Genomic DNA, 102,708 nt, shown 5'->3' with positions numbered 1-102,708 from the left:
TGACGCTGGAAACCATCGCACCAATGAGCGATGATCCAACCGTCAGTCTTCCGGCTATCGCCAGCTGACCGGCCCGGCTCTTGCCGGTGAACGTGATCCGCCGCCAGCTACACCACGCCACGGGACACGATCTCGGGGCGCACTCCAATCTTACGCATAGGGCAGTTCGTGAGCGCGTTGGGCGAGTGCAGATTACCCTCACAATGGCGAAAGTTGAAAGACCTCCAGCTGCAGGTCAGCGAAAGCGGCCTCTATCGTGGAAAATCGAAAACGACCAAAGGCACGTGGTGCCCTCGTCGCCTTCCTTCCGATCCAGATTGCAGGTTCAAATCGCGGAGGCGCAACCACCGATGCCGACATTCGGTTCAGGTTGCGATCTGACCGAGGCGTCCCCCTGCCCTTCGAATGACGGTGGCCATCCGCTAAGTTATTGATTTTACTGATAGCGACAGGCATTTGCGTCACCCTTTGCTCACGGTCGTTTCACCCAATTCATTGCGTGCCCCGTGGGGGATGGCTCCTGCCTCAGTCAAAAAGCACATCGGTGCGCTGTGAGGTTAGAGCCCGTTGCCCGGAGCCCAGCTCGAGATCGCACGATGCGTCCACCTGCACAAAACGCGACCGCTGCTTCACGAGGGTCAATCGCACCCGTAACCGGAACACGGCGCCGGGACAGACCGGATGGCGAAACCGAACCGCACGGAGAGCCGCCGCACGACTCTGCGCGGCACCGGTGACTACATACGCCTCCTGCAAAAGAGCCGGCACGAGCGCCAGGAGCAATTGGCCGGGCACGATTGTCGTACCTTCGTCCAGCTCGCGCCTGGCACGCTCCGCATCGGTATGAACCCAGTTCCGATCACCCATCATCGCGACGAAACGGTCGACCTCATCCTGCGTCACCGATCGCCAGCGGCCGGGAGCGAGTTCGGTGCCCACGAAGGCCGCAAGATCGATCGCCCGCGCAACGCGAAGTGCGGTCGCCTGCGTCGGAGTTTCGGGGTCTGGCGGCATTTGAATCATCGCGCCCCGTCCTTCTCCTCAGATCGTCGCAAGTAGGGCGCTGCCGAGCCCGCCCGCGGCCGCGATCGCCGCCAGCCCGATCGCGCCGGATGATTCCGATTGCATTTCATGCCACAGGCGCACGGCCAGGATCGCGCCCGATGCACCGATCGGATGTCCCCGTGCGAGTCCGCCGCCACCGCGGTTGAGGGCCAATTCCTGCACCCCGATGCCGTCGACGCAGACAATCGCCTGGGCGGCAAATGCCTCCATGACCTCGGCCACCGCAATCTGCGCCGGCGCGATCCGTTGCGCTGCAACGAGGCTGTTTGCCGCCGCAATCGGCGCCGCGCCGGGTATGGCCGGGTCGCCGCCGCGGCGGGTCGCCGATATGATCCGCAAGGGCCGCCTCGCGTTGAACCGTCGGGCCATCGCCTCGGAGACCACCAGCACGGCTGCTGCCGCGTCGGCTTCAACCGCCACCGTCGCGCGCGTCACGCCGAACGCAGTATCGCCCGCAAGTGGTGCAAGGCGTGTGCAGGTCGCCCCCGTCAGGGCGCGAGGAAAGGCATCGTGCGACAGGCCTGCGAGCGGCGTGATCTCCGCCGCGTCAGGCGGATTTTGCAGCGCCTTGCGATGGCTTGCGACGGCGAATTCATCCTGCCGTGCACGCGAAATGCCGAACCTTTCAGCCAGCGTCGCTGCGGCAGCAATCATGTCAGGATCCCGTTCCGGCCATGGCACGAACGGGGGACGGTCATAGGGTTGCGGCGCCTCGCCGGCGTGGCGCGGCCGCCGCGCGCGCAATGGCGCACGACTGAAACTTTCGACACCGCCGGCGATGACGGCGTCCGCACTTCCGCTCGCGATCCGCTCGGCGGCGAGCATGATCGCGTCGAGGCCACCGCAGCACTGGCTGTCGATGGTCAGCGCCGGGACGTGATCGGGAAGACCCGCCCGCAGCGCGGCGATCCGCGCCGGGTTTCCGCCACCATACAGCGCATTGCCGAAGATGACGTCGTCGATCGCCTCCGGCGCGATGCCAGTGTCGGCCAGCACGGCCCGAATTGGCGCCGCGCCAAGTTCGTCGGCCTCCAACGCCTTGAACGCGCCGCCTCGAGGGGCGACCGCCGTGCGGCGTGCGGCGACGAGATATGCGGCGCTCATTGCAGCAACTCGCAGGCGCCGGCGTCCCAGAGCTGGCGCAGCGCATGGAAATCGGTCTTGCCGGACGAGGTCATGGGCCAGTGCGAGGGCACGGCAAAACGGCGCGGGATCTTGTAGAGCGGCAGGCTCAGGCGAGCATGGCTTATCAGTTCGGAGGACGCCAGGCGCCCATCAGGGCCGAGCCTGAGTAGTGCCACCAGCCGCTCGCCCCGATGCTCGTCGATGGCACCGAGAACCCCTGCCGCGATAACGGCAGGATGTCCCTCAAGCACACGCTCGATCTCCTCCGGATGCACATTCTTGCCGGCCGTGATGATCATGCGGCTCGCACGGCCGACGAGCCGCAGGAAGCCGCGCTCATCGAGCATGCCGATGTCGCCGACCGACACCGCGTCGCCGTGACGTGGCAGTAGCGTTTCGCTTCCGCAGGCATACTCCATGAAGAGGAAAGGACTGGCGACGAACACCTGACCGGCCTCTCCAGGCGGAAGGCATCGCCCGAGATGGTCGCGGATGGTGAGGCTGACAGCTGCGAACGGACGCCCGACGGAGTCCGCTGGGACGTCCTCCTCGTCCTTCGCCACGGTAACGAAGCTCAACTCGGACGCGCCGTAGAACTCGGAAAAACGCGCCTCCGGAAATTGCCGTCGCAATTCGGCGAGCGCGCGACCTTGCCATTTGGCACCGGACGACAAAATCCACCTCACGCTTGCGAATGGCGGCAGGCCATCGCGCATGGCGGCTTCGATCATCATTTCAAGCTGGGTTGGGACGCCATAGATCACACTCGCCCCGTGCGATATGATCAGACGGTTGACGAGATTGGGCCGGAACTGCCGACAGAGAATGACGGTCGCTCCGACATAGAGCCCGTGCGCAAGGCCGTAGAGAAACAGCGAATGCGTCAGCGCACCCGGCGCAAGAACGATGTCGTCCGCGCCGATGTCGAATTCGCGGTCCCCCGCCCGAAAACTCTCGATCCACGATCGATGATGGCGGCGATATCCTTTCGGCGTCCCGGTCGATCCCGAAGTGAAACCGACATAGAACGGCATCAGTGGATTCGGCTCGGCCATTGCCGCGGACAGCGGACCGGCGCCGATGGCATCCGCGACGGACGCAAACGGGCCGTGAGGATCGACAACCGCCAGAACTTCCGTCTCGCCGGCCAATGTTGCATCGCCACTCACGACGATCCCGGGCGCCAGCGCCGTAAGCGCAAGCCGCGCGGTCTCCGTCGGCCAGGATGGATCGAGAATTTGCGCTTCCCGCCCTGCGCGGCAGGCGGCGAGAAACAGCAGCACGAGCGCCGGCCCGTTGGGCAGATGCAACGCAACGCCGCGGCCCGCCGGCACCACCTTCGCCAAATGTCCGGCGAGGCGATTCACCGCCTCATCGAGATCTCTCCAATTCACCGCATGGTTGTCGCAAACGACGGCCGGTCGGTCCGGCGTTTCGCGGGCATGCCACGACAGCGTTCCAGTGATGGTGGAGGTCTCGGTCATGAACGGCTGACGATTGCAGCCGGATAACTCCGGTGCGACGCCTCCGCCACAAACGCGGTGGCCAGCGCCTTCAAAAGATCGCCCGGCACGAACACGGCGGATGCAACCAGAGCCTGCTGCAAGTTCATCCTTGCCATCGCCATCAGGCCGAGAATACCAAAGGCATACTCCACCACGATGCCGCCCGTGATCGCGGCAACGAGCGCCGCTGGGAAAGCCGGCAAGGTCCTCAGCCGCGCCATCACAAGACCCGACATAAAGGCTGCGGGAACCCAGCCCAGCAGGAAGCCAACCGACGGCCCGAAAAGCACGCCAAGCCCACCGCGTCCGCCCGATAGCAGCGGCACTCCGAGCAGCACGACGAACAGAAACAACAGCACCGCCAGCGCGCCATGACGGGGGCCAAGGATAATCCCGGCCAGCATGACGCCGAGCGTCTGGGCCGTGATTGGCACACCATGGCGATTGGCAAGACGATGCTAGGCACCATACCGAGCGCTGCGATGACGGCGGCAAGTAGGGCGATACGAACGATGGCGCGGGACTCCACGGGATTTTCTCCTACAACGGGGATGAGTGATGATCGGCGGCGGACCGGTCGAAGCCGCGCGCATCAAGCGCTTCCGCGACGCGGTCGGCAAGTTGCAGAATGTCGGCGACGAAAGCGGCTACCAGTCGCGGCGGAATGCGCCGGTGCGTGCGTGCCTTCCAGGCCTCCTCGCGCGCGCGCCACCGCGCCATCAGGACGGGCACAAAACGCAGGACGAGGGCCACGGCAAGCGCCATCTTGCGCGGATTGACGCCAAACGGGCGTAGCAGGCGGAACACTGGCGCCAGCACCTCCATCAGCGCACTCATCGTGGTGGTCATGCTGACGAGATCGGCGAGCAGAAGCATTGCCAGGAGCCGCATCGTAACGACGGCGCCGGCATTCCAACCAGCAGACGCAGCCTGCACACCGCCGACGACCACAAGCAGCGGCAGCAATGGCCGCAGCAACTTGAGGCGCGCGATACCGACCCGGCCGAAGCCGGCATAGACCATGGCGATCATCGCCAACACGCCCGCCAGAATCCGCCAGTCGCCGACCGGCAGCAAAAGCACACTCAGGAGGGCAAGGCCCACGAGCTTGACACCGGCCGGTACGCGGTGCAGCCAGGTCTGTGGCGCGAGGCCGTCGGTCATCATGACGTCAGGGCGTCCCCTGCCCCAACGATCGTTGCATGGGCCCGGTAGGCGGGCAGCACTTCGGCGGGTCGGCCATCGAGGCGGATGTGGCCCGCATCCAGCCAGATTATGCGATCGAACTCTGCGAGCAGCTCGAAATCATGAGACGCCATCACGACTCGCTGCGGAAGTGCCGTGATCCTGCGATACATCCGTAATCGTGTCGGCAAGTCGAGACTGGCGAAAGGCTCATCCATCAGCAGAATCGACGGGTCCGTTGCGAGCAGCGCCAGGATGCAGACAAGCTGCTTCTGGCCGCCGGACAGCTCGTTGACGTTGCGTTCCGCCCATTGGGCGCAGCCGTGCCGCTCCAGTAGCGCCATCGCCTGTTGGCGCGCCTGTGGCGCTGGCATTCCCCGCTCCGCCGGTCCAAAAGCGACCTCCTCGACGACGGTCGGAAAAATGAGCTGATGGTCGGGATTCTGAAACAGAAAGCCGACTTTTGCCGGAAGGTCTTTGCGATGCCGTACCGTATCGAGCCCCGCCACCTCGACGCGCCCGCTAGCCGGCAGGAGCAACCCGTTCATCAGCCGCAACATCGTGCTCTTGCCTGAACCATTGTCACCAATCAGGCCGATCCGGCGCTCAGCTAAGTAAAGCTCGGGAATGGCAAGAACCTGACGGTCCGCACGCCGAAACTGCACTTCTTCGAAGATGATCCCTTCAGCCGCCCGACGAAGGTGAGGACGGCGTGCGGGAGGCTCCTCGCGTCGGACAGCTTCAATCAAGAAGATTCTTTCGCCTCTGTCGCGCTACGGAGTTGGCTGAAGTATCACGTTGTCAATAAGCCTCGTCGAGCCGACATAGGCCGCCACGCACAGTGCCGCGGGGCGGTGCAGCGGACTTACGGCGGGTTTGAGCGTGTCGCCGTCGACGAGCTCAAGGTACTGCAGCCGATCGACCGTTTCCAAAGCCGTCTTAGCGATTGCAATCAGCTTATCCACGTTCCGCTCCCCCAAGCGGAACTCCTCCGCTGCGCCGAATAGTGCACGACTGATGGCGAGGGCCCGCCCTCGGTCTTCCTCGTTGAGATACCGGTTGCGGCTGCTCATTGCGAGACGGTCCGCTTCTCGGACGGTCGGCACGGTAACGATCTCGATCGGCAGATTCAGATCGATGGCCATCCGACGCACGACCGCGCACTGCTGAAAATCTTTTTGCCCGAAGAACGCGACGTCCGGCTGTACCATGTTGAAAAGCTTGCTTACGACTGTCGCGACCCCACGAAAATGTCCCGGCCTGAAAGCGCCGCAGAGTGGTTTCGCGAGCTCGCCTGGTTCAACGAAGGTCTCGAATTGAGCGGGATAGATTTCCTCCGCCCCAGGAGCGAACACGATCGCAACTCCGGCATCGCGGCACAGTTTCTCATCGCGCTGGAAGTCGCGCGGATACGTGCTGAGATCCTCGCTTGGTCCGAACTGAGTGGGATTGACGAAAATGCTGACCACGGTGACGTCGCATTGCGCCCGGCTGGCGTCGATCAGCGCCAGGTGGCCGTCGTGCAGATAGCCCATTGTCGGTACGAATCCGACACGTTTGTCGGCTCTGCGAGCCTCCGCGAGAGCGCGGCGAAGCTCGGCGACCGTCATGATTGTCTGCATTTTTACGCTTCACATCGGGTTCGGTTGGAGGGCGCCCAGTTTGCGATCGTTTCGCCTATACCTTCGGGAAGCCCGTAGGACTCTTGCGGTGCCGGGAATGTACCGTCGCGGACATCGGCAACCCATCGGGACAACGCCTCCTGCAGCACCCGGAAGCCGTCGGCGTAGGTACGAACGAATCTTGGGACGTGGCCTTCAATCAAGCCAAGCACGTCGTGGAAGACCAACACCTGCCCCGAGCAACCAGGACCTGCGCCAATCCCGACGGTAGGTATGGTCAGCGTTTCTGTCGCTCGCGCCGCGAGCTCGGCCGGAATGCCTTCCAGGACCAGAGCGAAGCAGCCGGCCTCTTGCAGGCGGTGGGCGTCGTCGAGCAGGCGCAAGGCGTCATCGGCCTTGCGGCCCTGCACTTTGAATCCACCCATTGCATTGACGCTCTGCGGGGTCAAGCCGAGATGACCCATCACCGGAATCTCGCACTCGACCAGGGCACGTATCATTTCGACGCGTTTGGCTCCGCCCTCGAGCTTTACTGCGTCGGCGCCCCGCTGCAAGAAGCCTCCGCCGTTGCGGATCGTGTCCTCTGTACTGAGGTGAAAGCTCAGAAATGGCATATCGGCCACGAGCAAGGCTCGAGGTTTCACACGCGCAACCGCCTCGAGATGGTGATTCATCATCGCGATGCTGACCGGAAGCGTATTGTCGAATCCGAGGCAGACGTTTCCGACGCTGTCTCCGACAAGGATCATATCCACGATGGGATCCGCAATACGTGCGGTGACCGCATCATAGGCGGTCGTCATCACGAGCCGCCGCCCCCCCTCTTTCCACCGTTGCAGCCCTGGAAGCGTGACTCGCTCGCCCGTGGCTTCTGAGGTGTGGCTCATTCTCGCCCCCTATCTCGTCAGCCGGCCTTAGTTCGATTCCGCGGATCGAAGTGGTATAGGTTTCACGTCGCCTGCCTCACCTAGTATCTCGAAACCACAACGCTCGGCACCATCACGTGACTAAATAAGTCATGCGATCAGAAATGTGATTGTCGCGATCGAAGGTAAGGATTCTTGGTCTCAGCCGAGCGATCTGCGACCCATCCACGTACGTCGAACTGCAGACGATGATCTGGTCGCCGACTTGGCAGGTGCGCGCGGCGGCGCCGTTGAGCACACAACAACACGAGCCGGGCGCGCCGAATATTACGTAGGTCGAAATTCGCGCCCCGGAGTTCTTGTTCCAGATCTCCACAAACTCCATCGGCAGAATCCCCGCCTCATGGCATTGATCCGGATCGAGCATGATTGAACCGTGATAGTGAAGATTGGCCTCCGTAACGTGGATGCCATGCAGCTTTGCGGCCAGCACTTTTCTCATCTGAAGGTTCCGTTAAGCCTGGCTCGTGTCCCTAAAGCCGACGCTCTCCTATGGAGCACGAGATGAAACTGTCAACTGAGGGAGAGAAAAAGAAAAATATCTCTAAAAAGCAGCAGCCGGACGCGAAGGAACATCTAATGGTCGCGCGATCATCGCGTAAGAACTTCCCACCCTATCGTCATGGAAGGCGGAGTCGCCGCAAGCTGGGCACCGACGTTTCGAGTGCATTAAGTGTCCCACATGGTCAACCGAGGACTCCAGATCTTGTTGAATCTATGCCGGCCGTCGGACACCTCATGTTTACGAGTAGACAGCCATTTCGAAGCCCGTATAGATCGCCGGGCAACACTCATCGCGCACAGCCAGAGCCGCCATGATTCGTCACATCGTCTTCTTCACCGCGAACAGCAAAGCCCATATCGATCAGATAATCGACGGTTTGTCGGTTCTCACCACAATCCCGCATGCGCGCCGGCTCGAGGTCGCCCGCAACCGCAAGACTGACCAACTCGGGAACGACATCGACATCGTGGTTTATGGTGAATTCGACAATGAGGCTGAGCTCGCAGCTTACAAAGCGCACGAACTCTACCAGGAATCGATCAAGCGGGTGCGACCACTAAGGGAACTGCGCTTTGCGGCCGATTATAGTTTGGCTGATGTCGCGCCCTAAGTCAGATGCATGTCATAGGGCTGTCCTGGATCGAGCCGACTACGGCTATGCGATGTCTCGCGGATCGACCATACCTCACGTTCCTGGATAGCGCGGCAGACGACGCTCCGACTACCGGCAATATCATCGGCGATCTCCCACGTGTGAGGGGCGCTGTGGCCGACTTACACGCCGCGCAGCAGGAGAGTGACAGCAGTGCTACCACGAGCGATGTGCCGCCGGCAGGACCGTCCGGTCAGGCGGCTCGCATTGTGGTCAAGAATTGATCTACCGCCACACGCAGCATCTTCGACTGATTCCCCAACCCACGCGCGTTAGTGAGAACCTCGCCGGCCGCCGCACCGGTGGCGGCCGCTGCAGTGCTGACGCTGCCTATATGGAGTCTGATCTCGCTGGAGCCCGCGGCAACGGACTGGATGTTGCGCGCAATTTCGCTTGTCGCAGCACTCTGCTCTTCGATCGCGGAGGAAATGCTTAACGTGATATCACTCATCCTAGCGATCGTTTGCGCAATTCCGTTGATGGCGAGAACCGCGTCATTTGTAGTTGCTTGCATAGTCCCTACTTGCACGGCGATCTCTTCCGTAGCCTTTGCCGTCTGATTGGCAAGCGCTTTAACCTCGGCCGCCACCACAGCAAATCCGCGTCCGGCGTCGCCCGCGCGTGCCGCTTCGATAGTGGCGTTGAGGGCCAGGAGATTGGTCTGTGCGGCGATACTATGGATGAGTTGGACAACTTCGCCGATCTTTTCGGCCCCGTTTGACAGGACCTGCACCGTAGCGTTTGTGCGCTCGGCGTCACCAACGGCTTGGCGGGCGACTCCGGTCGACTGCAGCACCTGTTGCGATATCTCTCTTACCGATGCCGATAATTCCTCGGCGGCAACGGCTACCATTTCAACGTTCCCAGATGCTCTTTCTGACGCAGCGTCGACAGTGGACGCGCGCATACTGGCATCCCTTGCGGTTGTGGTCATGATATCCGCTGTGCCCTGCATATCGGCGGCTGAAGAGGCGACCGCACGAACGAAGCCATCTACGCTTTGCTCAAAATCATTCGCTATGCTCTCTAATGTGGCACGGCGCTCAGCAGCCGTGAGCCGTTGAGCTTCGGCCTCAACTTGCTCTAGCCTCCGAATACGAATTGCGTTGTCTTTGAACACTTGGACGGTGGCGGCCATCGCGCCAATCTCATCTTTCCGACCAACACCTGGAATGTCTTGCTCGAGCTTGCCGCTAGCGAGCTGCCCCATGCAAGTGCCTAACGCGGCCAACGGTTTAGTGATGCTGCGACCGAGGAACCAGGCGATGACACCCGAGACCAGTCCGATTACGATGATAGCCCCACCAAGGGACCACATGATCGGTTGTAGCTTGGCATCAAGATCATCTAGATACGCACCGGAACCGACAAACATGTCCCATCCAGGAATGCCCACCGCGTAGGACAGCTTCCTGATCGGCTCCTTTTCGCCAGGCCTCATGAACTCGTAACGCAACACAACATCGCCGTTCGCTGCCACGCCGTCGCGCAATTCGCGGATCAGCGCACGACCGTTTGTCTTGCCGTCGAGACGATTGACCCCGATTGTCTTCGGATCCTGAGAGGCTACCGCGACACCATCCATCGTATTTGCGAAAATATAGCCCGCACCCTTGTCATACGTCATCGTCTGAGCACGACGTGAGAATTCCGCGATTGCGGCCTCTTTGTTGAGTTGGCCCGCGTCAACTTGCTTCTGCAAGCCCAACGCAACGTTCTTGGCGATATCGACGATCGCGCGGGTCTGCTCGACCCGCGAATTGATCATTCCTTCTGCATCAAATAGCCCGCAAGCAGTCCAGCCGAGAAGAGGCCTAGCATCGAGACCGCCACCAGAATGCTGATCTTGGGAGTGATCGGCAGGTTATTGAGTAGTTTCAAGGAACGTCTCCAAGGCAATTACCGGTAGGCACGGCCGCATAGATTATTGCTCGTATACAAGTGATCGGTTTAGGTTTCGTTACAGCCGGTACAAATCGGACAACACTTGCGCGCCGGCGGGCCGGCGGCTTACCGCATTCAATAGCGGTGCTAGATAATCTCTCACAATGGCTATCGAACGCTCGCGCGTCGTCCGATCAACGTTACGGTACGACGAGGACGTCGATATCAGAGAGTGGCAGGCATCGTTGACCAACATCGGACGACGGAGTGCCAGCTCCTTTCCCTACGCACGCATCGACGAGATGAGCACGTCGACAGCCCTCATCTCGCCGATCAACCGTCCTTCCATCAGCGTCAAATGCTCGTCACCGAAGCAGCTTTCATCGTGGCATCCGTTTCCGTGCCGCCTTCAAAACCCTTCGCGGATAAATCCCGACCAAGGGTCTCGGGAAGCAGAAGAGAGGCGAGAATGAAGATAGCTGCAGCGGGAAGGGCCACCGCAACCATGCCGTTGAGCAGGCTTCCGCCGAAATTGGCGGCCGCAAGTGGCACAATCACAGGGGCTATGCTGCCGAGCCCGCGCCCTCCCATATAGAATGTAGACACCGCCGTCGCACGCAAGTTGACCGGATAGAGTTCAGAGATCCAGACACCGGTCACACCCAGCGCTACGTTGCCAATCCCGAAGCCGATGTAGAGCCAGAACATCGGCCATTCGGTTTTCGATCCGGCGTAGAGCTGGCTTCCCCACATGGCCATACCGACCAAAGACCCGACCCAAAACAGCGCGGGCACGAGGGCTCCGAAGCGGCGGCCAGCCCTGTCGTTGAAAAATCCGTTCGCGAGGTAGCAAATGCCGCTGACCACCGAGAGCAGAACGGCTGTCGTGCGAACGATATCCCCTGGTGTATGCATATCCCGCAGCAGCAGCGTCGGAATAAAGGAGACGACGCTGTAGTAGCAGAGCATGTAGCTCATCAGCCATACGAAGGCGATGACGGTCTGCCGTGCTAGCCCATTGCGGAAGAGATCCGCAAGGGGAAGTGTGCGAGCTTCTGCGGTGACCTGACCGGCCTTGCGTTGCGCCTCATACTCCAGCCAGATCTTGGATTCAGGCATGAAGAAACGAATGAAGATAATCAGCAGAATGGGCACGCCGCCAGTCAGCAGTCCGATACGCCAGCTCCACTCGTCGCTGAACGTCGCAATCAGCCAAATGCCAACGATTGACGCCGTGGATGACGCGATCACGGCACAGCCTTGAAGCGCCGCCGCCCCCAAACCTCGGCTGCCTTTTTTCCAGGCCTCGTTGAAGAGCACCATGCCCACGCCATACTCGCCGCCAAGACCGATGCCGGTGATCAACCGCAGCACGGCAAGCGACCAGTAATTCCATGCGAAGGCCGAAATGATCGCGGCAACCGAAAACAGCGCGATTGTGAGTTGAAGCGAGGTCTTTCGGCCAAGTCGATCACCGATGACGCCAAACAGCGCGCCGCCAATGGCCGATCCGAACAATGTCAAAGCCTGCAGTGAACCGATCTCGGCCAACGATAGCGCCATCGACCGTTGAATCGCGGGCAAAAGGAACGGAAAGATCAGAACGTCGTAGAAGTCGAGAATGTAGCCCAGCATTGCTGAGATCATAATCGAATACCGTTGCCTCGCCGTGTAATCTTCCGAAGTTCCGATATTTGTAGACATGTGGTGCGCTTCCCGTTGAAAGAACTGGACAAGTGATGGTCGTTACCGAAACGCTTTCCGCGTCATTGGGAGTCGCAAATGCGGCTCCGGGCACCGATTTTGATGCGCTGGGCCTAGCGGCCCGGCGCTCTCAATTCCGGATAAGCAAAGTCGCCTTTGTCGAGGATGTGGATATCGTCGAGCCACAGGCTGCAGCCACGAAGCGGGATGTCCAAATGACACGGCGTGTCATTCGTGCCGCCGAGCTCCGTGTTCGGACCCGTCGAGAACAGGACGTTCCCGTAGAAGGAAAGCGCATTCATGATGTGCTCCGACGTGAGATCCTGGGAGGCCGCGATGTGGTGCCAGGTGGCACGCTCGTTCGATCCCCAGCCGATATGCGAGATCGCCCAACCGCGCGGATCGCCGAAACTGTCGATATAGTTTTTGATGAGGAGCGCGTCGGTCCCCTCGCCCTTGAGATCGACGATGTAACCGTCCTTTACGGTCAACGTGACCGGCGACTGAATATAACGCTTGAACGCGCAGAGGATGTCACCTGGCATCAGCACCACCGTGCCGTTAACCTCGCCGTCGGTCGCCTGAGTGAAGGCGAAGCCTGACGGGAAGTGATCCCAGCGCCCAGGCTCATCCGTGTATCCGTATTCGGAAATGACCGGGTACTGCTTCAGGCCATAAGTTACGTCCGTTCCGCCCGGCGACGTGATCCGCATTTTGCTGGCTGACTGGAGAAGGGTTCGAGAGAGCTCGGTTCGCCGGCGCAGATCTTCAGTCGGGAACATCTTCTTGAGGATGTGGAACGGCTCCATCACGCGCAAGATGCGCGTACCTGCTTCCTGAATTTCGGCTTGCTCACGAGAGAATAGCAACCCGAGGAGATCGATCACCATATCCACGCGCTTGAGCGTATCGATCGCCGGCTGGTTGCCCGTGAGCGCATGCCGGCCCTGCAAGCCCGCGACCTTGCCCTGGCCGTACTTCGGTACATTCAGATGAAAGGTCGTTGCGCCCAGGGCCCGCGCGGCCAGCATGAAAGCCTGAGCGTATTCCTGCTGATCCTCGCCGCCGCTTAGGACGGCAACGACTTCGTCCTTCTTCACCTTGCAGAGCGCCAGCTCGGCCTTAAAGAGCTCGAGCATTTCAACATCAACGATTTGTCGGGACATCTTCACTGACCTCCTGTCTGCCGAACGTAGACGCGCGACCGTCGAACCGATCGCGTGGTCGCGCTAGAAGCTCTTCAACGATTGAAAGGAAACCCTCGGTATCATCGATTTGCATTTGGTGACCCGCGCTTTCCAGCGTCCTGGTCGCGATCGACGGCAGCAATCTGCGAAATTCTTCTTCATCTTCGGGCCGAATGACCCCTCCCCGTCCCGCAACGATCAATGCGGTCGGAACACTGAGATGGGCGAGGTCGAGGTGAATATCATCGTGATGAAAGCCCTTGTGGCTCTCGATGAGCGCTCGCTCGTCGCAGGTATGCATCCACTCGGCCCGGGTGCGGATGTGCTGCTCGGGCCACCGCGGAGCAGAGGGGCGCCGTAGCGCCACGTCGGCTTCTCCGCGCTTCGCGCTTTGCAGCAATTTGAGAAGCGGGTCGACCGGAATCGGATAGGCGCGACGTCCAGGACCGGAAACTGGCGGGTCGACCAGTATCAGTTGGTCCATGGACGATGGCCGCCAACGCGCAGCGCGGATCCCGATGCGGCCACCCATCGAGTGGCCCAGCAGCGTATAGGGGCCCATTCCGAGCGCTTCAGCGAACCCGATGAGGTCGGAAGCGCATGCGTCGAGCGAGTAGTCGAGATGCGGGCCGCTTTCGGAAAGGCCGCGACCGCGCACATCGAGCACGAAAACGTCGTGTCGGGAGCACAGGCGCTCTGCGATGAACGCCCATTGCGCCGCAGTCGTCGAGATGCCGGGGACAATGATGATCGCCGGCCCGGCTCCGCCGAACCGCAGGTAATGCTGCCGAATGCCGTTGGCTCGCACATTGGCGCCGTAAAGCAACCCGGATGTCGCGACACTGCTCACGTCTTGTGATCCTTGATGTGGTCATCCGACAGCGCGCGAAGCCGCTCGATGGCGGCCTCCGTCGGCATGACATCCGCGTATTTGCTGGCAATATCGAAGAGGTTGACGGCATGCGATGTGCGCGAGCGGTCGTAGACCGCATCGCTCGGCACGATTGATTTGAAGTTCATCGCGCACGCATCCACGACCGAAGCCCGCACGCAGCCGCTGGTCGTGCAGCCGGTCACCACCAGCGAGTCGACGCCGGCACCGATCAGATACGTCGCAAGCGGAGTGCCGAAGAACGCGCTTGCCTGCGTCTTCGGCAGGACCAACTCGCCGGACCCCGGAGCCACCTCGCGGACGAAGTCATAGCCCTCGGGCGGGATCCGCATGATACCCGGGATTTTCGCGGAGAATGCGCCCTGGTCCTGGCCTACCTTCGGTGCAACGTGCGGGAAGATCACCGGCCACTTTTTCTTGCGAAACAGCCACATCAATGCGGCGATGTGTGCGATGGCATGCCAACCGGGCTCGCCGCAGCTGGTGGGGTATTCCTTGATCGCCTCGCGGATCGGCATCGGCCGGCTGCCGACCGAACGGTACTGCACGTCGATGACCAGCAATGCCGGCCGTTTGCCGAATCCCGCCGCGCCACCCAGCCCGGCGAGGGCATAGGTCTCGCGCTCGTCCAGCGGTATCACATCGTCCCAGGGTTGCTTGCTGCCATTCACTGTTGCGCTCCAGCGTTCACAATCGTGAGCATGTCAGTGAAGCGGCACGGTGGTCGCGTCGTATTGGTAGATCCAATCGTATCGCGCAGCTGTCGCTTCCGGTGCCCATTGGGTCTTGATGTAACCACCCGCCGTCTCCGGCTTGCACAGCGCCTGGTTATGGAAAATCGGCAGCATGCCGGCCGCGGACTTCACGACCTTGGTGGTGCGATCGAGCCGCAGACCCTGATACGTCTTGAATGCCGCCGGGATATCATCGGGATTCTCCCCGAAGCAGCGGCCGAGGACGGATGCATCCTCCAGGGCCATGTTCACACCCTGCCCGAGGTAAGGCAGCATCGAATGGCAGGCGTCGCCGAGCAGGGTGACGCGTCCATTGGACCACGTACCCAGCGATGGACGCACGAACAGGCCCCATTTGTTCAGGGTATCCACGTTCTTGACCAACTCGACGATATCGGAATGCCACCCCTCGAAGTCCTTTAGGCAGTCCTCGATGGAGCCCTTCTCCGACCAGGACTCGAGCAGCCAATCGTCGTGGTCGACCTGACCTGAGAAGGTCATCATGACCGTATCCTGCCAACGCACAGGATAGGCCGTGACATGCGCGGTGGGCCCTATCCAGGTCGACACAACGGCGTCGCGCTGATGCGGTGCGAGGCGATCCACCGGCACGAGGCCACGCCAAGCGATGGCCTTCGTATAGTGGCTCTCGATGTTTCCAATCAGCCGGGTACGAACTTTTGAATGAGCACCGTCGGCGCCGATCAAAGCGCGTCCTGCGACTTCGGTTCCGTTGGCGAGTTTGACTCGAACCCCATGTTCGTTCTGGCTGAACCCGACGACATGCGCGTTCAGATGGACAGCGCCTGGCTTCAGGCGACGCACGCCGTCGACGAGAATTTTCAACAAGTGAGCACGCAGCAGCAGATAGGGCTGATTTCGCGCTGCGTCGGAGGTCCTATCGTAGAGGGACCAGGCCTCACCGGTGTTCCACAGCCGAATGTTGCGTCGCTCGGCCGCTATGCAGTTCTGTTCAACTTCTTCGGTCAAACCGAGTTCTTGAAGGACGCGGACACCGTTCATGGAAATCCAAAGACCCGCTCCGACCTCGCGCAACTCAGATGCTTGCTCGAATACGTCACAATCAATTCCGCGACGAAGCAGCGATAGCGCCATTGCCAGACCACCAATACCGGCGCCGGCAATGAGGACACTGGATTTGCCGACCTGTTCAATGCTCATGACATCTCTAAAAGTTGATTGCGCTGCTTACCGAAGGTTAGATGGCATTTTCGGAGGCCTGCTCGCTGGCAAGACTCTTCACAGCCTCGAATATCTTGGTGTATCCGGTGCAGCGGCAGAGGTTGCCGTGCAGGTAATGACGTATCTCTTCGTCAGTCGGGTGTGGCGTTGCTTTCAGAAGCGCTGTGACGGCCATTATGAAGCCAGGTGTGCAAAAGCCGCACTGGAGGCCGCCGTGAAGTACAAAGGCCTTCTGAACCCGCGATAGGCCATCCGGAGGCGTCACGCCTTCGATGGTCGTGATCTCACGCTGGTCGACATCGACAGCGAGCATGGTGCAGCTCGAAATTGGCTCGCCGTCGAGCAGAACTGTACAGGCGCCGCAAACCTCCATGTCACAGGAGCGCTTCGTTCCCTTGAGACCAAGCTTATCCCGGATAAGGTCGATCAGAAGCGTATGTGTTGGGACGTCGAGCGCGATCATCTGACCGTTCAGCCAGAATGAAATCGGAAGCATGTGGGTCATTTCACGCTCCCCCGCCGACGGAGATCGCTTCTTCGACGTTTCTCAGAAGCAGGACTCCTGCCAGATGTCGCTTGTAGTCCGCGCCACCATGCCGATCCTCATTGACTTCAAGCTCATCTAGCGCGGTCGTGAGCACAGCCTCGATGGCCGAACGGACTTCGCGGACAGGGAGGCCCCGAAGCGCGTCCTCGACCACCTTCAAAGGTTGAGGTCGCGACCCGAGCGCTCCGACCCGCACGCGGGCACCTTTGATGGTCGCTTTGCCAGCGTCGATGGACCAGGCCATCGCGACGTTCACGGAGGGCCTCTCTCCATGCTTGAACCGCCGATAGGTCACCGGGCCGTTCGGGCACGGAAAGACAATGAGTGTCAGCAACTCGTCCGGCTCTCGTATCGTTTCCAACTCACTCCGGATGAAGTCGTCAGCGGGAACGACGCGCGTACCGTCGCGGCCAATGAGCACGAGACGCGCATTAAGAGCCGCGAGCAAGGTCGGAGGATCGGCGTGCGGTTCTCCAAAGCAGAGATTGCCACCGATCGTGCCGACGCTGCGAACCCTGATGTTCGCCACATTGGCACAGAGCGACGACAGCGCTGGCACATGCTCACGAATGACGGGATCGCTGGCAATCTTGGCGTGCGTACACCGTGCTCCGATTTCGATATCATTCGCTTCGTTCAAACAAATGCGATTTAGGCCAAAAATCCCTTTGATATCGATAAGCCGGTCAGTGTGAATAACGCGCATCTTCATGGCCAGCAGCAACTCGGTGCCGCCGGAATAAAACATGCCGTCGCCGGATTCTCCGACCCCGCGTATGGCATCCTCGATTGTCGAGGGCCTGTCGAATTCAAAAGGAGAAGGCAGCATGATTAAGCCGCACCAAGCATTTCTTTGAGCCGCTTTTCAAACTCCTCGAAGTTCTGATCGACACGTCGCTTGATGACGCCGAACCCCATGGTCGCAAGTCGGCCCTGCACGTCGACCTTTGCATCTACAGCAAACGTCGAAGAGCTGGATCCCTCGGGCGTGACGGTCACGTCGAGGACCACCGCCAGCCTTGTTCCGGTAAGTTTGTCGCGGCCCGTGGCGCGTGTGCGCACATGCGACGGCTCCGTCATCGATTCGACAACAATGTCGGCCGGAACCTCGACCTTGAAGGGACCGATCTTCTGCTTGACGGTCGCTTTGTAGGTTGCGAGCCGCTCAATTTCCTCGACGTTCTCGCAACCAGGGATACAGCCGGATATGCGAGGGACGTCGAGCAGTGTGCTCCAAAGCTGGGTGGGCGACGCCGGCACGACCATCGACATATTGAATTCCATGAATTCAGCTCCTCTTCTGCAGGGCGCGCCAAACCTTTTCGGGCGTCATTGGCAGGTCGGTGATCCGAATGCCGTAGGTAGAGAAAAGCGCGTTCGCGATTGCTGGCGCGACCGGAAGGATTGCTCCCTCGCCCATCCCCTTGGCGCCGCCTGGTCCTGGGCCGTCGCCATTCTCGACAAGGATGGTGTCAAACACCGGCGGAACGTCAGATATGCGCGGTATCGAATAATCGATTGGGGTCGCATTAATGGGTTGACCATCCTCGAACTCCAGCGCCTCGTGGAGAGCGTGTCCGAAACCCATGACGGCGGCTCCCTCGTCCTGCCCTTCCGCGGCGACGCGATTGATCACGCGGCCAACGTCAGCCGCGCTGGCGTATCGAGGGACATGAATCTCACCAGTATCTTCATCGACAACGATTTCAGCGAGACCCGCCGACGTCTCCCAGAACAGAGGAGACTCTGCTAAGGCCCCCTTCTTCGAGCGTGGCGTGATCGCGCCACGGCCGATGACCTCTCCCGAGTCGACACCAAGCGCGCGATGAAAAATTTGATGAAAAGTGAGAACTTCTGATCCAGTCGAGATACCTCCCTCGACGAGCGATAAACTCTCTCGGGGAAGCTCCCATACGTCGGCGACCATTTCGAGGATCTGATCGGCCGCGTCGAGTGCGGCGTTCTCGACCGACAGGCCGACGACAACAGTCGATCGGCTCGCGCCAGTGCCCCAGTCGTAAGGCGCAACGGCCGTGTCGGTGCGTAACACGGTTACCGCGGAGGGCGGTTGCTTCAAGGTCTGCGCCGCTATACGAGCCATGGTCGCGTGCGCCCCTTGTCCAATTTCTATACTGGAGACTGAAACCAGGATCGAGCCATCGATCTTGAGACGCACGATCGCATTGCTGATCGGAGTGTTGGCCGGATCGGTCGCGGCGACAGCGAGCCCGCTTGCCCGACGATTGGATGACTGCGCCTTTGCGGCGAATGACTGGGTCACACGCCCCATCAACTCGCCCATATCCATGTCGAGGGCCCGCAAATCCGGGCGGATTCGTTCGCCGCGTGAAGCAAAGTTCAGCAAACGAAACTCCGCCGGATCCATGCCAATAGCGGAAGCCACATTGTCCATGTGTGATTCTTTGGCCCATACCGCTTGCGGCCCACCAATCGAGCGGAATGCAGCACCTGGGATGGTATTGGTGTAGACCGCAGACGCCTCGAGGCGCAGATTGGGCACAACGTAAGGGCCCATAATGCGATTTGCCGCTTTGGTGGCAACGGCCGAGCCGGTGTCAGAATATGCCCCGCCATCTAGAAGCAATTTGGCGCTCTTGGCCAGAATCCGCCCTTTCGCGTCCACAGCCGTTCGGATCGTGATGTCGGCACCCAGCCTTCGGCAGGTGAGCATTGACTCAATCATGGATTGAGCGATGCGGATCGGTCGCTGCACCTTCCATGATGCAGCCGCAACCAGAGGCTCGATCTTGACTGAAGCCTTGCCGCCAAATCCGCCGCCGACGAACGGGACGATCACGCGCACCTTGGCGAGCGGCAATTGGTAAAGACGCGACAGCACCTTTTGAACGGCGGTCGGCGTTTGCGCTCCGGCCCAGACCGTAAGAGAATCTCCACGAAAGTCCGCAATGACTGCATGCGGCTCCATCGCAAAGTGCGAAATGGCTGGGAACGTGAACCGGTCCTCGTGAATGTAGGCCGCAGCAGCTTCCGCAGCGTCAACGTCTCCGACGCTGTTCCGGTAAGTGTGGAACACGTTGCTGTTCTGAGTGGGCCGGGCACCGCCCTTGAAATAAAAATCTTCGAGGTTTTCGTGCCGCTCGTGGATGAGCGGCGCATTGTCCATGATCGCTTCCTGAATGGTCGTGGCGCGTGGAAGCTCGTCGTATTCGACGTTGACCAGCTCAGCGGCGTTTTCTGCGATTTCTATGGTCTCGGCGATCACCACCGCGACCGGCTCGCCCACATACCGCACCCGGTCGATGGCAATGATCGGTCGGTCCTTGAGCACAACCCCCCAACATCCGAAGGACGCGACATCGTCACCTGTAAGTACGTCCACAACACCATCCACCGATCGGGCAGCGCTCGTGTCGATCGAAACGATGCGGGCGTGGATGGCAGGCGAGCGAACCACAAACCCGTGCAGCATTCCCGGGATCGCCAAATCGGTCACGTATGCGGCGCGTCCCGTGACCTTTTCGATCAGGTCCGGTCGGACCGCACTCATGTTGTCAGTCGCCGACATACGCAAATCCGTTGGTATTTAGGTGCGTCGCCCCCTTAAGGCGGGAAGCCCAAGCCTCCCGAGAGCAATCTCAGGACATTACGATATATATCACTTGTATGCAAGTGCTGCACTTGTGTACGAGTCATGGAAATGTGCCCAATCTCGGGCCGATGGTCCGACGCAAGCCGCAACGGACCGGTCTAACCAAGCGTTTGCGCCAAATAGCTTCGCCCCTCAGCCGGAGCGGAATTCCAATTGCGAACGACGGACGCACCCAAAGGGTGCCCCCGCCGGCGCTCTCAACGCAGCAAATCGCGATAAAACCGGACGAAGTCGAACAACGATGGATTTCCAAGGTCAGGAAATGTAGACAATCGGCCGGCACCGAAGACATTCGGAGCTAAAGCCTGTCTCTTCTTGAGCTAAGGCAACCTACCGCAAGGAAGTAAAAGTGGTGCAACCCAAAACAAAGCCGCGCCCGGCGGAGAAAGTTAAAGAAGCTATAGATTCATACCGGTTGGATGACGCACCGGGCTTCTTATTGCGAGTCGCGCTCCGTACTCACACGTCGATCTTCGCCGCCAAGATGATTGAAGAATTAACGGGGCCCCAATTCTCGACGCTGGCGAAATTGAGGGAAGTAGGTCCTTGTTCGCAAAACCACTTAGGACGGCTAATTCATTACGACTCGGCGACCATCACCGGCGTAATCAATCGTCTGAAATCACGCGGCCTCATCAAGAGCTCAAAAGACCCTCTGGATCCGCGGCGACGCGAGATCGATTTGACCGAGAAGGGGAGACGGATAGCGGACGCAGCGATTGAAACTATCGGCGAGATTTCTGGCGAGACCTTCGCCCCCCTGACCCGAGATGAATTTCGAACGCTTACCGAAATCTTGAAGAAGATCATACAACGCTGATCAACCGGCTTCGAGCGACATAAGATTTAGCCAAGCGTCGAGAAAAGGGCCCGGCGATCGCGCCGGGCCAAGTAGAGGGAGGAAGCGAAAGATTGGAAACCTTTCGCAAACGCCGAATGCGGAATTCGATCGCAGAAACCCAACGAACGACTTCCAGCAGCAATACGATTGTACACATCAGACCGCATTTTGTGCTGAAGTCGGCACCTCTCAGCGCTATTTCCGGCATTTGACGCGTCGTATGATTTCGACAGCACCACAAAGAACGGGCGCGTGACTTGGAAGGCACCGGCTCCGCACGTCCGGAACAGCTCCTTTCATCGCCCGGCTCAGATCTCGCAATGCCCGCACCGCTGCATTTGCAATTCAGAGGTCCCAATCGCCGACGGTCCTGCCAAGGATGACTGCCGGGTCCGCTCGCGTTGATGAATGTCCATTCCTTGAAACTGCGCGCTGAAGAAATCGCGCCTATTTCCCGAGGGGCTGTCCTCGATCGTCTCTACCTAGCGCGCGGAGTATCTTTCTTCTGAAGCTCGACAGGTCGAACAGGAGCCTTGGCACTCTTTTGAGCGCAATCGCCTTGCCTTCGATTGCGAGATGCAGAACTCGCACCAATCTGCCAAGACCGAGTTCTACAAATGCGACCCGAACATGCGGATCGTTCGCAATCCAGAGTTGGTTGTCTACAATGACGATGGATGCCGCCAGATCAGGTCTTCTCTCCAGAACGAAGTCTCGACATGCCGCGGCAAATTCCTCCTCTTGAACGCTCAAAGGTACCTTGACGTCCCTCCGAGAATCTCCCGCCATATTCGGGTTCCATACGAACGACCGGCAGCGAGACACCTGATGCCGGCTCAGGTTTTGGATTTCTAGTGGCTCGCGCGCTTGGTCGGCCTCTTCGCACCCGGCAACACATCCGTGCAAACGCCTTCATACACTTCGGCAGCCAGGCCTATTGTCTCTCCGAACGTCGGATGTGGATGAATGGTCTTGCTGATATCAATTGCATCGGCGCCCATCTCGATCGCCAGACAGATTTCTCCGATCATGTCGCCAGCGTGCGGGCCAACGATCACACCGCCGATGATGCGGTGCGTCTCTTGGTCGATGATCAGCTTGGTCATGCCATAGGACGCGCCCGAGGCGACCGCTCTGCCCGAGGCGGCCCACGGAAACTTCGCGGATCTAACGCGCCTGCCTGAAGAGGCAGCCTCATGCTCCATGACGCCAACCCAGGCCACCTCGGGATCAGTGTAGGCAACGTTCGGGACGATCTTCGCGTCAAAGAAGCTCTTGAGCCCGGCAGCCACTTCGGCCGCAACATGCCCCTCGTGAACCGCCTTATGGGCGAGCATGGGGTTGCCCGCGACATCTCCGATCGCGAAAATATGAGGCAAATTCGTCCGCATTTGCCTGTCGACTGCAACGAAACCTTTTGCGTCGCATCTTACACCAATCTTCTCCAAGCCAAGACTTGCGCTGTTCGGCACTCTGCCTGCGGACTGCAGGACAAGATCGTAAGTTCGACGCCCCGGCTTTGCGCCTTCAATCTCGACCGATACGCCCTTACTATCGGCCGTGGCGCTCACTACACCCGCATTGAGATCAATATGTTGGAACCGATGAGCGTTCCTGCTTTGCCATATCTTCACAGCATCCGGATCAACGCCGGCGAGCATACTTGGCAATCGTTCAACGAGATCGATTTGAGCGCCAAGCGCGCTATAAATCGTGGCCATCTCGAGTCCGATGATGCCCGCCCCGACGACAAGCATTTGCTTCGGAATCGTCTTTAGCTGCAGGGCTCCGGTCGACGTGACGATCCGCTTGTCTTTCGGAAACACACTTAACTTATTCGCCGAGGAACCCGTGGCGATGATGCACTTCTCGAACTCAACATATTGAGACGCACCAGTATCGAGATCGATTGCCAAGCAATTCGACGCGACAAATCTGGCAACTCCGTTGATGATTCTAACGTCCCGCGCCCGCGCCATCTGACCGAGCCCGTCAGTCAGCTTCTTTATTGTTCCGTCCCTGAACGATCTGAGTGCATTCAGATCCAATTCCAGTGCGCCGAATCGCACTCCCTTCTCAGCGATCCTTTCGGCCTCTTCCTTGGCCGCCGCGATGTGGAGCAACGCTTTGGATGGAATACACCCGACGTTCAGGCATACGCCACCCAACGATTGGTATCGCTCAATCATCGCGACCCTGAGACCCAGATCCGCGGCGCGATATGCAGCAGAATATCCACCTGGTCCACCACCGATCACGGCGAGATCGAAGCGTTCCTCGCCTCCGCCAGATGCGGCCGAGCCATTCTGGGCTTCAGCCTTGGATGGCGCCCGGTCCGGCGCAATCGGTTGCGCTTTGGCAATGACGGTGCCTTGCGACACTTTATCGCCAACCTTCAGAAGCACCTCCTTGATAGGACCCGCGATCGGCGAAGGAATTTCCATCGTGGCCTTGTCAGATTCAACAACGATAAGCCCCTGCTCCTTGTCAACGATGTCACCGTCTTTGACGAGCACCTCCACAATCTGAACGTCCTTAAAGTCTCCAATGTCGGGGACCAATATATCGATCACGCGCTCCATGGGGGCCTCACAACGCGTATCGCCGCAGATCGTTCAGCAGAGTCGCGACGAAGCCCAAGAACCGCGCGGCAGCGACACCGTCGACCACCCGGTGATCCCACGAGAGCGTTATCGGAAGCATTTGACGCGGCTGAAATCCACTTCCGTCCCAGACTGCCTCGGTGACAGCGCGCCCCGCTCCCAGGATCGCCACTTCGGGAGCGTTGATGATTGGCGTGAACCCATGACCGCCGACGCCTCCCAGCGACGAGACCGAGATGCAGCCTCCCTGCATGTCCCCCGGGGATAACTGACCTCCAAGGGCCTTGTCCGCGAGCGCACGCATTTCGGAGGCGATCTCTATCAGTCCCTTCTTATCGCAATCTCTGATGACCGGAACCACCAAACCCTTGGGAGTGTCGACTGCAAATCCGATGTGAATGTACTTCTTGAGAATTAGGGCATCTTGATCAAAGGACGAATTGAAGCGGGGATATTTCTTCAGCGCAAGGGCTGCTGCCTTAATCAAGATCGACACCATCGTCAGCTTCGCTGAGGCCTCCCCCACCTCTCCATTGATATTCTTTCGGAACGCCTCCGCGTCGGTCACATCAGCTTTGTCGAAGTTTGTGACGTGCGGGATCGTGTTCCAGTTTCGTGAAAGATTTGCCCCTGTTATCTGCTGGATTCTCGAGAGAGGCACTCTTTCGATCGCGCCGAACTTTTCATAGTCTGCCTTTGGCAGCGCTGGAGCGATTGCAGATGGCGGCAACTGGGTCGACCCCATCACCTGCTTCACGTGGCTCGTAACATCATCGTGCAGCACCCTGCCCTTGGCTCCGCTTGGCACGACGAGGGCCAACGGCACGCCGAGTTCCCGCGCCAATGCGCGAACCGACGGTGATGCATGCGCCTGACTTACCTCGGGCCGTCCGCCCCGGTCCTCTAATCCACTTGGCTCAGGCCTTTCTCGTACCTTGATTGACGCGGCCCCTCCCTGCGCCACAGCACCGACATCCTTCTCTGATGAAGCCGGTTCCGCACTCATCTCTTGAGCAGGTGAGTCACCTGATGCCGATCCTGCCTCTAGGATCATCAAGATTGATCCTTGAGATACCAAGCTACCGACCTCGATCATCAACTGCTTGACTTTTCCTGCCGCGGGAGACGGCACCTCCATCGTTGCTTTGTCAGATTCGATCGAGAGCAATGGTGTATCGATTACGATATCATCGCCAATCGCAACGTTGATTTCAACGATCGGCACGTCCTTGTAGTCCCCGATGTCCGGCAGGACGATTTCTATTGAATCAACCATGATTTCGCTTTGACCTGCGTTACCTTGACCAGGGGGAATTTGCGTCCGCCGGGACGTCATAGCGCGCGATGGCCTCGGCCACCCGGCTGCGATCGATCGCCCCCGACCGCGCCAGAGATGTCAGTGCAGCGATAGCGATCTGCGCGCGATCGACTTCAAAGAACGACCTTAGCGCGGAACGCTTATCGCTCCGTCCGAAACCGTCAGTACCGAGAACGGTGTACGGCGCCTCGAAATACGACGCTATGAGCTGCGGATAGGCACGCACGTAGTCGGAGGCCGCCACGACCGGCACGCTTCCTGAGAGACACTTTGAAACGTGGCTCTCCTTTGGCTTGGAGAGCGGGTTTAGACGGTTCTTGCGCTCAATTTCTCGAGCCTCCCGCGCAAGTTCTGCGAAGCTGGTGGCCGACCATACTTCGCAGGAGATCTGCCAATCCCTCTCCAGCATCTTTGCAGCCTCCAATGCCTCTGGAAGAATTGCGCCGGAACCGACGAGGCGCACCTTCGCAGGTCCATTTTCGCTCGAAACGATGCGATAGAGACCTTTTATGATGTCGTCGCGAACATCCACAGGCATGGTTGGCTGCGCGTAGTTCTCGTTCATCACCGTGAGATAGTAGAATTCATCACGCCCCTCTTCGAGCATGGCGTGCATTCCATGGTCCACGATGACGGCGACTTCGTAGGAAAACGCCGGGTCGTATGCTCGGCAGTTCGGGATCGTCGCTGCGATGACATGGCTAGAGCCGTCTTGATGCTGCAGTCCTTCGCCGCCGAGAGTGGTGCGGCCGGCGGTCGCGCCGATCAGGAAGCCCCGTGCGCGCTGATCCGCGGCCGCCCAGATAAGATCGCCGATCCGCTGAAATCCGAACATCGAATAGTAGATATAGAACGGTAGCAATGCGAAGTTATGGACGCTGTAAGACGTCGCCGCGGCCGTCCAGGAAGAAATCGCGCCCGCCTCTGTGATGCCTTCCTCGAGCAGTTGACCGTCCGCCGCCTCCTTGTAGTAGAGCATCGAGCCCGCGTCTTCCGGCTCATAGAGCTGCCCGACCGGTGAGTAGATCCCCACCTGCCTGAACAGGTTAGCCATACCGAACGTCCGCGCCTCGTCAGCAACGATTGGCACAATTCTGGGACCGAGCACTTTGTCCTTAAGCAGATTCGAGAACAGCCGAACCACCGCCATCGTCGTCGACGTCTCTTTGCCCTCGCCCTTGAGCGCGAACTCGGCATAGGACTGTAGGGCGGGGACGGCAACGGCCGCCGCCGTCCGCCTTCTGGTCGGCATGTAGCCGCAAAGTGCCTCACGCTTCGACCGTAGATACTGAAGCTCGGCGCTGTCGTTCGCGGGACGGAAGAACTCGAGACGTTCAACCTGTTCGTTGGTCAGTGGAAGAGAGAAGCGATCGCGGAACGCATAGAGCGCATCGATGTCGAGCTTTTTCGCCTGATGAGACGTCATGCGCGACTCCCCGGCGCCTCCCATTCCATACCCTTTCTTGGTTTTCGCCAGGATAACAGTCGGCCGCCCCTTGGTCGCCTTTGCTGCAGCGAAGGCGGCAAATAGCTTCCGAAAATCATGGCCGCCTCGCTTCAGCGCATCGATGTCAGTATCGGACATATGCGAGACAAGAGCCCGCACCTCCGGATCTTCACCGAAGAAGTTCGCGAGATTGTACGCTCCGTCCTTGGCACCGAGCGTCTGATACTTCCCATCAACCGTCGCAGCGAATTTGCGCAACAATGCGTGCTCTGTGTCGCGCGAGAAGATCTGATCCCACTCCGATCCCCACAGCACCTTAATCACATTCCAGCCTGCCCCTCGGAAGATCATCTCCAGTTCTTGGATGACCTGTCCGTTCCCGCGCACTGGACCGTCGAGCCGTTGAAGATTGCAATTGACGATAAACGTCAGATTGTCGAGGTTCTCACGCGCGGCCAAAGACAGGCCGGCGATCGACTCCGGCTCGTCCATTTCTCCGTCACCGAATACGCCCCACACGTGGCGGTCTTGGGTACGCGCCAAACCTCTGTTGTCGAGATACTTCATGAAACGCGCCTGGTAGATGGCGCTGATTGGTCCGATGCCCATCGAGCCTGTTGGCATCTGCCAGAAGTCTGGCATGAGCCAAGGATGCGGATATGAGGACAGGCCCGCCCCGGTGAGCTCTTGACGATAGTATCTTAAGTTTTCTTCTGACAGGCGCCCTTCGAGATACGCGCGCGCATACACGCCCGGCGAGGAATGCGGCTGGAAGTACACAATGTCGCCTTCCGCCTCCGGACTTGACGCGCGGAAGAAATGGTTGAAACCGACCTCAAATATTTCTGCCGCCGACGCATAGCTAGCGACATGGCCCCCGAGTTCCCCATAGGCCCTATTGGCCCGAACAACCATGGCGAGGGCGTTCCACCTGATAATCGCAGTGATCCGGGTCTCCATCTGGATGTCACCCGGATAGGGCGGCTGCGACTCGAGAGGTATCGAATTTCGATAAGGAGAGTAGGGAGGCACATCTGAAAGTACGCCGAGCTCCTTGGCTCGCTGATCCAGTGCCGAGAGAATAAAGCGTACACGTTCAGCACCCGCGCTTCGATGGAGAGATCCGAGGGATGCAAGCCAATCGGCCGTTTCGTTTTCGTCTTGGTCAAGCGATTGTCCACCGGCTGACTTGGTCGGGGCGTCGATGCGAATGGTCACTGTCGTCAGACTCCTTCGAACTCCCTCCTTGGTAGCATTGGGTGTCGTGGCATATCTCGCCGAAAACTCCGGCATTTCGGGCTGAACACGCGATCGAACGAGGCAGCTGTTGCGGATCTTGGCATTCTCTGCCGTGTCGCGTGCGAGAGGGCAAATGAGGTACCCGGAAAGCACACTTTGTCGCGGCTGGCTGGATCGCGCCGCACGGCTGCCCGCCCATCCGGCTCATGTCGCGGTTGGAAAAAGCAGAGCCGAGGGCTTAGACCCGCTTCGACCACATTACTTTTTCGTGACGATCATTTGGCAAAGGGCTATTGTCGCCCGCAGGCTCCCGAAGCGAGCTCCACTCGCGCCACCTGACGGATGGAACCGTATCCATTAACGAGTGAACTCAATGAGCACATCACCCGCATCTGAAATGGATCATAGCCTGGCCAGAATGAATTTGCCGGATCTTAGGCTCAATTACGACCCGATAGATCCGGATCAGTTCGATCGTCCAATCGTCTCGATGTGCATTGAGACTGGTGAACATGGTGACGAACTCCCGCTCCACTCGCACAAGAAGGGACAATTGGTCGTCGCCTCACATGGATCAGTCATGTGTCGTGCCCCTGGTGGGTTATGGATCGTTCCTCCGCAAGGAGCCGTGTGGATACCTCCTGGGGTCATGCATAGCAATTGCGTGTCAGACCATGGAAAGGTCTATCTGGTCTTTATCGATCCGCTGGCAAGTATGCTTCCAAACACTTGCTGCACATTCACGATATCGTCGCTCGTTCGCGAGTTGATACACCGGCTATCCGTATTTCCGCCACTTTATCCCGTTGAAGGACCGACGAGCCGACTCGGTCGAGTGTTGCTCGACGAATTAGTGCAGATGTCCACGGAACAGATGTACTTGCCAATTTCCACGGACAGCCGACTTCAACATCTCGCGGCATCACTGCTCAATGATCCCGGCGACCGTAGCACCATCGATGAACTCGCCGCCCGGTATGCAATGAGTGTGCGGACCTTCGCCCGCCTGGTCTTGAAGGAAACCGGAATGACATTCGGGCGCTGGCGGCAGCGGCTTCATATCTTGGTCGCATTGCAACGCTTGACGGCTGGATCGTCGGTGCAGGCCGTTTCGCTCGATCTGGGCTATGAGACGCCGAGCGCGTTCATCACTATGTTCAAGAAGACAATGGGAAAGAGCCCCCGCCGCTTCCTCGCCGAACGGTCGAGCTTCAGCAGCCAGCAGCCCTTCACTTAGCACGCATAGAAACACAGCCCCGGCATTGAACCGGGGCGGTGGTTCGTGGCGCCTTATCGTGAGCTGAAGGGCACCACCGGATATTCCAGGTCTGCTTCGGCAATTGCCCTCGGTGAAACCACGCGCGGCTTGCCTTTTTGCGCTTGAAGCAGAGCCACGGCGGAATTCAAGTTCTGACCGCTTGAGTCAAATTTGATCGTCCCAGACGACATCAAGACTGGCTGCATTTCCGTCAGCTTGAGGGCGCCGTGAATTGCCCCCGATTCCGACGAGCCAGCACGATTTACCGCGTCCCTAACGATCTGCACGGCCTCGAAGGCGCATGCCGCATTTGCGTCGAGCCATTCATTGGGGTAGTCGGCCGCGAACATCTCGAGAATTTTGTGCGCATCGGGCGCCTTCGGATTGTAGTAGAGCGCCGACGCCATCGCGCCGTCAGCGTACTTCCCAAGCGCGTCGTAATATGCCTTGTCGATAACGCCGTTCGAATTCGCCGAGTAGATCATTTTCGGGCTCCATCCCTGCTTTACACACTCACGTGTGATCATGATGGCGTCGTTGACCCGGGTGATCGGGAAAAGCATGTCAGCGCCGGTCGCTTTTGCCTTTGCGACTTCGACCGAGAGGTCCTTGGCCTTCTCATCGTATGGAATGAACTCAGTGAGCTTGATCGGGAGATCGACCTCTTTCCAGGCCTGTGCTATGCTCGTGGCGCTCGACTGCCCCATCACGTTGTTGAGGTGGAGGACGACCGCGCTGGCTGGCGGACCGTTGAGGGTCGTCAACAGAGCTTTCAAATCGATCAGCGACTGACGAATGATCATCAGCGACGTCGGATAGTAACGGAAGACCTGAGTGAAGCCCTGCGAGGTCACTTGCGTCGCGCTGGCGATATGCACGACCATCGGGACCTTCGCTGCTTCGCAGGCCTGAAGCGCCGAGATGGTCGCGCCCGAGTCCCAGGCGCCGATGAGGACCGTACAACCCTGGCGGATCAGGTTCTCCGCAGCGATACGGCCATTTTCCGGCCGACTCTGCGTATCGGCGTGAATGACCTCAATCTCATCACCGTACTTCTGTCTGGCGAACTTCGCGCCGAGATCAATGCCGCGCACGCAAGCCTGTCCGGGGAACGCCAACACGCCGCTGCTGGGCATGATCGCGCCGATCTTAACCTTGACTTGGCCCACCGCCCTGACCGGCCACGATACAAGCCCTGCGGCGATGCCAAAACCGCTGCCGAGCACGGTCCGGCGAGTAAGCCCGTTTCCGATGCGATTCTTCATGTGAAGTCTCTTTCAGTTGACTACAATGGAAATTACGGCGATTTGGTCGGAAGCTTTAAGAATGACAGCGCGCTGCAACGCGAACACAACTGCGACACGCGCTCAGCAAGCTTGATGATCGCACGAAGCGGAAACGGATCAGATTATATTCCCACCTCGGTCTTGATCAGGTTCTCCTCACTATCGTCATAGAGCGAATCGATCAGTGACCGGTACCGCTCCATTATTTGCTTGCGGCGCTTTTTCCGCGTTGGCGTCATCACGCCATTCTCCGGAGAGAGCTCCTCCGGAAGTATTCGGAAGGCCTTGATCTGCTCGGCCCTCGCTAGCCGACCGTTTGCTTTGGCAATCTCGCCTTCAACCATCCGGACGACGATCTCTGACTCCGCCAGATCCGAATAGTGAGCAATGCGAACATCACGCGATTTGGCCCACTCCATCGTCGCGGTCGCATCTACTTCGATCAACGCGGTCAGATACTTCTTTCCTTCTCCGATCACCGCCGCTTCAGAGATAAAGGGACTGTGCCGGATTTCATTCTCGATCTGCGTGGGGCTGATCGATTTGCCGTTGGATGTGTTGATGATCTCCTTCTTTCGATCGACCAGCTTGAACAGGCCTGTCGGCCCAATCTCCACGATATCGCCGGTATAAAGCCAGCCATCGCGGAGGGCCGACTTCGTTTCCTCTGGCTTATTCCAGTACCCGACAAAGAGCCCGGGACCTTTGACGATCATTTCTCCGTCTTCAAGAACGGCAGTTTGCCAAGCCGCATCATGCACGGGGACGCCCACGGTTCCCGCTTCCGGCCATTCAGCCATCTGGACCAGGTTCGCTCCAACCAGCTCGGTCTGCCCGTAACATTCCTTTAGCTGCAGTCCCCACAGCTGCCACAGAGACATGAGTTCGGAAGGCATCGCAGCCGACGACGTATAGGTGACGGTGAGTTCTTCAAACCCGACCTCGGCAAGCAAGGGACGGAAAATCCGTTCCCGGCAGACGGCGAACAGGGCGGATATGAACGGGTTGGGCACACCGCCGGCCTGACGGTCGTCGAGCGCCTTGCGAGCGATCGTCATTGCGAATTGGTAGTCCTGCTTCTGCTTCTCAGACCCCGAATGAACCTTGCTGAGGATTTGGGTGGCAAACCTCTGATAGAACCTCGGCGGAGCCATGAAGTAGGTTGGCTTCACTTCCTTGATGGTCTGAGCGAAATCAGCGCTCGTCTCCCCGAAGTACGGGATCAGCCGAATCAGCAAAGGTAACGTCGTTGCCTGTGCGCGCGCAACCGTATGCGACATCGGAAGATGCACCACCACGCGATGAGCATCGGAACGCAACTTCGAACTGAATGTCGTTACAGAGTGTGCACCAGCGAGCAGCGAAAGGTGGGTCAACATCGCGCCCTTTGGAAACCCTGTCGTGCCGGATGTGTACCCTATGCTCGCCAGGTCACTAGCCTTTGCTTTCGCAACTTGCTCCCTAAGGAACACGTCCGCGTCAACCGAAGTCTCCCCACAGAAGACTTGGAGAGGAACGACATTCGCTGGGCCGCCCGCCCCCTTCCACTCTGGGTCGAGCACAATGATGTTTCTCAATTTCTCAGTCTGGCCTGACGCCAGGACAATATTGAGTTGAAGTTCGCTCCCGACAAAGACGAAGGATGCTCCGGAATCGCTGAGGTAGTAAGCAACTTCTTCTGGCGATGACGTAAAATAGACGCCGACCATAACCCCGCCGGCGCAGATCGTCGCCATGTCCGCAAGCAGCCATTCCTGAGACACGTCTCCCATGATGGCCGCACGGTCACCGTGCTTGAATCCGGCTTTTTGCAGAGCCGCGGCCAAATTGGCGACCAGATCTGAATACTGCTTCCAGGTTGTCGCAGTCCATTCGCCCCGGCGCTTCTGCTTGAATGCTATCTCGTCCGGCCGCGCCGCTCGTCGAGAGCTCAGAAGCTGCGGAATGGTGACATCCGCGAACTGAGCCCCCGACGTGATGTGTTCGACATCCATTTCACCGCTCCGCGAAACGCTTGCGCCTTTCGGCGAACGCGGCGACCGCATCCCTCCGCTCAGGCGATGCGAAAGTGATGGTCTCCAGAGCAGTCGACGTATCCAGCAATAGGTGCGAATATTGCTTGATGATCTTATTGACGCTGTATTTCGTCCAAATGATCGCTTCCCTCGGACCGCTCGCGAGCATCTCAGCGTATTCGATCGCGGCCTCCTTGACGTCTCTGTCGGAAATGACATCGTTGATCATTCCGATGGAAGCCGCCTTTTCCGCGGAAATGAATTCGCCGGTCATGAGATAGTGTTTCGCACGGGCAGGCCCCATCAGGAGAGGCCAGATCACAGCCCCTCCGTCGCCTGCGACGACACCCGCCGTGACATGCGTATCGGCGAACCGTGCCGTTGGACTTGCGAAGATGACATCGCAAAATAGCGCTAGCGTCGCGCCCAGACCGACAGCAACGCCGTTGACTGCAGCAACGATCGGGACTTCGACTTCCAGCATATTCCGAATCAGATGACGCCCACCTCGGGTCGGCGAAGGAATCGGGCTCTTGTCGAGCGTCTTCTGATCGCCACCGGAACAGAAGCCGCGCCCGGCGCCCGTCAGCACGATTGCGCGTGTCGCCTTGTCGTCGTCCAGCTCGACGAAGACGCGCTCCAGCTCGTGGTGCATATCCCAGTTGATCGCATTCAGGATTTCCGGGCGGTTCATCGTTATGACGGCAACACCGCTCGGCCGCCGCTCGACAATCAGATATTTGTAGCCCTGCTTCGACATTGGTCTGCTCCCGTGTTTTCCTGGAAACTTTACTTTTGCGGCCGCATGGCGCGAATCTGGCCGAGGATCTCCTCCGTCGGCCGCACGACATTGTTTCTGTCATTGAAGTGCGGGATGACGTAGCGCCCGACCATTTCAATCGCTTCCATGATCTTCTCGTGATTTACGGAGTCCAGATGCAGAAGGACCTCATCAATGCCCAATGCCTGGAACTTTTCGATCTGTCGAATGACGGTATCGGGGCTTCCGCAAACCGTAGTTGCCGAGTGATTGAGCAGATAGTCCCAGTCCTTCGCGGCGCGCTCCATGGCGGGTACGCTCTCGCTCATGTACGCGTAATCATCGGCAATCTTTGCCAAGCGCGGATAAGCGTCGGTCGAGATCTTCGCATAATTCATCAACGGCTCGGCGTAGTCTTCCTTCGCCTTCTGATCCGTAGGACCAATCCCAAAAAAGAGCGGAATGCCGATGCGTGGGCGCTCGAGCGGCCCAAGCTCGTCACGCTTCCAGGATCGACGATAGGAGTTGAGCAGCTTTTCCTGGACCTCCCATCCCTGGTAGATCGAATTGCTCATTACAGCGAGGCCTTCGGCGCCAGCCCAGCTGTGACTGCGTTCGCTCGTGGCAGCGATGCCGATGACCGGATGGGGCTTCTGCAGGGGCTTCGGGACAAGCATTCGCGGCGGAACCTGGTAGTACTTGCCCTCGAAGGTGAAGATGTCTTCGCGCATCGATTTCTTCAGAAGCGCGATCCCCTCCTCCATTTGAGCGAGCGTCTCACCCGGATCAACGTTGAACGCGCGCATCGCGATGGTGGTATTGGCTCGACCGGCGTAGAACTCCATGCGACCGTTCGAGAGAATGTCCGTCACCGCCAAGCGCTCCGCGGTCCGCAAGGCGTGATTGATCTTCTGCGGCATCAAAGTGACCGCCGGCCTCAGCTTGATGCGCGAGGTGACGGCAGCGAGATAGCCATAGACCACCTCTGGCGCCGAGCTCGAAATGCCGCCCAATGCGACGTGTTGTTCGGAGAGCGAGGCGCAATCGAACCCCACTTTTTCTGCGAGGCGCACCTCGTCCACCAGCTCATGGAGTCGGCGCGCATAACTCTGCCCGACCTGGGTTTCCTGCTCCGACCAAAACCCGAACGTAAGTGCCATCTTCTTAATCCTCAGGGAGTTTCGAGATGGCCTAACATTTCATAAGCACAGCAATATTTTCGTCCGAATGCAGGGTCTCGCTACGCAACTTTCCAAATTTTGTGCTGTACGCAGCCGAACCGCGTCATGTCTCAGGACATCGCCGTCCTTCGTCGCAACGACGTGGCGATTTACTTGGGGACAGTGCTCGAAGAGCGGGATGCGCTCGATACGAGCCGGTCTATTTGGCAAAGGACGCGACGAGGAGCTCGGTTATCGCCTCAAGACATCGCTCGCCAATTGCCGCAGTCGACCCATGCGGATCGCCAATGATGCCGTTGGCAGTGACCGATTTGACGCCGTTTCTCCACATGGATCGAAGTTGCTCTTCAGACAGCGCGCCAAGGTGCCCCGCCTCGAACCGATCCGGCCGCACGCTGTCGGGACGCAGATACAGCATGAGAGACGTCTCCGCTATGTCGGCATGCCCGCCGACCGCATCTGGGTTTGCGCCGGCCTCTTTGACGGCGCTTCGCCACCTGTCGATCCAGGCGATCGAATCGGAGAATGCGTCGATCTCGACGTCTTCGGGAATGGCCTGCTTCAATCGAGGAAGCATGTCGCGCAGGATTGGAAAATTACCGATGTGTCCCGAGAACAGCAGGATCCGCTTGAAGCCGTGCCGAGCGAGACTTGTGCAGTAGTCGAGGCAGATCGCTTCGAACGTTTCAGGACGAAGGGAGATGGTGCCGGGAAATACGAGATGGTGAGCTGAGCAGCCGACCTTGATTGTCGGTGCGATCAAAGCATTTCCAAGATGCCGTACCACCTTAGATGCGAGCGCATCAGCGTGGTCGGCATCCATGCAAAGAGGAAGATGCGGTCCATGTTGCTCGACGGCCCCGCACGGTACCAGGATCGTCGACGTCCCCCGCGCCAGGGCCGCCGACACCTGCTCGAAATTCATCAACTCCAGTCGAACTTCATCAGAAGAAGCGAACTCGGTCATCGATGCCTACTTTGCGTTTTTCGACAGAAATCGGGCCCGCGCATCTGCCGAACTGTCTCCCGTCAGGTAGGCCCCAAGATCCTCAATTGTCATCGCCTCAAGGGAGGCGTCGTCCATCTGTTCCGTCAGGTTCAGCGAGCGCTTGATGGCCGCAAATAGCCTTTGATCCTTTCCGCGAAGGTACTTACACTCTTCTAACGCCCGCGACGTCACGTCCGAAGTCGCTGTAATCTCGTCGATTGCTCCGATCTCGAGTGCTTTCCTTGCATCGACCAGCTCGCCCCAATATAGCAGCGCTCGCGCATCACGAAGTCCCAGTTTCTGCACTGCCTTCCGCATGCCTTTGGCCGCGGGCAAGAGACCATGGTTGATTTCCGGGAAACCGATCTTACACTCGCCATTCGCGATCACGTAATCGGCGTGCAGAAGAAATTCCAACGCGCCGCCGACAGCGTAACCTCGGACGGCACACACAAGCGGCGCCGGATATCGCTCCATCTCGCAAAGGAGCGCATGGAACGACCTCATACGAGGCCGGGATATCTCGATGCCCGTCACTTCCTTTATGTCGCCGCCTGCACTGAAGAACCGGGTACCCTGACCAGTCAAAACAATACCTGGCGGCATCGCCTGGCAGGCAAGCGCCCGAAAGGCATCCAGCAAGCGCTCAACTAGTTCGTTGTTCAACGCGTTTGCCGGTGGCCTATTCATAGTCAGTGTGACCAGGTCAAGTTGGCGATCGATTAAGAGGGCATCATCCTGTATCATGAGTAGAGCCTAGGTGACGTACCTCGGAATTGATTGCTGTACACCGCTTCATCGTCGGCAGGCATCAACACAAAAGGTTGCCCCGGCGGCACATTGCGGCATTATCTGCTTAGACGGCTTGCAATTCCGCTGGTCCGAGGGACCGTTAAGTAAGAGAGAGAGCACACAGTGCTCGGCGCAATTTGCGCCACAGCTCCGCTACATTCCGAGATATGCGCGTTGAATCTCGGAATTGTTGAGCAATTCTTGACTCGATCCGTGCAGTACGATTGAACCATTCTCCAGGACATAGCCGCGATTGCTCAAGGCAAGCGATTTCGCCACGTTCTGTTCGACCAGCAGCACTGTAATCCCTTGCTCGTGGAGCGATTTCACTACGCCAAACATCACGTCTGTCAGTGCAGGCGATAACCCAATCGACGGCTCGTCGAACATAACCATTTCGGGCTTCGACATGATCGCACGTCCGATCGCCAACATCTGCTGTTCGCCCCCGGATAGCGTCCCGGCCAGTTGCCGTCTACGCTCCCGTAGTCTCTCAAACAGTTGGTAGACGAACTCAAGCGTCTCGAACTGATAGGCCTTCGCGCGCTTCAGTGATCCGCCTAGCAGAAGGTTTTCCTCGACAGAGAGGCTGCCGAAACTCTGTCGGCCCTCGGCGACCTGCGCTATACCGCGTTCGCATATCTCCCATGGGGGCAGCCCAGTAATATTGACGCCGTTCATTTTTACGGTGCCACTTGAAGATCGTACTATACCCGAGATCGATCTGATGAGCGACGTTTTCCCTGCACCATTCGCCCCAACGACGCAGATCAACTCTCCTTTGCGGATCTGCAGCGAGACGCCGTTTAATGCGCTCGATCCGTCGTAGGCAACAGAGAGCCCGTCAATCGATAAGAGCGCCGCGTCAAGCATGGAAGCCTGCCCCTAGATAGCTATCAAGAACCTTCTGATCGGCAACCACTTCTGCGGGACTTCCCTCCGCGATCTTGGCACCGTGATGAAGTACGACGACGTTCGACGCGACTTCCATCACGATCCGCATGACGTGTTCGACCAGGAGGATCGTCAGGCCGCCTTCGGCAAGTGTCTGCAGCACTCGGACGACACCCGCCGCTTCTGTCGGTCGAAGGCCCGCCATTACTTCATCCAGCAACAGCAGTTTTGGCCGGGTGGATAAGGCCTTCGCCGTCTCCAGCATTTTCCGATCCGGAAGCGTTAGCTGGTCCGTCCGCGCATTGGCCTTGCCGGCGAGTCCGACGCTTTCAAGGGATTCGTAGGCTTTCGATTTGGCTTCCATTACGCTTTTGGTCCAGCTGAAGGCGCCCACCATTGCGTTCTCGAGCACGGACATATCACGCATTGGTCGAACGATTTGAAATGTTCTTGCGATACCCATCCTGCAGACAATTTCCGGAGGGGTACTGTCGATCTGGCGTCCTTCGAAGAACACCTGCCCGCTGGTCGGGCTCAGGGAGCCGGCGACAAGGTTGAAACAGGTCGTCTTTCCCGCACCATTCGGCCCAATGAGCGCAGTAATACGTCCGGCCTCTAGCGTGAAGTTGACGTCCTTGACCGCAACCAATCCCCCAAACGATCGAGAGAGGTTCTTTACTTCCAATAAAGCCGTCATTCCTCGGCCTTCCTCAGATGCGGCAACCACAGTCGGGATGGCGCCTGAATTGCTTTGCAGAGACGCACGATCGCCGGCCAGATGCCATCTGGCAGAAACCAGACGACCAAAATGAGGACAATACCGTAAGCGATATTGTTCAGCCCCGGAATCCGAAGATTGTCGCCGATGGCACTCATCAAATGGTTCAGAGGGATCGCGGCAAGCGAGCCAATCAGAGGACCGAACGTCGTCCCCAGCCCACCGACCACAGGTCCGATCAGCACATCAACAGAGAGCCCCATACCCATGATCGAGTCCGGGAATATCGACCCTTGCACGAGTCCCAGAACCCCACCGCCGGCCGCGGCCGCTGCGGCGGATACAGAGATCACAAGAATCTTGTGCCGGAAAGTGCGGACGCCCAGCGCTCGTGCGGCCGGTTCATCGTCTCGCATCGCTCGCCACACGTATCCGAGGTAGGATCGTGAAATGAGTTCGGTTCCTATAATTCCCAGCGCGGCCAGTGCGAGCGCGACAAAGTAATAGAAGCGGGCTCCTCCCCGGAGCATTGAGAATTCGATCGCGCCAGTTGGCGCCGGAAAGAACAGCCCCTGCATTGCGCCAACGAATTCCCATCCACTGAACATGATCCTGGCAAACTCCGCAGCCGCAATCGTCAGCAGCGCGAAATAGATTCCGCGCACTTCGAAGCGGAAGCTCAACCAGGCCAATGCCGCACCGACTGATCCGGCAATGATCATTCCAAGGAAGAGGCCAATCCACGGCGAGATTCCGTACTTTACGTAGAGGACGCCAACCGAATAGGCACCTAGCCCGACAAAAAGCGCATGGCCAATCGATAGTTGGCCGCCGATGCCGAGCATCAAGTTCCAGGACTGCCCCAGGAAAGTGAATAGCAACACGATCGTCATCAGTGAGATAAAGTACGGATCTGCAGAAGAGCCCACGAACGCAAGAACGATGAAGACCATCGCTCCCGCGAGCCACCGCTTTATTTCAGGCCCGCCGTCAAATCTCTTTTGCACCGAAGAACCCTCTCGGACGGAAAATCAGGATGATGATGAGGAGCGCATAGGGAAGCGCCGTCTTCATCGACGGGGTGAACATTAGTGCCGCAATTGCCTCGGCAACGCCGATAACAAGGCCTCCCAGCAGCGCTCCGCTGAAGCTGCCGAGACCACCGACAATGACCGTCACGAAAGCAAGAAGCGTGAAGTCAACGGCGAGATAGGGTTGGGCATCAAACAGAGGAGATATCAGCGCCCCGGCTACACCGGCGCAGGCAGCACCAATTCCGAACGTCACCGCGTAGACCCGTGGAATGTTCAATCCAACGACAAGCCCTCCCAACCGGTTGTCTGCGGCCGCTCGCAACGCCCGGCCAAGCGAGGAAAACCGGAGGTATACTCCCAGCAGAGCGATAAGCACACCCGCGGTTATCGCCGCCTGCAATCTCGCCAGATCGAGCGTCACGAAGCCGAGTGATACAGTGCGAAACGATAGTAGAGAAGCGCTCGGACGCGGGTCAGGCCCGAAGGCGACCAGAAGGACGCCGCTGAAGAGCAGCGATAGACCGATGAATACAATGAATTGGTAATGATGGGGCCGGTTGACGAACCGCTTCACTATCAGGGCTTCCAGGAGGTACCCGAAAAAGAACATGACGACCGCAGCTATTGCCGCCGCTACGATGATCGGGGCGTCCCAAAGACGGACCGCCCAGTATCCGATATAGACCCCGAAGACGACCATCTCACCGTGAGCGAAGTTTACCACCCGCATCACGCCGAATATGATGGTCAACCCCAGCGCCACCAAGCCATAAACGAGACCAAGCAGAATGCCGCTCGCAAGAACGTTGAGCCAGAGTGACAACATTAGTGAGCAACGAGCGGTACGAGTGGACACCGCAGCCAAGACATTGGGATGCCCGAAGGCGCGGCTGGCGCCTCGCGTCCGTCGCTCCAAATCGAGATGACTTCGCTAATGGCTTTCCGCCTGGTCTCCTCAACGCTCATCGCCGCAACCTTGCTCCAGAATTGACCTTTATTGGCTACAAACATCGGTTCATTTTAGCGGTGTTAGTATCCGCTCCATGCCTCAAACACGTTCCCCGAACCAGTCGGAGTTCTAACGCTTCGGTACTGTGAATTCGCCATTCACATAGACAAGGGGGTCGCGATCGGCGTTTATCGCTTGTGCGACCACCTCACCGACGAAGATCGTATGACTGCCAGCATCGTGAGAGTCAGTCAGTCGGCAATCGAAGCTACAAATCGCATCGATCAAACTTGGCGATCCCGTAATCAGTTCGCGCCACAAACCGTCGGTAAAGCGTATGTCACCCTTGCTGCCGTCCTGTCCGGAGAACTTTCTTGCCAGCTCGGCGTGATCCGCCGCGAGAATATTCCAGCAGAATGATCCGCTCTGCTTTATCGTATCGTGACCGCCAGCCGACTTGTTCACGCAGACCAGCACGCTCGATGGCTCGGTCGACAATGAGCAGCCGGCCGTCAGCGTCAAACCGTGCCTGCCAGGATGCACCCCCGTAGTTACGATAGACACTGCACCCGGCACGTTGCGCATTGCGCTCCGGAATTCCTTGCTACTGAACGCGGAGATTTCTTGACTAGGCATGGGCGACACTCGGAAGTTCATGGTGATAGGTTTCCCCGATAAATCGAACCGAATCTAATTCATAAAGCGGGTTAGACGCCCTTCTTGACCACAGCCTGAAAGAACTGAATTGTGTTGCGTTGCGGATCTTTCAAATGGGCCACCCGGCCATGCGCCCCCATCTCCCGAACTTCACCGACGAGCTCAGCGCCCTCCGCCCGCGCTCGCTCAAGCGCAGCGTCCATATCCTCCACCTCGAATACAACCACAGCATTCCGAGACTGCTCGGACACGGATTCCGCAGGGCTTGCTAAGCAAAAGGCGGCCTTATCTCCTACGAACTGAATCCACTTGCCGCGGTCAGCAAAGCGGATCGTCAATCCAAGTGCTTCGTAAAAGCGGGCCAGTGCTTCAGGTTCCGGAGCGGTAAGATAGACGTGCTTAAGCTTCATCTTCTCACTCCCTATTTGGCGAGGACCGTTTATTCATGCCTCCGCCGCGGGCTTCAATTGTGTGATCATAGTTGCGCTGTCCCTTCGGCATTAATGTTCAAAGTCGTCACGCCTCGCATGACCAAGCAGCATTTTATGCTGTGGCCCACGGACGCAAGGCTCTTTTTTCGCTAGCCGGTACCGCGAGAGGAGATGATTTTGTTGCGGCTAGGGTCGAACTGCTCTGATCGAAGTGCGCAGACCTGAGGCAACTCTACCGCGTATTCCGGCAGAGCTATGGACAAAGCGCTGGCACCGTAACTTCTACCCTGCGCCAGCTCTCGGATTCACCATTTCCGACGACCGACCCTACCCTTTGTCGGACTCGGTTGCATCTTTCTCAGCTCATCTCTCTCAGAGCATAATTCTTGAATTTTCGCCTGTATCTTGCCGATGAGCGCTTCCGTTGCGCCCACATCTATTCCTGCATGTCGCAGTCGAGACGCTTCCCTACGGTGACGTCCGACCTGAACGCGCATGTGATCTATCTCATGACGAATTCGATCTAGGGTCGACATGATTGCTGCCTGCTAGTCATATTCGGACGAGCGCTCGGGTGAGCTTGTATTCAGGCTATGCCGCCTCGCTGTGCCCGAGCCGGGCATTCAGCTTGCGGATCAGCTCCTCGGCCGCGTCCGCGATCACGGTGCCCGGCGGGAAGATCGCCTCTGCGCCGGCCGTGTAGAGCGCGTCGTAATCCTGCGGCGGCACCACGCCGCCGACGATGATCATGATGTCGTCGCGGCCGTGCTTCTTCAGCGCGGCCTTCAGCTCGGGCACCGCGGTGAGGTGGGCGGCGGCGAGCGAAGAGACGCCGAGGATGTGCACGTCGTTCTCGACCGCCTGGCGCGCGGCCTCATCGGCGGTCGCAAACAGCGGCCCGATGTCGACGTCGAAGCCGATATCGGCGAAGGCCGATGCGATCACCTTCTGGCCGCGGTCGTGGCCGTCCTGGCCGATCTTGGCGACCAGGATGCGCGGGCGGCGGCCTTCGGCTTCCTCGAAAGCGTCGATCAGCGCCTGAACCTTCTCGACCTGGTTGCCCATGCTGGACGCCTCCCGCTTGTAGACGCCGGTGATGGATTTGATTTCGGCGCGATGGCGGCCGAACACTTTCTCCATCGCGTCCGAAATTTCGCCGACGGTCGCCTTGGCCCGCGCCGCGTCGATGGCGAGCGCCAGCAGATTGCCGTTGCCTTCACCCGCCGAGCGCGTCAGCGCGGCCAGCGCGGTATCGACGTCCTTCTGGTTGCGCTCGGCTTTCAGCCGCGTCAGCTTGTCGATCTGCAAGCGCCGGACATTGGTGTTGTCGACCTTGAGGATGTCGATCGGGACCTCGTCGGTCGGTCTGTACTTGTTGACGCCGATCACGGCCTGCTTGCCGGCATCGATCCGGGCCTGGGTCTTGGCCGAGGCCTCCTCGATGCGCAGCTTCGGCAGGCCGGCCTCGATCGCCTTCGCCATGCCGCCGAGCTCCTCGACCTCCTGGATGTGGGCCCAGGCCTTCGCCGCGAGGTCCCGCGTCAGCCGCTCGACATAATACGAGCCGCCCCAGGGATCGATGATGCGGGTGGTGCCGCTCTCCTGCTGCAGGAACAGCTGGGTGTTGCGGGCGATGCGCGCCGAGAAATCGGTCGGCAAGGCCAGCGCCTCGTCGAGCGCGTTGGTGTGCAGCGACTGGGTGTGGCCTTGCGTCGCCGCCATCGCCTCCACCGTCGTGCGCATCACGTTGTTGAAGACGTCCTGCGCGGTCAGCGACCAGCCAGAGGTCTGGCTGTGCGTGCGCAGCGACAGCGATCGCGGGTCTTTCGGATTGAACGGTTTCAGCAGCTTCGCCCAGAGCAGGCGCGCCGCGCGCAGCTTGGCGACCTCCATGAAGAAGTTCATGCCGATCGCCCAGAAGAACGACAGGCGCGGCGCGAAGCGGTCGACGTCGAGGCCGGCGGCAAGGCCGGCACGCAGATATTCGACGCCGTCCGCGAGCGTATAGGCGAGTTCGAGGTCCTGCGTCGCGCCGGCCTCCTGCATGTGATAGCCGGAGATCGAGATCGAATTGTACTTCGGCATCTTTTGCGAGGTGTAGGCGAAGATGTCCGAGATGATCCGCATCGAGGGCGCCGGCGGATAGATGTAGGTGTTGCGCACCATGAACTCTTTCAGAATGTCGTTCTGAATGGTGCCCGAGAGCTTTTCCGGCGGCACGCCCTGTTCCTCGGCGGCCGCGACGTAGAGCGCGAGGATCGGCAGCACCGCCCCGTTCATGGTCATGGACACGCTCATCTGGTCGAGCGGAATGCCTGCGAACAGCGTGCGCATGTCGTAGATGGAATCGATGGCGACGCCGGCCATGCCGACATCGCCGCTGACGCGCGGATGGTCAGAGTCATAGCCGCGATGGGTGGCGAGATCGAAGGCGACCGACAGGCCTTTCTGCCCGGCCGCGAGGTTGCGGCGGTAGAACGCGTTGGAATCCTCCGCCGTGGAGAAGCCCGCATATTGCCTGACCGTCCAGGGCTGATTGACATACATGGTCGGGTAGGGGCCGCGCAGGTACGGCGCGATGCCTGGCCAGGTCTCAAGGAAATCGAGCCCGGCGATATCTGCTTCTCCGTATGCTGACTTGACCGGAATGCCCTCCGGAGTCACCCACGGATCGACGGGAACAGAAGAGGCGACGACCGAGCACCTTTCGAAAGCAACATTTGCAAAATTCGGGATACCGCTGATGGATGACATTTGAGTGCTCGCATTCGATTGGCAATTATCCGAAGGAAATCTTCGGGTCTTGGATCCAGTCGTAAGCGGCATTTAGCGTCGCCAAGGCGTCGCAACCGACGTGAATGAAGCTGCCGATGCCAGCCCGCCGAAACGCGGCCTCGAATTGAGAGGGAGGTCCCGCCAAATAGATGTGCCTAGCGCCGACTTGCTGAAGCGCTTGGGCAGAGATCTCGGCGCGCTCCGCATAGATCTTATCGCTGGAGCAAAGGCAGGCGAGTTCGGCACCAGAGCCCATGAATGCGAGGGCAAGCTCGGCTGGGTCGGTGACGCCTGCGCCGTCGATAGCCTCAATTCCTCCGGCTTCGAAGAAGCTCTTCGCGAAGGTCGCGCGGGGCGTAAAGTCGGTCGGTGTGCCCAGATTAGCAAGAAACACTCGCGGCCGCGCGCCGCCTAGCTTCAATATCGCATCGGACCTGTCGCGAAGCGATTCGAATGGTTCCGCAAGCCGCATCGGCGGCAGTGCATCGAATACGAATTTCTGGTCAACACTAGGCGGAAGAGCCATCGGTGTTACTTTCAGTACCGCCGCTGCGCCTTCGTCAAGGTTTGCGAACTCGCTCACCCCGGTCAGCGGGTCGCGGCGCTTCGCGAGATTGGCTTCGCGCGCCCTGCGCGTAGCTGTGATCTTCGCCTGAAACGTTCCCTGCTGGAGAGCGGCAAAGATGCCGCCGGCGTTTTCAATCTCTTGGAAATTTCTCCAGGCCGCCTCGCAAAGCTCCGTTGTCAGCGCTTCAATGCTGCCCGCGCCTGCGGCAGGATCGCTAACCTTGGCAAGATTGCTTTCCTCCAGCAGCACAAGCTGCGTATTGCGAGCCACGCGCCGGGCAAACGCGTCTGGAAGGCCCAGCGCCGACGTGTGCGGCAGCACTGTGATCGCATTGGCACCGGCTATTCCGGCAGAAAATGTCGCTATGGTAGCGCGCAAGATGTTTACGTAGGGATCGCGCCGGGTCAACATACGCCAAGAGCTATCGGCCGCAATGAACAGCGGCTTTGGCGCAAGACCGCACGCCGATTCGATGCGGGCCCAGAGGAGTCGCAACGCGCGGAGTTTAGCCGTAGTCAAAAACTGGTCGGCGTCAGCAGAGAGTCGCGCATAGATCATGCTTCGCGCTTCGTCCAGCGGAATGCGCGCCGCCTCTAAAGCGTGCAGATATGCCACGCCGCAGGCAAGCACGAAGGTAAGCTCCTGCACTTCTGAGCCGCCAGCATCATGAACGATACGCCCATCGCTCACGGCAAAGGGCCCCCTGAACCCCAGCGTTACAAGCCCTTCGATCGAGCTGGCAACGGTCCGCACGATTTCGTCCCAAGTGTATGGACTGCGTCCGCGGAGGGCGCACGCGCCCAGCGGATCGAGCCCAAATCGAATGTCGCAGATGGCTGGATCGAGGCCGACCGACTTCACATATTCCGCGACATGGATCGCGGCCTTACGCCCGTGTGTACCAATCTGAAGTTCAATCCCAATGCCGGCATCAAGGTGGACGTCCTTTAATGCTTTGGCGACGGCGTCCGGCGTTTGATCGAGGCCGAACCCGCGGCTACAGTTGGCGCCGGCAAAGACGAGCGCCAGGCCCGTCGCTCCGTTCTCCAGATCCTGAAGGGCCTGCCTGTTGGCCGTCACCGCGTCCGGATGATCGATGCGCTGCATGATCTGCCAAGGCGCCGCGGGTGCCCGCCCCTCGACCGGCGCAATGTCTTTCGCACGGAGGTAAATCGGCTCGATTCTCAAGCCGTCGTACGTCTTTCCAATCAGCTTTTCGAACGGCGCTCCCTTTAGCACGCCGTCAACCAGCGTGCGCCAGTCCTCGCGTGAAGCAGGCGCAAAGCCGGATGCCAATGCGAACCGTTCGGTATTCATCGACTTAGTCCCAAGTGACGCCGAGCCGCCCAGCATCACTTTTATGTGTAAGTAAACGGAATTCCTGCAGACAAGCTGCCTATCTCAGGTCGCGATCTCTTGCAGTATTCAGGAAAACTCCAAAATCAGCGCGTCCACTGCGAGCGTTGCGCCGGCGCTAGCGTGGATCTTCTTCACGGTGCCGTCCTGCTCGGCGCGCAGCACGTTCTGCATCTTCATGGCTTCGACCACGGCGAGCGTCTCACCGGCCTTGACCTCCTGACCTTCGCTGACCGCGATCGAGACGACGAGGCCCGGCATCGGGCAGAGCAGCTTCTTGCCGCTGTCGGAGGCCGTCGTCACCGGCATCAGCCGCGCCGAGGTCGCCTCCGCTTCGGTCCAGACATAGACGGGCACCTCGACGCCCTGATGCGCGAGACGGATGCCGTTCGGAATCGGCCGCGCTTGAACGGCGACGAACTGCCCGTCGATGGTGCCCTGCCAGACCGGATCGCCGGGCTTCCATGCGGACTGCAACAGATGCGCATTGCCGGTCTTGCCCTCGGCATCGACGAAGCGGATCGCGATTGCATCGCCTTCGCGCGCGATATCGAGCAGGATCTCCTGGCGGTCGAGCCAGACCGCGCGGCGGCGCTCGCGCTGCACGACCCGGCCGCCGAGCTGTCCCGAGATTTGCCGCTTGCGCTCACCGAGCACGTGGTCGATGGCGGCGCCGACCGCGGCGATCCGCCGGGCGACCTCGCCTTCGGGCACCCGCACCGCAAAGCCCTTGGGGAATTCCTCGGCGATGAAGCCGGTCGAGAGCCGCCCCTCGCGCCAGCGCGGATGGTGCATCAGCGCCGACAGGAACGGGATGTTGTGACGGATGCCGTCGACATAGAACGAATCCAGCGCGGTGGCCTGAGCCTCGATTGCGGCCGCGCGCGACGGCGCGTGCGTCACCAGCTTGGCGATCATCGGATCGTAATGGATCGAGATCTCGCCGCCCTCCTGCACGCCGGTGTCGTTGCGAATGGTGATGCCGTCATGGCTCGCTTCCGCCGGCGGGCGATACTTCACCAGGCGCCCGATCGACGGCAGGAAGTTGCGGAAGGGATCTTCGGCGTAGAGGCGCGATTCCACCGCCCAGCCGGTGAGCGTGACGTCCTTCTGCGCGATGGCGAGCTTCTCGCCGGCAGCAACCCGGATCATCTGCTCGACGAGATCGGTGCCGGTGACGAGCTCGGTGACGGGATGCTCGACCTGGAGGCGCGTGTTCATCTCCAGGAAGTAGAAGCTCTTGTCCTGTCCTGCGACGAACTCGACGGTGCCGGCGGAATCGTAATTCACGGCCTTGGCCAGCGCGACCGCCTGCTCGCCCATCTTGCGGCGGGTGGCTTCGTCGAGCAGCGGCGACGGCGCCTCCTCGATGACCTTCTGGTTGCGGCGCTGGATCGAGCATTCGCGCTCGCCGAGATAGATCACGTTGCCGTGCTTGTCGCCCAGCACCTGGATCTCGATGTGGCGGGGATCGACGATGAACTTCTCGACGAAGACGCGATCGTCGCCGAACGAGGCCTTGGCCTCGGCCTTGGCGAGATTGAAGCCTTCGGCAACCTCGGCCTTGGAATGCGCGATGCGCATGCCCTTGCCGCCGCCGCCGGCGGAGGCCTTGATCATCACGGGGTAGCCGATCTCGTCGGCGATGCGGACCGCGTGCTTGTCGTCTTCGATGACGCCGAGATAGCCGGGCACGGTTGAGACCTTGGCCTTGGCGGCCGCCTTCTTGGACTCGATCTTGTCGCCCATCGCCGCAATCGCGCCCGGATTCGGACCGATGAAGACGATGCCCGCGGCCTCCAGCGCGCGCGGAAACGCCTCGCGCTCGGACAGGAAGCCGTAGCCGGGATGCACGGCCTCGGCGCCGGTCTTGCGGCAGGCCTCGACGATCTTCTCGATCACCAGATAGCTCTCGGCCGCGGCGGGCGGACCGATCAGCACGGCCTCATCGGCCATCTCGACATGGAGGGCGTCGCGGTCGGCCTCGGAATAGACCGCAACCGTCTGGATTCCCATCCGGCGGGCAGTCTTGATGACCCGGCAGGCGATTTCGCCGCGATTGGCGATCAGAATCTTTTTGAACACTGCGATCTCACAACGGCAAATTGTCGTGCTTCTTGGCCGGCGCTTCCACCTTCTTGTCCTTCAGCATCGCGAGCGCCCTTGCGATCCTCCGCCGCGTCGAATGCGGCATGATCACATCGTCGATGTAGCCGCGCTCCGCCGCGATGAACGGCGACAGGAAGCGGTCTTCGTATTCCTTGGTGCGGGCGGCGATCTTGTCGGGGTCGCCGATGTCACTGCGGAAGATGATCTCGACCGCGCCCTTGGCGCCCATCACCGCGATCTGGGCGGTCGGCCAGGCATAGTTCATGTCGGCGCCGATTTCCTTGGAGGCCATGACGTCGAAGGCGCCGCCATAGGCCTTGCGGGTGATGACCGTGACGAGCGGCACGGTGCACTGCGAATAGGCGAACAGCAGTTTCGCGCCGTGCTTGATCAGGCCGCCATATTCCTGCGCGGTGCCCGGCAGGAAGCCCGGTACGTCGACGAAAGTGACGATCGGGATGTTGAAGGCGTCGCAGAAGCGGACGAAGCGCGCGGCTTTCCGCGAGGCGTCACTGTCGAGCACGCCGGCCAGCACCATCGGCTGGTTGGCGACGAAGCCGACGGTGCGGCCCGCGATGCGGCCGAAGCCCGTGACGATGTTCTTGGCGAAGGCCTCCGAGATCTCGAAGAAATCGCCCTCGTCCACGACCTTCAGGATCAGCTCCTTCATGTCGTAGGGCTTGTTCGGATTGTCGGGGATCAGCGTGTCGAGGGAATCGTCGATGCGCTCGATCGAATCGAAGCTTGGCCATTCCGGCACGCCGTCGGTGTTGTTGGACGGCAGGAAGTCGATGAGCCGGCGCATCTGCAACAGCGTCTCGACGTCGTTCTCGAAGGCGCCGTCCGCGATCGAGGAGCGCGTCGCATGCACCGAAGCGCCACCGAGCTCCTCGGCGGTGACGACCTCGTTGGTGACGGTCTTCACCACGTCCGGGCCTGTGACGAACATGTAGCTGGTGTTCTTCACCATGAAGATGAAGTCGGTCATCGCCGGCGAATAGACGTCGCCGCCGGCGCAGGGGCCCATGATCACCGAGATCTGCGGGATCACGCCCGAGGCGAGCACGTTGCGGCGGAACACGTAGGAATAGCCGGCGAGCGCGGCGACGCCCTCCTGGATGCGGGCGCCGCCCGCGTCATAGAGGCCGATGATGGGCGCGCGCGCCTTCATCGCCATATCCTGGAGTTTTGTAATTTTCAGCGCGTGCGTTTCCGAGAGCGAGCCGCCGAACACCGTGAAGTCTTTGGCAAAGACAAAAGTCTTGCGGCCGTTGACGGTGCCCCAACCGGTGACGACGCCGTCGCCGGGGATCTTGTTCTTCTCCATGCCGAACTCAGTGGAGCGGTGCTCGACGAACATGTCGAACTCCTCGAACGATCCCTTGTCGAGCAGAAGCTCGATGCGCTCGCGCGCGGTCAGCTTGCCGCGGGCATGCTGTGCCTCGATGCGCTTTTCCCCGCCGCCCAGCCTGGCGCCGGCGCGACGGTCTTCAAGGGCTTCAATGGTCGAGATCACGGAATTCTCCTCGATGGCCCCGCCGTTACGGTACGCGGGCCCTTCTCCCGCGATACAACCGCAAGACCGACCTTGAGAAGGCTTGAACATGCACAACTGCGCATGTTACATTCTTGCAAATTGCAAATTGCGAAGTTGCAAATGACTGGAAAGCTATTTATTGGGCGACGGTTCCGCGAAGTGAGGGAGAGCAAGAAGCTCACTCAAAAGGCGTTCGCCGAACGGCTCGGAATTTCACTTAGCTATTTGAACCAGATCGAGAACAACCAGAGGCCGGTTTCGGCCTCTGTCCTGGTGCTTCTCGCCGAGCGCTTTCAGATCGACCTCAGTTCGCTGTCGGTCAATGACAACGACAGGGTCATGTCGATGCTGACGGAAGCGCTGGCCGATCCGATCTTTGCGCCCTACGCGCCGAACATGCAGGAGCTGAAACTCGTCGTTCAGAACGCGCCGGGTTTCGCGCAAGCGCTCCTCAACGCGCACCAGGCGTACCGGCGCAACAGCGAGCAGCTCGCCAGTCTGGACGGCCAGATAGTCAACTGGGCCGGCGAGCCGACCGCTTACGAAGAAGTCCGCGACTTCTTTCATCTGGTCGACAACTACGTCCACGAGCTCGATACCGCCGCCGAGGCGCTCGCCGAGCGCCTCGGCATTCCCGACAACAATACGACCACGGCGCTGGTCAACCACCTGGAGGCCCGACATGGCGTGCAGATCCGCCAGAGCGGACCGCACGAAAATTCGTTACGGCAATTCGATCGTGCATCCCGCACCTTGTGGCTGAGCCCCTACCTTCCCACGCCAACCCGAAACTTCCAGATCGCACTGCAAATCGCCGCCCTCGAGGAGGAGGAGCGCATTGGCCAGATTGCCGACCAAGCGGCTTTTCGATCCGCCGATGCGCGGAACGTCTGCGCGGCGGGATTGCGCAACTATTTCGCCGGCGCTCTCATTCTGCCCTATCAAAGATTCCTGCAATCCGCGCGAGACTTGCGCCACGATTTGGAGCTGATTGCCACGAGGTTCGGCGCGAGCCTGGAGCAGGTGGCCCATCGCTTGTCCACCTTGCAACGACCGGGCTCCAAGGGCGTGCCCGTGTTCTTCGCGCGGCTGGACCGCGCCGGAAACATCACCAAGCGACATAGCGCGGCAAAGCTGCAATTCGCACGTTACGGGGCGGCGTGCCCGCTCTGGAACGCTCATCAGGCGTTCGAGGCACCCAGCCAGATCATTCGGCAACTCGCCGAGACGCCGGACGGCGTCAGGTTTCTCTGCATTGCGACCGAACTTTCGAAAGGCCGCGGCGGCTTCGGCTCGCCGCGCCCGCGCTACGCCATCGCGCTCGGATGCGAAGTCTCCTACGCCAAGGATTTCGTCTATGCGGACGGGCTCGACCTCACCAACAAGGGCACCTACGAGCCGATCGGAATCTCCTGTCGAATCTGCGAGCGCACCAGCTGTCCCCAGCGCGCGATCCCTCCGCTCAAGAGCAGATTGAACATCGATCGAGACTGCAGGCACATACTGCCCTACCGGATTTCAAGCTAGTTGGGGAATGGTGAAGCGAAGCTCCTAAGATCTCTGCTCTTGCTAGGGATCCAGCTCCACTAAATGCGTTCGCCACGAGAGGTTAGCAGAGGCTGCGCAATTGCTGCCAGAGGGCGTTGCTCATTCTGCAATCATTGTGCACACAGCCGTGGCAACAGCCAAACGAGCCTTTTCGGCCATGCAGAATAGATTTGGCAGCGCCGCATAGATTGTCCGTTTTTCGATATAAGTCGTCATTTTATCGAAATTCTACATGCCCAGGCAGCGGTTAGCATTCGTTTCATCGAGATGTCATCACGCGAGATAACGCGGGGGGCCGGGCCTCGATGCCATAACGAACGCTTGCCCACGGGAGAAACCGACATGACGACGACAGCTTTAGATCGGATCGATATCAAGATCTTGAATGAACTGCAGCAGAACGCGAACTTGACGAACGTTGAGCTCGCTTCTCGCGTCAATCTCTCACCATCCCCCTGCCTCGCCCGAGTTCGCACCCTCGAAAAGCTGGGAGTCATTGACCGAAGAATCGCTGTGCTGGATCCAGCAGTTCTCGGCATCGGCGTCACTGCCTTCATACAGATCAAACTTGAAAAGCAGATTCAATTGTCCCTCGACAGTTTCACGCGCTCAATAGATCGCCTGGGTGAGGTGATGGAATGCTATCTCATGACGGGAGATAGCGATTATCTCCTTCGCGTCATGGTATCAGACATCGAGGCTCTTGAAGACCTCATCGTGAACAAGCTCTCACGGATCGCAGGTGTTTCCAGCATTCGCTCAAGCCTGGCGCTGAAGCGGATTTCCCATAAGACTGTGCTTCCTATCGACACAAACCGTCCCGTTCAGATCAAGTCGGGCAACCCTGCTTCTAGGCGCATCGAGAGACCCACCAAATCCCAATATGATGCTTCGCCTCAGGCTCGGCCCGACGGCGGAATGAACTTGGAGACTTCGCGGATCTTTGATCACGGCACGGCCGGCCTTTAGCCGCCAAAAAATATGCGATGTCAGAAGCGACCGTTGAGAGCGACTCCAATCACGGTGGCCATCGACACTCATTCTGATTCACGATGTAACCCAATGGCTCCAGAACAGATGACGATCAGTCCATTCGACAAGAACTTGGATAAAGTGAAAGCGAATTATGTACCGTTGACCCCGGTGAGCTTCCTACAGCGCAGCGCCCACGTCTATCCGAATCTCACTAGTGTCATCTACGAGGAACGGTGCTTCACGTGGAAGGAGACTTTCGAGCGTTGCAGGCGGTTTGCCTCCTTTCTGGATCAGTACGGCATCCGTCGCGGCGATACTGTCGCCGTGATGCTGCCAAACGTGCCGGCCATGGTGGAATCGCACTTTTCAATACCGATGATCGGAGCGATCATTCACGCCATAAATATTCGGCTTGACGCCGCCAGCATCGCGTTTCAGCTTGATCATGGCGGCGCCAAAGTCCTGCTGGTCGACCCAGAATTTGCAGACCTGATTAGGGAGGCGATCGCCCTTCTATCCGGACCGAAGCCACTGATCGTCGATGTCAGGGACAATCACTTCTCGAGCGCTGCAATCGGGGACATCGACTACGAAACTGCACTCGTACCCGGCGACCCCGCCTTCGCGTGGCATCATCCGAATGATGAGTGGGATGCAATTGCCCTCAGTTATACCTCTGGAACTACGGGTGATCCAAAGGGGGTCGTAACGCACTATCGCGGAGCCTATCTGAGCGCCGTTAGCACCATCCTCGCCGGCAATCTCGGCCAGCATCCGGTCTACCTCTGGACGCTGCCGATGTTTCACTGCAACGGCTGGTGCTTCCCCTGGACCCTGGCAGCAGCTGCCGGCATTAATGTCTGCCTGCGCAAGGTCGAGCCGACCAGGATTTTCGAGCTGATCAAGCAGCACGGCGTTACCCACACGTGCGGCGCGCCGATTGTCTACAATATGCTGATCAACGCGCCCGACACGTTCGAGCGCAATGCGGCCCGCGGCGTCGTGGGCCTGATCGCCGGCGCTGCGCCTCCGGTTGCAGTGCTCGAAGGCGCTGAGAGCATCGGCATAAAGCTCACGCACGTCTACGGCCTAACCGAGGTCTACGGGCCCGCCTCCGTCTGCGCCGAGCAACCTGGTTGGGACGAGTTGCCCGCCGCCGAGCGCGCGAAGATGAAGAGCCGGCAGGGCGTGCCTTACCATCTGCAGACGCCGTCACGGTCATGAATCCCGAGACGATGCAGGAAGTACCGCGTGACGGCGAGACGATCGGCGAAGTCATGTTCCGCGGCAACATGGTGATGAAAGGTTATTTGAAAAACGAGAAAGCCACCCGGAAGGCCTTCGAGAGCGGTTGGTTCCACACCGGCGATCTCGGCGTTCTGGATGAACATGGCTACGTCATCGTCAAAGACCGATCGAAGGACATCATCATCTCAGGGGGCGAGAACATATCATCGGTGGAGGTCGAAGACGTGCTCTACAAGCATCCGGCCGTGTTGTTTGCTGCCGTGGTGGCCAAGCCGGACGCGAAATGGGGCGAAGTCCCGTGTGCTTTTGTCGAGCTCAAGGACAATTCCGCTGTAACAGAACCCGAACTCATTGTTTTTTGCAAAAATCAGCTTTCAGGGTTCAAGGCACCGAAATCAGTAATTTTTGGCCCGCTTCCGAAAACCTCCACCGGAAAGATTCAGAAGTTCCTGTTACGTGAAACGGCTGGATCAGCGAAGGCAATAGCGGGCTAAAGCTGGGGCTTCGAACACAAACTTGGTCATTGAGCGCACCAAACGGACCGAGGGACACATGATGACCTCGATTTCTGCCGCCCTGAAAGCATTCTCCGAAGGAGAGATTGTCGTCGTTGCGGACGATGATGATCGAGAAGGTGAAGGAGATCTCGTTGTCGCGGCGTCTCTTTGCTCAACTGAAAGGATGGCGTTTATTATCCGCCATACCTCTGGAATCGTCTGCGCACCCATCACGTTAGAGCAGGCGCGTCGTTTGAGACTAGATCCAATGGTCGTCCACAACGAGTCCAACCACACCACCGCTTTCACTGTCTCGATCGATTACAAGCCTGATGGCGGGACCGGAATCTCAGCTGAAGAACGCGCCTCCTGCTGCCGGGCGCTGGCCAACTGCAATGTCAGCGCAAGCGACTTTGCACGTCCTGGCCATATCTTCCCTCTTATATCGAAGGAGGGTGGCGTCCTGATGCGGTCGGGTCATACTGAAGCTGCGGTCGACCTGTGCCGGTTGACCAAACTGGCTCCAGTTGGAGTAATCAGTGAACTGATGAACGACGACGGGTCCGTGATGAAGGGCTCGCAAGTTCGAGATTTCGCCGCCAGGCACGCTTTCAAATACGTAACTATTGCTGACATCATTGGCTTCCGGCAGGCGCGTGAGAAGTTGGTTGAAAGGGTCTCAAGTGTGACCGCCGACAGCCCGATTGGTCCGCTGCAGGGATATTCGTATCGTACGCCGTTTGATCCGATCCATCACGTGGCATACGTGTATGGCGGGATCGGCGACGGCAAGAACGTACTGACCCGATTTTACAAGCCGAACATCATCCGGGACATGTTCTCGGGAGAGGCACAAGCAAAGATGAATGTTGTGCTGCAACGCTTCAAAGAGAACGGAAGTGGTGTGCTCGTCTATCTAAGAGACGGTGCGGCTGGTGTTCCACCGGCCCCCCTGCTCCCATCGTCCTCTTCGGAAGAGCACCGTGGCCGGCAGTGGCGCGAGATCGGCGTTGGGGCGCAAATATTGCGAGATCTTGGCATAGCCTCGATCCGCCATCTGACATCATCCACCCATCACTTCAAGGGGCTTGCGGGATTCGGCATCGAGATCATCAAAAACGAGCAACTCTGATAGAATTGAAGAAGGATGCATAAGGTAGCGCTTTCGCGGCGGCGCCGTTCCGCTCAAACCACGAGGGGACACGCAAAGTCGACGCTCTCAATGCAAGAGCAAAGACGTCAGTCACAACGGACGTCCGTGGACGGGATCGCGGTCATGAGAACGAACCGGGCGATCACCGATTTCCGGTCCTGTTCATGAGCGGAAATATTGTCGCGGGAGGACTTCGAGCCATCCACGACAGCCGGTCCCACTTTCAAAAGGCCAGCTTCTCTAACTGAGATGAGCCGCGGGCGTCTGTTCGCCTCGCTTAGCACGGTCGGAAAAATACCGCGCCGGCGATTTGCCAAGCGCTTTCTTGAACATCGTTATGAAAGCGCTGACGGAGTCGTAGCCGAGAACCTCGGATACAGCTTGCACTGAATCTCCCGCCGACAGCCGCTGAAGCGCGATGATGATGTGCAGTTGTTGGCGCCAACGACTGAACGTCATGCCGGTCTCGGCGACGACGAGGCGCATCAAGGTTCGCTCCCCTAGCGCCATCGCCTCGCCCCACTCTGCCACCGTACGGCGATCCGCCGGGTTTTCCATCAGCGCATCCGCAATCGCACGCAGCTTTGAATGACGCGTAACCGGAAGATGCAATCGCTCCGTCGGCATCTCGATGAGTTCGTTCAGCAGAACCGCGACTATATGAGCCGCCGGACCTTCCTGATCATAAAGAGGCGCCAGTGTCGCCAGACGGTGAATGACCTCATGCAGCAGAGGAGTGATCGACAGCGTGCAACACTCGTGCGGAACAGGTGCCGCGTTCATATCCACGTACAGGAAGTAAATGCTGGCATTGGCGGTCGCGCGGTTGCTGTGCGGCATGCCTCCAGGAATCCAGACGCCGCATCGCGGAGGCACCATCCAAAGCCCACTAGGGACCTCGCAAGTCACACCCCCCCGCTGGGCAAGAACCAACTGCCCTTTCCGATGTGTGTGGATCGGAACTTCGTCCTCTTTCTCCTGCGTATCTACCATGAGTGCGACGACCGGACGCTCGAGCGAGTCCGGATCCAGCTCACGAAAGTACTGAAGGAGAGAACCGCGCATTGTCATCTTTTAGCAATTTTTTGGTAAAGTAACGAAATTCCTGGAGGGCCGCAAGTTCTATCGTTCGGGTGCTTGTCAGACCTGGAATTAGAACGATGACCCGAACGCTCCTCTCCCGCATTTTCGGAGACGCCATTTTTCCCGGCAGCTTCGACCCCAGATGGGCGCTGTTTTCGGCCAATTCGTTCATCGCGGCGATGCTCGCAATCTACCTGGCGTTTCGTCTGGGCCTGCAGAGGCCCTACTGGGCGATGCTCACTGTCTATCTTACCGCCCAACCGCTCGCCGGCGCCGTCCGTTCGCGAGCCGTTTACCGCTTGCTCGGCACTCTGCTCGGCGCCAGCGCAGCCGTGGCGTTTGTCCCACTGCTGGTCAATCAGCCATCCTTGATGACACTCGCCATCACGAGCTGGGCCGCGTTCTGTCTGTACGTTTCCCTTCAGGATCGCACTCCTCGCAGTTACGCCTTTGTGCTGGCAGGATACACAGCCACGACCGTCGCGTTCTCGAGTGTAGCTGCTCCACATTTGGTGTTCGACGTCGCTCTGGCCCGCGTCGAGGAGATTGTGCTCGGCATCTGCTGCGCAACGGCTGTTCATACTCTGCTCTTTCCAAGCTACGTCACCAGTGCCCTTATCAAGTCGATTGATGCAGCGGTTCGTGATGCCTCCGCTTGGACAGCAGATGTCTTCCTCAAGCGCGCTCCGACCAAGAGCAACGCGGCACGCTGGCGGCTAGCTTCGGACGTTACGCAGTTCGAAATACAGTTGACCCACCTCCGTTTCGACACAGCAGCAGCGAAACCGCCGATCTGGGCGATTCGGGCCGTGCAGGACAACCTCGCGCTCGTCCTTCCAACGCTGACAGCGATCGAAGACAGGCTGGATGCACTGGGGGAGCGGCGTACACCGGAACTGGATCAGCTTCTCTCAAAGCTGGGCGAATGGGTGCGGGCCCCCGCTAAATCGCAGCACAGCGCAGACGACCTGATGCGCTTCTGCGCAGAATTCAAGGTCGCACCTCCTGCCATGCAAAACGAATGGGATACGTTTCTCGTATCCAGCTTGATCGCCAAATCAAGGGCGATGATCGAAACATTGGCCGTAATCCTGGAACTAAGTGAGGTCATCCAAGGATCCAAGCCTGCTTCCCGCCTAGCGACGGCATCTGCTTCCAAAATCCATCGTGCCAAGAGAACCCTCCATCGTGACCAGGGCCTCGCGGCGTTATCCGTCGCCGCTTTTTTTGCGGCAGTCCTTGGCTGCGCCGCGGTCTGGATCGCCACGGCATGGCCGGAAGGCGGCATCGCCGCGCAGATCGCCGCTATTGCTGCAGCGCTCTACAGCAGCCTCGACGATCCTGCACCCACGCTGATGTCCTACACACTCTGGACTGTGGCGTCGCTGCCGATCGCAGCCATCTACCTCTTTGTCATTTTCCCAGCAGTCGATGGGTTTCCGATGCTGGCGGCCTCGCTGGGTCCGCCGTTTCTCGTCATCGGCTATCTCCAGGCCAATCCGCGTCACATTGTCAAAGCGTTGGCTCTCGGGCTCGGTCTAATCGGGGCACTCGATCTGCAGAACAGATTCTTGGAGGACTTCGCTTCGTTCGCTAACGTCAATGCAGCGTCACTAATCGGTCTTATTGCGGCGTTCTTGGCAGTTCGCGCATTTCGTTCTGTGACCGCAAAGCATGCGGCCAAACGCCTGATCCGGCATGGCTGGGTCGATCTAGCAATCCTGGCCGGTGCCCACAGACCGATGAACCGAGAACGCTGGGTGGGCGTAATGCTCGACCGTCTCGGCCTGATCGTTCCGCGATTGGCGCTGTCCGGCACGGACGTAGAAACAGAAGCTGGCCGCTCGCTTGCCGCTCTACAGATGGGACTGGATCTGCTCGATCTGAAATCAAGCGTGGCAAACGCGAACGACCACGGGAGCGAGCATCTCGAAGGTCTTGTTGTCAAACTGTCGCACGCCTTCCGATGGTTTGCATCTGGGAATATCGAGCTCCCTCTCGAGGATGCGCAGGCATTGTGCGCAACCATTGATACCGAACTTCGCGAATACTGCAAATGGGACGCCGCAATCCAGCGAGCAAGACTAACCGCGCTGGTCGGCTTACGCCGCGCCCTGTTTCCAGATGCACCAGCTCCTACTGGTAACAGAGTTGCGTGATGAATGAAGAGATCAACGTCGCGGGCGTGTTCATACCGACCTTTGTCGTCGCCTGTATCTTCGCGCTCGGGCTAGGGATGGCACTGTCCGCAACACTCAACCGCTCTGTCTCATTCGAGATCAAGAGCTTCGCATGGCACCCGGCGCTATTCGATTTCGCAATCTTCGTGATTCTCGTCGACATTTGGTACACGCTACTTGGAAAGTTTCTTCCATGACTACCAAACGTTCGATCCCACGCATCGTTGTTACTGGTCTGGTCGTCGCAATTGCGGCGCCGATTGCCATCAACTTGTGGGACCACTACGAGGAGGCTCCCTGGACGCGTGACGGCCACGTCCGCGCCGACGTCGTCGCCGTGGCTTCGGACGTCTCCGGGCTGGTCGAAGAGGTTCTGATCAAGGACAATCAGGCGGTTCGCAAAGGTGACGTACTCATCCGGCTGGATCCACAGCGCTTCCGCCTGGCCGTCCAGCAGGCAGAAGCCGTGGTCGCAAGCCGCGAAGCCGCGCTTGAACGGACCTCGAATGACCGTACCCGTTATGAAAAGCTTAGCGACGGCGTTGTCTCTCAACAGCAACGCGAGACGGTCCGCGCGGCTGACCTCCAAGCGAAGGCTACCTACAATCAAGCGCTGGCGGATCTGGAAATCGCACATCTTAACCTGATCCGATCAGAAATCCGCGCGCCGGTTAGTGGTCGCGTAACGAACCTCGATCTCCGGCCGGGCGCTTATCTGCCGGCCGGACGAGGCATAATGGCGCTGATCGAAACCGATACGGTGCGTGCGGAAGGCTACTTCGAAGAAACAAAGCTCGCGCGCATCCATGTAGGCGATCCTGCCGACGTCATCCTGATGGGGGGCTCGACACTGAGAGGAGAGGTCGAGAGCATCGCCCGCGGAATTGAAGATCGCGAAAGGAGTTCCGGTGCGAGCATGCTGGCGAACATCAATCCGACCTTCTCGTGGGTTCGGCTCGCACAGCGAATTCCAGTACGGATCAAGCTCCATGTGAAAAATGATGCGGATGAACTGATCGTTGGGCGGACCGTCACAGTTTGGATCGATAGCGACAATAGCCCCAATCCAACAATTACGAAAATGCTCGGGTCACGCATCTTGCGTCTCTTGCGTTCAGCAGCGATACCGGAGCGCTCTTGAAGATGCGGCAGCATTCGACGCCCAACACTGAACTGCGAACTGGTCTCGCTGCCCGGTCAGCGCAATATCCGCAGCACGACAGGTCCTTGGCCAGTTGCATAGCCGCATCACATTCGGCAATTTAGGGGTGACGGTCGCGATTTCGGCACAAAATGCCGGGCGCATTATGAGAATAGGCAAAGACAAACTGTACGAGGCACGGCTTTGTGGTGTTTGGTATAAGAGGTTTTTGCCTTCACTTCACCAGCCGCGAAGCGCGGCTCTTTGGTCATTTGTTGTGGGCAAAATCAACGAATTGGGCGAGATCTCTGCTCTCGCACCATGCACGGTTGCTTGGCAGCGATGCGCCGCATTTTTCAAAATTTCATTGATCTCCTCGCGACGGCAGAAGATCTCCAAGACTTCTCCAAAGCCATGGCGGACACCGCGACCGCTTTGGACTTATCGTGTTTTGCCTATCTAGCCCTCCAGCGCGCCAACAGAGGCAAACCGCGCCTAATCTCTACATATCCATCGCGGTGGGTAGAACACTATCTACGAAACAATTATCAAATACTTGATCCCGTTATCCAAGAAGCTCTTCGAAACCCCGAGCCCTTTCGATGGGGGGCTAATTTCAACTCGAAGTTCACATCGAAAGCACAGGATCGGCTTTTCGAAGAGGCAGGGGAATTCGGAATTCGGTTTGGCTTTACGGTGCCCATTCACGATGGCCACGGCCCCATCGCTGCATTGACCTTTGCCGTGGACCAGAGCCGCCCACAATTCGAACGGTTCATTGAATCGCATGAACGCGTTCTTCAGCTTATGGCGATGTATTTCCATGCTCATACCCGCCGAAAGCTAGCGAACGTACACGATTTAGAGGGGGCATGCCTATCTCCGCGTGAGTTCGAATGCTTGGAGTGGGCAGCTCGTGGCAAGAGCGCTTGGGAGATTGGATGCATTCTCGGCATCTCGCGCAACACGGTTGCCTTCTACCTAGAAGGAGCGAAGAAAAAACTTGGTGTTCGGACGATTGTGCAAGCGGTAGCACGCTTAGCCGCTGTGAAAAGAAAGCAGCAAAATTAGGGGCGGAGCCCCCTACAACTACAGGTAATGACTTGAGATCCGAGATCCGCTCCAAAGGTGACGATGTACACCCCTGGAGGGACTATGATTCAGCTAATCACACCGCCCTTGTATGGCCAGTTCGCCGAAACCCTCGCTGAAATGCATCGGTTACGGTATCGCGTTTTCAAACTTCGCATGGCATGGGACGTTCAAACCAGCGGCGACATGGAGATCGACGATTTCGATGCACTGCATCCCGCTTACCTAGTCCAGCTATGTGACAACGGGCAGGTGCAAGGTTCCGTACGCCTCCTCCCGACACTTGGCCCGACCATGCTTTGCGACACCTTCCCTACGCTTCTCGAAAGTCAACCTGCGCCGTCAACTCCTCTCGTTTGGGAAAGTAGTAGATTCGCGATCGATGTTGCTGCCGATGCCCCGAAGGGGGATCACGGTCTTACTCGTGCTGTTTACGAGCTATTTGCGGGAATGGTAGAGTTCGGGCTCTCAAGACAACTCACTGACATCGTTACCGTCACAGACGTCCGTATGGAGCGAATCCTTAGACGAGCGGGTTGGCCCCTGCGGCGCATTGGCAATCCTTCCGCAATTGGCAACACCTTAGCCGTGGCGGGTTACCTCGAGATCTCGCGCGATACTCTGGTCACCCTTCGTAGAGCCGGCGGGCTTTCGGCACCGGCCCTTTGGACGCCAGTAATCTTCGCGGCCGCGTAGAACGATACAGGCCAGTAAACGATATGCCTGTTCCCGCCTAGAGCGGGGACGCCGCGTCTTGCGGTTCGCTACCGAGCTAGGTACATGACGGAAATTGAGACCAGGAACGGTCAGCGAAACGCGGCGAGAGCTGTTGACCTGCAACAGCTTCGACTTGCGGTTGCCGCTTCTGACCATGGAAGTTTTCGACGAGCCGCAGAAGCGCTTTCAATCAAACATACCGCGTTCAGCCGTGCTATCGTCCAACTCGAGCACCTCGTGGGAACTTCACTGTTTGAGCGCTCAAGTGGGGGAATCAAGCCTACGTTGACCGGCCGCGTAGTTTTGCGCATTGCACGACTGATTCTGGAGCAGGTCGATATGCTCGTTGACACCGGAAGGTCCGGTGGTCGCGGCGATACTGGGCATCTTGTCGTCGGCTTCTTCACATCCATGTCCACGGGCAATTTGCGAGCGACGATAGGTGAGTTTAAGAAGCTGCTCCCAGGGCTCGAACTGGCAACGATGGAACGCTCACGCTTCCGTCTGATGACTGCCCTCCGTAGCGGAACCGTCGACGTTGTCGTTAGCCCTGGACGTTTACCTTCAAAGGACACAAGATCACTATTGCTCTGGAGCGAACGCATCCTGATCTCGTTGCCGCAGGATCACTGCCTGGCGGCACGCGAGATCATCTATTGGACAGATTTGCGTAACGAAAAGATCCTTCTAAGTGAATATGATCCAGGACGAGAGCTCGAGGATCTCTTGATTTCGAAGCTGGTACTGCCCGACGATCGGCCCAAGGTAGAACGCCATGACGTAAGCCGTGGCATTATCAAGAGTCTGACGAGTATGGGCATGGGACTTAGTCTGGCTATGGAATCGGATATTGGTGCAAGCTTCGCTGGCCTTGTGTACCGGGAGTTGCAGGACGGAGCGGGACCAAGCCGGGTGGACTTCTATGCGCATTGGCGCGACGACAATGAGAATCCGGCTCTGAAGCGTTTCCTTAATCTGTTGGCAGAACGCTATCCCTCACCCTCGCCGGCCCTTGGGGAATGACCAGATCGTCTCGCTTTTGCAAATCCACGGTCCGTGGCCATAAAGCGCGCCAGCATGGGCGCGATCAGCTTTGCCGGGTCGATACGCTGCCCACTTTCGCGCGCCAAGGCCTCTGCATAGGCGACGAGATCTCGATGCACTGACGCTGGAAGCTCAGTGGCGACCTTGACCGGCTTGTCGTCGGGCAGCGCTCCTATTCTAAGCTTGGGCATGGCGTTACCCTCCGTATGGCACAAGTATGAGGTCACGATTGACGAGAACGCGAACTGGAAAACCAGGTCGCACGGTCAGAGTAGGCTGGACGTTGAGACTGCGCCGAACCACCTGTTGTCCGGTTTGATTCAGCGAGTCCGAGGCTCCGTGTCGCAATGCCTGGATAATGGCGCTGTCGTTGCTGTTGGTGTCGGAGCCGGCACCCGGCTCAGTCCCGACAGCAAGAAACGTCGAAAGTGCCGCAGCTTTGAACAGCTCACCCCAGTGATTGTCGACTTGGTCTTCAAGGCCTGCATACCCGGCGGCGTCAGCGGCAGGCTGCCGCTCGAGAACGATGGAAAGTCCATTCGGCATGATCAGCCGCGTCCACACGAGTAGGACACGGGACTGGCCGAAGCTTACCTGGCTATCGTAAATTCCGATCAGACGCGCTCCCTGAGGCACAAGGAGAAAGCGGCCGGTCGGTGTGTCAAAAACATTCTCGGTGACCTGCACGGTCACGAGCTGCGGTAAGAGAAGGAGCTAGTGGCATGACCTCTACCTTATGCACGAGCTCGCACTCCCATGATGGTCTTCAAAGGCTGCCGCATCACCGCTACGGAAGTATCGGCGTCTGCGTCAGAGAACGTGAAATCTGCGGTGCAGACCGCCAGCGTCCCATTCATTTTTGATGTGATTGCGGTACCTTGAGCTTCGGGCATGGCGAGGCGCGTGCTAACGGCACGTCGCCTCAATGGAAATGGCACCCGGAGAGCGTGAGCATAGCGACCCGAAAGGGCACGCGGGTCCGAGTGCAGCGACGAGACCGGTTCAATGGCGGCACCCGGGAACGGGGCAGTGATAGCGATCGCCGCAGGCGAGCCCCTTTCCCGAGTGCCCCCGGCGAGGAGCACCGATAATCTTTGCGCGAGGGATCGACGCCGCACGGCCGAGACGCAAAAGCGGCTCGGTTTCACGAGAGCCCGGTGCGGCAGCAGCCGCACGTGCGCATGCGAAGCATCCGCTGGTCGACGGCGGAAATCTCGTGAGTCCACCGCTTCGTTCCTCAAATCGTGATCAGGAGCATGGGAGAATGTTCTTAGTTCAGCTCACCGACACAGACTCGATTCCTTGGTAGCAAACTCGACTCCCAATCGGCCGAAGCTCCAAGCTTTGTGGGGAGGCGTTGAGTTCACACCCAGCCTAGGCTGGGAGGAAGTTTGGAATGACCGGGTGCATTGAAGAGCGAGCGGACGAGCATGTGCTCGAATCTGTCCTGCACCGACAAAAGCGACGGTCTGGCGCTGGGCGCAACTCCAAATTCGGACACCGGATAGCGCTCGGATATCTTCAATACAGGTTTGCCAGCGAATATGTCGGAAAGTCCTTTGATGATCCATCCAAAGCAGTTGACTGCCTGCTAGTGGTCCTTCGCCTGCGGGAATGCCAAACCGCGCCCGCTTCGGCGTACTCAGCGATGAAATTGCTTCCTCTCGATTATGGCACGCTAAGCCATGCTTTCCGCGCGCTATTCTGGCCGAATTCCGCTAGCCCGCGCCGCTCAGTAGAAGCGATAGCTCTTTGAACTTATAAGCCCGCTTCACGACCGACGCGCCTGCGCTCCAGCGCTCACGAGTAGAGGTCAATCCAGATCCTCCGCGTTGGACGTCATCTAGTGAACTCAGCTCTTGTTAGGCACCAGTGAGATCAGACCGCCCATTTTCGCCACGCGCCGCCATACCTGCTCGCTACCCACCCGCCGGAACCTGGCCCGCAATGATGAGAGCGGATATGGCGGCCGCCTACCTGGACTTTGAAGACACGATCGAACTCGCGCGCGCGATCCGGCGAGGAGACGCACCGCCCCCAGTATGCTGTCGCGGAACGGGACGGTTGCGGAAGCCGGTCTGGTCAAAGTCGGCAATGGACCACTTCGCAGCACCTATTCGAACAGAGGATGCTAGGGAACGGGAGGATCTCTTATGTCTGGTATGATCTCACTTCATACAGCACCAAGGCTGCCCCGATATTGTCAACGAAAACTGTTGGCGCATAGCAGGGTGGCCTATTATTTTGCCCCGCCAACCTGGGCTCGCAGGCAGGGCTGCGACTTACACCCTGAGGCTTTGGGCACGGATTATTTCCGTGCCGTCGAGCGGGTTGAGAAGATCCTCTTGCCCGCATTTGAGAGTTGGCGCTCACGGGGGCTGAGCGATATGACGCCGGTTACCCCTGAACCCGGCACATTCGATTGGCTCATCGGCATCTACCAAGCTCACCAGAAGTGGAGTGAACTCGAAATCACCACGCAGCGTCAGTACACTAGAAGTCTCTCACTCTTCGCCAATCACCGATTGAAAGACGGGAGCCGCGCTGGGTCGAAGCAATTGTCCGATTTCACGAAGGCCTTTGTCGACGCGGTCTATGGAAAGCTGCTAGTTGTAACGAGAGTGAAGAGCAATGGAGAGGTCATCGCCCGGGAACGCCGTCGCTATGTCAATGTTGCCATGTCGAGCTGCCGGCGCGCCTGGTTCGTTGGCCAGCGCGCCCAAGAAAAAATCGTACCAGCTAGCAATCCATTTTCACGGATGGGACTGAAAAGCCGGGCGCCCGGCCAGCCGATACGGCCCACGCCAACCGCAACTTGGGATGAACTCGTCGCCTTTAGGGCCGCCGCGAAGAGGCTCGACTACCGCTCGATCGCAACGGCTGCGTTATTGTCATGGGAGTGGCTGCAGCGAGAGCAGCACGTCTTTGGTGCCTTCGATATCTCGCACTACCGACCTGCCGAACGGCCAAATAGTGTTAGGATTGTGCATCCTAAGAACGGAGAAGAAGCTTGGTGGCCGCTGTTTGACGAAACGGGCGTCCCCCTTTTTCCTGAACTTATGGCCGAGCTCGACGAGATTAAGAAGACTTCGCTCCCGGGCCTGGTATTCCGGCGTACCCATGCCCATCGTAGCTCGGCAATCCCGCTTCCATGGATTACACCGCGCAAGGACCTGCGCTATTTGCGCAGCGTTGTGAAGAAGATAGTTGCAGAGGCTGGCATCCGCCAGGAACTGTCCTTCACCTCCTTCCGGCATGGAGGTTTCACTGAGGGCGCCGACAGCGATCTGACGGACGCAGAACTGCGAGCCGCGGGCCGTCATAGGTCAAACCGTCAGCTGCCGACCTACGCCAAGCGCACCGGCAAGCAGCTGATCACAGCAACAAAAAAGCGTCGCGAGGAGCGGACAAGATCACTCCTTTTTCGATTGAATGTCATTCCTTCGCCGGAATAAAGTGCTGCAGATGGCCGGAGCATGTCGCCCCTACGACGAGATGATCGTCTATTTCCCCGTCCAAACCGGCTTTCTCTTCTCGCTGAACGCCTTCAGGCCTTCCTTTGCGTCCTCAGTCATGGCCAGCAGCGCGATCTGGCTTTCGGTGTAGGCGATGCTCTCGTCGAACGACATCGAGGCGATGGCGCGCATGGCATATTTGCCGCGGCGGATCGCGGTCGGTGACTTGTCGACGATGCGGCCGATCAGCCAGTCGACCTTGGCATCGAGCTCGGCGGCAGGCACCGCGTAGTTGAGCAAGCCCGCCGCTTGCGCGGCCTTGGCGTCGAACGGCTCGCCGGTGAGCGCCCATTCGTTGACGAGCCGCGGCGGCGCGATGGTCTGCAAAAGGCTCAGCACCTGCATCGGGAACACGCCGACTTTCACCTCCGGCAGGCCGAAGATGACGTGATCGGCCGCGACCGCCATGTCGGTCATGCAGAGCAGCCCCATGCCGCCGGCCATGCAGACGCCGCCGACCCGCGCAATCGCGGGTTTGGTGGCGTTCTGCGACAAGCGCAGCAGATCGGCATAGTCGACATTGGGCTTGGAATGATCCATCGCGAACGCCGCGCCGGAATTCTGCAAATCCGCGCCCGCGCAGAATGCCTTGTCGCCCGCGCCTGTCAGCACGATGACACGAACATCCTTGTCCTCATGCGCCTCGCGATAGCCTTTGCTGATGCCCGCGATGACCTCGCGGTTCAGCGCATTGCGTTTATCCGGACGATTGATGGTGATCCAGAACGCCTGTCCGCGCTTCTCGGTGATGATTGCTGTGGTGTCGGTCATGGCACGCTCGCTTCCGTCGCTTCGTGCCGCCATTTGCGGCAGCTCCGGCGCAAGGTGCAAGCTCAAACTACTGCGCGGCAGCGCTTTAGCGTCTCGACGCAAATTTGCAGGCGAACAAGGCGGAGCGACCCCTCAGGCAACGACCGCTTTCCTGATCCAGACCTTGTTGTCATGGAACGCAGCGCCGCCGATGGGCGCAACGGTTTCGGCGCCCGTCAGCATGTTGATGCCACGGCCGCCGATATGGTTCTTGTTGGGATGAACGGATTCCGCGATCAGCACACCGCGCCGCACGCCGTCGAACAAATTTGCGATCAGCGTGGTCTCGCCGCGGGCATTGCCGAGCGTCACCGCATCGCCATCGGCGATGTCGAGCGCGGCGGCATCCAGCGGATGGATCATCACGCTGGCCTTGCCCTCGCGCGCCTGCGAGGACGGCGTCTCGTTGAAAGTGGTGTTGAGGAAAGAACGCGAGGGGCTGGTCGCAAGCCGGAACGGATGGGCCTGATCGGTTTGCTCGATCACGGCCCAATGATCCGGCAAGGACGGCATCTTGTCGACCTCGCCCATGGTCACGCCGAATGGCGGGTGCGCCCAATCGGCCTCGAAGTGGAATTTGCCGTCGGCATGGGCGAAGCCGTCGAGATAGTGGGACGTGCGGAAATCCGGTTGCAGGTCGCGCCAGATGTCGGCCTCAAGGCCGCTGATGTCGCCGTGGCCACTCAACCTCAAGGTCGCGTCGATCAATTCGCGCGGCGTCATCTCGAAACCCCGATGCCTGGCGCCGAGCCGCGGCGCCAGCGCCTGCAGGACCTCGTGGTTGGAGCGGCATTCGCCGGGCGGATCGATCAGCTTCGGCCCGACCGAGATGTGCTGGTGGCCGCCGCCGTAATAGAGGTCGTCATGCTCCATGAACATCGTCGCCGGCAGCACGATATCGGCCATCTGCGCCGTCTCGGTCATGAACTGCTCGTGCACCGCGACGAACAGATCCTCGCGCGCAAAGCCCTGCCGGACCAGCGCCTGCTCCGGCGCTACCGTCATCGGGTTGGTGTTCTGGATCAGCATCGCCTTGACCGGCCCCTTGCCGCGCAAGGCCTCGGCATCGCCGGTGAGGATACGGCCGATCTTGGACTGGTCGAGCGCGCGGATGCTCGGATCGATGGCATCGTGACCCTCGATGATGGATTCGTTGAAGTGCCACAGCGCGTAATTGTTGAAGAAAGCGCCGCCGCCTTCATACTGCCAGGCGCCGGTCACAGCGGGAATGCAATTGGCCGCGTGCATCTGCGTGGCACCGTTGCGGCTGCGCGTGAAGCCGTAGCCAAAGCGGAAGAAGGTGCGCTTGGTCTCGCCGACCGCTTTGGCAAAGGCCTCGATTTCGGCCACCGGGACGCCTGAGATCGCGGACGCCCATTCCGGCGTGCGCGTCTTCAGATGCGCCTCCAGCTCGGCCGGGCAATCGGTGTATTTGTCCAGATAGGCGCGATCGGCGTAGCCGTCGCGGAACAGGACATGCATGACGCCGCAAGCAAAGGCGCCGTCGGTGCCAGGCCGCAGGATGATCTTGATGTCGGCCTGCTTCATGGTCTCGTTGTCGTAGATGTCGACTGCCGCGATCTTCGCGCCGCGCTCCTTGCGCGCGCGCGAGGCGTGCGTCATCACGTTGACCTGGGTATTGACCGGATTGGTACCCCAGATCACGACGAGATCGGACAGCGCCATCTCGCGCGGATCGACGCCGGCGATCTTGCCGGTGCCGATCGCAAAGCCGATACGCGCGACATTGGCGCAGATGGTCTGATAGAAGCGCGAATATTTCTTCACATGTGTGAGGCGGTTGAGGCCGTCACGCATCACGAGGCCCATTGTGCCGGCATAGTAATAGGGCCAGATCGATTCTGCGCCGAACTCGCGCTCGGCCGCATTGAAGCGGTGCGCGATCTCGTCCAGCGCCTCGTCCCAGGAAATCCGCGCGAACTGCCCGGAGCCCTTCGCACCCGTTCGGCGCAGCGGAAATATCACCCGCTCGGGGTGATGAATGCGCTCGGCGTAGCGAGCGACCTTGGCGCAGACGACGCCGGCCGTATAGGTCTGTTGCTTCGAACCTCGGACACGACCGATGCTGCGGCCCCCGACCACCTCGACATCGAGGGCACAGGCCGAGGGGCAATCATGCGGACAGGTCGAATGGCGGATTTCGATCTTGGCGTGCTGGTTCATGTCCCAGTTCGTAACACCAAAATACCTGTCAGCCGAGGGGCATTTATCCGGCAGCGCCCATGCGATTTGCTCAAGCCGCACCTGGCGCCGGTTCCTGCTGCGACCGCGAAATGCGGACCGGCCACACCGGAAGCCGCCCGGTATTCCCGGCCCAATCGCTTTTGTGAGGCGTCGACAGTCCGTATTCCGTCCCGCTACAGTGCCGATCAACAAGAACGACATCAGGGAGGTGGGCATGATAGCCCGAAGCTTCGCGCTGGCATTGGCGGCCGGCCTGCTGGCCGCGTTCTCCGCGGCCCCCTCCTTCGCGCAGGATTATCCCACCCACGCGGTCCGGATCGTGGTGCCGTTCGGCGCCGGCGGACCGGCCGACGTCGCGGCCCGGCTGATCGGCAATGTGCTCCAGGAGAGCTTTGGCCAGCCCTTCGTGGTCGAGAACCGCACCGGTGCCGGCGGTGTCATCGGCACGATTGAGGCGGCGAAGTCGCCGGCCGACGGCTACACGCTGCTCATGATGTCGAACACCCAGACCGCGAATGAATCGCTGCTGACGGCGGACAAACGCAAATACGAGCTGATGCGCGACCTCACGCCGATCGCGCCGGTGAATTATTCCGATCTCGTCATCGTGGTGAACCCGAGTGTCCCGGCCAAGACCCTGCAGGAGTTCATCGCTCTCGCCAAAGCGCAGCCGGGCAAGTTGAACTATGCCTCTTCCGGTCAGGGCACGCCCTATCACATGGCCGGCGAGCTGTTCAAAGCCATGGCCGGCATCGACGTCGTCCATGTTCCCTATCGCAACAGCGGGGAGGCGCGCAGCGGCGTGATCGGCGGACAGGTCCAGATGATGATCGACGCGGTGCCGGCGATGGCGCCGAACGTTGCCGAGAAACAGGTCCGCGCGCTCGCCACTACGGGCAGACAGCGTTCGACCGTGCTTCCGAACGTACCGACGGCGATCGAGGCCGGAGTGCCCGGCTATGAGGCGACGATCTGGCTGGGTCTGATGGCACCGGCCGGCACACCGAAGCCTGTGATCGACAAGCTCAATGCAGCCATCAACGCAATGGTGAAGCGGCCTGACATCGTCAAGCTCTGGACGGAACAGGGCGCGGTGCCCATGTCGATGACGCCGGAACAGTTCGACAAATTCCTGCGCGGCGACATCGAGAAGTGGGCTGACGTCGTCAAGAAGTTCGACAAATCCTGAGGCCGCAGAGCGATCATGCCGACCATTCAATTCCGCCTCAACGGCGGTGCCATGGCTGTCGATGCCGATCCCGATCAGACGCTGCTCGATGTGCTGCGCGGTCGGCTCGGCGTCACCAGTGCGCATTTCGGCTGCGGCGCTGGTGAGTGCGGCGCCTGTTACGTTATGGTCGGCGACCATGCGATGGCCTCCTGTGACATGCCGTTGTGGTCGGTCGCGGACAAGGACGTCGTGACGTTAGAGGGCCTCGGCACGTCAGAGCAACCGCATATGCTGCAACGCGCCTTCATCGCCGAACAGGCGATGCAGTGCGGCTATTGCGTCGCGGGGATCCTCGTCAGCGCCGCGGCGCTGCTGAAGCGCAATCCGTCACCGACGGAGGCAGAGGTCAGAGCCGCATTGGACCGCAATCTGTGCCGCTGCGGGTCGCATAACCGCATGGTCCGCGCCGTGCTGCGTGCGGCTGCGGAGATGGCGGCGTCATGACGTCCCCTGCCCCGAAACTGCCGGTCAGCCTCGCGGCCAATCCAAAACTGTCGTCATGGGTGCGGTTCACCGATGACGACCGTGTCGCGATCTCGCCCGGCAAGGTCGAGATCGGCCAGGGTATCATCACGGCGCTGGCGCAGATCGCGGCGGACGAGCTCGACGTCGATATCGGCAGGATCGAGATGGTCCGCGCCTCAACGGCGATAAGCCCAAACGAGGGCGTCACCTCGGGCAGCCTGTCGATCCAGCAATCCGGCCGCGCGCTCCGCCATGTCTGCGCCGACGTGCGCCAGCGCTTCCTTTGCGCGGCATCGGAACGTCTGGGCGTCGACATGTCGCAGCTCAATGTCGATGACGGAATGATCTTGGGTCCCGGCAATGTCAGGACCAGCTATTGGGAATTGAGCGGCGAGGTCTCGCTCGACCACGATGCCGCCGCGGACGTGGCTGCGAAGGGCGCCGACAAGCGCAACGTCGCCGGACATTCGGTCCAGCGCGTCGACATTCCCGACAAGGTGTTCGCACGACCGCGCTTCATCCACGACCTTGCGCTGCCAGGACTGGCGCACGGACGCGTGCTGCGGCCGGATATCTCGGGCGCCAAGTTGACCGCACTCGATGAGAAGGCGGCGCGCGCGGTCCCCGGCCTGGTTGCGGTGGTTCGCGACGGCGGTTTTGCCGGCGTGGTCGCCGACACCGAGGCGGCGGCGGACGCAGCCCTCAAGGCTCTGCGCAAGGGCGCGACATGGACGGCCGGCGAGCCGCTGCCCGATCAAGACGATCTGGCGGGCTTCCTGAAGAGCCAGCCGGTCGAGACCACCGTCATCGACACCAGGACGGTGGGGCCAGCCCGCAAGCCCGCCCAAACCCTCCGCCGGCAATATACCCGCCCTTACATCGCACATGCCTCGATCGCGCCGTCCTGCGCTGTGGCACGATGGGACGGCGATCGCATTCATGTCTGGACGCACAGCCAGGGCGTCTACCTGCTCCGCACCGATCTCGCGATCGTGCTCAAGCTGCCGGCGGAGAACATTGTGGTCGAGCACATGGAGGGCGCCGGCTGCTACGGGCACAACGCCGCCGACGACGTCGCGCTCGATGCCGTGTTGCTCGCCAAGTCCGCCGGCGGCCGTCCGGTGCGGGTGCAATGGTCGCGCCATGACGAGATGTCCCATGCGCCCTTTGGCGCGGCCATGGCCATCGAGATCGAGGCCGATCTCGGCGCCGACAACGAGATCGTCGGCTGGCGCCATGCGATCTGGAGCAACGGCCACGCCGCAAGGCCGGGACGCGCGGCGCAGCCGGCGCTGCTTGCGGCGACCGAGATCACAAATCCCTATCCGCGCATGATCTCGACCAACCCGCCGGCGGCCAATGGCGGCGGCGGCGACCGCAACTCCGTTCCGCTCTATGACTTTCCAGCCTGGACGATCACGAGTCACCGGCGGCTGACCATGCCGGTGCGCACCTCGGCGCTGCGGACTCTCGGCGCACAAGGCAACGTGTTCGCCATCGAGTCCCTGCTCGACGAGATCGCAGCCTTGCGCGGTGAGGACCCGATCGCATTCCGCCTGCGCCATCTGCGCGATGAGCGCGCGAAGGACGTGATCCGCGCCGCGGCGCGGCGCGCCGCCTGGAAGCCGCAGAAGCGGCCCGGCATCGGTCGGCTTCGCCCGCTACAAGAACTCCGGCGCCTATTGCGCCGCGATCGCCGAGATCGAGGGCGCCGAGGATATCCGCGTGAAGCGGCTGACGCTTGCAGTCGATGTCGGCGAAGCCATCAATCCGGACGGCGTCATCAATCAGATCGAGGGCGGCGCGATCCAGGCGACGAGCTGGGTGCTGAAGGAGCGTGTCCGCTTCGACCGGACCCGCATCACCTCGACCTCCTGGACGGACTATCCGATCCTGACGTTCAGCGAGGTGCCGGCGGTGGACGTCGAGATCATCCAGCGGCCGGAGATCGAACCGGTCGGCGCCGGCGAAGCTGCTCACGGCCCGGTGACGGCGGCAATCGCAAATGCAGTTTACGATTGTCTCGGCGTGCGCGTACGCGACCTGCCGATCACGCGCGACAAGATCATTGCAGCCATGGAGCGTGCGTCTTGACGACACTGAACATCTTGAGCGGCGGCGCGGCGCAAGGCCTGGTGCGCGGCCTCGCGGAGGCCTTCAAGGCGCAGACCGGATTCGGCATTGACGGTGAATTCGGCGCGGTCGGCATAATGGCCGACAAGCTGCGCGCCGGTACGCCGGCCGATCTCGTGATCCTGACGCAGGCGCTGCTTGCAAAGCTCGCCGAGGAGAAGCTCGTCGCCCCATCCTCGCTCACGGATGTCGGCCGGGTCGAGACCGCCCTGGCGGTCCGCAGTCGCGATCCCAAGCTGACGGTGAAGACCGAGGCTGATCTGCGCGAGGTGCTGCGCGGTGCCGACGCGATCTACGTCCCCGACACCAAGGCCTCGACCGCGGGCCAACACGTCGCAAAAGTGCTGGACCAGCTCGGCATCGCCTATGAAGTCGCCTCGCGCCTCAAGATTTTTCCGAACGGCGCGACTGCGATGCGTGAGCTCGCGGCATCGACGGCGGCACGCCCGATCGGATGCACGCAGGCGACCGAGATCATCGCAACCGACGGCCTCACGTTGTCAGGATCGCTGCCGCCGGGCTACGCGCTCGTGACGATGTATACGGCCGGCGTAACCGTACGAGCCGCACATCCAAAGGAGGCCGCCGCGCTGATCGCACTGCTGACTGGCGCAGATCGGAGAGATCTGCGCCAGCGCATGGGCTTTACCGGCTAGGCGCGAAGCCTATTTATGCAGCTGGGTGAGACCGGTCGGCGGACCGTCGACGGCGGTCCAGCCGCCATCGACGAACAGTGTGCTGCCACTGACATAGCTCGCGGCATCGGACGCGAGATAGGCGACGGCGGTCGCGACCTCGTCGGCACTGCTCCAGCGGTTGAACACGGTGTGGCCGGCATAGAGATTGTAGATGTCGGGCCGCTGCTTGAACGGACCGGTGAGCGCGGTCTCGGCGATGCTGGGCGCGATGGCGTTGACGCGCACGCCGGCATGGCCGACCTCGGAGGCAAAGCCCTTCACCAGAAGGCCGATCGCCGCCTTGGTCGAACCATAGACGCCGAGGCCCGGCTCGATGGTCACCGCCCGTACCGAGGAGCAGGCGATGATGCTGCCGCCCTTCTGCTCGACCATGATGCGACCGAAGGCCTGGAAGAACCAGACGGTGCCCTTGACGTTGAGGCTGAGGACGCGATCGAGATCCTCCTCGGTATAGTCGAGGATGGTCTTGCGGATGTTGAGCCCGGGCGTCGTCACGGCGATGTCGAGCCGCGGAAACTTCTGCATTACGGTCTTGGCGAGCGCATTGACGTCCGCGGCGCTCGCGGCGTCGCAGCTAGCCGCTTCGGCCCAGCCGCCCTTGTCGCGAATGCCGGCAGCGGTCGCCTCGGCAGCGTCAAGCGCGCGATCGGCGCAGACGATTCGGGCGCCGAGCCCGGCCAGCGCTTCGGCAGACGATTTGCCGATGCCGGATGCAGCGCCGAGCACCACGGCCGTCTTGCCGGTGAGATCGAAGAGCTTGCGATAGTCAGTCACGAACGAATTCTCCTGTATTGCTGCTATCCCTTGTAGCCCATCAGCAGGCGGGGCAGCCACAGCGAGAACGCGGGGACGTAGGTCACGAACATCAGAGCTGCGATCAGTGCAGCGTAGAACGGCAGGATGGTGCGCATCACCGCGCCCACCGAAATGCCACCAATGGCGCAGCCCACGAACTGGGTCGTTCCGACCGGCGGGGTGTTCAGCCCAAGGGCGCAGTTGATCAGCATCAGCATGCCGAACTGCACCGGATCCATGCCCGCCTTCATCGCGATCGGCAGGAAGATCGGGGTGCAGATCAGGATGGTCGCTGCCATGTCCATGAACGTGCCGAGGACGAACAGAATGACGTTGATGAGCAGGAAGATCATCCAGGGTTGCGACGACACCTTGCTCATCAGGTCGCCGGCGAAGTCGGCCACTTCATAGAGCCCCATCAGATATTGGAACATGGTGGAGACGCCGATCAGCAGCAGCACCACGCCCGTCGTCTTCACCGCCTTGGCGGCAGCGCGCAGGAAATTCTGCAGGGTCATGGTGCGGTAGATGAAGAACGTCAGTAGGATCGTGTAGGTGACCGCGACGGCCGCGGATTCGGTTGCCGTGAAGACGCCGGACAGGATGCCCGCCAGGATGATGCCGACGATCAGAAGGCCAGGCAGCGCGGCCGCGAACGAACGGAACACCTCGGCCCAGCCCGGGAACTTGCCGGCGGGATAACCGCGCTTGACCGCGACGGCGTAGGCGGCGACCAGCATGCAGACCATCAGCACCAGCGCCGGAAGCAGGCCGGCGGCGATCAGGGCGCCGATCGAGACCTTGCCGCCGGCGGCCAGGGCATAGATGATCATGTTGTGGCTGGTCGGCATCAGCGCTCCAACCAGGGAAGCGTGGGTGGTGACGTTGACGGCGTAGTCGGTGTCGAACCCTTCCTTTTTCATCATCGGGATCATCACCGCGCCCATCGCCGACACGTCGGCCACGGGCGAGCCTGAGACGCCGCCGAACAGTGTGCAGGCGACCACGTTCGACATGCCGAGCCCGCCGCGGATGTGTCCGACGAGATTCTTGGCGAGCTGGACGATCTTGTCGGCGACGCCGCCATGCAGCATCAGCTCACCGCTGAACACGAAGAAGGGAATCGCGAGGAACGAGAAGATGTTCATCCCCGACATCATCTGCTGGAAGATGACGGCGACCGGCAGGCCTTCGTAGAGGATGGTGCAGATCGCCGAGAGGCCGATAGCGAAGGCAACCGGCACGCCGAGGACCAGGAAGCCGAAGAAGGTGGCACCGAGGATGATCAGTTCCATGAGGGGACGACCTCTTCGCCGCGCAAGAGAGCAATGATGTGCTCGATGGAAAAGGAGACGATCAGGATGCCGGAGGCGATCAGTGGCACGTAGCGGATGACCTCGGGAAGGCCGAGATTGGGGATCTTCACGGTGCCTACGGACGCCCCGAGGATCCAGCCGTTATAGGCCATGGCAATGCCGAAGACGGCGACCAGCACATGGATCGCAAGCTCGATCTTTTCTCGCACGGGATCCGGAAGCATCACCAGCAAGCTGTCCATGCCAATGTGCCCTGCATCGCGCACGCCGACCGCGGCGCCGATCAGCGTGACATACAGGATCAGCACCAATGCGAGGTTCTCCGTCCAGGTCGGGCTGGAATTGAGCACGTAACGCCCGAACACCTGGTAGAATACGATGGCGACGATGACCAGCAGTCCGGTCACGGAGAGATACATCCCCGCGCGCGCAACAGGTGCATTGATCCGCGACAGCAAGCCGGTCGACGGGCGTCCGGTGACCGCGTCATGCTCGTGATCTGCGACGTGTGGGTCTGTCATCCCGCGTCTCCCCCGGCGAGGGTCCGGTGTCACCTCACGGCGACGCCGGACCCGCCCTGATGTTCTTACTTCGTGTCCTGGATACGCTTGACGAGGCTCTGCAGCTTCTCGTCGCCGGCAAACTTCTGGTACACCGGCTTCATCGCATCGACGAATTCCTGCTTGTTGGCGATCGTGACGACCTGAACGCCGGCGGCTTCGACGGTCTTGCGGGAGGCCTGCTCACGCTCGTCCCAGAGCTTGCGCATCACCGGCACCGACTCCTTGGCCGCCTTGCGGATCATCGCCTGATCCTCCTTGCTCAGCGTGTCCCAGACCTTCTTCGACATCACGAGGACTTCGGGCGCCAGGGAGTGCTCGGTAACGTTGTAGAACTTGGCGGCCTCGAAGTGACGCGACGACTCGTAGGAGGGCCAGTTGTTCTCGGCAGCGTCCACCAGGCCGGTCTTCAGCGCGGTATAGACCTCGCCATACGGCATCGGCGTCGGGTTGGCGCCGAGGCTCTGGATCATGCCGACCCAGAGATCGGATTGCTGGACGCGGATCTTCAGGCCCTTGAGGTCGGCGAGCGATTTGACCGGCGCCTTGACGGTGTAAATGGACCGGGCGCCGCTGTCGTAATAGGCAAGACCGACCAGGCCCGCAGGCTCCATGGCGGCCAGGATCTCGTCGCCTATCGGCCCATCGAGCACGGTGCGCATGTGCTGCGTGTCGCGGAAGACGAAGGGCAGGCACAGGGCGATGGTCTCGGGCACGAAGTTGTTGAGCGGCGATGCGTTGATCCGCATCATGTCGAGCGCGCCGATCTTGAGCTGCTCGATGGTGTCCTTCTCCGAGCCCAGGGCGCCATTGGGAAACACCTTCACGCCGAGCTTGCCGCCGCTCGCCGTCGCGAGCTGTTTGCCCATGAACTTGACGGCCTCGACGGTCGGATAATCGGCGGGGTGGACGTCGGCGGAACGCAAATCACGCGCGGTCGCCAGGGGCGCTGTGACCGCCAGTGCAACGGCTGTGATGATGCCGGTGAGTGTCTTCATCTGGGCTTCCTCCGGGGTTGATTATGTCGTTGTCGGCAGATGCTGCGAGCCGCCTTGGGTCGCTCCACCTCAGGCGTGAAGTCAAGCGCCAATGTCGTCCGTAGGGCGGGCGGCATTCTCTGTCCAAGCCAAATCCGGCATCGATCGATGCAACAGTTGCATCGATCGATTTCTGGCGCAATTCGCATTATGGCGGGGTAAGGCGGGCAGGCTGACGTCGCCGGCACGTGACTTGACGCCAGCAATCGAGGCACCTCAAGATGACCGACACAGCGGACCATCTCGAAGGAATGCCCATGCCGCGGAAGCTGATCGATATCTCGGTGCCGCTGAGAAACGACGTGACGGCCGATCCGCCGGGCAACCATCCGACCATCCAGTATATCGACCATCAGCAGGGCCTGCCCCGCATGCTGCAATTCTTCGAGGGGCTCAAGGCGAAGGACTTGCCGGACGGACAGGGCTGGGCCGTCGAACAGGTGTCGCTGTCGACCCACAACGGCACGCATCTCGACGCGCCCTGGCATTTCCATCCGACCATGAACCGCGGCGAGCGGTCATGGACGATCGACGAGGTCCCGCTGGAATGGTGCTTTCAGCCCGGCGTGAAGCTCGACTTCCGGCATCTGCCCGACGGCTACGTGGCGAGCGCCGACGACGTCGAGAAGGAATTGAAGCGCATCGGGCACACGCTGTCGCCGCTGGAGATCGTCGTCGTCAACACCAGCGCCGGCGCAAAGTTCGGCAAGGCCGAATACGTGAATTCCGGCTGCGGCATGGGCTATGAAGCCACCATGTATTTGCTCGAACGCGGCGTGCGGCTGACCGGCACCGACGGCTGGAGCTGGGACGCGCCGTTCGTCTACACCGCGAAGAGATATGCCGAAACAAGAGATGCCGGCCTGATCTGGGAGGGCCACAAGGCGGGGCGGCATATCGGCTATTGCCATCTCGAGAAGCTGCACAATCTCGACCAGCTGCCCTCGACCGGGTTCACGGTCTCATGCTTTCCGGTGAAGATCGAACGCGCCTCGGCGGGCTGGACCCGCGCGGTTGCCATCATCGACAGTTAGGCGGACGGCATCACTCGCCGTCGAGGCCGCTCTCGGCGAGTTCGCGCAGCGCATCCATATCCAGCACGACGATGGCGCCGTGCTCGAGGCGAACCCAGTTGCGGCCGGCCCAGGCGCGCAATTGCTTGTTGATGCTCTCGCGCGTCATCCCCACCATCTCGCTGATCTCCTGCTGCGTGATCGCAAGCGTGCCGCTGCCGGAGTCGAACTTGCGCTCCTCGGTGAGACCGAGCAGCGCGCTCGCCAGCCGGCCCGGCAGGTTCTGCAGGATCACCTGCTCGACCTGCTGGCTGGTCCAGCGCAGGCGCGCGCAGAGCAGCTCGATGAACTTCATCGCCAGCGCCGGCTGGCTCTTCACGAACGGCAGGAAATCCCGGCGATCGATGATGTAGAGCTCGCAATTGGTGTTGGCGGTCGCATCGGCCGATCGCGGCGCGCCGTCGAGCACCGCGATCTCGCCGAAGATCTCTCCGGGACCGATCAGATTGAGAATGGCGTTCCGCCCGTCCGGCGAGGAGGAGGAGATCTTCACCGTGCCCGAGATCACCGCGAACAGATTGTTGCCGGGATCGCCCTTGGCGGCGATCGTCGCGCCGCGCTTCACGGTGGTGTGCTTGGCGTAGCGGCAGAGCTGATCGAGCGCTTCCGGCTCCAGATCCGCGAAGATCGGGTGCTTGCGCAGGACCGATAGTTTGTTGCCCGCCAACTGTCGAGGGTCGCCGGTCTTGTCCTGAGGCACGCCGCGGGGCTCCTAAGACTGCGAGGCACTGAGGTTCCTGCGTAGTCAACGTTATCAGGCTTTTCAACCGGAAAGCACGCGCGCCATTTGAGGCAAATGCCGCGAAAAAGCCGCGGTCGAGCCGGAGCCCGCATCCGAAGGATGCGCCGATGCGTTTTGATCGCTGCAGAGTTGCAGATTGCGCAAGCTGTGATTGTGTTGAGGCGCTAACGAACGGCGGAGCCTGCCGGACGAGCGTCGGCCGTCTTGCGGACGAGAACTCGAAAGTTCAGCGCTTGGAATCCAGATCGAGCCGGCCTGAGCTGGTTTGCCGGTCCGCCCAAGCCAAGGCTGCGGCAAATGCGACGAAGATCGCGACGACGACAACGGTCACCAGCAACGCGTCCGCAGGCATTATTCCCTCCCGATAGTTTGCAGCATTATTTTGCTGCAGCCGGCCGGTGTCATTGATCGAGATCAAAAACGTCGGAGGCCGTCCCGGACGGAGTGTCAGGCTGCGGCCAGCGCCTCGGCGCGGGCAGGATCGAGCAGGCTGATGCCGCCATGAATGATCTCGATCACGCCATGACGCTCCAGCTTGGTGAAGGTGCGGCTGACGGTTTCGATGGTCAGGCCGAGATAGTCGGCGATGTCCTGACGGCTCATCGGAAGAGGAACCGTGTCGGACAGCCCCTTGAGCGCGACCAGCCGTTCACGCCAGCCGAGCAGGAAGGTGGCGACCTTTTCGTCCGCCGAGCGGCGGCCGAGCAGGACCATATGATCGCGTGCCTGGCCCAACTCGCGAATGGCCAGCTCATTGATCCGCCTCAGCAGCTGCGGCCGGTCTTCGATGAAGCGTCCGAAGGCGGCCTTCGCGAACTGGCACACAGTCACGACGCCGATCGCATCGGCCGAAAAATTGTGCCGGCCGGATATGTTCATCCCCAGGAAATCGCCGGGCAAGGCAAAGCCGACGATCTGACGTCGGCCGTCGGGCAGCAGCTTGTACAGCCGCATGACGCCATCGAGCACGTTGTAGAACGAGGTTGTGATGTCCTCCTCGGAGAATACGGTCTCGCCCGCGTCAAAATGAACGCGGCGCCCGAGATGCTCGAATTCCCTGAGCTCGGCCGCGTCCAGCGACGAACAAACCGCCGCTCCGCGTACGGCGCAATCGTTGCAGAAATGCCCGTTCGGCTCAATCGTGACCACGGAAGGCTTCATCCACCGCTCCCCGCGCCGGCTGCCCCCGACACCAGGCCGAGTCCATCGCGCGGCTGGATTTTACTGCACTGCGCCAAAGCCAATTGACTCAGATCAAATTTGGATGGCATCCCCGTCTTATTCTGCCTCCAGAGTTCGACGGGATCACTTTTCCATGCTGCCAAGCGCCCTGCGTCACGGTCTGATTGGGCTGCTTCTGATGACACCTGCGCTGGCGGCCCCGACCGCCGAACAGCGCGGCAAGGCCTTTGCAAGGGCCAATTGCGCGCGCTGCCACGCGATCGACCGCGCCTCCCGAAGCCCGCTCGAGGGCGCCCCCCCGCTCCGCACCCTGCATCGGCGTTATCCGATCGAGACCCTTGGCGAGGCGCTGGCAGAGGGGATCTACACCGGTCACGCCGACATGCCGGCCTTCGAACTCAGTCCGGACCAGATCCACGACCTTCTGTCCTACCTGAAAACGCTGGAATAGACGGCGTCATACCGCCTGCACGGTCCACCCGATCAGCTCCTTGGCGATGCGGGCAAAGGCCGCGTCGAAGGCGGCGACTGCGGCGGCCGGCTCGACCTTGTCGAGCTTCTCGCTGGTCTCGATCAGGCGCGAGGCAACCACCTTGCCGTTCTTGTCCACGATCCGCGCCGACAGCCCGATCTCGGCCCGTGTCTCGCCCTCCGTCACAATCCGAAAGCGCCGGATGTCGATCAGGAGCTGGTAATCCGCCTGACCGAGGTCGGTCGTACGTAGCGGGGCGTGGGCGATGTCGTAATTCTCGAAGCTGTCGATCAGGCGCGCCTGCACCAATTTCGGAATGCTGTCGGCCCAGAGGAAGTCGGCAAAGCCCGGCCTGTCCCCGACGGGCGCGAACAGCATGCGCTGGGTCTGCAGCATGGCGACCGCGCTCGGCTCGGGAATGGCCAGTGACGCGGGAAGCGTCTTGCCGGCCGGCCCGAGGTTCTGCGGCGAGTGCAAGTCGTAGGTGACCTTCTGCGCAGGAGCGCCGCCGCCGGTCATCTTCTCCAGGCCAGCCAGAATGCTATCGATCTTGCCGGTGTTACGCGCGAGCCCGTCGGAGAACGACTTGAAATTCGCGATGGTGTCCTTCAGCGGGCCGGAATTGTCCTGAAGCACCGTGTCGACCCGCCGCAGCGCATCCCGCGCCGCCTGCGTCATGCTCTGACCGGCGCCGGCCTCGGCGATCAGGGTCAGCGGCTCGCCGGATTTGGCGACGATCACGCCGCCCTCCAACGTCACCACCGGCACGCCGGTCAGGCCCTGGAATTCGAGGCCGACCTTGGTGTCGGAACGGACCGGGGTGGCGGTCGCAACCGAGATCGTCGCATTGACGAAACGCGGATTGTCCGGCGCGAGCCCGAGCTGGGTCACCTCACCGACACGGATGCCGTTGAACAGCACGCCGGCGCCGACCAGAAGACCCGGGACCGGCCCCTGGAATTGCACGTGGTAGTTCGTACGCGGTCCGATGCCGCCGGTGTTGTTCAGCCAGTAGACGAAGCCGAACACCGCAAGGATCGCGGCCAGCACGAAACTGCCGATCAGCACGTAGGGAGCGCGGGTTTCCATGTCTCATCTCATCTCGTGTTGCAGCATCTGTGAGCGCTTGCCGTGGAAATAAGCGCGCACCCAGGGATGCTCGGATTGCAGCAATTCCCGCATCGGGCCAATCGCCACGATCTTGCCGTCGGCGAGCGCGGCGACGCGGTCGCAGACCGTGGTCAGACTCGCAAGGTCGTGGGTCACCATGAACACGGTCAGCCCCAGCGTCTTTTGCAGCGTCTTGATCAGCGCGTCGAAATCGCCGGCGGCGATCGGATCGAGGCCGGAGGTCGGCTCGTCCAGGAACAGGATCGGCGGATCGAGTGCGAGCGCGCGGGCCAGCGCCACGCGCTTGGTCATGCCGCCGGACAGCTCCGCCGGATATTTGTCCGCGTCCTGGGCGCGCAAGCCGACCATTTCGAGCTTGGCGATCGCGATCTCGTCCATCAGCTCCTGCGACAGGACCAGATTTTCGCGCAAGGGAAACTGGATGTTCTGGCGGACCGTCAGCGAGGAGAACAGCGCCCCCTGCTGGAACAGGATGCCCCATGTCGTAGCTGCGCCTCGATCGTGACCGCCGGTGGGTTGTCCCATGACTTCGATGGTTCCGCCCCGGCGCGGGATCAGACCGATGATGGTCCGCATCAACACCGACTTGCCGCCGCCGGACGCCCCCACCAGCCCGAGGATCTCGCCTCGGCGGACGTCGAGCGAGAGATGGTCGAGCACGGTCTGACGGCCGAAGCCGACCACGAGGTCACGGACGCGGATCGCGAACTGGTCTTGCGATGCATCCATCGTCACATTCCGATCGAGGCAAAGAAGACGGCGAACAGGCCGTCGAGCACGATCACCAGGAAGATCGACTTCACGACCGAGGTCGTGGTCTGCCGCCCCAGCGACTCCGCGCTGCCCTTGACGCGCAATCCCTCGCTGCAGGCCACGATCCCGATCACCAGCGCCATGAACGGCGCCTTCATGATGCCCACCTCGAAATGGGTGACGGAGATGGCCTCGTGCAGCCGCGCGAGGTAGATCGCCGGCCCCATGTCGCCATAGAACTGCGCGACGAGACCGCCGCCATAGAGCGCGGCAATCGATCCGATGAAGGTGAGAATGGGCAGCGCAATGACCAAAGCCGCAACGCGCGGCAGGATCAGGACGTCGACCGGATCGAGCCCCATGGTCGAGAGCGCGTCGATCTCCTCGCGCATCTTCATCGAGCCGAGCTCGGCGGTGTAGGCGCTTCCCGACCGGCCGGCGACCATGATGGCGACGATCAGCACGCCGAGCTCGCGCAGCACCAGGATGCCGACCATGTCGACAGTATACGATTCCGCGCCGAATCTGCGGAAGTGGAAAAAACCCTGCTGCGCGATGATGGCGCCGATCAGGAAGGTGATCAGCGCGACGATGGGGATCGCCTGCCACCCGATGCGGTAGAGCTGATAGACCAGCGAGGTCAGCCGCAGCGAGCCCGGCCGTCGCAGCACACCAATCACCGCCATGAACAACGCGCCGAGCATCTGGAGGAAGATCGTGATGTCTTCCCGCGCGCCGACCGTGGATTTGCCGAGATCGCCCAGCCTCGCCAGCACCGGGTTGGGTGCAACCGTCGGGGCCTGCGCATTACGGTTGACCTGACGCACCTCGTCCATAAGCCCGCTGAAATGGTCGGCAACGCCGACGAATTTTGCCGACCTGCCTGACGATGCAGCCCTGCGCGACAGCTTCTCCAAGACCCAGGCGCCGAGCGTGTCGAGCGCACTGACGCCCGACATGTCGAGGGTAACGACGCGCGACCGATCGACGTCGGCTCCGACCGTCCGGGACAATGTCTCGAGCGTGACCACATTCGCGGCAGTCCAGGGCCCTTCAGGGCGCAATTTCAGCTCGTCGCCGGACGGCGTTGCGAGCAACAGCGGCTCGTGGTTCACGCTTCCACCTCATCGGGACAATCGGTCCCCATTCAGACGGCTTTTCTAGGCCAGCATATGGCCGCCCGCTTGACCTGTCTCAAGTCCCGGACCACGCCGCCGATTGACGCAAATCAAGCGCGATCGCACCCGCGGGTCCTAGGCTTGCTTCCGTTCAATGGGGATATCGAGTCCATGTTCAACAGTGACAGGATGAGCGAAGAATTGCACGCGCTGAAGGTTGACGTCACACGCCTGCTGAGCACCGCGGGCGAGGAGATGTTCGAAAGCTCGAAAGATCGCGCCGAAGCACTGGCCGACCAGATCAGGGCCGCGCTGACCGAGCTCGGCGAGACCGTGGACGAAGAGCAGGAGCAGCTTCAAGGCCTCGTTGCGGACCGTCCGATCACATCGCTCGCCTCGGCCTTCGCGCTCGGCGTGGTCGTCGGCTTCATGCTGAGGAGACACTAGGTGAATAGCGAGAATGTGGTCAAACACCTGCGCGTGCTCTGGCGCACCGACAGGATCATCGCGGACATCAGGCTGCGCCATCTGCTGATCGGCCTCGGGCTGCGTGCCTTTGCGGCGCTGACCGCGGCGTTCGGGCTTCTGATGCTGGAGTTGTCGGCCTATTTCGCGCTGGTTCAGATCTGGAGTGCAATTGCAGCGGCGGCCATCCTCGGCGCCGTCAATTTTGCCATCGCGGCCGCTCTCTTCGTGATCGCCGGTCGCGCTCCGTCAGGCCGTGACATCGAGCTCGCCAACGAGATTCACGACACCTCCATCGAAGCCCTTCAGCTCGAGGCGCGCGCGCTCCAGGCCCAGATGTCCGGCGCGGTGCATCATCCGCTCAGCACGATCGTGCCGGTGCTGGTCCCGCTGATCGCGATCATCATCAAGAACTTGCGGACGACGCCCAAGTCCTCCGCCGCGGCAAATTCGGCCGAAGCGCGCTCCTGACGGGCGCGCTTAGAGCTTCAACCTGACGTCGCAGATATCCGGCTCGGCCGGATCCGGCTTGACCTCGAAGCCGAGGTGCCGGCACATTTCGAGCATCACGGCGTTCTCCTTGAGCACGTCGCCCGATATGGCCTTCAATCCTTCCGACTTGGCGTAGTCGATGATCAGCTGCATCAGCGCCCAGCCGAGCCCCCTGCCCTTGAGATCGGACCGCAGCAGGATCGCGTATTCGCCGCTCTCGTAGATCGAATCCGAATGGAGCCGAACCACGCCGACCATTTCGCCGGTCGCCTCGTCGAATGCAATGAAGGCCATCGCGCGCGCATAGTCGAGCTGGGTCAGGCGCGCGATGAACTCGTGGGTAAACTCCTTCATCGGCGCGAAGAACCGCAGGCGAAGGTCGTGTGGCGTGACGTGACGGAGGAATTCGTGGATGGTCGGCTCGTCCTCGGGGCGCATGGGCCGCACGAAGATGCGCCAGTCGTCCTTGAGCTTGAGGCGGCGCTCCCATTGCGATGGATAGGCGCGAACGGCGAAATTAGCCGGGCCGGAACCGACAAACTTCCGTTGCGGCGGCCCAACCGCAACACGGGCGTCGACCGCGGTCACGCCGGTTTCGTCCGCCAGCAGCGGATTGATGTCGAATTCGCGGATCTCGGGAATGTCGGCCGCCATCTGCGCCAGTTTGACCAGCACCATGGCGACCGCGTCCGGCTTCACAGCCGGCACGTCTCGGTAAGCGCGGAGCAGCCGCGACACCCGCGTGCGCTCGATCAGGTCGCGGGCCAGCTGCAGATCGAGCGGCGGCAGCGCGAGCGCCTTGTCGTTGATGATCTCCACCGCCGTCCCGCCCCGGCCGAAGACGACGACCGTGCCGAAGGTCGGATCGTCGGCGAGGCCCAGGATCAGCTCGCGCGCTTTCGCCTTGACGACCATCGCCTGGACGATGACGCCACCGATGCGCGCCTCCGGACGCAGCTTCTTCGCACGCGCGATAATGCCCGTGGCGGCCCCTCGGACTGCTTCAGGCGTGGTCAGGTTGAGAACGACGCCGCCGACGTCGGATTTGTGGACGATGTCCCGCGACATGATCTTCAGCACGACGGTGTCGCCCTGTGCGAAGATGTCGTTCGCATAGGCCACCGCCTGCTCGACATCGGTCGCCGCATAGGTCGGCACCATCGCGATGTCGTAAGCTTCGAGCAGGTGCTTGATCTCGACCGGCTCGAGCCATTGACGGCCGTCCGCGATCGCGGCGGTGACGATCTGCCTCGCGCCCCTCGCGTCCGGAATGAACGTGTCAGGCATCGCGGGAGGAACCTGGCTCAGCTCCTCGACCACTTCGCGGTGCCGGACCAGATGCATGAAGCCGCGCACGGCGTCGTCCTCGGTCGGATAGTTCGGTACACCGGCGCTGGAGAGTGTCTGAATGATGTGCTGGTCGGCTCCAACCCAGGCCGCCAATACGGGCTTCGCCCAGCTGCGGTGCTGCTCGCGATATTTTCTGACGAGCTCCGTCACGGTCGTGGCGATCTCGGCGGCCGAGGCGATCGCCGTTTGCACGTTGAGGACCAGGACTGCGTCATTGTCACGATCGGCCAGCAGCTCCTCCAGCGCCACCGCGTAGCGCGAGGCGTCGGCATCGCCCACGATGTCAACGGGATTTGCACCGGACCAGGTCGACGGCAGCGCTGCATCGAGCTTCTTTCGCGCCTCAGCCGAGATGGTTGCCGGAATTCCCCCGAGTTCCACCAATCGATCGATCGCAAGGACGCCGATGCCGCCACCGTTGGTCAGGATACCGAGACGCTTTCCCGTCGGCGATTCGACACGGCCGAGTGTCTCGGCACAATCGAACAGCTCACGCAGATCGGAGACCCGCAGGACGCCCGCGCGGCGGAACGCCGCGTCGTAGACAGCGTCGGAACCGGCGAGCGCACCGGTGTGCGTAGCAGCCGCCTTCGCGCCCTGCGCCATGCGGCCGGACTTCACCACGACGACCGGCTTCACGCGCGCGGCGGCGCGCGCCGCCGACATGAACTTGCGCGCGTCCTTGATGGCCTCGATGTAGAGCAGGATCGCGCGGGTCTTCTGATCCATCGCGAAATGGTCGAGCAGGTCGCCAATATCGACGTCGATTTGGTCGCCGATCGAGACGATGCCGGAGAAGCCGACGCCGCGCTGCGCGGCCCAATCGACCATGCCGGCAGCGATCGCGCCCGATTGCGAGATCAGCGCGAGACTACCCGCCCCCGGCATATGCGCGGCAAAGCTGGCATTCAGGCTGACGCCGGGCATCATGATGCCGAGGCAGTTCGGCCCGATCAGCCGCATGCCGTATTTTCGGGCGGCAGCGCTTGTAGCCTCGTGCAGCGATCCCGGTCCCTGGCCGAGTCCGGCCGAGACGATCAGCGCGCCCGCAGACCCGCGACGCCCGGCTTGGTCGACGATGCCTGGAATCTCGCCCGCGGGGGCGGTGATGACCACGAGTTCGGGCACGAAGTCCAGCCTGTCCAGGCTCTTCACCGCCGCGACGCCCCCGATCTCGGCATGGCGCAGATTGACGAGGCCAAACTGCCCCTTGAATCCGGCCTTGCGAATATTCTCCAGGACCGCGCGTCCCACGGACGCCGGACGGGCGCTCGCCCCGACGAGCGCGACCGAGCGTGGCGACAGCAGGTTGTTCAAACGATAGATTGACATGAAAGAAAATGCGCCGGGTCAGCGGCGGTTCCGATGGTTGACGATCAGGCCGACAAAGGTGGCGAGCCTAGTGCGAGATCATAACCCAGCACGGTGGCTGGCCAATGACGGTCTTTGTCACACCGCCCCAGACGATCTCGTTCAGGCGCGAATGATGGTAGGCGCCCATCACCATCGCATCCATGCCATGGGAATTCGCCCAGCTTCCCAGGACCTTGCCGATCGAGCTGCCGCCGCCTTTCGTCGTTTCGAACGAAGCATGGACCCCGTGTTCCCTCAAATGATCGACGAGAGCCGTTCCGGATTGTACGACCGCCTCGGTCTTATCCTCGGCCACGGTCACCACCCGGACCGAGGTGGCAGCCCGAAGAATAGGCAACGCGTCGCCGACCGCTCGCGCCGCACGCGCGGAGTGATCCCAGGCGATCATGACGTTCTCGAATTCAGGCCGAAGTTCGTCCGCGAGATGTTCTGGACAGAGCAGAAGCGGCCGGCCGGATCCGAACAAGAAGGCTTCGACAATGCTCTCCGTTCGGCTGTCGTGCGGCTTCACCGGAAGCAGCGTGAGATCGCTGAAACGGGCATGCTCGGCCAGGATCGCCGCGATCTGGTCCGCCGGCACCTTGCCCGCTCGGCTCTGAGCGCGAAGATTGGCGCGCGATGTCGCATTGGTGAATGCGTTCAGGAGCTGCTGCATGTCGCCAGCCTCACGCGAACCGCTGGTCTCCGCGGAATCGCGATCGTAGGGCAGCATCACCCTCGGCCGCTCGAAAACGTCTTCCTCAAGCCCGAGCGCGGTGATCCTGGCGCCGAGATCGGCGGCGACGGCTACGCATTTCTCGATCGCGGCCAGGGCCGGCCCGCGCGGCCGGCCGACAAGCGGCAGAAAGACGTCCTTGATGGGCATCGGAATTCTCCTCGGCCACCACAATAGACCGGCTTTCATCGAGACGCTTGATCCTCGTCAAGCTAATGAAACTCGGTCCGCCACGCGCGTTGACCGACGTCAAGGACTGGCCACACGGCTATTCTATGGATGATCCAGCGGAGCCGTTTGCCCCGGAGAGACTCATGCGTGCGATGGTGTTGCCGGCCCCACGAACGCGGCTCCAGATGGAGGAGCGGCCCGACCCGATGCCTGGCGAGGGTCAGCTGCGCGTGAAGATCAGCGCCTGTGGGGTATGCCGGACCGATCTTCATCTCGTCGACGCCGAGTTGCCTGACATTCGCTATCCGATCGTGCCCGGCCACGAGATCGTCGGTCGGGTCGACCTCGTGGGCCCGTATGTCACAACGCATGCGCCCGGTGATCGCGTCGGCATTCCCTGGCTCGGCTTCACCTGCGGGCATTGTCGCTTCTGCCGCGAGGGCATGGAGAACCTGTGCGACGCACCGTTGTTCACGGGCTACACACGCGACGGCGGCTACGCGACCCACACCATCGCCGACGCACGCTACGCCTTTCCCCTCGGTGAGGAGGGGAGCGACGTGGAGATTGCGCCTCTGCTGTGCGCAGGGCTGATCGGCTGGCGCTCGCTGGTGCTGGCCGGCCCTGCCGAGCGGCTCGGCCTCTATGGTTTTGGCGCGGCGGGCCACATCATTGCGCAGGTCGCGCGTTGGCAGGGACGATCCGTCCATGCATTCACGCGACGCGGCGATGCCGCTGCCCAAGACCTTGCCCGTCGTCTCGGCGCGGTCTGGGCGGGGTCCTCCGATGAGATGCCCGAGGAGCCGCTCGACGCCGCGATCATCTACGCACCTTCAGGCGAGCTTGTCCCGGCCGCGCTGCGCGCTGTCCGCAAAGGCGGTCGTGTCGTCTGCGCCGGCATCCACATGAGCGACATTCCGAGCTTTCCGTATGATCTGCTCTGGCAGGAACGGCAGTTGGTCTCGGTCGCCAATCTGACCCGGCAGGATGGCCTCGATTTTCTCAAAGTCGCTCCGCAAGCCGGCGTGCGCACCGAAACGACGGCCTTTCCGCTCGATCAGGCCAACGAAGTTCTGACCATGCTGCGAGCCGGCCAGATTCTCGGCGCGGCTGTGCTGACGCCCTGATGGTGGTTTCGGATGCCCGTTTCCATGACAGATGAATTGGCGGCCCAGGAGCGGATCTTCCGGACGCTGACCGGCCATCCCGGCGTAACGCGAATCGACACGCATGGAGCCTCGGTGTTCCTCGACGGGAAGCGCGCGTTGAAGATCAAGCGCGCCGTCCGGTTTCCCTTCCTCGACTATTCGACGCTCGAGAAGCGCAAGGCGGCGTGCGAGGAGGAGATCCGGATCAACCGGCCGCTGGCCCCGCAGATCTATCATCGCGTCGTGGCGATCACGGAAGAGCCGGATGGATCGGTGCAGGTCGGCGGCCCCGGCCGGCCGATCGAGTACGCGGTGGACATGTCGCGCTTCGACGAAAGCAGGACGCTGGATCATCTGGCAAAGGCCAGCCCGCTGGATCCGGCGCTCGCCTCGGCTACCGCCGACGCGATCGTGGCTTCGCACGTGGCGGCGACCGGCGCCGACGGCAGAGCATGGGTGTCATCCATCCCCGGCCTGATTGACGGCAACGGTCACGGCCTGCGGGCTGGCGGACGTTTCAATCCGGAAGACATCGAAAAGCTCGGCCGTGCCTCGCACGAGGCATTTCGACGTATTCGTCCCCTGCTTTCAGGGCGCGGCCGTCAGGGCTTCGTGCGCCGCTGCCATGGTGATCTGCATCTTGCAAACATCGTTCTGATCGATGGCCGGCCCGTGCTGTTCGACGCCATCGAGTTCGATGCGCAGATAGCAACCGTCGACGTGCTCTATGATCTCGCATTCACGCTGATGGACCTGTTGCACCACGATCAGCCACGCGCGGCCAACGTCGTCCTGAACCGCTATCTCGCCGCGACGCCCGCCGATAATCTCGACGCGCTCTCCGCCCTGCCGCTGTTCATGTCCATCCGGGCGGCGATCCGCGCCCAGGTGGCCCTGGCGCGGCTGAGGCCGCCGCATTCCGATGATCTCGACATTCTGGACCAGGCACAGCGTTATTTTGATCTCGCCAGGATGCTGATCCATCCTGCCGCTCCGCGTCTGATTGCGGTCGGCGGATTGTCAGGCACGGGCAAGACCGTTCTGGCGCAAGCGCTCGCGCCCGGCATCGCACCGCCACCCGGAGCCGTCGTGCTGCGCAGCGACCTCGTCCGCAAGCAGATGTTCGGGGTCGAGGACACCCACCGCCTGCCACCGTCCGCCTACACACCGGAGCATGCGGCCCGCGTCTACGACACGCTGGCTCAGCATGCCCGGCGGGTGCTGGCGCAAGGCCATTCGGCAATCATCGACGGCGTATTCGCCCGCGAGGACGAACGGGACGCGATCGCCGCACTGGCGCGCGAGGGCAACGTGCCGCTGAACGGCCTGTTTCTGGTTGCAGACCTCGCGACCCGGCAGACACGGATCGGAAGCCGCCGGGAAGACGCATCGGACGCCACGCAAGAGGTTGCCGCGCTGCAAGAGCACTATAATATCGGCCATGTCGGTTGGGCGACCATCGATGCATCCGGGACACAAGAGCAGACGCTCCAGAACTGCCGGAGCGCGATCGCTGAAGGCAAACAGGGCAATCTGATTGGCGCGGGCAAAGATGGCGCGACCTAGCACGACCTCGACGGCCGCTCGCGCCACGCCGGCAGCGCGGCGCAATGCCCTGCCCGGTCGCCTCAGCCCCGGCATGGCCTGCGATACGGCGTTCCGGATCATCGCGCGCCGCCACCTCGCCGCCATCATCGCCCAGCATGACGGCACCAGCCGTGGCGATCCCGACGCGCTGCATCAGATCCGGATCGCGCTGACGCATCTGCGCACCGCTATCCGCTTCTTCTCGCCGATGGTCGACGACGCCCTGCGGCCGAATGTCTGGGCCGAGCTGAAATGGCTGAACGGTCAGCTCGGCATGGTGCGAGACCTCGATGTGGCGATCGAGCGGGTCGTCGCTGAGAGTGGCAACGAACTCGCCGTGATCGCCGAGCTTCATCATTGGGACGAAAGGCGCGTCGAGAGCCACCGCCAGCTGGCGCGCGCGCTGCAATCCGCGCGGTACCGCCGCCTCGTCGAGCAGACCTCGACCTGGATCGAGAGCGGCCCCTGGTCGACCCGGCGCAGCAAGGAAGCCATCCGATTGCGCCGTTGCACGCTCGCTGACCATGCGACCGAGCGACTGACCGAATGGGAAACGACGCTGCTCAAGAAAGCGCGAAAGCTCCGCAAGCTCGACGTCGAGAAACGCCACAAACTACGCCTTCTCAACAAGCGGATGACCTATTCGATCGAGTCGCTCCAGGATCTGTTCGCTGATGGGACGGCGGCGAGGCAGAAGTCGATCCTCAAGCAATTGCGCAAGGCGCAACGCTCGCTCGGACAATTGAACGACGATGCGCGGGGACAAGCGCTGGCGGCGTCGTTGAACGGGGCCGGCCTCGATGCGAGCAATCGCTTCCTCAATCGCAAGCGGGAAAAGAAGCTGTTGCGAACGGCCGCGGAGGCCTATCGGAAGCTGGACAAGGCCAAGGCCTTCCGCTCCTCGGAGCTCGCGCCGAGCTCTGAGCCGGAGGTCTAGGTGTGAACGTAGTCTCCCGGCGCATCCGGGAGGCCGAGGGCGTCTCCAAGCCCGATCTGAGGCGGATTGCAGGGTGCGCCGGAGCGCGCCGCCAGCCATTTGGCCCATTCCGGCCACCACGATCCTTCAACGTGTGGGGCCAGCTCCAGCCATTCATCCGCACCAACATAGGGCGCATCAGCAGGTTTGGTCAGCACCTGATAGCTATGGCCGGGCTCCTCAAGAGGCGCAACCACACCGGCGTTGTGACCGCCGCTGGTCAACAGGAACGTCACGTCGGCATCCACCTGATAGTGGATCTTGTAGACGGATCGCCATGGCGCCACGTGATCGGCGAGCGTGCCGACCACGAACATCGGCGCGTGAATATCGGAGAGCGAAATGCTCCTGCCTCCGACGAGATAGCGCCCTCCCGCCAGATCGTTGTCGAGGAACAGCTTGCGCAGATACTCCGAGTGCATGCGATAAGGCAGCCGCGTGGCGTCCGCGTTCCAGGCCATCAAGTCGCTCGGCGGTGCGCTCTCGCCCATGAGATAGTCATGTGACAGACGCGACCAGATCAATTCGTTGGAACGCAGCAGCTGGAAGGCGCCAGCCATCTGCGTCGTATCGAGATAGCCGCGCTGCCACATCATGTCTTCGAGAAAGGCCACCTGGCTCTCGTTGATGAAGAGCGTTAGCTCTCCGGCCTCGGTGAAGTCGGTCTGGGCGGCAAGGAGCGTGACCGTGCCGAAACGGTTGTCACCGTCGCGCTCCATCGCGGCGGCGGCGATCGACAGCAATGTACCCCCCAGACAATAGCCGAGCGCATGGGTCTTCCGACCCGGCATGATCAGGCCGATCATGTCCAGCGCCGCCATGACCCCCAGCTTGCGATAGTCGTCGAAGGCAAGATCCCGATCCCTCGCATCCGGGTTGCGCCAGGAGATCGCGAACACGGTGAAACCTTGGTCGGTCAGATATTTGACCAGTGAGTTCTGCGGCGAGAGATCGAGGATGTAGTATTTCATGATCCAGGCCGGCACGATCAGGATCGGCTCGGGCCGCACCTGCGCGGTGGTCGGATGGTATTGAATCAGCTCGATCAGCTCGTTGCGGTAGACGACCTTGCCGGGTGAAACCGCCACGGTGTCGCCGACCGCGAACTGCCCGTCGTCCGCCAATTTCGAGTTGGAGAGAAAACGCATCAGATCGCTGTACCAGTTCTGCCAGCCGAAGACGAAATTTTCCCCGCCGCTCTGGAACGCCTTCTCCAGCACCTTCGGATTGGTCGCCGCGAAATTCGACGGTGCCAGCATGTCCAGCATCTGCCGCATCGAGAACTCGACGATGGCTTCGTTGGCGTGCGACACGCCGCGCACGCCCGTCGCGGCATCGCGCCACCAGCGCTCTCCGAGCAGAAACGCCTGCGCCAGCAGGTTGAACGGCGCGGCCTCCCATTGCGGTCCACTGAAGCGGCGATCCCGTCCCTGCGGCCGGACCACGGACCACGGCTTCTGCTCCGGTGATGTCGCGTGCGCGACGGCTTCGGCCAACCGGCCAGTGTCGCGGAGGATATTGCGGGAAATTTCCATCTGGCGTTGCGGCGCCGCAGCGAGATGCGAACCCCAGTCGAGCCAGGCGAGCGACAGGGCCAGCGGCGAAAGGCCGCCCGTGAACCGCGCCAGCATCGCGTGAAACGCGCGGTCGAGCGGATATGGCTCCGATGCAGGCAAAGGGTCGGCGGCAGCTGGCATTTCTGCGGGCTTTTCGGCGCGTACCGTCGAAGCTTCGGAACCCGCGGGGGGGTCGACGGGAAGAGCCTGCACTGCCGGCTCTTCGGCCCGCGGAAATATCTGCACGACGCTCATGGCTCAATGATCCCAAGGGCTGCTTCTAAGTCGGCGGAACGATAGGGCGAGCTTTCGCAGAAGCGTTGAGCTGCATCAAACCTAAGGCCCGGATCACAATTGCTTCATCGGTGCGGACGGGCTCCTCCCATTGACCTGGGTCAAGCCGTACCCCGCCGCTCGGGCTAGTTTTCGCGCATCAAAATTCGACAAAGCCAGCGGAGTTATCCATGCGCGCCCACCAGATCATGACCCGGTCGGTCATCTCGGTCGCCCCCGACACCAGCATCGTCGAGGCGGCAAACATCATGCTGAAGCGGCATGTCAGCGGCCTCACAGTGGTCGATGACACCGGCAAGCTCGTCGGTGTCGTCTCTGAAGGAGATTTCATCCGCCGCAGCGAGATCGGCACCGGGCGCAAGCGCGGACGCTGGCTGCGGTTCATCCTGGGTCCGGGCAAATCCGCCAGCGATTTCGTCCACGAGCACGGCCGCAAGGTTTCGGAGGTGATGACCGACACGCCCGTCACCATCACGGAGGATACGGCGCTCGCCGAGATCGTCGATCTCATGGAACGCAACAACGTGAAGCGGCTGCCGGTCGTGCGCGGAGACAAGGTCGTCGGGATCGTATCGCGCGCCAATCTGCTGCAGGCGGTGGCGGGACTCGCCCGCGAAGTGCCGGATCCGACGGCGGATGACGACCACATTCGCAGCCGCATCATCGAAACCATGGAGAAGAACGACTGGTGCCCGTTCGGCCTGAACGTCATCGTCCGTGACGGTATCGTTCACCTCAGCGGTGTCATCACCGAAGAGCGCACACGGCAGGCCGCGATGGTCGCCGCGGAGAACGTCGACGGCGTGAAGAAGGTGCACGACCATCTGTGCTGGGTCGACACCATGTCGGGCATCTATCTGAACTCGCCCGAGGACGACGAGCTCGCCAAGGCGAGCTGACAGGCGAGCTGACGAGGCGAGCTGAGCCAGACGCTTCAGCGCGGAATGACGGCGGTGGCCTCGATCTCGACGCGTGCCGCCTTCTCCACGAGGCGCACCACCTGCACCAGCGCCATCGCGGGGTAATGCGCGCCGAAGATGGCACGGTAGATCTTGCCGAGCTCCTTCAGGTTGGACAGGTACTCGTCCATATCGACCACGTACCAGGTTAGCCGCACGAGATGCTCGGGCCGCGCGCCGGCTTCGGCCAGGATCGCCGCAATGTTGCTCAAGGTCTGGTGCACCTGGGCGGCGAAGCCGTCGGCGAGACGCTCCTCGGCATCCCAGCCGATCACCCCGCCGGTGACGACGATGCGCCCCTCGGCGGCCATGCCATTGGCGTAGCCCTTCGGCATCGGCCAGCCCGACGGCTGGAGCACCTGCACGCGCGAACGGGTGTCATCCTCGGCTGCTGTCAGCACCGCGAGCTGCGGGCCTTTCGGCGTCGTCACGGACAATTCTTCATCCTTCTCTCATTCCGCCGCAACGCCTGAGGACGTCACAGCCGCCTGCGCCAGTTGCCGCAGGGCAAAGCGCTTCAATTTTCCGGTCTCGGTCTTCGGCAGTTGCGTCACGAACTCGATGGCGCGCGGATATTTGTACGGCGCGATCTCGCGTTTGACATGCTCCTGCAGCTCGGCCACAAGCTGCGCGTCCGCTGTCACGCCGGACGCCGCGACGACATAAGCCTTCACGATCATGCCGCGCGCCTCGTCCGGAGCGCCGACCACACCGCACTCGGCAACCGCCGGATGCGTGAGCAGGGCCGCCTCGACGTCGGTGCCTGCGATATTGTAGCCGGCCGACACGATCATGTCGTCGGAGCGCGACTGGTACCAGAAATAACCGTCGCTATCCATCAGATAGGTGTCGCCGGTGATGTTCCAGCCGTTCTGGACGTATTTGCGCTGCCGCTCGTCGGCGAGATAGCGGCAACCGGTCGGCCCGCGCACCGCAAGCTTCCCCATCGTGCCCGGCGGCACGTCATGGCCGTCGTCGTCGACGATCTTGGCCTCATAGCCCGGCACGGGCTTGCCCGTCGCCCCCGGACGAATTTCGTCCTCGGTCGCGCTGATGAAGATGTGCAGCAGCTCGGTCGAGCCGATGCCGTCCATCAACTTGATGCCGGTGGCCTTGAGCCAGGCGTCGAAGGTCGGCTTGGGCAGGGTCTCGCCGGCAGAGACGCATTTGCGTAGCGAGGAAATATCGCGGCCGGCAAGCTTACCGATCATGGCGCGGTACGCGGTCGGGGCGGTGAAACAGATCGTGATCTTGTACTGCTCGATCGCCGTCAGGATGTCGTCGGGCGTCGTCTTCTCCAGCACCACGAAAGAGGCGCCGATGTGCATCGGAAACAACACGCCGCCGAAGCCGAACGTGAACGCCAGCGGCGCCGAGCCGACGAAGCGATCCTTCTGTTCGGCCCGCAAGATGTTGCGCGCATAGCCGTCGCAGACCGCAAGCATGTCGCGATGGAAATGCATGGTGCCCTTGGGATCGCCTGTCGTGCCCGACGTGAAGGCGATCAGGCAGACGTCGTCGGAGGCGGTATCGAAGGCTTTGAATTCCGCGCTCGCGTCGGCAATGAGCGCTTCGAGCGAGTCCGGCGCGCCATTGCCCCAATAAACGATACGTCTGAGAGCCGGCGCCGCAGCTTTCGCCTTCTCCATTTCCTCGGCGAGCTTTCCGTCACACAGCGCGAGGGTGATCTCCGCCTTCTGGATCGGGTAGGACAGCTCCTTGGCACGGAGCAGCGGCATCGTCGCCACCACGATGCCGCCGGCCTTGACCACCGCGAGATAGGTTGCAACCATCATCGGATTGTTGGCGGAGCGCAGCAGCACGCGGCCACCGGGAACAAGACCGAGCTTGCCAACCAGCACATTGGCGATGCGGTTCACAAGGGCTTGCAGCTCGCGATAGGTGTAGCTGACGGCGGGGCTGATGACGCAGGGCGCGTCGCCATGGCCCTGCTCGACCCAGCGGTCGAGAAAGTAGCTGACGCACTTCAATCGTGGCGGATAGTTCAGCTCCGGCCGCGTGAAGATGAACTCGGGCCAGAGCTCGCGCGGCGGCAGATGCCGCTGCGCAAACGTATCGACATGGGCCGTCGCGGCGTTGCCGTCATGCGAGCCCGTGACTTGAACCTTGGCGGCGTTGGCCATCGCACGCTCCTTTCAGCATGGATTGCACCCGGCAGCACGATCTGGAAAACATTTTAGGCTTAAAACAATTTGGCGCAATAGCGGATTTTGAGCATCCCGTGCTTTTTCCTGCGGCAAAAGGGATTGAGCGGCCCTGCCGGCCCCGCGCCTACGGCCGGCGGCGCGCGGCCGATTTCTGCGCCGACGCCTTGGTCTTGGCGAGCAGCCGCATCAATTCGCGCACGTCCTTTGGCGAAAGGTCGGCGAACAGATCGGCGATCCAGGTCTCGTGCTCCGCAGCCATCCGGCGGAACTCGCCTCGACCGAGTTTTGTGAGGCGGATCACCTGGACACGACGGTCCGTCTCCGACGTCCGGCGGTCGAGATGACCGGATTCAACGAGACGCTCGACGAGACCTGTGACGTTGCCGTTCGACACCATCATGCGCTTGGAGACATCGGAGAGCGTCATGCCATCAGGCGCCTTGTCGAGCTGCGCCATCAGATCGAAGCGGGGCAGAGTGACGTCGAACCGCTGCCGCAGCCGACCGCGGACCTCGCCCTCGATCAGCGTCGTGCAGGTCAGAAGGCGCAACCACAGCCGCAGCTCGTCGGCATGGTCCTCCGGCGTCTCGACGGCCTTGGTCTCGGAATCGAGCATCTCGCTGCAGTCACTCTCGGCGGGCATTGGCGCCGGCACGGATTCCCCCAACATTTTGAGCTTCAAATAAATCGAAGCCGGCTGCAAGTCCAAAGCTGCAACAATCGACCGCACGTCAACTTCTTTAGGCTTCAAATAATTGGCGCGGCGTTTGCATGCGCCGCCGTCCGAAGGATGGCGACACCTTGAGCGCTGCTTGCCGCGGCAGCCATCATCGGCATAAGCTTGGATTGAAGTACGCGGCTTGCAGCGCAAGCCCTGATGTCACGGGGGGACAGATCTTGAAGACGCAATTGACCTTGGCCGCAGCCTTGCTGGTCGGCACCGCCCTCAATCCAGCCGTGGCGCAGGAGAAGATCAAGCTCGGTGTGGTGGTGACCCTCTCGGGACCCGCAGCAGCACTGGGTCAGCAAGTCCGCGACGGCTTTGCACTGGCGGTGAAGGATCTCGGCGGCAAGATGGGCGGCCGTGATGTCGAGGTGATCGTTGCGGATGACGAGCTGAAGCCGGACGCGGCGGTGACCAAGGTCAAGGGGCTTCTGGAGCGCGACAAGGTCGACTTCGTGATCGGCCCGATCTTCTCCAACATCCTGCAGGCGATTCACCGGCCCGTCACGGAATCGAAGACCTTCCTGATCAGCCCCAATGCCGGTCCGTCGACTTTTGCCGGCAAGGACTGCAACCCGTTCTTCTATGTGACGTCGTATCAGAACGACCAGGTTCACGAGATCCTCGGTAAGGTCGCGCAGGATCGCGGCTACAAGCGCATGTACCTGATGGTGCCGAACTATCAGGCCGGCAAGGATTCGGTGGCAGGCTTCAAGCTCGACTACAAGGGCGAGATCGTCGAGGAGTCCTACATGCCGCTGAACACGCTGGATTTCCAGCCGGAGCTGTCCAAGATCTCCTCGCAGAAGCCCGATGCGCTGTTCACGTTCATGCCGGGCGGCCTCGGCGTCAATCTCGTCAAGCAGTACCGGCAGGCCGGCCTTGCCGACAGCATTCCGGTGCTCTCGGCCTTCACGGTGGATGAATCGACCCTGCCGGCGCAACAGGATGCGGCCGTCGGGATGTTCGGCGGCGCGAACTGGGCGCCCAACCTCGACAATCCCCAGAACAAGAAGTTCGTGGCATCCTACGAGGCTACCTATAACGTCGTGCCCGGTACCTACGCCTTCCAAGCCTACGACGCCGCGATGCTGATCGACAGTGCGGTCAAGGCCGTGAAGGGCGACCTGTCGAACAAGGAGGCGGTCCAGGCCGCGCTGAAGAAAGCCGATTTCACCTCACTGCGCGGCGCCTTCAAGTTCAACACCAACGGCTATCCCATTCAGGATTTTTATCTGACCAAGGTCGCCAAGCGTCCGGATGGCAAGTTCCAGACCGAGATCGTGCAGAAGGTCTTCGAGAATTACGGCGACCGTTATGCCAAGGACTGCAAGGCGGCGAACTAGAACCAAGTATTGCGTTAGGGGAGGACTGCAATGAAGAGCGAAATTACCGGCATCACACGGGCCAATGAAGGAATCCAGGGCATCTCCTGGAACATCCTCGGCCAGACCTATGTGCCGAAGAGCTACGCCGAGAACAGCTTCTCCTGGCATGCGACGCTGCCGCCGGGCACGTTCGTCCCGCCCCACATCCATCCCGACCAGGATGAGTATCTCTACATGCTCGAGGGCAAGCTCGATTTCGTGCTTGGCAATTCCGAGGCGCAGGCCACGGCCGGCGATCTGATCCGCCTCGGCATGGGCGTGCCGCATGGCATCTTCAACAAGTCGGAGCAGACTGCAAAAGTGCTGTTCTGGGTTTCGCCAAGCCGCAAGCTGTTCGACCTGTTCTGGGGCCTTCACAACATGAAGGAGCAGAAGCCGGAAGATGTGGTGGCGATGGCGGCCGAGTTCAACATCCACTTCCTGCCGCCGCCGCCCGGCGGCTAGCGGCGCGCCTCAGGCGCGCACGGCCGCGAGCCCCGGCACCGCGGCGAAGCCGGCCTTGGTGGCATAGCCGCGCACGATGGCCTCGCGCTGGGAATAGCTGAGGACATTGTCGACATTGTCGAATCCATCAGGGGCGAGCTGCTCGACGGCGTCGATGACGCCCTCGGGGCCGCCGCGCCGGTTGGAGCGGACGATATCGGCCGTCATTGGCAGACGCTTCTTCTCGTACTCAAGCAGCGCCTGGCGCGGATGCTCGGCACGCACCAGCGCATCCGCAAGGCAGCGCGCATCGAGGATCGCCTGCGAGGCGCCATTGGAGCCGACCGGATACATGGGGTGCGCTGCATCGCCCAGCAGCGTGACGCGTCCTGATGACCAATATGGCAAGGGATCGCGGTCGCAGGTCGGATATTCGTAGAATTCGGGTGTCGCCGCGATCAGGCTCTTCACGTCGATATAGGGCACCGAGAAGCGTGCCACATGGGGCATCAGCTCCTCGCGCCGCCCCGGCCGCGACCAGTCTTCCTTGCGCGGCGGCGGCACATTGCCCTCGCCCACCTTCACCAGCACCGCCCAATTGGTCAGACGGCTCGCCGGGCTCGATCCCTCCGCGATCGGATAGATCACCACCTTGGCATTGAGGCCGCCGGCCACGATCATCGATTTTCCGGTGAGGAATAGCGGCCAGTCGCGGGCGCCGCGCCACAGCATCAGGCCGTTCCAGCACGGCGGGCCTTCGTTCGGGAATAACGTCTCGCGGACGCGGGAATGGATGCCGTCGGCGCCGATCAGAATGTCGCCGCGCGCGGTGTGAATGTGCGCGCCGGCGCGATCGAAGAAATAAGCGATGACGCCGCCCTCATCCTGGGTGAAGGCTCCGAGCCGGCAGCCGGTGTGGATGGCATCTTGCCCGAGCCGCTCCTCGACGGCGCGATGGATGACGCCCTGGAGGCGGCCACGATGGATTGAGAATTGCGGCACGTCGTGGCCGGCGTCGATGCCGCGGGCTTCGCGCCAGACCTCCTGGCCGTGGCGGTTGAGATAATAGAGCTGGTCGGTGCGGATCGCGACGTCGTCGAGCTTCTGAAGCAGGCCGAGGCCGGCGAGCTCGCGCATGGCGTGCGGCAGCGTGTTGATGCCGACCCCAAGCTCGCGAATGGTGTCGGCCTGCTCGAAGATCTCACAGTCGAGGCCGCGCGAACGCAGCATCAGCGCCGTAGTGAGACCACCGATACCGCCACCGACGATAATCGCCTTCATCGCCCTTACTCCACTCGAAACACAGGCAATGGGTTAACGTCGCACGGGCGGTCACTCCGCCGCAAGCGGCTTTGTCGCCTCCGCCTTGAGCTCGGCCCGGGTCTTGGGCTTAGCCTTAATTCGCAGCTCCTCGAGGTCCTGCCGGTCGCGGACGCTGTTGCGGAAAATTTGCTCTTTTCCTGGCAGATATTGCGGGGGACAAAATGCCGCGTCCGCCCCGTACCACGCCGCCGCCTTCATGGTGAAGAACGGATCGACCAGATGCGGCCGGCCAAGGGCGACGAGGTCTGCCCGGCCCGCTGCCAGGATGGTGTTAGCCTGGTCCGCCGTTGTGATGTTGCCGACACACATCGTGGCCACCCGCGCCTCGTTGCGGACCTGATCGGAGAACGGCGTCTGGAACATGCGGCCGTACACCGGCTGCGCATCGCGGACGGTCTGCCCGGTCGAGACGTCGACGAGATCGACGCCTGCCTCGGCGAAAGCGCGGGCGATCGCCACCGCGTCGTCACCAGTGATGCCCCCGTCGACCCAATCGGTCGCGGAGATGCGCACTGACATCGGCTTGTGCGATGGCCAGGCCGCGCGGAGCGCCTCGAAGATCTCGAGCGGGAAACGCAGACGGTTCTCGAGCGCGCCGCCGTACTCGTCCGTGCGGGTGTTGGTCAGCGGCGAGATGAAGCTTGCGAGCAGATAACCGTGGGCGCAATGCAGCTCGAGCATGTCGAAACCGCAGCGCTCGCCGCGCTCGGCCGCCGCGACGAAAGACTCCCTCACCGCCTTCATGCCGGCGCGATCGAGCTCGCGCGGCACCTGACTGTCGGGAAAATAGGGCAGCGGCGATGCCGAAAATACGTCCCAGCCGCCCTCGTCCAGAGGACGGTCCATCCCGTCCCACATCAGCTTGGTCGCGCCCTTCCGCCCGGCGTGCCCGAGTTGCAGGCAGATCTTTGCAGCCGAATTGCCGTGGACGAAGTCCACGATGCGCCGCCAGGCGGCCTCCTGCTCGTCGTTCCACAATCCGGCGCAGCCGGGCGTGATGCGTGCATCGCGGCTGACGCAGGTCATCTCGGTGAAGATGAGGCCGGCCCCTCCGATCGCGCGCGAACCGTAGTGCACGAGATGGAAATCGGTCAGCACGCCTTCCTTTGCCGAGTACATGCACATCGGCGACATCACGGCGCGATTGGCGATCTCCATCTCGCGCAGCCGGAACGGCTGGAACAGCGGCACCGCCGGCTTTTCCGTATCGACGTCAAAGCCGCTGCCGCGAACCTGTTTGGCAAATGACTTCTCGACCTCAGCCACGAAATCGGGCGCGCGGAGCTTGAGATTGTCATAGGTGATCGCCTTCGAGCGCGTCATCACGCCGAAAGCGAACTGCACCGGGTCGAAATCCCAGAAGCGATCGACATGCTCGAACCAGACCAGCGAGACGTCGGCGGCATGCTGCGTCTTCTCGACCTCCTCGCGTCGGCCGTGCTCGTAAACATCAAGCGCAGCCTTGATATCGGGTGCCTTTTCCATCGCCTCGGCCAAGGCGATGGCGTCTTCCATCGCGAGCTTGGTGCCGGAGCCGATCGAGAAATGCGCGCTCGCCTTGGCATCGCCCAGCAGTACCATGTTGTCCTTGACCCAGCGTTTGCTGCGGATCATCGGAAAATTGCGCCACATCGAGCGATTGGTGAGCAGCTTGTGCCCATCGAGGAACCAACCAAAGATCTCGGCCATCCGCGCGGCGGACTGCGTCTCGTCCAACGCTGTCAGGCCAGCGCGCTCGAACGTTTCAGGATCGGTCTCGAAGATCCAGGTCGAGTGTCCGGCCTCATATTGATAAGCGTGGGCGATGAACGGCCCCCACTCGGTCTCCTGGAAGATGAAGGTGAAGGCATCAAGCGGTTTGGTCGACCCCATCCAGGCGAACTTGTTGGAGCGGATGTCGAGCTCCGGCTGAAAATGATCGACGTATTTCTCGCGAAACCGACTGTTGATGCCGTCGGCGATCAGGACGAGATCGGCATCGGCAAAGCGGGCTTCGTCGTCGATGTCCACTTCGAAGTGCAGGATGACGCCGAGCTCGCGCGCCCGCTCCTGCAGGATCAAAAGCAGCTTGCGCCGGGAGCAGCCACAAAAGCCGTTGCCGCCGACCCGGTGCACCGTGCCGCGAAAATGTACGGCGATATCGTCCCAGTAAGCAAATTCCTGCGTAATGCGGCGATAGCTCGGCAGATCATGTTTTTCGAAATTGTCCAGCGTGGCGTCGGAAAACACCACGCCGAAGCCGAAGGTGTCGTCGGCCCGATTGCGCTCGTACACCGCGATCTCGGCGCCCGGGCGCTGCTTCTTGAGCAGGATCGCAGCATAGAGACCCGCAGGTCCGCCACCGATGATCGCGACTTTCATGGGAGCCTCGCCAATTCACCCGGCCACGAAAACTATTTTAAGCCTAAAATAATTTCGCGCAAGTCCCCGCTGCCGGCTTGGTCACAAGCTGAACAACGGCCTAGTTGTGGAGCCTCAAGAGGTTATCCTTGGTCAAACCGAGCCTGCTGATCGGCGTTTGAGAGTCTATACCACCGTGAGGTCGGTGCCAGTTGTAT

At 60.9% G+C, this 102,708-nt stretch carries 84 protein-coding genes and 5 pseudogenes; 28 read left to right on the top strand and 61 right to left on the bottom strand.

Features of this window, described 5'->3' with window-relative positions; genetic code table 11:
• Nucleotides 1-525: 525 nt before the first annotated feature.
• From XH84_RS06830 to panD, 9 genes and pseudogenes are all read right to left on the bottom strand, one after another.
• Complete coding sequence (locus tag XH84_RS06830; protein WP_128918369.1) at nt 526-1,023, bottom strand: MaoC/PaaZ C-terminal domain-containing protein; 498 nt, start codon at nt 1,021-1,023, stop codon at nt 526-528.
• Nucleotides 1,024-1,041: 18 nt separating this feature from the next.
• Complete coding sequence (locus XH84_RS06825; protein WP_128918370.1) at nt 1,042-2,169, bottom strand: acetyl-CoA C-acyltransferase; 1,128 nt, start codon at nt 2,167-2,169, stop codon at nt 1,042-1,044.
• On the bottom strand, nt 2,166-3,674 hold the full coding sequence (locus tag XH84_RS06820; RefSeq protein WP_128918371.1) for an AMP-binding protein: 1,509 nt from the start codon (nt 3,672-3,674) through the stop codon (nt 2,166-2,168). The genes XH84_RS06825 and XH84_RS06820 overlap by 4 nt, the downstream gene beginning before the upstream one ends.
• Entirely contained in the window at nt 3,671-4,099 is a 429-nt protein-coding gene (locus tag XH84_RS06815) for a biotin transporter BioY (protein ID WP_347338729.1), read from the bottom strand. The genes XH84_RS06820 and XH84_RS06815 overlap by 4 nt, the downstream gene beginning before the upstream one ends.
• A 136-nt stretch (nt 4,100-4,235) precedes the next feature.
• Nucleotides 4,236-4,862 (bottom strand): CbiQ family ECF transporter T component, encoded by a 627-nt coding sequence (locus XH84_RS06810; RefSeq protein ID WP_128918372.1) that lies wholly within the window; start codon nt 4,860-4,862, stop codon nt 4,236-4,238.
• Nucleotides 4,859-5,629 (bottom strand): energy-coupling factor ABC transporter ATP-binding protein, encoded by a 771-nt coding sequence (locus XH84_RS06805; RefSeq protein WP_245471631.1) that lies wholly within the window; start codon nt 5,627-5,629, stop codon nt 4,859-4,861. The genes XH84_RS06810 and XH84_RS06805 overlap by 4 nt, the downstream gene beginning before the upstream one ends.
• Nucleotides 5,630-5,653: 24 nt before the next feature.
• Nucleotides 5,654-6,502 (bottom strand): pantoate--beta-alanine ligase, encoded by an 849-nt coding sequence (panC, locus tag XH84_RS06800; protein ID WP_128918373.1) that lies wholly within the window; start codon nt 6,500-6,502, stop codon nt 5,654-5,656.
• 2 nt (nt 6,503-6,504) lie between these two features.
• A complete protein-coding gene (panB, locus tag XH84_RS06795) occupies nt 6,505-7,389 on the bottom strand; it encodes a 3-methyl-2-oxobutanoate hydroxymethyltransferase (RefSeq protein ID WP_128918374.1) in 885 nt (294 codons plus the stop codon).
• Between the two features lie 27 nt (nt 7,390-7,416).
• Nucleotides 7,417-7,870: pseudogene (gene panD, locus XH84_RS06790) on the bottom strand (aspartate 1-decarboxylase).
• A gap of 373 nt (nt 7,871-8,243) precedes the next feature.
• Between panD and XH84_RS06785 the strand changes: the two are divergent.
• A complete protein-coding gene (locus XH84_RS06785) occupies nt 8,244-8,543 on the top strand; it encodes a Dabb family protein (RefSeq protein ID WP_128918376.1) in 300 nt (99 codons plus the stop codon).
• A gap of 235 nt (nt 8,544-8,778) precedes the next feature.
• Here the strand turns inward: XH84_RS06785 and XH84_RS06775 are convergent.
• The 10 genes and pseudogenes from XH84_RS06775 to XH84_RS06730 all read right to left on the bottom strand — a co-directional run bounded on the left by XH84_RS06775 (nt 8,779) and on the right by XH84_RS06730 (nt 20,283).
• Nucleotides 8,779-10,406, bottom strand: a pseudogene (locus XH84_RS06775) (methyl-accepting chemotaxis protein).
• A gap of 417 nt (nt 10,407-10,823) precedes the next feature.
• On the bottom strand, nt 10,824-12,104 hold the full coding sequence (locus XH84_RS06770; protein WP_245471630.1) for an MFS transporter: 1,281 nt from the start codon (nt 12,102-12,104) through the stop codon (nt 10,824-10,826).
• A 182-nt stretch (nt 12,105-12,286) separates the two neighbouring features.
• Nucleotides 12,287-13,339 (bottom strand): 2,5-dihydroxypyridine 5,6-dioxygenase NicX family protein, encoded by a 1,053-nt coding sequence (locus tag XH84_RS06765; RefSeq protein WP_128918379.1) that lies wholly within the window; start codon nt 13,337-13,339, stop codon nt 12,287-12,289.
• The gene (locus XH84_RS06760) at nt 13,320-14,210 is read right to left on the bottom strand and encodes an alpha/beta fold hydrolase (protein WP_128918380.1); all 891 of its coding nucleotides are present in this window, start codon (nt 14,208-14,210) and stop codon (nt 13,320-13,322) included. Before XH84_RS06760 ends, XH84_RS06765 begins: the two co-directional genes overlap by 20 nt.
• On the bottom strand, nt 14,207-14,923 hold the full coding sequence (locus XH84_RS06755; protein ID WP_128918381.1) for an isochorismatase family protein: 717 nt from the start codon (nt 14,921-14,923) through the stop codon (nt 14,207-14,209). The genes XH84_RS06760 and XH84_RS06755 overlap by 4 nt, the downstream gene beginning before the upstream one ends.
• A gap of 33 nt (nt 14,924-14,956) precedes the next feature.
• Nucleotides 14,957-16,168, bottom strand: a complete 1,212-nt coding sequence (locus tag XH84_RS06750) for an FAD-dependent monooxygenase (RefSeq protein ID WP_128918382.1) — start codon at nt 16,166-16,168, stop codon at nt 14,957-14,959.
• Between the two features lie 37 nt (nt 16,169-16,205).
• The gene (locus XH84_RS06745; protein ID WP_128918383.1) at nt 16,206-16,694 is read right to left on the bottom strand and encodes a (2Fe-2S)-binding protein; all 489 of its coding nucleotides are present in this window, start codon (nt 16,692-16,694) and stop codon (nt 16,206-16,208) included.
• A gap of 1 nt (nt 16,695) precedes the next feature.
• The gene (locus tag XH84_RS06740; RefSeq protein ID WP_128918384.1) at nt 16,696-17,565 is read right to left on the bottom strand and encodes an FAD binding domain-containing protein; all 870 of its coding nucleotides are present in this window, start codon (nt 17,563-17,565) and stop codon (nt 16,696-16,698) included.
• A gap of 2 nt (nt 17,566-17,567) precedes the next feature.
• Nucleotides 17,568-18,020: an SRPBCC family protein gene (locus XH84_RS06735; protein ID WP_128918385.1), complete on the bottom strand. Its 453-nt coding sequence runs from the start codon at nt 18,018-18,020 to the stop codon at nt 17,568-17,570.
• Between the two features lie 4 nt (nt 18,021-18,024).
• A complete protein-coding gene (locus XH84_RS06730) occupies nt 18,025-20,283 on the bottom strand; it encodes a xanthine dehydrogenase family protein molybdopterin-binding subunit (RefSeq protein WP_128918386.1) in 2,259 nt (752 codons plus the stop codon).
• 433 nt (nt 20,284-20,716) lie between these two features.
• On the opposite strand from XH84_RS06730, the gene XH84_RS06725 reads away from it, so the two are divergent.
• The gene (locus XH84_RS06725) at nt 20,717-21,187 is read left to right on the top strand and encodes a MarR family winged helix-turn-helix transcriptional regulator (protein ID WP_128918387.1); all 471 of its coding nucleotides are present in this window, start codon (nt 20,717-20,719) and stop codon (nt 21,185-21,187) included.
• A gap of 872 nt (nt 21,188-22,059) precedes the next feature.
• On the opposite strand, the gene lpdA is transcribed toward XH84_RS06725, so the two are convergent.
• The 3 genes from lpdA to mdeB are packed head-to-tail and all read right to left on the bottom strand — an operon-like array spanning nt 22,060 to nt 27,794.
• A complete protein-coding gene (lpdA, locus tag XH84_RS06715; protein WP_128918389.1) occupies nt 22,060-23,790 on the bottom strand; it encodes a dihydrolipoyl dehydrogenase in 1,731 nt (576 codons plus the stop codon).
• 7 nt (nt 23,791-23,797) lie between these two features.
• Nucleotides 23,798-25,087 carry a 2-oxo acid dehydrogenase subunit E2 gene (locus tag XH84_RS06710; protein WP_128918390.1) on the bottom strand — a complete coding sequence of 430 codons (1,290 nt, stop codon included), beginning with the start codon at nt 25,085-25,087 and terminating at the stop codon, nt 23,798-23,800.
• 19 nt (nt 25,088-25,106) lie between these two features.
• Nucleotides 25,107-27,794: an alpha-ketoglutarate dehydrogenase gene (gene mdeB, locus XH84_RS06705; RefSeq protein ID WP_430641871.1), complete on the bottom strand. Its 2,688-nt coding sequence runs from the start codon at nt 27,792-27,794 to the stop codon at nt 25,107-25,109.
• Nucleotides 27,795-28,188: 394 nt separating this feature from the next.
• Here mdeB and XH84_RS06700 point away from each other — a divergent pair, with 394 nt between their 5' ends.
• Nucleotides 28,189-29,052 carry an AraC family transcriptional regulator gene (locus tag XH84_RS06700; RefSeq protein ID WP_245471629.1) on the top strand — a complete coding sequence of 288 codons (864 nt, stop codon included), beginning with the start codon at nt 28,189-28,191 and terminating at the stop codon, nt 29,050-29,052.
• Nucleotides 29,053-29,105: 53 nt separating this feature from the next.
• Here XH84_RS06700 and XH84_RS06695 read toward each other — a convergent pair whose 3' ends face one another.
• From XH84_RS06695 to XH84_RS06620, 16 genes are all read right to left on the bottom strand, one after another.
• Complete coding sequence (locus XH84_RS06695) at nt 29,106-30,338, bottom strand: ABC transporter substrate-binding protein (protein WP_128918392.1); 1,233 nt, start codon at nt 30,336-30,338, stop codon at nt 29,106-29,108.
• A gap of 143 nt (nt 30,339-30,481) precedes the next feature.
• Entirely contained in the window at nt 30,482-32,353 is a 1,872-nt protein-coding gene (locus XH84_RS06690) for an AMP-dependent synthetase/ligase (RefSeq protein ID WP_128918393.1), read from the bottom strand.
• Between the two features lies 1 nt (nt 32,354).
• Entirely contained in the window at nt 32,355-33,134 is a 780-nt protein-coding gene (locus XH84_RS06685; RefSeq protein WP_128918394.1) for an enoyl-CoA hydratase/isomerase family protein, read from the bottom strand.
• Between the two features lie 29 nt (nt 33,135-33,163).
• The gene (locus XH84_RS06680) at nt 33,164-34,294 is read right to left on the bottom strand and encodes an LLM class flavin-dependent oxidoreductase (protein ID WP_128918395.1); all 1,131 of its coding nucleotides are present in this window, start codon (nt 34,292-34,294) and stop codon (nt 33,164-33,166) included.
• Nucleotides 34,295-34,514: 220 nt separating this feature from the next.
• The gene (locus tag XH84_RS06675) at nt 34,515-35,282 is read right to left on the bottom strand and encodes a creatininase family protein (RefSeq protein ID WP_128918396.1); all 768 of its coding nucleotides are present in this window, start codon (nt 35,280-35,282) and stop codon (nt 34,515-34,517) included.
• 6 nt (nt 35,283-35,288) lie between these two features.
• Nucleotides 35,289-36,050, bottom strand: coding sequence for an enoyl-CoA hydratase/isomerase family protein (locus XH84_RS06670; RefSeq protein WP_128918397.1), 762 nt, complete (start codon nt 36,048-36,050; stop codon nt 35,289-35,291).
• A 198-nt stretch (nt 36,051-36,248) separates the two neighbouring features.
• Entirely contained in the window at nt 36,249-36,968 is a 720-nt protein-coding gene (locus XH84_RS06665; protein ID WP_128918398.1) for an ABC transporter ATP-binding protein, read from the bottom strand.
• The gene (locus XH84_RS06660; protein ID WP_128918399.1) at nt 36,961-37,686 is read right to left on the bottom strand and encodes an ABC transporter ATP-binding protein; all 726 of its coding nucleotides are present in this window, start codon (nt 37,684-37,686) and stop codon (nt 36,961-36,963) included. Before XH84_RS06660 ends, XH84_RS06665 begins: the two co-directional genes overlap by 8 nt.
• Complete coding sequence (locus XH84_RS06655; protein WP_128918400.1) at nt 37,683-38,660, bottom strand: branched-chain amino acid ABC transporter permease; 978 nt, start codon at nt 38,658-38,660, stop codon at nt 37,683-37,685. Before XH84_RS06655 ends, XH84_RS06660 begins: the two co-directional genes overlap by 4 nt.
• Nucleotides 38,661-38,697: 37 nt before the next feature.
• Entirely contained in the window at nt 38,698-39,567 is an 870-nt protein-coding gene (locus XH84_RS06650) for a branched-chain amino acid ABC transporter permease (RefSeq protein ID WP_128918401.1), read from the bottom strand.
• Between the two features lie 252 nt (nt 39,568-39,819).
• The gene (locus XH84_RS06645) at nt 39,820-40,275 is read right to left on the bottom strand and encodes a flavin reductase family protein (protein ID WP_245471628.1); all 456 of its coding nucleotides are present in this window, start codon (nt 40,273-40,275) and stop codon (nt 39,820-39,822) included.
• A 122-nt stretch (nt 40,276-40,397) separates the two neighbouring features.
• Entirely contained in the window at nt 40,398-40,757 is a 360-nt protein-coding gene (locus XH84_RS06640; protein WP_091890167.1) for a VOC family protein, read from the bottom strand.
• A gap of 612 nt (nt 40,758-41,369) precedes the next feature.
• Complete coding sequence (scpA, locus tag XH84_RS06635) at nt 41,370-43,523, bottom strand: methylmalonyl-CoA mutase (RefSeq protein WP_128948094.1); 2,154 nt, start codon at nt 43,521-43,523, stop codon at nt 41,370-41,372.
• A 34-nt stretch (nt 43,524-43,557) separates the two neighbouring features.
• Entirely contained in the window at nt 43,558-45,438 is a 1,881-nt protein-coding gene (locus XH84_RS06630) for a methylmalonyl-CoA mutase family protein (RefSeq protein ID WP_128918402.1), read from the bottom strand.
• 108 nt (nt 45,439-45,546) lie between these two features.
• The gene (locus XH84_RS06625; protein ID WP_128918403.1) at nt 45,547-47,562 is read right to left on the bottom strand and encodes an acetyl-CoA carboxylase biotin carboxylase subunit; all 2,016 of its coding nucleotides are present in this window, start codon (nt 47,560-47,562) and stop codon (nt 45,547-45,549) included.
• A 7-nt stretch (nt 47,563-47,569) separates the two neighbouring features.
• Nucleotides 47,570-49,099, bottom strand: a complete 1,530-nt coding sequence (locus tag XH84_RS06620) for an acyl-CoA carboxylase subunit beta (RefSeq protein WP_430641872.1) — start codon at nt 49,097-49,099, stop codon at nt 47,570-47,572.
• Between the two features lie 144 nt (nt 49,100-49,243).
• Here XH84_RS06620 and XH84_RS06615 point away from each other — a divergent pair, with 144 nt between their 5' ends.
• The 4 genes and pseudogenes from XH84_RS06615 to ribB all read left to right on the top strand — a co-directional run bounded on the left by XH84_RS06615 (nt 49,244) and on the right by ribB (nt 54,523).
• Nucleotides 49,244-50,650 carry a helix-turn-helix domain-containing protein gene (locus XH84_RS06615; protein ID WP_128918448.1) on the top strand — a complete coding sequence of 469 codons (1,407 nt, stop codon included), beginning with the start codon at nt 49,244-49,246 and terminating at the stop codon, nt 50,648-50,650.
• 363 nt (nt 50,651-51,013) lie between these two features.
• Nucleotides 51,014-51,640 (top strand): Lrp/AsnC family transcriptional regulator, encoded by a 627-nt coding sequence (locus XH84_RS06610; RefSeq protein WP_128918405.1) that lies wholly within the window; start codon nt 51,014-51,016, stop codon nt 51,638-51,640.
• 108 nt (nt 51,641-51,748) lie between these two features.
• Nucleotides 51,749-53,388, top strand: a pseudogene (locus XH84_RS06605) (acyl-CoA synthetase).
• A 58-nt stretch (nt 53,389-53,446) separates the two neighbouring features.
• The gene (gene ribB / locus XH84_RS06600) at nt 53,447-54,523 is read left to right on the top strand and encodes a 3,4-dihydroxy-2-butanone-4-phosphate synthase (RefSeq protein ID WP_128918406.1); all 1,077 of its coding nucleotides are present in this window, start codon (nt 53,447-53,449) and stop codon (nt 54,521-54,523) included.
• A gap of 261 nt (nt 54,524-54,784) precedes the next feature.
• On the opposite strand, the gene XH84_RS06595 is transcribed toward ribB, so the two are convergent.
• On the bottom strand, nt 54,785-55,609 hold the full coding sequence (locus XH84_RS06595) for an AraC family transcriptional regulator (protein WP_128918407.1): 825 nt from the start codon (nt 55,607-55,609) through the stop codon (nt 54,785-54,787).
• A gap of 95 nt (nt 55,610-55,704) precedes the next feature.
• On the opposite strand from XH84_RS06595, the gene XH84_RS06590 reads away from it, so the two are divergent.
• The 6 genes from XH84_RS06590 to XH84_RS06565 all read left to right on the top strand — a co-directional run bounded on the left by XH84_RS06590 (nt 55,705) and on the right by XH84_RS06565 (nt 61,780).
• Nucleotides 55,705-57,786 carry an FUSC family protein gene (locus tag XH84_RS06590; protein WP_128918408.1) on the top strand — a complete coding sequence of 694 codons (2,082 nt, stop codon included), beginning with the start codon at nt 55,705-55,707 and terminating at the stop codon, nt 57,784-57,786.
• Nucleotides 57,786-58,004 (top strand): DUF1656 domain-containing protein, encoded by a 219-nt coding sequence (locus XH84_RS06585; protein ID WP_128918409.1) that lies wholly within the window; start codon nt 57,786-57,788, stop codon nt 58,002-58,004. Before XH84_RS06590 ends, XH84_RS06585 begins: the two co-directional genes overlap by 1 nt.
• Complete coding sequence (locus tag XH84_RS06580; RefSeq protein ID WP_128918410.1) at nt 58,001-58,948, top strand: efflux RND transporter periplasmic adaptor subunit; 948 nt, start codon at nt 58,001-58,003, stop codon at nt 58,946-58,948. The genes XH84_RS06585 and XH84_RS06580 overlap by 4 nt, the downstream gene beginning before the upstream one ends.
• 342 nt (nt 58,949-59,290) lie before the next feature.
• A complete protein-coding gene (locus XH84_RS06575) occupies nt 59,291-60,019 on the top strand; it encodes a LuxR family transcriptional regulator (RefSeq protein WP_128918449.1) in 729 nt (242 codons plus the stop codon).
• Between the two features lie 84 nt (nt 60,020-60,103).
• Nucleotides 60,104-60,736: an acyl-homoserine-lactone synthase gene (locus XH84_RS06570; protein ID WP_128918411.1), complete on the top strand. Its 633-nt coding sequence runs from the start codon at nt 60,104-60,106 to the stop codon at nt 60,734-60,736.
• 84 nt (nt 60,737-60,820) lie between these two features.
• On the top strand, nt 60,821-61,780 hold the full coding sequence (locus XH84_RS06565) for a LysR family transcriptional regulator (protein ID WP_128918412.1): 960 nt from the start codon (nt 60,821-60,823) through the stop codon (nt 61,778-61,780).
• Here the strand turns inward: XH84_RS06565 and XH84_RS06560 are convergent.
• Both XH84_RS06560 and XH84_RS06555 read right to left on the bottom strand, forming a co-directional pair.
• Entirely contained in the window at nt 61,747-61,992 is a 246-nt protein-coding gene (locus XH84_RS06560; protein WP_128918413.1) for a DUF2274 domain-containing protein, read from the bottom strand. The two genes, XH84_RS06565 and XH84_RS06560, sit on opposite strands and share 34 nt — an antisense overlap.
• A 4-nt stretch (nt 61,993-61,996) precedes the next feature.
• Nucleotides 61,997-62,506 (bottom strand): annotated as a pseudogene (locus tag XH84_RS06555) (TraB/TrbI/VirB10 family type IV secretion system protein); the annotation flags it as partial.
• A gap of 1,526 nt (nt 62,507-64,032) precedes the next feature.
• On the opposite strand from XH84_RS06555, the gene XH84_RS06550 reads away from it, so the two are divergent.
• The gene (locus XH84_RS06550; RefSeq protein WP_128918414.1) at nt 64,033-65,256 is read left to right on the top strand and encodes a site-specific integrase; all 1,224 of its coding nucleotides are present in this window, start codon (nt 64,033-64,035) and stop codon (nt 65,254-65,256) included.
• Nucleotides 65,257-65,304: 48 nt separating this feature from the next.
• Here the strand turns inward: XH84_RS06550 and XH84_RS06545 are convergent, their stop codons facing one another.
• Both XH84_RS06545 and XH84_RS06540 read right to left on the bottom strand, forming a co-directional pair.
• On the bottom strand, nt 65,305-66,087 hold the full coding sequence (locus XH84_RS06545; protein ID WP_128918415.1) for an enoyl-CoA hydratase/isomerase family protein: 783 nt from the start codon (nt 66,085-66,087) through the stop codon (nt 65,305-65,307).
• A 132-nt stretch (nt 66,088-66,219) separates the two neighbouring features.
• On the bottom strand, nt 66,220-68,310 hold the full coding sequence (locus tag XH84_RS06540) for a molybdopterin oxidoreductase family protein (protein WP_128918416.1): 2,091 nt from the start codon (nt 68,308-68,310) through the stop codon (nt 66,220-66,222).
• Between the two features lie 235 nt (nt 68,311-68,545).
• Here XH84_RS06540 and XH84_RS06535 point away from each other — a divergent pair, with 235 nt between their 5' ends.
• From XH84_RS06535 to XH84_RS06520, 4 genes and pseudogenes are all read left to right on the top strand, one after another.
• Nucleotides 68,546-69,520 (top strand): tripartite tricarboxylate transporter substrate binding protein, encoded by a 975-nt coding sequence (locus tag XH84_RS06535; RefSeq protein WP_164936116.1) that lies wholly within the window; start codon nt 68,546-68,548, stop codon nt 69,518-69,520.
• Nucleotides 69,521-69,535: 15 nt separating this feature from the next.
• Nucleotides 69,536-70,006, top strand: coding sequence for a (2Fe-2S)-binding protein (locus tag XH84_RS06530; RefSeq protein WP_128918418.1), 471 nt, complete (start codon nt 69,536-69,538; stop codon nt 70,004-70,006).
• Nucleotides 70,003-72,121, top strand: a pseudogene (locus tag XH84_RS06525) (xanthine dehydrogenase family protein molybdopterin-binding subunit). Before XH84_RS06530 ends, XH84_RS06525 begins: the two are co-directional and overlap by 4 nt.
• The gene (locus tag XH84_RS06520) at nt 72,046-72,816 is read left to right on the top strand and encodes a molybdate ABC transporter substrate-binding protein (RefSeq protein ID WP_283811928.1); all 771 of its coding nucleotides are present in this window, start codon (nt 72,046-72,048) and stop codon (nt 72,814-72,816) included. The pseudogene XH84_RS06525 and the gene XH84_RS06520 overlap by 76 nt, the downstream one beginning before the upstream one ends.
• 9 nt (nt 72,817-72,825) lie before the next feature.
• On the opposite strand, the gene XH84_RS06515 is transcribed toward XH84_RS06520, so the two are convergent.
• From XH84_RS06515 to XH84_RS06500, 4 genes are all read right to left on the bottom strand, one after another.
• The gene (locus tag XH84_RS06515) at nt 72,826-73,632 is read right to left on the bottom strand and encodes an SDR family NAD(P)-dependent oxidoreductase (protein ID WP_128918420.1); all 807 of its coding nucleotides are present in this window, start codon (nt 73,630-73,632) and stop codon (nt 72,826-72,828) included.
• Nucleotides 73,633-73,655: 23 nt separating this feature from the next.
• Nucleotides 73,656-74,948, bottom strand: a complete 1,293-nt coding sequence (locus tag XH84_RS06510) for a TRAP transporter large permease (protein WP_128918421.1) — start codon at nt 74,946-74,948, stop codon at nt 73,656-73,658.
• A complete protein-coding gene (locus XH84_RS06505; protein WP_128918422.1) occupies nt 74,939-75,490 on the bottom strand; it encodes a TRAP transporter small permease in 552 nt (183 codons plus the stop codon). The genes XH84_RS06510 and XH84_RS06505 overlap by 10 nt, the downstream gene beginning before the upstream one ends.
• Before the next feature lie 65 nt (nt 75,491-75,555).
• A complete protein-coding gene (locus XH84_RS06500; protein ID WP_128918423.1) occupies nt 75,556-76,527 on the bottom strand; it encodes a TRAP transporter substrate-binding protein in 972 nt (323 codons plus the stop codon).
• 296 nt (nt 76,528-76,823) lie between these two features.
• Here XH84_RS06500 and XH84_RS06495 point away from each other — a divergent pair, with 296 nt between their 5' ends.
• Nucleotides 76,824-77,600 carry a cyclase family protein gene (locus XH84_RS06495; RefSeq protein WP_128918450.1) on the top strand — a complete coding sequence of 259 codons (777 nt, stop codon included), beginning with the start codon at nt 76,824-76,826 and terminating at the stop codon, nt 77,598-77,600.
• 10 nt (nt 77,601-77,610) lie between these two features.
• Here XH84_RS06495 and XH84_RS06490 read toward each other — a convergent pair whose 3' ends face one another.
• From XH84_RS06490 to XH84_RS06480, 3 genes are all read right to left on the bottom strand, one after another.
• Nucleotides 77,611-78,339, bottom strand: a complete 729-nt coding sequence (locus tag XH84_RS06490; RefSeq protein ID WP_128918424.1) for a Crp/Fnr family transcriptional regulator — start codon at nt 78,337-78,339, stop codon at nt 77,611-77,613.
• Between the two features lie 268 nt (nt 78,340-78,607).
• Nucleotides 78,608-78,799, bottom strand: a complete 192-nt coding sequence (locus XH84_RS06485; RefSeq protein ID WP_128948093.1) for a hypothetical protein — start codon at nt 78,797-78,799, stop codon at nt 78,608-78,610.
• Between the two features lie 29 nt (nt 78,800-78,828).
• Nucleotides 78,829-79,542: a helix-turn-helix domain-containing protein gene (locus XH84_RS06480; RefSeq protein WP_128918425.1), complete on the bottom strand. Its 714-nt coding sequence runs from the start codon at nt 79,540-79,542 to the stop codon at nt 78,829-78,831.
• Between the two features lie 154 nt (nt 79,543-79,696).
• Between XH84_RS06480 and XH84_RS06475 the strand changes: the two genes are divergently transcribed.
• Nucleotides 79,697-80,014, top strand: coding sequence for a c-type cytochrome (locus XH84_RS06475; RefSeq protein ID WP_128918426.1), 318 nt, complete (start codon nt 79,697-79,699; stop codon nt 80,012-80,014).
• 6 nt (nt 80,015-80,020) lie between these two features.
• On the opposite strand, the gene XH84_RS06470 is transcribed toward XH84_RS06475, so the two are convergent.
• Genes XH84_RS06470 through XH84_RS06460 form a run of 3 tightly spaced genes read right to left on the bottom strand, consistent with a single transcriptional unit; the run spans nt 80,021 to nt 83,034 of the window.
• Nucleotides 80,021-81,124 carry an ABC-type transport auxiliary lipoprotein family protein gene (locus XH84_RS06470; RefSeq protein ID WP_128918427.1) on the bottom strand — a complete coding sequence of 368 codons (1,104 nt, stop codon included), beginning with the start codon at nt 81,122-81,124 and terminating at the stop codon, nt 80,021-80,023.
• Nucleotides 81,125-81,127: 3 nt separating this feature from the next.
• The gene (locus tag XH84_RS06465; protein WP_164936117.1) at nt 81,128-81,895 is read right to left on the bottom strand and encodes an ABC transporter ATP-binding protein; all 768 of its coding nucleotides are present in this window, start codon (nt 81,893-81,895) and stop codon (nt 81,128-81,130) included.
• A 2-nt stretch (nt 81,896-81,897) separates the two neighbouring features.
• Complete coding sequence (locus tag XH84_RS06460; RefSeq protein WP_128918429.1) at nt 81,898-83,034, bottom strand: ABC transporter permease; 1,137 nt, start codon at nt 83,032-83,034, stop codon at nt 81,898-81,900.
• A 174-nt stretch (nt 83,035-83,208) separates the two neighbouring features.
• On the opposite strand from XH84_RS06460, the gene XH84_RS06455 reads away from it, so the two are divergent.
• Entirely contained in the window at nt 83,209-83,484 is a 276-nt protein-coding gene (locus tag XH84_RS06455; RefSeq protein WP_128918430.1) for a hypothetical protein, read from the top strand.
• Nucleotides 83,485-83,973, top strand: coding sequence for a phage holin family protein (locus XH84_RS06450; RefSeq protein ID WP_128918431.1), 489 nt, complete (start codon nt 83,485-83,487; stop codon nt 83,971-83,973).
• Between the two features lie 9 nt (nt 83,974-83,982).
• Here XH84_RS06450 and XH84_RS06445 read toward each other — a convergent pair whose 3' ends face one another.
• Nucleotides 83,983-86,676 carry a bifunctional acetate--CoA ligase family protein/GNAT family N-acetyltransferase gene (locus tag XH84_RS06445; protein WP_128918432.1) on the bottom strand — a complete coding sequence of 898 codons (2,694 nt, stop codon included), beginning with the start codon at nt 86,674-86,676 and terminating at the stop codon, nt 83,983-83,985.
• A gap of 67 nt (nt 86,677-86,743) precedes the next feature.
• Nucleotides 86,744-87,583, bottom strand: coding sequence for a universal stress protein (locus XH84_RS06440; RefSeq protein ID WP_128918433.1), 840 nt, complete (start codon nt 87,581-87,583; stop codon nt 86,744-86,746).
• Between the two features lie 164 nt (nt 87,584-87,747).
• On the opposite strand from XH84_RS06440, the gene XH84_RS06435 reads away from it, so the two are divergent.
• The 3 genes from XH84_RS06435 to XH84_RS06425 are packed head-to-tail and all read left to right on the top strand — an operon-like array spanning nt 87,748 to nt 91,276.
• On the top strand, nt 87,748-88,731 hold the full coding sequence (locus tag XH84_RS06435) for a zinc-dependent alcohol dehydrogenase family protein (protein ID WP_128918434.1): 984 nt from the start codon (nt 87,748-87,750) through the stop codon (nt 88,729-88,731).
• A gap of 24 nt (nt 88,732-88,755) precedes the next feature.
• Nucleotides 88,756-90,318, top strand: a complete 1,563-nt coding sequence (locus tag XH84_RS06430) for a bifunctional aminoglycoside phosphotransferase/ATP-binding protein (protein ID WP_128918435.1) — start codon at nt 88,756-88,758, stop codon at nt 90,316-90,318.
• The gene (locus XH84_RS06425; protein ID WP_128918436.1) at nt 90,305-91,276 is read left to right on the top strand and encodes a CHAD domain-containing protein; all 972 of its coding nucleotides are present in this window, start codon (nt 90,305-90,307) and stop codon (nt 91,274-91,276) included. Before XH84_RS06430 ends, XH84_RS06425 begins: the two co-directional genes overlap by 14 nt.
• Here the strand turns inward: XH84_RS06425 and XH84_RS06420 are convergent.
• Nucleotides 91,273-93,126, bottom strand: coding sequence for a PHA/PHB synthase family protein (locus tag XH84_RS06420; RefSeq protein ID WP_128918437.1), 1,854 nt, complete (start codon nt 93,124-93,126; stop codon nt 91,273-91,275). The two genes, XH84_RS06425 and XH84_RS06420, sit on opposite strands and share 4 nt — an antisense overlap.
• A gap of 209 nt (nt 93,127-93,335) precedes the next feature.
• On the opposite strand from XH84_RS06420, the gene XH84_RS06415 reads away from it, so the two are divergent.
• A complete protein-coding gene (locus XH84_RS06415; protein ID WP_128918438.1) occupies nt 93,336-94,064 on the top strand; it encodes a CBS domain-containing protein in 729 nt (242 codons plus the stop codon).
• Between the two features lie 35 nt (nt 94,065-94,099).
• Here the strand turns inward: XH84_RS06415 and XH84_RS06410 are convergent, their stop codons facing one another.
• From XH84_RS06410 to XH84_RS06400, 3 genes are all read right to left on the bottom strand, one after another.
• Nucleotides 94,100-94,555 (bottom strand): RidA family protein, encoded by a 456-nt coding sequence (locus tag XH84_RS06410; protein ID WP_128918439.1) that lies wholly within the window; start codon nt 94,553-94,555, stop codon nt 94,100-94,102.
• A gap of 21 nt (nt 94,556-94,576) precedes the next feature.
• Nucleotides 94,577-96,268: a benzoate-CoA ligase family protein gene (locus XH84_RS06405; RefSeq protein WP_128948092.1), complete on the bottom strand. Its 1,692-nt coding sequence runs from the start codon at nt 96,266-96,268 to the stop codon at nt 94,577-94,579.
• A 148-nt stretch (nt 96,269-96,416) separates the two neighbouring features.
• Nucleotides 96,417-96,935 (bottom strand): MarR family winged helix-turn-helix transcriptional regulator, encoded by a 519-nt coding sequence (locus tag XH84_RS06400; protein WP_164936119.1) that lies wholly within the window; start codon nt 96,933-96,935, stop codon nt 96,417-96,419.
• A gap of 254 nt (nt 96,936-97,189) precedes the next feature.
• On the opposite strand from XH84_RS06400, the gene XH84_RS06395 reads away from it, so the two are divergent.
• Entirely contained in the window at nt 97,190-98,362 is a 1,173-nt protein-coding gene (locus XH84_RS06395; RefSeq protein WP_164936118.1) for an ABC transporter substrate-binding protein, read from the top strand.
• Nucleotides 98,363-98,392: 30 nt separating this feature from the next.
• Nucleotides 98,393-98,848 carry a cupin domain-containing protein gene (locus XH84_RS06390; RefSeq protein WP_018643141.1) on the top strand — a complete coding sequence of 152 codons (456 nt, stop codon included), beginning with the start codon at nt 98,393-98,395 and terminating at the stop codon, nt 98,846-98,848.
• A 9-nt stretch (nt 98,849-98,857) separates the two neighbouring features.
• Here XH84_RS06390 and XH84_RS06385 read toward each other — a convergent pair whose 3' ends face one another.
• Together XH84_RS06385 and XH84_RS06380 are read right to left on the bottom strand one after the other, a co-directional pair.
• Entirely contained in the window at nt 98,858-100,108 is a 1,251-nt protein-coding gene (locus tag XH84_RS06385) for a flavin-dependent oxidoreductase (protein ID WP_128918442.1), read from the bottom strand.
• A gap of 51 nt (nt 100,109-100,159) precedes the next feature.
• Nucleotides 100,160-102,511, bottom strand: coding sequence for a bifunctional salicylyl-CoA 5-hydroxylase/oxidoreductase (locus XH84_RS06380; RefSeq protein ID WP_128918443.1), 2,352 nt, complete (start codon nt 102,509-102,511; stop codon nt 100,160-100,162).
• Nucleotides 102,512-102,708 lie beyond the last annotated feature (197 nt).

It is taken from the genome of Bradyrhizobium nanningense (genome assembly GCF_004114535.1).
Classification (GTDB): domain Bacteria; phylum Pseudomonadota; class Alphaproteobacteria; order Rhizobiales; family Xanthobacteraceae; genus Bradyrhizobium; species Bradyrhizobium nanningense.
The sequence above is the reverse complement of the archived record's forward strand: the minus strand, read 5'-3'. Positions and strand labels throughout refer to the sequence as shown.

Excerpts from the sequence above, each read along its gene's own strand:
- XH84_RS06830 (WP_128918369.1), bottom strand. The coding sequence starts at position 1,023 with ATGATTCAAATGCCGCCAGACCCCGAAACTCCGACGCAGGCGACCGCA.
- XH84_RS06825 (WP_128918370.1), bottom strand. The coding sequence starts at position 2,169 with ATGAGCGCCGCATATCTCGTCGCCGCACGCCGCACGGCGGTCGCCCCT.
- XH84_RS06820 (WP_128918371.1), bottom strand. The coding sequence starts at position 3,674 with ATGACCGAGACCTCCACCATCACTGGAACGCTGTCGTGGCATGCCCGC.
- XH84_RS06815 (WP_347338729.1), bottom strand. The coding sequence starts at position 4,099 with ATGCTGGCCGGGATTATCCTTGGCCCCCGTCATGGCGCGCTGGCGGTG.
- XH84_RS06810 (WP_128918372.1), bottom strand. The coding sequence starts at position 4,862 with ATGATGACCGACGGCCTCGCGCCACAGACCTGGCTGCACCGCGTACCG.
- panC (WP_128918373.1), bottom strand. The coding sequence starts at position 6,502 with ATGCAGACAATCATGACGGTCGCCGAGCTTCGCCGCGCTCTCGCGGAG.
- panB (WP_128918374.1), bottom strand. The coding sequence starts at position 7,389 with ATGAGCCACACCTCAGAAGCCACGGGCGAGCGAGTCACGCTTCCAGGG.
- XH84_RS06785 (WP_128918376.1), top strand. The coding sequence starts at position 8,244 with ATGATTCGTCACATCGTCTTCTTCACCGCGAACAGCAAAGCCCATATC.
- XH84_RS06770 (WP_245471630.1), bottom strand. The coding sequence starts at position 12,104 with ATGCTGGGCTACATTCTCGACTTCTACGACGTTCTGATCTTTCCGTTC.
- XH84_RS06765 (WP_128918379.1), bottom strand. The coding sequence starts at position 13,339 with ATGTCCCGACAAATCGTTGATGTTGAAATGCTCGAGCTCTTTAAGGCC.
- XH84_RS06750 (WP_128918382.1), bottom strand. The coding sequence starts at position 16,168 with ATGAGCATTGAACAGGTCGGCAAATCCAGTGTCCTCATTGCCGGCGCC.
- XH84_RS06745 (WP_128918383.1), bottom strand. The coding sequence starts at position 16,694 with ATGACCCACATGCTTCCGATTTCATTCTGGCTGAACGGTCAGATGATC.
- XH84_RS06740 (WP_128918384.1), bottom strand. The coding sequence starts at position 17,565 with ATGCTGCCTTCTCCTTTTGAATTCGACAGGCCCTCGACAATCGAGGAT.
- XH84_RS06735 (WP_128918385.1), bottom strand. The coding sequence starts at position 18,020 with ATGGAATTCAATATGTCGATGGTCGTGCCGGCGTCGCCCACCCAGCTT.
- XH84_RS06730 (WP_128918386.1), bottom strand. The coding sequence starts at position 20,283 with ATGTCGGCGACTGACAACATGAGTGCGGTCCGACCGGACCTGATCGAA.
- lpdA (WP_128918389.1), bottom strand. The coding sequence starts at position 23,790 with ATGGAGCGCGTGATCGATATATTGGTCCCCGACATTGGAGACTTTAAG.
- XH84_RS06710 (WP_128918390.1), bottom strand. The coding sequence starts at position 25,087 with ATGGTTGATTCAATAGAAATCGTCCTGCCGGACATCGGGGACTACAAG.
- XH84_RS06700 (WP_245471629.1), top strand. The coding sequence starts at position 28,189 with ATGAGCACATCACCCGCATCTGAAATGGATCATAGCCTGGCCAGAATG.
- XH84_RS06695 (WP_128918392.1), bottom strand. The coding sequence starts at position 30,338 with ATGAAGAATCGCATCGGAAACGGGCTTACTCGCCGGACCGTGCTCGGC.
- XH84_RS06690 (WP_128918393.1), bottom strand. The coding sequence starts at position 32,353 with ATGGATGTCGAACACATCACGTCGGGGGCTCAGTTCGCGGATGTCACC.
- XH84_RS06685 (WP_128918394.1), bottom strand. The coding sequence starts at position 33,134 with ATGTCGAAGCAGGGCTACAAATATCTGATTGTCGAGCGGCGGCCGAGC.
- XH84_RS06680 (WP_128918395.1), bottom strand. The coding sequence starts at position 34,294 with ATGGCACTTACGTTCGGGTTTTGGTCGGAGCAGGAAACCCAGGTCGGG.
- XH84_RS06675 (WP_128918396.1), bottom strand. The coding sequence starts at position 35,282 with ATGACCGAGTTCGCTTCTTCTGATGAAGTTCGACTGGAGTTGATGAAT.
- XH84_RS06670 (WP_128918397.1), bottom strand. The coding sequence starts at position 36,050 with ATGATACAGGATGATGCCCTCTTAATCGATCGCCAACTTGACCTGGTC.
- XH84_RS06665 (WP_128918398.1), bottom strand. The coding sequence starts at position 36,968 with ATGCTTGACGCGGCGCTCTTATCGATTGACGGGCTCTCTGTTGCCTAC.
- XH84_RS06660 (WP_128918399.1), bottom strand. The coding sequence starts at position 37,686 with ATGACGGCTTTATTGGAAGTAAAGAACCTCTCTCGATCGTTTGGGGGA.
- XH84_RS06655 (WP_128918400.1), bottom strand. The coding sequence starts at position 38,660 with ATGGTCTTCATCGTTCTTGCGTTCGTGGGCTCTTCTGCAGATCCGTAC.
- XH84_RS06650 (WP_128918401.1), bottom strand. The coding sequence starts at position 39,567 with ATGTTGTCACTCTGGCTCAACGTTCTTGCGAGCGGCATTCTGCTTGGT.
- XH84_RS06645 (WP_245471628.1), bottom strand. The coding sequence starts at position 40,275 with ATGCGCAACGTGCCGGGTGCAGTGTCTATCGTAACTACGGGGGTGCAT.
- XH84_RS06640 (WP_091890167.1), bottom strand. The coding sequence starts at position 40,757 with ATGAAGCTTAAGCACGTCTATCTTACCGCTCCGGAACCTGAAGCACTG.
- XH84_RS06630 (WP_128918402.1), bottom strand. The coding sequence starts at position 45,438 with ATGAATACCGAACGGTTCGCATTGGCATCCGGCTTTGCGCCTGCTTCA.
- XH84_RS06615 (WP_128918448.1), top strand. The coding sequence starts at position 49,244 with ATGACTGGAAAGCTATTTATTGGGCGACGGTTCCGCGAAGTGAGGGAG.
- XH84_RS06610 (WP_128918405.1), top strand. The coding sequence starts at position 51,014 with ATGACGACGACAGCTTTAGATCGGATCGATATCAAGATCTTGAATGAA.
- ribB (WP_128918406.1), top strand. The coding sequence starts at position 53,447 with ATGATGACCTCGATTTCTGCCGCCCTGAAAGCATTCTCCGAAGGAGAG.
- XH84_RS06595 (WP_128918407.1), bottom strand. The coding sequence starts at position 55,609 with ATGCGCGGTTCTCTCCTTCAGTACTTTCGTGAGCTGGATCCGGACTCG.
- XH84_RS06590 (WP_128918408.1), top strand. The coding sequence starts at position 55,705 with ATGACCCGAACGCTCCTCTCCCGCATTTTCGGAGACGCCATTTTTCCC.
- XH84_RS06585 (WP_128918409.1), top strand. The coding sequence starts at position 57,786 with ATGAATGAAGAGATCAACGTCGCGGGCGTGTTCATACCGACCTTTGTC.
- XH84_RS06580 (WP_128918410.1), top strand. The coding sequence starts at position 58,001 with ATGACTACCAAACGTTCGATCCCACGCATCGTTGTTACTGGTCTGGTC.
- XH84_RS06575 (WP_128918449.1), top strand. The coding sequence starts at position 59,291 with ATGCGCCGCATTTTTCAAAATTTCATTGATCTCCTCGCGACGGCAGAA.
- XH84_RS06570 (WP_128918411.1), top strand. The coding sequence starts at position 60,104 with ATGATTCAGCTAATCACACCGCCCTTGTATGGCCAGTTCGCCGAAACC.
- XH84_RS06565 (WP_128918412.1), top strand. The coding sequence starts at position 60,821 with ATGACGGAAATTGAGACCAGGAACGGTCAGCGAAACGCGGCGAGAGCT.
- XH84_RS06560 (WP_128918413.1), bottom strand. The coding sequence starts at position 61,992 with ATGCCCAAGCTTAGAATAGGAGCGCTGCCCGACGACAAGCCGGTCAAG.
- XH84_RS06545 (WP_128918415.1), bottom strand. The coding sequence starts at position 66,087 with ATGACCGACACCACAGCAATCATCACCGAGAAGCGCGGACAGGCGTTC.
- XH84_RS06540 (WP_128918416.1), bottom strand. The coding sequence starts at position 68,310 with ATGAACCAGCACGCCAAGATCGAAATCCGCCATTCGACCTGTCCGCAT.
- XH84_RS06535 (WP_164936116.1), top strand. The coding sequence starts at position 68,546 with ATGATAGCCCGAAGCTTCGCGCTGGCATTGGCGGCCGGCCTGCTGGCC.
- XH84_RS06530 (WP_128918418.1), top strand. The coding sequence starts at position 69,536 with ATGCCGACCATTCAATTCCGCCTCAACGGCGGTGCCATGGCTGTCGAT.
- XH84_RS06510 (WP_128918421.1), bottom strand. The coding sequence starts at position 74,948 with ATGGAACTGATCATCCTCGGTGCCACCTTCTTCGGCTTCCTGGTCCTC.
- XH84_RS06505 (WP_128918422.1), bottom strand. The coding sequence starts at position 75,490 with ATGACAGACCCACACGTCGCAGATCACGAGCATGACGCGGTCACCGGA.
- XH84_RS06500 (WP_128918423.1), bottom strand. The coding sequence starts at position 76,527 with ATGAAGACACTCACCGGCATCATCACAGCCGTTGCACTGGCGGTCACA.
- XH84_RS06495 (WP_128918450.1), top strand. The coding sequence starts at position 76,824 with ATGCCGCGGAAGCTGATCGATATCTCGGTGCCGCTGAGAAACGACGTG.
- XH84_RS06480 (WP_128918425.1), bottom strand. The coding sequence starts at position 79,542 with ATGAAGCCTTCCGTGGTCACGATTGAGCCGAACGGGCATTTCTGCAAC.
- XH84_RS06475 (WP_128918426.1), top strand. The coding sequence starts at position 79,697 with ATGCTGCCAAGCGCCCTGCGTCACGGTCTGATTGGGCTGCTTCTGATG.
- XH84_RS06470 (WP_128918427.1), bottom strand. The coding sequence starts at position 81,124 with ATGGAAACCCGCGCTCCCTACGTGCTGATCGGCAGTTTCGTGCTGGCC.
- XH84_RS06465 (WP_164936117.1), bottom strand. The coding sequence starts at position 81,895 with ATGGATGCATCGCAAGACCAGTTCGCGATCCGCGTCCGTGACCTCGTG.
- XH84_RS06455 (WP_128918430.1), top strand. The coding sequence starts at position 83,209 with ATGTTCAACAGTGACAGGATGAGCGAAGAATTGCACGCGCTGAAGGTT.
- XH84_RS06445 (WP_128918432.1), bottom strand. The coding sequence starts at position 86,676 with ATGTCAATCTATCGTTTGAACAACCTGCTGTCGCCACGCTCGGTCGCG.
- XH84_RS06440 (WP_128918433.1), bottom strand. The coding sequence starts at position 87,583 with ATGCCCATCAAGGACGTCTTTCTGCCGCTTGTCGGCCGGCCGCGCGGG.
- XH84_RS06435 (WP_128918434.1), top strand. The coding sequence starts at position 87,748 with ATGCGTGCGATGGTGTTGCCGGCCCCACGAACGCGGCTCCAGATGGAG.
- XH84_RS06430 (WP_128918435.1), top strand. The coding sequence starts at position 88,756 with ATGACAGATGAATTGGCGGCCCAGGAGCGGATCTTCCGGACGCTGACC.
- XH84_RS06425 (WP_128918436.1), top strand. The coding sequence starts at position 90,305 with ATGGCGCGACCTAGCACGACCTCGACGGCCGCTCGCGCCACGCCGGCA.
- XH84_RS06420 (WP_128918437.1), bottom strand. The coding sequence starts at position 93,126 with ATGAGCGTCGTGCAGATATTTCCGCGGGCCGAAGAGCCGGCAGTGCAG.
- XH84_RS06415 (WP_128918438.1), top strand. The coding sequence starts at position 93,336 with ATGCGCGCCCACCAGATCATGACCCGGTCGGTCATCTCGGTCGCCCCC.
- XH84_RS06405 (WP_128948092.1), bottom strand. The coding sequence starts at position 96,268 with ATGGCCAACGCCGCCAAGGTTCAAGTCACGGGCTCGCATGACGGCAAC.
- XH84_RS06400 (WP_164936119.1), bottom strand. The coding sequence starts at position 96,935 with ATGCCCGCCGAGAGTGACTGCAGCGAGATGCTCGATTCCGAGACCAAG.
- XH84_RS06390 (WP_018643141.1), top strand. The coding sequence starts at position 98,393 with ATGAAGAGCGAAATTACCGGCATCACACGGGCCAATGAAGGAATCCAG.
- XH84_RS06385 (WP_128918442.1), bottom strand. The coding sequence starts at position 100,108 with ATGAAGGCGATTATCGTCGGTGGCGGTATCGGTGGTCTCACTACGGCG.
- XH84_RS06380 (WP_128918443.1), bottom strand. The coding sequence starts at position 102,511 with ATGAAAGTCGCGATCATCGGTGGCGGACCTGCGGGTCTCTATGCTGCG.